The 114,558-nt window shown below is 70.0% G+C and carries 107 protein-coding genes and 1 tRNA gene (2 of these 108 running past the window's edge); 34 read left to right on the plus strand and 74 right to left on the minus strand.

Translation table 11 applies throughout. The features are described from left to right. The 3 genes in view from AB1K54_RS06430 to AB1K54_RS06440 are tightly spaced (at most 16 nt apart) and all read right to left on the minus strand, a layout consistent with a single transcriptional unit that may run on beyond the window. Positions 1-467 carry the 5' portion of a glycerophosphodiester phosphodiesterase family protein gene (locus AB1K54_RS06430; RefSeq protein ID WP_371201906.1) on the minus strand. It extends 310 nt beyond the left edge of the window, so the window shows 467 of its 777 coding nt (coding positions 1-467); the start codon lies at positions 465-467; its stop codon lies off the left edge, out of view. 16 nt (positions 468-483) lie between these two features. Then, entirely contained in the window at positions 484-1,572 is a 1,089-nt protein-coding gene (locus AB1K54_RS06435) for an SPFH domain-containing protein (protein WP_371201907.1), read from the minus strand. After that, the gene (locus AB1K54_RS06440; protein WP_371201908.1) at positions 1,565-2,065 is read right to left on the minus strand and encodes an NfeD family protein; all 501 of its coding nucleotides are present in this window, start codon (positions 2,063-2,065) and stop codon (positions 1,565-1,567) included. Before AB1K54_RS06440 ends, AB1K54_RS06435 begins: the two co-directional genes overlap by 8 nt. Before the next feature lie 121 nt (positions 2,066-2,186). Here AB1K54_RS06440 and AB1K54_RS06445 point away from each other — a divergent pair, with 121 nt between their 5' ends. Together AB1K54_RS06445 and AB1K54_RS06450 are read left to right on the plus strand one after the other, a co-directional pair. Beyond that, the gene (locus AB1K54_RS06445) at positions 2,187-2,951 is read left to right on the plus strand and encodes an SDR family oxidoreductase (protein ID WP_371201909.1); all 765 of its coding nucleotides are present in this window, start codon (positions 2,187-2,189) and stop codon (positions 2,949-2,951) included. 1 nt (position 2,952) lies between these two features. After that, the gene (locus AB1K54_RS06450; RefSeq protein ID WP_371201910.1) at positions 2,953-4,932 is read left to right on the plus strand and encodes a prolyl oligopeptidase family serine peptidase; all 1,980 of its coding nucleotides are present in this window, start codon (positions 2,953-2,955) and stop codon (positions 4,930-4,932) included. Between the two features lie 68 nt (positions 4,933-5,000). Here the strand turns inward: AB1K54_RS06450 and AB1K54_RS06455 are convergent, their stop codons facing one another. After that, complete coding sequence (locus tag AB1K54_RS06455; protein WP_371201911.1) at positions 5,001-5,558, minus strand: HdeD family acid-resistance protein; 558 nt, start codon at positions 5,556-5,558, stop codon at positions 5,001-5,003. 176 nt (positions 5,559-5,734) lie between these two features. Between AB1K54_RS06455 and AB1K54_RS06460 the strand changes: the two genes are divergently transcribed. The 8 genes from AB1K54_RS06460 (at position 5,735) to AB1K54_RS06495 (ending at position 11,373) form a co-directional block, all read left to right on the plus strand. Beyond that, the gene (locus tag AB1K54_RS06460; protein ID WP_371201912.1) at positions 5,735-6,328 is read left to right on the plus strand and encodes a sulfite oxidase-like oxidoreductase; all 594 of its coding nucleotides are present in this window, start codon (positions 5,735-5,737) and stop codon (positions 6,326-6,328) included. Further along, positions 6,325-7,053, plus strand: a complete 729-nt coding sequence (locus tag AB1K54_RS06465) for a ferredoxin reductase (protein WP_371201913.1) — start codon at positions 6,325-6,327, stop codon at positions 7,051-7,053. The genes AB1K54_RS06460 and AB1K54_RS06465 overlap by 4 nt, the downstream gene beginning before the upstream one ends. Continuing rightward, on the plus strand, positions 7,050-7,358 hold the full coding sequence (locus AB1K54_RS06470; RefSeq protein WP_371201914.1) for a DUF6510 family protein: 309 nt from the start codon (positions 7,050-7,052) through the stop codon (positions 7,356-7,358). Before AB1K54_RS06465 ends, AB1K54_RS06470 begins: the two co-directional genes overlap by 4 nt. A gap of 13 nt (positions 7,359-7,371) precedes the next feature. Continuing rightward, the gene (locus AB1K54_RS06475) at positions 7,372-7,824 is read left to right on the plus strand and encodes a helix-turn-helix transcriptional regulator (RefSeq protein ID WP_371201915.1); all 453 of its coding nucleotides are present in this window, start codon (positions 7,372-7,374) and stop codon (positions 7,822-7,824) included. Positions 7,825-7,828: 4 nt separating this feature from the next. Next, complete coding sequence (locus AB1K54_RS06480) at positions 7,829-8,239, plus strand: VOC family protein (RefSeq protein ID WP_371201916.1); 411 nt, start codon at positions 7,829-7,831, stop codon at positions 8,237-8,239. An 89-nt stretch (positions 8,240-8,328) separates the two neighbouring features. Continuing rightward, positions 8,329-10,665: an ATP-binding cassette domain-containing protein gene (locus AB1K54_RS06485; RefSeq protein WP_371201917.1), complete on the plus strand. Its 2,337-nt coding sequence runs from the start codon at positions 8,329-8,331 to the stop codon at positions 10,663-10,665. 52 nt (positions 10,666-10,717) lie between these two features. After that, positions 10,718-10,969, plus strand: coding sequence for a type II toxin-antitoxin system VapB family antitoxin (locus AB1K54_RS06490; RefSeq protein ID WP_371201918.1), 252 nt, complete (start codon positions 10,718-10,720; stop codon positions 10,967-10,969). Then, positions 10,966-11,373: a type II toxin-antitoxin system VapC family toxin gene (locus AB1K54_RS06495; RefSeq protein WP_371201919.1), complete on the plus strand. Its 408-nt coding sequence runs from the start codon at positions 10,966-10,968 to the stop codon at positions 11,371-11,373. The genes AB1K54_RS06490 and AB1K54_RS06495 overlap by 4 nt, the downstream gene beginning before the upstream one ends. A gap of 34 nt (positions 11,374-11,407) precedes the next feature. On the opposite strand, the gene AB1K54_RS06500 is transcribed toward AB1K54_RS06495, so the two are convergent. Further along, on the minus strand, positions 11,408-12,328 hold the full coding sequence (locus tag AB1K54_RS06500) for an AEC family transporter (RefSeq protein WP_371201920.1): 921 nt from the start codon (positions 12,326-12,328) through the stop codon (positions 11,408-11,410). 643 nt (positions 12,329-12,971) lie between these two features. Between AB1K54_RS06500 and AB1K54_RS06505 the strand changes: the two genes are divergently transcribed. Next, positions 12,972-13,310 (plus strand): hypothetical protein, encoded by a 339-nt coding sequence (locus tag AB1K54_RS06505; protein WP_371201921.1) that lies wholly within the window; start codon positions 12,972-12,974, stop codon positions 13,308-13,310. Positions 13,311-13,333: 23 nt separating this feature from the next. Here AB1K54_RS06505 and AB1K54_RS06510 read toward each other — a convergent pair whose 3' ends face one another. Further along, complete coding sequence (locus AB1K54_RS06510) at positions 13,334-13,486, minus strand: hypothetical protein (RefSeq protein ID WP_371201922.1); 153 nt, start codon at positions 13,484-13,486, stop codon at positions 13,334-13,336. Between the two features lie 162 nt (positions 13,487-13,648). On the opposite strand from AB1K54_RS06510, the gene AB1K54_RS06515 reads away from it, so the two are divergent. Both AB1K54_RS06515 and AB1K54_RS06520 read left to right on the plus strand, forming a co-directional pair. Further along, positions 13,649-14,458 carry a hypothetical protein gene (locus AB1K54_RS06515; protein ID WP_371201923.1) on the plus strand — a complete coding sequence of 270 codons (810 nt, stop codon included), beginning with the start codon at positions 13,649-13,651 and terminating at the stop codon, positions 14,456-14,458. A 40-nt stretch (positions 14,459-14,498) separates the two neighbouring features. After that, on the plus strand, positions 14,499-15,050 hold the full coding sequence (locus AB1K54_RS06520) for a DUF6578 domain-containing protein (RefSeq protein ID WP_371201924.1): 552 nt from the start codon (positions 14,499-14,501) through the stop codon (positions 15,048-15,050). 70 nt (positions 15,051-15,120) lie between these two features. Here the strand turns inward: AB1K54_RS06520 and AB1K54_RS06525 are convergent, their stop codons facing one another. Further along, positions 15,121-15,672, minus strand: coding sequence for a hypothetical protein (locus AB1K54_RS06525; protein ID WP_371201925.1), 552 nt, complete (start codon positions 15,670-15,672; stop codon positions 15,121-15,123). A 173-nt stretch (positions 15,673-15,845) separates the two neighbouring features. Here AB1K54_RS06525 and AB1K54_RS06530 point away from each other — a divergent pair, with 173 nt between their 5' ends. The 4 genes from AB1K54_RS06530 (at position 15,846) to AB1K54_RS06545 (ending at position 19,988) form a co-directional block, all read left to right on the plus strand. Further along, positions 15,846-16,739 carry a GyrI-like domain-containing protein gene (locus AB1K54_RS06530; protein WP_371201926.1) on the plus strand — a complete coding sequence of 298 codons (894 nt, stop codon included), beginning with the start codon at positions 15,846-15,848 and terminating at the stop codon, positions 16,737-16,739. Between the two features lie 33 nt (positions 16,740-16,772). Next, a complete protein-coding gene (locus AB1K54_RS06535) occupies positions 16,773-18,098 on the plus strand; it encodes a nitrate/nitrite transporter (RefSeq protein ID WP_371201927.1) in 1,326 nt (441 codons plus the stop codon). Positions 18,099-18,222: 124 nt separating this feature from the next. Continuing rightward, entirely contained in the window at positions 18,223-19,146 is a 924-nt protein-coding gene (locus tag AB1K54_RS06540; protein WP_371201928.1) for a pseudouridine-5'-phosphate glycosidase, read from the plus strand. Further along, entirely contained in the window at positions 19,146-19,988 is an 843-nt protein-coding gene (locus tag AB1K54_RS06545; RefSeq protein WP_371201929.1) for a carbohydrate kinase family protein, read from the plus strand. Before AB1K54_RS06540 ends, AB1K54_RS06545 begins: the two co-directional genes overlap by 1 nt. Positions 19,989-20,081: 93 nt before the next feature. On the opposite strand, the gene AB1K54_RS06550 is transcribed toward AB1K54_RS06545, so the two are convergent. Beyond that, positions 20,082-20,849 (minus strand): SGNH/GDSL hydrolase family protein, encoded by a 768-nt coding sequence (locus tag AB1K54_RS06550; RefSeq protein ID WP_371201930.1) that lies wholly within the window; start codon positions 20,847-20,849, stop codon positions 20,082-20,084. A 92-nt stretch (positions 20,850-20,941) separates the two neighbouring features. On the opposite strand from AB1K54_RS06550, the gene AB1K54_RS06555 reads away from it, so the two are divergent. Next, positions 20,942-21,595 (plus strand): phosphoribosyltransferase, encoded by a 654-nt coding sequence (locus AB1K54_RS06555; RefSeq protein ID WP_371201931.1) that lies wholly within the window; start codon positions 20,942-20,944, stop codon positions 21,593-21,595. A 31-nt stretch (positions 21,596-21,626) separates the two neighbouring features. Here the strand turns inward: AB1K54_RS06555 and AB1K54_RS06560 are convergent, their stop codons facing one another. Both AB1K54_RS06560 and polA read right to left on the minus strand, forming a co-directional pair. Beyond that, complete coding sequence (locus AB1K54_RS06560) at positions 21,627-23,300, minus strand: DUF885 domain-containing protein (protein WP_371201932.1); 1,674 nt, start codon at positions 23,298-23,300, stop codon at positions 21,627-21,629. Positions 23,301-23,345: 45 nt separating this feature from the next. Then, complete coding sequence (polA, locus tag AB1K54_RS06565) at positions 23,346-25,988, minus strand: DNA polymerase I (RefSeq protein WP_371201933.1); 2,643 nt, start codon at positions 25,986-25,988, stop codon at positions 23,346-23,348. Between the two features lie 57 nt (positions 25,989-26,045). Here polA and AB1K54_RS06570 point away from each other — a divergent pair, with 57 nt between their 5' ends. After that, positions 26,046-26,477, plus strand: coding sequence for a hotdog fold thioesterase (locus tag AB1K54_RS06570; protein ID WP_371201934.1), 432 nt, complete (start codon positions 26,046-26,048; stop codon positions 26,475-26,477). Between the two features lie 46 nt (positions 26,478-26,523). Here AB1K54_RS06570 and AB1K54_RS06575 read toward each other — a convergent pair whose 3' ends face one another. Beyond that, positions 26,524-27,144, minus strand: a complete 621-nt coding sequence (locus AB1K54_RS06575) for an ANTAR domain-containing response regulator (protein ID WP_371201935.1) — start codon at positions 27,142-27,144, stop codon at positions 26,524-26,526. A 38-nt stretch (positions 27,145-27,182) separates the two neighbouring features. On the opposite strand from AB1K54_RS06575, the gene AB1K54_RS06580 reads away from it, so the two are divergent. Continuing rightward, positions 27,183-27,265 (plus strand) — tRNA-Leu (locus AB1K54_RS06580). A gap of 441 nt (positions 27,266-27,706) precedes the next feature. Here the strand turns inward: AB1K54_RS06580 and pyk are convergent. The 14 genes from pyk to rpe all read right to left on the minus strand — a co-directional run bounded on the left by pyk (position 27,707) and on the right by rpe (position 43,057). Then, positions 27,707-29,155, minus strand: a complete 1,449-nt coding sequence (gene pyk, locus AB1K54_RS06585) for a pyruvate kinase (RefSeq protein WP_371201936.1) — start codon at positions 29,153-29,155, stop codon at positions 27,707-27,709. A gap of 57 nt (positions 29,156-29,212) precedes the next feature. Beyond that, the gene (locus AB1K54_RS06590) at positions 29,213-30,670 is read right to left on the minus strand and encodes a glutamate synthase subunit beta (protein ID WP_371201937.1); all 1,458 of its coding nucleotides are present in this window, start codon (positions 30,668-30,670) and stop codon (positions 29,213-29,215) included. Next, positions 30,663-35,243 carry a glutamate synthase large subunit gene (gene gltB / locus AB1K54_RS06595; RefSeq protein ID WP_371202014.1) on the minus strand — a complete coding sequence of 1,527 codons (4,581 nt, stop codon included), beginning with the start codon at positions 35,241-35,243 and terminating at the stop codon, positions 30,663-30,665. Before gltB ends, AB1K54_RS06590 begins: the two co-directional genes overlap by 8 nt. Before the next feature lie 91 nt (positions 35,244-35,334). Next, positions 35,335-36,306, minus strand: coding sequence for a prolipoprotein diacylglyceryl transferase (lgt, locus tag AB1K54_RS06600; protein ID WP_371201938.1), 972 nt, complete (start codon positions 36,304-36,306; stop codon positions 35,335-35,337). A 50-nt stretch (positions 36,307-36,356) separates the two neighbouring features. Continuing rightward, positions 36,357-37,157 (minus strand): tryptophan synthase subunit alpha, encoded by an 801-nt coding sequence (gene trpA / locus AB1K54_RS06605; protein WP_371201939.1) that lies wholly within the window; start codon positions 37,155-37,157, stop codon positions 36,357-36,359. Further along, positions 37,154-38,362 (minus strand): tryptophan synthase subunit beta, encoded by a 1,209-nt coding sequence (gene trpB, locus AB1K54_RS06610; protein ID WP_371201940.1) that lies wholly within the window; start codon positions 38,360-38,362, stop codon positions 37,154-37,156. Before trpB ends, trpA begins: the two co-directional genes overlap by 4 nt. Then, entirely contained in the window at positions 38,359-39,168 is an 810-nt protein-coding gene (trpC, locus tag AB1K54_RS06615; protein WP_371201941.1) for an indole-3-glycerol phosphate synthase TrpC, read from the minus strand. Before trpC ends, trpB begins: the two co-directional genes overlap by 4 nt. Before the next feature lies 1 nt (position 39,169). Beyond that, positions 39,170-39,400, minus strand: coding sequence for a DUF6704 family protein (locus AB1K54_RS06620; RefSeq protein ID WP_371201942.1), 231 nt, complete (start codon positions 39,398-39,400; stop codon positions 39,170-39,172). 40 nt (positions 39,401-39,440) lie between these two features. Then, on the minus strand, positions 39,441-40,040 hold the full coding sequence (locus AB1K54_RS06625) for a Trp biosynthesis-associated membrane protein (RefSeq protein ID WP_371201943.1): 600 nt from the start codon (positions 40,038-40,040) through the stop codon (positions 39,441-39,443). Further along, a complete protein-coding gene (hisI, locus tag AB1K54_RS06630; RefSeq protein ID WP_371201944.1) occupies positions 40,037-40,408 on the minus strand; it encodes a phosphoribosyl-AMP cyclohydrolase in 372 nt (123 codons plus the stop codon). The genes AB1K54_RS06625 and hisI overlap by 4 nt, the downstream gene beginning before the upstream one ends. Next, positions 40,405-41,187 carry an imidazole glycerol phosphate synthase subunit HisF gene (gene hisF, locus AB1K54_RS06635; protein ID WP_371201945.1) on the minus strand — a complete coding sequence of 261 codons (783 nt, stop codon included), beginning with the start codon at positions 41,185-41,187 and terminating at the stop codon, positions 40,405-40,407. The genes hisI and hisF overlap by 4 nt, the downstream gene beginning before the upstream one ends. Position 41,188: 1 nt before the next feature. Further along, the gene (hisG, locus tag AB1K54_RS06640; RefSeq protein ID WP_371201946.1) at positions 41,189-42,031 is read right to left on the minus strand and encodes an ATP phosphoribosyltransferase; all 843 of its coding nucleotides are present in this window, start codon (positions 42,029-42,031) and stop codon (positions 41,189-41,191) included. A 44-nt stretch (positions 42,032-42,075) separates the two neighbouring features. Beyond that, entirely contained in the window at positions 42,076-42,339 is a 264-nt protein-coding gene (locus AB1K54_RS06645) for a phosphoribosyl-ATP diphosphatase (RefSeq protein ID WP_371201947.1), read from the minus strand. A 43-nt stretch (positions 42,340-42,382) separates the two neighbouring features. Then, complete coding sequence (rpe, locus tag AB1K54_RS06650; RefSeq protein WP_371202015.1) at positions 42,383-43,057, minus strand: ribulose-phosphate 3-epimerase; 675 nt, start codon at positions 43,055-43,057, stop codon at positions 42,383-42,385. A 35-nt stretch (positions 43,058-43,092) separates the two neighbouring features. Between rpe and glsA the strand changes: the two genes are divergently transcribed. Then, positions 43,093-44,274: a glutaminase A gene (gene glsA / locus AB1K54_RS06655; protein WP_371201948.1), complete on the plus strand. Its 1,182-nt coding sequence runs from the start codon at positions 43,093-43,095 to the stop codon at positions 44,272-44,274. A gap of 9 nt (positions 44,275-44,283) precedes the next feature. Here the strand turns inward: glsA and AB1K54_RS06660 are convergent, their stop codons facing one another. From AB1K54_RS06660 to pyrR, 13 genes are all read right to left on the minus strand, one after another. After that, the gene (locus AB1K54_RS06660) at positions 44,284-45,651 is read right to left on the minus strand and encodes an RsmB/NOP family class I SAM-dependent RNA methyltransferase (RefSeq protein WP_371201949.1); all 1,368 of its coding nucleotides are present in this window, start codon (positions 45,649-45,651) and stop codon (positions 44,284-44,286) included. Then, the gene (gene fmt / locus AB1K54_RS06665; protein ID WP_371201950.1) at positions 45,648-46,574 is read right to left on the minus strand and encodes a methionyl-tRNA formyltransferase; all 927 of its coding nucleotides are present in this window, start codon (positions 46,572-46,574) and stop codon (positions 45,648-45,650) included. The genes AB1K54_RS06660 and fmt overlap by 4 nt, the downstream gene beginning before the upstream one ends. 8 nt (positions 46,575-46,582) lie before the next feature. Then, entirely contained in the window at positions 46,583-48,559 is a 1,977-nt protein-coding gene (locus AB1K54_RS06670) for a primosomal protein N' (protein WP_371201951.1), read from the minus strand. A gap of 57 nt (positions 48,560-48,616) precedes the next feature. Next, positions 48,617-49,810, minus strand: a complete 1,194-nt coding sequence (metK, locus tag AB1K54_RS06675) for a methionine adenosyltransferase (protein ID WP_371201952.1) — start codon at positions 49,808-49,810, stop codon at positions 48,617-48,619. A gap of 137 nt (positions 49,811-49,947) precedes the next feature. Beyond that, a complete protein-coding gene (rpoZ, locus tag AB1K54_RS06680; protein ID WP_371201953.1) occupies positions 49,948-50,202 on the minus strand; it encodes a DNA-directed RNA polymerase subunit omega in 255 nt (84 codons plus the stop codon). A 127-nt stretch (positions 50,203-50,329) separates the two neighbouring features. Then, complete coding sequence (gene gmk, locus AB1K54_RS06685) at positions 50,330-51,226, minus strand: guanylate kinase (protein ID WP_371201954.1); 897 nt, start codon at positions 51,224-51,226, stop codon at positions 50,330-50,332. Next, on the minus strand, positions 51,219-52,088 hold the full coding sequence (gene pyrF / locus AB1K54_RS06690; RefSeq protein WP_371201955.1) for an orotidine-5'-phosphate decarboxylase: 870 nt from the start codon (positions 52,086-52,088) through the stop codon (positions 51,219-51,221). Before pyrF ends, gmk begins: the two co-directional genes overlap by 8 nt. Next, positions 52,085-55,375 (minus strand): carbamoyl-phosphate synthase large subunit, encoded by a 3,291-nt coding sequence (gene carB, locus AB1K54_RS06695; protein WP_371201956.1) that lies wholly within the window; start codon positions 55,373-55,375, stop codon positions 52,085-52,087. The genes pyrF and carB overlap by 4 nt, the downstream gene beginning before the upstream one ends. Next, on the minus strand, positions 55,375-56,559 hold the full coding sequence (gene carA / locus AB1K54_RS06700) for a glutamine-hydrolyzing carbamoyl-phosphate synthase small subunit (protein WP_371201957.1): 1,185 nt from the start codon (positions 56,557-56,559) through the stop codon (positions 55,375-55,377). The genes carB and carA overlap by 1 nt, the downstream gene beginning before the upstream one ends. Then, positions 56,556-57,056: a hypothetical protein gene (locus tag AB1K54_RS06705; protein WP_371201958.1), complete on the minus strand. Its 501-nt coding sequence runs from the start codon at positions 57,054-57,056 to the stop codon at positions 56,556-56,558. Before AB1K54_RS06705 ends, carA begins: the two co-directional genes overlap by 4 nt. Then, positions 57,053-58,363, minus strand: a complete 1,311-nt coding sequence (locus AB1K54_RS06710) for a dihydroorotase (RefSeq protein ID WP_371201959.1) — start codon at positions 58,361-58,363, stop codon at positions 57,053-57,055. The genes AB1K54_RS06705 and AB1K54_RS06710 overlap by 4 nt, the downstream gene beginning before the upstream one ends. Further along, positions 58,360-59,322 carry an aspartate carbamoyltransferase catalytic subunit gene (locus AB1K54_RS06715; RefSeq protein ID WP_371201960.1) on the minus strand — a complete coding sequence of 321 codons (963 nt, stop codon included), beginning with the start codon at positions 59,320-59,322 and terminating at the stop codon, positions 58,360-58,362. Before AB1K54_RS06715 ends, AB1K54_RS06710 begins: the two co-directional genes overlap by 4 nt. A gap of 4 nt (positions 59,323-59,326) precedes the next feature. Further along, positions 59,327-59,860 carry a bifunctional pyr operon transcriptional regulator/uracil phosphoribosyltransferase PyrR gene (gene pyrR, locus AB1K54_RS06720; RefSeq protein ID WP_371201961.1) on the minus strand — a complete coding sequence of 178 codons (534 nt, stop codon included), beginning with the start codon at positions 59,858-59,860 and terminating at the stop codon, positions 59,327-59,329. Between the two features lie 137 nt (positions 59,861-59,997). On the opposite strand from pyrR, the gene AB1K54_RS06725 reads away from it, so the two are divergent. Continuing rightward, complete coding sequence (locus AB1K54_RS06725) at positions 59,998-60,684, plus strand: TMEM175 family protein (RefSeq protein ID WP_371201962.1); 687 nt, start codon at positions 59,998-60,000, stop codon at positions 60,682-60,684. A gap of 98 nt (positions 60,685-60,782) precedes the next feature. On the opposite strand, the gene AB1K54_RS06730 is transcribed toward AB1K54_RS06725, so the two are convergent. From AB1K54_RS06730 to AB1K54_RS06750, 5 genes are all read right to left on the minus strand, one after another. After that, entirely contained in the window at positions 60,783-62,357 is a 1,575-nt protein-coding gene (locus AB1K54_RS06730; protein ID WP_371201963.1) for a Rieske 2Fe-2S domain-containing protein, read from the minus strand. A gap of 89 nt (positions 62,358-62,446) precedes the next feature. Further along, positions 62,447-65,713, minus strand: a complete 3,267-nt coding sequence (locus AB1K54_RS06735) for an SNF2-related protein (protein WP_371201964.1) — start codon at positions 65,711-65,713, stop codon at positions 62,447-62,449. Positions 65,714-65,747: 34 nt separating this feature from the next. Further along, positions 65,748-66,158 carry a transcription antitermination factor NusB gene (gene nusB / locus AB1K54_RS06740; protein WP_371201965.1) on the minus strand — a complete coding sequence of 137 codons (411 nt, stop codon included), beginning with the start codon at positions 66,156-66,158 and terminating at the stop codon, positions 65,748-65,750. A gap of 19 nt (positions 66,159-66,177) precedes the next feature. Then, on the minus strand, positions 66,178-66,738 hold the full coding sequence (gene efp / locus AB1K54_RS06745) for an elongation factor P (RefSeq protein WP_371201966.1): 561 nt from the start codon (positions 66,736-66,738) through the stop codon (positions 66,178-66,180). 87 nt (positions 66,739-66,825) lie between these two features. Beyond that, positions 66,826-67,428 carry a TetR/AcrR family transcriptional regulator gene (locus tag AB1K54_RS06750; protein WP_371201967.1) on the minus strand — a complete coding sequence of 201 codons (603 nt, stop codon included), beginning with the start codon at positions 67,426-67,428 and terminating at the stop codon, positions 66,826-66,828. A gap of 70 nt (positions 67,429-67,498) precedes the next feature. On the opposite strand from AB1K54_RS06750, the gene AB1K54_RS06755 reads away from it, so the two are divergent. Continuing rightward, positions 67,499-68,989, plus strand: a complete 1,491-nt coding sequence (locus AB1K54_RS06755) for an MDR family MFS transporter (protein WP_371201968.1) — start codon at positions 67,499-67,501, stop codon at positions 68,987-68,989. A 20-nt stretch (positions 68,990-69,009) separates the two neighbouring features. Here the strand turns inward: AB1K54_RS06755 and aroQ are convergent, their stop codons facing one another. From aroQ to AB1K54_RS06815, 12 genes are all read right to left on the minus strand, one after another. Then, positions 69,010-69,468 (minus strand): type II 3-dehydroquinate dehydratase, encoded by a 459-nt coding sequence (gene aroQ, locus AB1K54_RS06760; RefSeq protein ID WP_371201969.1) that lies wholly within the window; start codon positions 69,466-69,468, stop codon positions 69,010-69,012. A gap of 34 nt (positions 69,469-69,502) precedes the next feature. After that, a complete protein-coding gene (locus tag AB1K54_RS06765; RefSeq protein WP_371201970.1) occupies positions 69,503-70,036 on the minus strand; it encodes a GNAT family N-acetyltransferase in 534 nt (177 codons plus the stop codon). Then, the gene (gene aroB, locus AB1K54_RS06770) at positions 70,033-71,109 is read right to left on the minus strand and encodes a 3-dehydroquinate synthase (RefSeq protein WP_371201971.1); all 1,077 of its coding nucleotides are present in this window, start codon (positions 71,107-71,109) and stop codon (positions 70,033-70,035) included. The genes AB1K54_RS06765 and aroB overlap by 4 nt, the downstream gene beginning before the upstream one ends. Continuing rightward, positions 71,106-71,693, minus strand: coding sequence for a shikimate kinase (locus AB1K54_RS06775; RefSeq protein ID WP_371201972.1), 588 nt, complete (start codon positions 71,691-71,693; stop codon positions 71,106-71,108). Before AB1K54_RS06775 ends, aroB begins: the two co-directional genes overlap by 4 nt. After that, entirely contained in the window at positions 71,677-72,921 is a 1,245-nt protein-coding gene (gene aroC / locus AB1K54_RS06780) for a chorismate synthase (RefSeq protein WP_371201973.1), read from the minus strand. The genes AB1K54_RS06775 and aroC overlap by 17 nt, the downstream gene beginning before the upstream one ends. Positions 72,922-72,925: 4 nt before the next feature. Beyond that, positions 72,926-73,789, minus strand: a complete 864-nt coding sequence (locus tag AB1K54_RS06785) for a shikimate dehydrogenase (RefSeq protein ID WP_371201974.1) — start codon at positions 73,787-73,789, stop codon at positions 72,926-72,928. Then, positions 73,756-75,318, minus strand: coding sequence for an endolytic transglycosylase MltG (mltG, locus tag AB1K54_RS06790; protein WP_371201975.1), 1,563 nt, complete (start codon positions 75,316-75,318; stop codon positions 73,756-73,758). Before mltG ends, AB1K54_RS06785 begins: the two co-directional genes overlap by 34 nt. 151 nt (positions 75,319-75,469) lie before the next feature. Continuing rightward, entirely contained in the window at positions 75,470-75,943 is a 474-nt protein-coding gene (gene ruvX / locus AB1K54_RS06795; protein WP_371201976.1) for a Holliday junction resolvase RuvX, read from the minus strand. Positions 75,944-75,953: 10 nt separating this feature from the next. Further along, the gene (gene alaS, locus AB1K54_RS06800; RefSeq protein ID WP_371201977.1) at positions 75,954-78,614 is read right to left on the minus strand and encodes an alanine--tRNA ligase; all 2,661 of its coding nucleotides are present in this window, start codon (positions 78,612-78,614) and stop codon (positions 75,954-75,956) included. 70 nt (positions 78,615-78,684) lie between these two features. Further along, the gene (locus tag AB1K54_RS06805) at positions 78,685-78,957 is read right to left on the minus strand and encodes an ATPase (protein WP_371201978.1); all 273 of its coding nucleotides are present in this window, start codon (positions 78,955-78,957) and stop codon (positions 78,685-78,687) included. A 103-nt stretch (positions 78,958-79,060) separates the two neighbouring features. Continuing rightward, positions 79,061-79,690, minus strand: coding sequence for a 30S ribosomal protein S4 (gene rpsD, locus AB1K54_RS06810; protein WP_371201979.1), 630 nt, complete (start codon positions 79,688-79,690; stop codon positions 79,061-79,063). 195 nt (positions 79,691-79,885) lie between these two features. Beyond that, positions 79,886-81,163 (minus strand): replication-associated recombination protein A, encoded by a 1,278-nt coding sequence (locus AB1K54_RS06815; RefSeq protein ID WP_371202016.1) that lies wholly within the window; start codon positions 81,161-81,163, stop codon positions 79,886-79,888. A gap of 154 nt (positions 81,164-81,317) precedes the next feature. Here AB1K54_RS06815 and AB1K54_RS06820 point away from each other — a divergent pair, with 154 nt between their 5' ends. The 3 genes from AB1K54_RS06820 (at position 81,318) to AB1K54_RS06830 (ending at position 84,025) form a co-directional block, all read left to right on the plus strand. After that, a complete protein-coding gene (locus AB1K54_RS06820; RefSeq protein ID WP_371201980.1) occupies positions 81,318-81,632 on the plus strand; it encodes a dioxygenase in 315 nt (104 codons plus the stop codon). Positions 81,633-82,112: 480 nt separating this feature from the next. Next, positions 82,113-83,360: a DUF349 domain-containing protein gene (locus tag AB1K54_RS06825; protein ID WP_371202017.1), complete on the plus strand. Its 1,248-nt coding sequence runs from the start codon at positions 82,113-82,115 to the stop codon at positions 83,358-83,360. 107 nt (positions 83,361-83,467) lie between these two features. Continuing rightward, complete coding sequence (locus AB1K54_RS06830) at positions 83,468-84,025, plus strand: type IV toxin-antitoxin system AbiEi family antitoxin (protein ID WP_371201981.1); 558 nt, start codon at positions 83,468-83,470, stop codon at positions 84,023-84,025. On the opposite strand, the gene AB1K54_RS06835 is transcribed toward AB1K54_RS06830, so the two are convergent. The 8 genes from AB1K54_RS06835 to AB1K54_RS06870 form a co-directional block, all read right to left on the minus strand. Next, entirely contained in the window at positions 84,004-86,256 is a 2,253-nt protein-coding gene (locus AB1K54_RS06835; protein ID WP_371201982.1) for a bifunctional (p)ppGpp synthetase/guanosine-3',5'-bis(diphosphate) 3'-pyrophosphohydrolase, read from the minus strand. The genes AB1K54_RS06830 and AB1K54_RS06835 overlap by 22 nt on opposite strands. 67 nt (positions 86,257-86,323) lie before the next feature. After that, complete coding sequence (gene secF / locus AB1K54_RS06840) at positions 86,324-87,319, minus strand: protein translocase subunit SecF (RefSeq protein WP_371201983.1); 996 nt, start codon at positions 87,317-87,319, stop codon at positions 86,324-86,326. Beyond that, entirely contained in the window at positions 87,319-89,058 is a 1,740-nt protein-coding gene (gene secD, locus AB1K54_RS06845) for a protein translocase subunit SecD (RefSeq protein ID WP_371201984.1), read from the minus strand. The genes secF and secD overlap by 1 nt, the downstream gene beginning before the upstream one ends. A 39-nt stretch (positions 89,059-89,097) precedes the next feature. Beyond that, positions 89,098-89,556: a preprotein translocase subunit YajC gene (locus AB1K54_RS06850; RefSeq protein ID WP_371201985.1), complete on the minus strand. Its 459-nt coding sequence runs from the start codon at positions 89,554-89,556 to the stop codon at positions 89,098-89,100. An 81-nt stretch (positions 89,557-89,637) separates the two neighbouring features. Next, a complete protein-coding gene (gene ruvB / locus AB1K54_RS06855; protein ID WP_371201986.1) occupies positions 89,638-90,666 on the minus strand; it encodes a Holliday junction branch migration DNA helicase RuvB in 1,029 nt (342 codons plus the stop codon). Then, entirely contained in the window at positions 90,659-91,282 is a 624-nt protein-coding gene (gene ruvA / locus AB1K54_RS06860; protein WP_371201987.1) for a Holliday junction branch migration protein RuvA, read from the minus strand. The genes ruvB and ruvA overlap by 8 nt, the downstream gene beginning before the upstream one ends. A gap of 61 nt (positions 91,283-91,343) precedes the next feature. Then, complete coding sequence (gene ruvC, locus AB1K54_RS06865) at positions 91,344-91,910, minus strand: crossover junction endodeoxyribonuclease RuvC (protein WP_371201988.1); 567 nt, start codon at positions 91,908-91,910, stop codon at positions 91,344-91,346. 64 nt (positions 91,911-91,974) lie between these two features. Continuing rightward, the gene (locus AB1K54_RS06870; RefSeq protein ID WP_371201989.1) at positions 91,975-92,733 is read right to left on the minus strand and encodes a YebC/PmpR family DNA-binding transcriptional regulator; all 759 of its coding nucleotides are present in this window, start codon (positions 92,731-92,733) and stop codon (positions 91,975-91,977) included. A gap of 67 nt (positions 92,734-92,800) precedes the next feature. Here AB1K54_RS06870 and AB1K54_RS06875 point away from each other — a divergent pair, with 67 nt between their 5' ends. Beyond that, complete coding sequence (locus tag AB1K54_RS06875; protein ID WP_371201990.1) at positions 92,801-93,745, plus strand: aminoglycoside phosphotransferase family protein; 945 nt, start codon at positions 92,801-92,803, stop codon at positions 93,743-93,745. A 12-nt stretch (positions 93,746-93,757) separates the two neighbouring features. Here the strand turns inward: AB1K54_RS06875 and AB1K54_RS06880 are convergent, their stop codons facing one another. The 3 genes from AB1K54_RS06880 to pdxS all read right to left on the minus strand — a co-directional run bounded on the left by AB1K54_RS06880 (position 93,758) and on the right by pdxS (position 95,878). Continuing rightward, positions 93,758-94,309 carry a DUF1697 domain-containing protein gene (locus tag AB1K54_RS06880; RefSeq protein ID WP_371201991.1) on the minus strand — a complete coding sequence of 184 codons (552 nt, stop codon included), beginning with the start codon at positions 94,307-94,309 and terminating at the stop codon, positions 93,758-93,760. Positions 94,310-94,404: 95 nt separating this feature from the next. After that, positions 94,405-94,998 carry a pyridoxal 5'-phosphate synthase glutaminase subunit PdxT gene (pdxT, locus tag AB1K54_RS06885; protein WP_371201992.1) on the minus strand — a complete coding sequence of 198 codons (594 nt, stop codon included), beginning with the start codon at positions 94,996-94,998 and terminating at the stop codon, positions 94,405-94,407. Further along, the gene (gene pdxS / locus AB1K54_RS06890) at positions 94,988-95,878 is read right to left on the minus strand and encodes a pyridoxal 5'-phosphate synthase lyase subunit PdxS (RefSeq protein ID WP_371201993.1); all 891 of its coding nucleotides are present in this window, start codon (positions 95,876-95,878) and stop codon (positions 94,988-94,990) included. The genes pdxT and pdxS overlap by 11 nt, the downstream gene beginning before the upstream one ends. Positions 95,879-95,977: 99 nt before the next feature. On the opposite strand from pdxS, the gene AB1K54_RS06895 reads away from it, so the two are divergent. Beyond that, on the plus strand, positions 95,978-97,333 hold the full coding sequence (locus tag AB1K54_RS06895; RefSeq protein ID WP_371201994.1) for an aminotransferase class I/II-fold pyridoxal phosphate-dependent enzyme: 1,356 nt from the start codon (positions 95,978-95,980) through the stop codon (positions 97,331-97,333). 7 nt (positions 97,334-97,340) lie between these two features. Further along, positions 97,341-98,192 (plus strand): pyridoxal kinase PdxY, encoded by an 852-nt coding sequence (pdxY, locus tag AB1K54_RS06900; protein WP_371201995.1) that lies wholly within the window; start codon positions 97,341-97,343, stop codon positions 98,190-98,192. 2 nt (positions 98,193-98,194) lie between these two features. On the opposite strand, the gene AB1K54_RS06905 is transcribed toward pdxY, so the two are convergent. Both AB1K54_RS06905 and thrS read right to left on the minus strand, forming a co-directional pair. Next, the gene (locus tag AB1K54_RS06905) at positions 98,195-98,773 is read right to left on the minus strand and encodes an HIT domain-containing protein (protein ID WP_371201996.1); all 579 of its coding nucleotides are present in this window, start codon (positions 98,771-98,773) and stop codon (positions 98,195-98,197) included. After that, the gene (gene thrS, locus AB1K54_RS06910) at positions 98,770-100,779 is read right to left on the minus strand and encodes a threonine--tRNA ligase (RefSeq protein WP_371201997.1); all 2,010 of its coding nucleotides are present in this window, start codon (positions 100,777-100,779) and stop codon (positions 98,770-98,772) included. Before thrS ends, AB1K54_RS06905 begins: the two co-directional genes overlap by 4 nt. A gap of 304 nt (positions 100,780-101,083) precedes the next feature. Here thrS and AB1K54_RS06915 point away from each other — a divergent pair, with 304 nt between their 5' ends. Next, on the plus strand, positions 101,084-102,166 hold the full coding sequence (locus AB1K54_RS06915) for an alpha/beta fold hydrolase (RefSeq protein ID WP_371201998.1): 1,083 nt from the start codon (positions 101,084-101,086) through the stop codon (positions 102,164-102,166). 10 nt (positions 102,167-102,176) lie between these two features. After that, a complete protein-coding gene (locus AB1K54_RS06920) occupies positions 102,177-103,640 on the plus strand; it encodes a hypothetical protein (protein WP_371201999.1) in 1,464 nt (487 codons plus the stop codon). A 10-nt stretch (positions 103,641-103,650) separates the two neighbouring features. Here the strand turns inward: AB1K54_RS06920 and AB1K54_RS06925 are convergent, their stop codons facing one another. From AB1K54_RS06925 to AB1K54_RS06935, 3 genes are all read right to left on the minus strand, one after another. Next, the gene (locus AB1K54_RS06925) at positions 103,651-104,517 is read right to left on the minus strand and encodes an alpha/beta hydrolase (RefSeq protein ID WP_371202000.1); all 867 of its coding nucleotides are present in this window, start codon (positions 104,515-104,517) and stop codon (positions 103,651-103,653) included. A 12-nt stretch (positions 104,518-104,529) separates the two neighbouring features. Then, positions 104,530-105,867 carry a cytochrome P450 gene (locus tag AB1K54_RS06930; RefSeq protein WP_371202001.1) on the minus strand — a complete coding sequence of 446 codons (1,338 nt, stop codon included), beginning with the start codon at positions 105,865-105,867 and terminating at the stop codon, positions 104,530-104,532. Between the two features lie 88 nt (positions 105,868-105,955). After that, on the minus strand, positions 105,956-107,800 hold the full coding sequence (locus AB1K54_RS06935; protein ID WP_371202002.1) for a peroxidase family protein: 1,845 nt from the start codon (positions 107,798-107,800) through the stop codon (positions 105,956-105,958). Between the two features lie 309 nt (positions 107,801-108,109). Here AB1K54_RS06935 and AB1K54_RS06940 point away from each other — a divergent pair, with 309 nt between their 5' ends. Further along, positions 108,110-110,542, plus strand: coding sequence for a GMC oxidoreductase (locus AB1K54_RS06940; protein ID WP_371202003.1), 2,433 nt, complete (start codon positions 108,110-108,112; stop codon positions 110,540-110,542). Further along, positions 110,539-111,585, plus strand: coding sequence for an esterase/lipase family protein (locus tag AB1K54_RS06945; protein WP_371202004.1), 1,047 nt, complete (start codon positions 110,539-110,541; stop codon positions 111,583-111,585). The genes AB1K54_RS06940 and AB1K54_RS06945 overlap by 4 nt, the downstream gene beginning before the upstream one ends. 45 nt (positions 111,586-111,630) lie before the next feature. Here AB1K54_RS06945 and AB1K54_RS06950 read toward each other — a convergent pair whose 3' ends face one another. Next, on the minus strand, positions 111,631-112,290 hold the full coding sequence (locus AB1K54_RS06950) for a DNA alkylation repair protein (protein ID WP_371202005.1): 660 nt from the start codon (positions 112,288-112,290) through the stop codon (positions 111,631-111,633). A gap of 168 nt (positions 112,291-112,458) precedes the next feature. Here AB1K54_RS06950 and AB1K54_RS06955 point away from each other — a divergent pair, with 168 nt between their 5' ends. Continuing rightward, the gene (locus tag AB1K54_RS06955) at positions 112,459-113,223 is read left to right on the plus strand and encodes an SDR family NAD(P)-dependent oxidoreductase (protein ID WP_371202006.1); all 765 of its coding nucleotides are present in this window, start codon (positions 112,459-112,461) and stop codon (positions 113,221-113,223) included. A 143-nt stretch (positions 113,224-113,366) separates the two neighbouring features. On the opposite strand, the gene AB1K54_RS06960 is transcribed toward AB1K54_RS06955, so the two are convergent. Both AB1K54_RS06960 and AB1K54_RS06965 read right to left on the minus strand, forming a co-directional pair. Next, positions 113,367-113,801, minus strand: a complete 435-nt coding sequence (locus tag AB1K54_RS06960) for a hypothetical protein (RefSeq protein WP_371202007.1) — start codon at positions 113,799-113,801, stop codon at positions 113,367-113,369. 24 nt (positions 113,802-113,825) lie between these two features. Continuing rightward, positions 113,826-114,558, minus strand: part of the annotated coding region (locus tag AB1K54_RS06965) for a DNA/RNA non-specific endonuclease (RefSeq protein WP_371202008.1) (this coding region is incomplete at its 5' end). The annotated region continues 501 nt past the right edge of the window; 733 of its 1,234 annotated nt are in view.

Raw genomic sequence — 114,558 nt, forward strand, 5'->3', positions numbered from 1 at the left:
GCGGCGGCCGCGGCCGCGATCGCCTCACGCCGCCGGTCGTCTGAGAAGCTCGTGATGAGCACGCGGTCGCCGTAGGCCGCCACGGCACGGCCGACGGGGGTGGCGGCGTCTGTCGCCTTCACGTCGAGGTTGAAGCGCACCGTCGGGAACGCGTCGAGCGCCTGCGCGAGCGTGACCAGCCCCCCGCGGGACTCCATGAGCCTCGCGAGTTCGGCGACGGTGACCTCGGCGACCGTGCGCGGATCGCCGGTCACGCGTGACAGGTCGGAGTCGTGGAAGAGCACCACCACGCCGTCGGCGGTCAGGTGGCAGTCGGACTCGACGTAGGCCGCTCCCGCCGCCTGCGCGGCCGCGACGGCCGCGAGCGAGTTCTCGACGATGCCCGAGCGGGCGCCGTCCGGCGTCACCAGGCCCCGGTGGGCGAGCACGCGCGGCGTGCCGGACGCCGCGAACCACGGATGCCGCACTCTCGCGCTCCCTCGATCAGCGGCCGTCGGTCGGCTCGACGTCGGGCTCTGCCAGACCGGCGGAAAGCCCGGCCGTGGCCTCGGACGCGATCGCGCCCGCTGCCGACGCCGCCTGGTGGGCCTGCGCGATGAGGTCGTCGGCGACGCTGTGCGCGGCGGAGGCGGGGCGGGGAGTTCTCGGCGGACGGGCCGCGGGGTCCGCCCCGAGGCGACCGGCGAAGGCCTCGCCGATGCCGCTGAGCGCCTTGGTGAACTCGCTCGGCACGATCCACAGCTTGCTGGAGGGGCTCTCGGCGATCTTCGGAAGGGTCTGGAGGTACTGATATGCCAGCAGCTTGTCGTCGGGATTGCCGATGTGGATCGCGTTGAAGACGGTCTCGATGGCCTCGGCCTCGCCCTGGGCACGCAGCACCGCTGCCGCCTTGTCGCCCTCCGCGCGGAGGATCTCAGCCTGGCGACGGCCCTCCGCCTCGAGGATCTGCGACTGCTTCGAACCCTCGGCGGTGAGGATCACCGCACGGCGGTCGCGCTCGGCGCGCATCTGCTTCTCCATCGAGTCCTGGATCGAGTGGGGCGGGTCGATCGCCTTGAGCTCGACGCGCGAGACGCGCAGGCCCCACTTGCCGGTCGCCTCGTCGAGCACCACGCGCAGCTGGCCGTTGATGTTGTCGCGGCTGGTGAGCGCCTCTTCGAGGTTCAGCCCGCCCACGACGTTGCGGAGGGTCGTCGTGGTGAGCTGCTCGACGGCGCTCAGGTAGTTCGCGATCTCGTACGTCGCGGCCCGTGCATCTGTCACCTGGAAGTACACGACGGTGTCGATCGACACGACGAGGTTGTCCTCAGTGATCACCGGCTGCGGCGGGAACGACACGACCTGCTCGCGCATGTCGACGAGCGGGCGCAGCCGGTCGATGAAGGGAACCAGCAGGTTCAGACCGGGCTGCAGCGTGCGCTGGTAGCGCCCGAGGCGCTCGACGATCCCGGCGTACGCCTGCGGGATGATCCGGACGGATCGGAAGATCACGACGATCACGAAGATCGCCACGACGATCAGCAGGACGACGATGAAGATCTGGCCGATGAAGGCCCCAAGGTTCTCAGGCATCGCTCACGTCCTTCGAGGGGGGAGTGGGGGTGGCGGCAGGAGCGACCTCGGCGGTCGCGCCGCGCACCGCGGTGACGACCACGCGGTCGCCGACGTCGAGATCGGCGCTCTGGCTGCCGGCGGCGAGCTGGGCGGTCCAGGTCTCGCCGTTGTCGAGCTTGACCTCGCCCGCGCCGTGCTCGAACCGCCGGGTCACGCGCGCGCCGAGACCGGGCAGCGCGTCGACGTTCGAGGGCACGAGGCGCGAGCTGCGGCGAAGCGCCCGCAGCAGCAGCGGCCGGATCGTGAACAGCAGCACGAGCGACACCGCGGCGGCGGCGGCGATCTGCAGCCACCACGGGCCGCCGAGCAGCCACACGCCGAGGCCGCCGATGAGCGACCCGGCCGCGAGCATCAGGAAGGTGAACTCCAGCGTCACCAGCTCGATGATGATGAACACCAACGCCAGGACGAGCCATGCGATCCACGTGTACTGCGTGAGATCGGGCAGCATCGCCCCTCCTTCCTCGGCCTTGCCTGAACACTAACAGCCGTCGGGGGCGCATACGCCGCTTGATAGGGTCGAGACCGCCCGGCAGCGTCTGTCGCGGCATCCGATCTTCTGGAGCCCTGCCATGTCTCAGCCCCTCGCCGCAGACTCCCTGCGCGGCAAGACCGCCCTCGTCACCGGGTCCTCGCGCGGTATCGGCGCCGACACCGTCCGGTACTTCGCCGAGGCGGGCGCGAACGTCGTCGTCAACTTCCGCAACAAGGCGCCGCGTGCCCACAAGCTCGCCGCAGAGCTGCGCGAGCTCGGCGTCGAGGCGCTCGTGGTGGGCGCCGACCTCACCGACCCCGAGTCGGTCGCCGCGATGTTCGCCGAGGTCGACAAGACGTTCGGCGGGCTCGACGTGCTCGTGCTCAACGCCTCGGGCGGCATGGAGTCCGGCCTCGGCGCGGACTACGCGCTGCGCCTGAACCGCGACGCGCAGCTGGGCGTGCTCGACGCGGCGCTGCCGGTGCTCAACGAGGGGGCGCGCATCGTGTTCGTCACGAGCCATCAGGCACACTTCATCCGCACGACCCCGACGATGCCCGAGTACGAGCCCGTGGCGCTGTCCAAGCGTGCCGGCGAGGACGCGCTGCGCGAACGCATCCCCGCGCTCGAAGACAAGGGCTTCGGCTTCGTGGTGGTCTCGGGCGACATGATCGAGGGCACGATCACTGCGACGCTGCTCGAGCGCGCGAACCCCGGCGCGATCGCCTCCCGTCGCGAAGAGGCGGGCCGCCTCTACAACGTGTCGGAGTTCGCGGCCGAGGTCGCACGGGCCGCGGTCGAGCCGGTGCCGATCGGCAACACCCGCCTCGTCGGCGACGTCTCGTCGTTCCAGGCGGAGTGACATGCGCGCGCACGACATCGAGTCGCTGATCTCTGTCGGTCGCCCGGCGATCGCGCCCGACGGGTCGTTCGCGGTCTTCGCGACCTCGCGCCCCGACCTGGCGGCCAACCGCGCGGTGGGTCAGCTGTGGCGCATCGACCTGCCGGGCGGATCGCCCCGGCGCCTGACCCGCGGCACCGCCGACTCGACGCCGCGGGTCTCACCCGACGGCACCCGGCTCGCGTTCCTTCGGGGCGACGCGAAGGGCAAGGCCCAGATCTTCGTGGTCGCGGCATCCGGCGGCGAGCCGGTGCAGGCGACGGATGCCCCGCTCGGCGTCTCGGAGCTCGCGTGGTCGCCTGACGGCCTGACGCTCGGCTTCACCGCGCGCGTGCCCGAGAAGGGCCGGTACGGCACGGTCGAGGGGCTGGATGCCGCGGCCGAGGCCCCGCGCCGCATCACCGGCATCCGCTGGCACGCCAACGGACTCGGCTATGTGGCCGATCGCCCCGCGCACGTCTTCGTCGTAGCGGCGCCCGACACCGGCGCCGAGCCCTTCTACGATCCCGCGCCCGCGGTCACCGCCGAGGGCGCCCAGCCCGCGAAGAAGCGCTCGGTGGCCGCCGAGGCGACCCAGCTCACCGACGGGCCCCGCTCGCACTCCGGGATCGCCTTCGCGGGCGACGAGATCCTGACCTGCGTCGAGGACCTGACGGCGGTGCGCGCCGACCTGCGCGTGCCGCTGCGCGCGATCCGCGTCGACGGCTCGGGCGAGCGCGACGTCGTCGGCCGCGACGCGAACCTGTCGATCGGAGCGGTCGCGGTGGCCGATGACGGCACGATCGCGTTCCTCGGCGAGGAGCTCGGGCCGGACGGCGTCGACTTCGTCGCGCCCGGAACGGGCCTGTGGATCGTCGGCGCCGACGGCCCGACGCGCCTCACCGACGCCGAGACGGTCGATCTCGGTGAAGTCGGAAGCCACATCACCCCGATCGGCGAGGACTTCCTCGTGCAGGACCGCACGCGCGGCCGGGTGCGGCTGGTGCGGGTCACGCGCGCGGGCGACCTCGCCGAAGTGCTCGGCGGCGACCTCGAGGTCGCCGGACACGCTGCGGCGGGCGAGGTCATCGTCGCAGCCGCAGCGACCCCGCGGTCGTACGGTGAGCTGCTGCTGGTCGACGAGCAGGGCGCGACCGCGCTCACGTCGTTCGGCGCCGGGGCCGCGGCGACCGGGCTGGTCGTTCCCGCAGAGCTCACGGTCGACGGCCGCGACGGCTACCCCGTGCACGGCTGGGTCGCCAAGCCCGCAGGCGACGGTCCGTTCCCCGTCATTCTGCAGATCCACGGCGGCCCCTACGCGTCCTACGGGATCCACCTGTTCGACGAGACCCAGGTGCTCGTCGATGCCGGCTACGCGGTGGTCTACTGCAACCCGCGCGGCTCCGCCGGCTACGGGCGTGCGCACGGTCGCAGCATCCGTCAGGCGATGGGCACCGGCGACTTCCACGACGTCATGGACTTTCTCGACGGGGCGATCGCGGCCGACTCGGCGCTCGACGGCGCGCGGGTCGGTGTGATGGGCGGCTCGTACGGCGGATACCTCACGGCGTGGGTCATCGGCCATGAGCACCGCTTCGCGGGCGCGATCGTGGAGCGCGGATTCCTCGACCCGACGTCGTTCCAGGGTACGAGCGACATCGGCTCGTTCTTCGGCGACGAGTACGTCGGCACCGATCCCGAGGCCATCGTGCGGCAGAGCCCGATGGCGGTCGCAGGCCGGGTGCGCACCCCGACGCTGGTGCTGCACTCCGAACTCGACTTCCGCTGCCCGCTCGAACAGGCCACGCGGTACTACAGCGCCCTCGTTCGCGGGGGCGTCGACGCCGAGATGATCATCTTCCCCGGCGAGAACCACGAGCTCTCGCGCTCAGGTCAGCCGCGGCACCGGGTCGAGCGCTTCGCCGCGGTGCTCGATTGGTGGCGGCGCCGGCTGCCGGCGTAGCATCCGTCGTCAGAAGACCACAGCCCCCGCGATCGTGAGTTCGCGGGGGCTGTGTCGTTGCAGGACGGTCAGGTGTTGCGGCCGAAGGTGAACGCGCGGACGATGTTGACGATGCCGATCGCGACGAGCGCGATGCCGAGGATCCACCACAGCGCGAGAGCGCCCAATAGAGGCGTGAACACGAGCCAGATGCCCGCGATCAGGCTCACGATCGCGAAGAAGACCGTCCACCCCTTCGACGCGGACTGGCCAAGGGTCGAAAGCGACACGACCCCCTCGACGATCCACGCGATGCCGACGAAGATCGCGACGATCACGGCGAGCCACGCCGTGGTCACCGTGAGATTGAACAGCGCGATGACGCCCGCGAGGATGAATACCAGGCCGAGCAGGATGTGGCCTACGCGCGCCCACCCGCCCTTGTGTCTGGTGAAGATGCCGAGGCCCGCGTAGACGAGTCCGGCCGCGATTGCGTAGATCGCGAGGATCACCGTCAGGACCGCGGCCGCCTTGTCAGGCCATACGAGGACAAGGATGCCGGCGATCAGGGCGAGCGTGCCGCCGATGCCGATCGCGGTGCGGATGCCGTTGACGGCGGACTTCTCGGCTTCGGATGCCGTGGCCATTGCGCTACCTCTTTCTGGGAATTCCCTGGGAAGGCTCGTGCGCTCACTCTAGACCTGGCTCCGTGCGCGGGGGAGGGGGGCCGGGGTGTGTCGCCTCTTCGCCGTCGCACCGGCTCTCGCCCAGCGTGCCCGGTGCGCGCTAGCGTGTGACCAGACTCGGATTGCGGGGTGTGGTCATGGCGGTCTTCTCACGAGGCTTCGGGGCGCGTCGACGCGAGAGCGATCCACGCCTGCCGCCGGGGCAGTACCTGACCGAGGACTTCCCCGTGCTGTCGGCTGGGCCGACCCCGCGCGTCGACAGGGCCGAGTGGTCGTTCGCGATCCGCACCGAGTCCGGTGCGCTGAGGTCGTGGACGTGGGACGAGTTCCTGGCACTCCCGGTCGAGGAGGTCGCCACCGACATCCACTGCGTCACGCGCTGGTCGAAACTCGGCACGTCGTGGCGCGGCGTATCGCTCGACACCCTGTTCGAAGGGGTCGAGACCGACGCCGAGGCGGCGATGGCCCACTCCTACGGCGGATACACGACGAACGTTCCGCTGGAGGACTTGCTCGACGGCAAGGCCTGGGTGGCGTTCGAGTTCGAGGGCGAGCCGCTCGATCCCGAGCACGGCGGCCCCGCCCGCCTGCTGGTGCCGCACCTGTACTTCTGGAAGAGCGCGAAGTGGGTGCGCGGGCTGACCCTTCTCGAACACGACCAGCCGGGCTTCTGGGAGCAGAACGGCTACAACATGCACGGCGACCCGTGGACGGAGGAGCGGTACTGGTGATCGTCGGCGGCTGGCGGCCGGCGCAGGTGATCGAGACGTCCGCTGTGACGCCGAGCGCGCGCGTGCTGCGCCTGTCGGTGCCGGGCTGGCCGGGAAGCGAGCCGGGGCAGCACGTCGACATCCGGCTCACTGCCGCGGACGGGTACCAGGCGGTGCGCTCGTACTCGCTCGGCTCCTACGGGCCCGACACGACGATCGAGCTCGCCGTCGACGAGGTGCCCGACGGCGAGGTCTCGCCCTACCTCGTGCAGGAGGTGCGCGCCGGCGACGAGCTCGAAGTCAAGGGGCCGCTCGGCGGCTACTTCGTGTGGCGACCCGGCGGCGCCGCCCCGGTGCAGCTCATCGCCGGAGGATCGGGCATCGTGCCGCTGGCGGCGATGGTGCGGGCGCGGGCGGATGCGGCATCCGGCCCGTCTTTTCGCCTGTTGTACTCGGTGCGCACGCCGCAAGACGCGATATATCGTGATCTGCTCGCGGAGCGGGCGCGCAGCGGGGGAGTGGAGCTCACGTGGGTGTACACGCGCGGCGGGCCGGACGGATGGATCGGGCGCGTGGGCCGTATCGACGACGCCGTGATCGGCGACGCGGTGTGGCCCGCCGACGCCGCCCCGGAGGTGTTCGTGTGCGGGCCGACGTCGTTCGTTGAGCACGTCGCCGACGCGCTCGTGCGGCTGGGGCATCCGCCTGCGAGCATCAAGACGGAGCGATTCGGGGGTGCGCGGTGAGGGCATCGAACGCGCGATCCGTCGTCGACGGCAATGCGATCGCCGGCATCCTGAGCGACGTGTTCGTGCAGGACACCACGGCGCTGGTCGGAGTGTGCGGCGGATGCGGCGCCGTCGCGCCGATCGCCGAGGCCGTGGTCGAGATCGACGAGACGGCGGCCATCGTGAGGTGCCGCTCGTGCACCCGCACGCTGTTCACCGTGCTTCGGATCGATGGCCGGATGCGACTCGTCGTCAGTGCGCTGCGCTCATGGGACGGCCCCGACAGCCCGGCCGACCCGGTGGACATCGCCGCCGAGACGTGACACCATCACGCACGTGACCAACGACCCCGCCGCCCTGCAGCGCCTGCGCGACATCGCGCTGTTGCGGAGCGTGCGCGACCGCATCGACCGCGAGTACGCCCAGCCGCTCGATGTCGAGGCGCTGGCGCGCGGCGTGAACATGTCTGCCGGACACCTAAGCCGCCGGTTCCGCGCCACCTACGGCGAGTCGCCGTACTCGTACCTCATGACGCGCCGCATCGAGCGCGCGATGGCGCTGCTGCGGCGCGGCGACCTCAGCGTCACCGAGGTCTGCTTCACGGTCGGGTGCTCGTCGCTCGGCACGTTCAGCACGCGCTTCGCCGAACTCGTCGGCATCTCGCCGAGCGAGTACCGGCGGCGGGCGCTGCAGGCCGATGTCGGCGAGCTGCCCTCCTGCCACGCGAAGCAGATCACCAGACCGATCAGGAATCGAGAAGCGTCCGCAGCCGCGTCGTCAGTAGCGTGACGGCATGGACATCACGATTCACTACGCCTTCCTCCCGCACACCGATGCCGACGCCGCGCTGGCGTTCTACCGTGACGCCCTCGGATTCGAGGTGCGAGGCGACGTCGGCTACGAGGGGATGAGGTGGATCACCGTCGGCCCCGAGGGCCAGCCCGAGACCTCCATCGTGCTGCACCCGCCGGCCGTCGACCCGGGGATCACCGACCAGGAGCGCCAGACGGTCCTGGAGCTCATCGCGAAGGGCAGCTACGCGGCGCTGACGCTGGCGACGGACGACCTCGACGGGCTTTTCGAGAAGCTCCAGGCCACCGGCGCCGACGTGCTGCAGGAGCCCACCGACCAGCCCTACGGCGTGCGGGACTGCGCGTTCCGCGATCCTGCCGGCAACCTCATCCGCATCAACGAGAAGGCCTGAGGTCTGCCGCTTCGCATGTCGGCGGGGGTCGATAGGCTCGACCGCGCCGACCGCGCCGACCGCGCAGACCGCGCAGGCAAGGAGACTCGATGAACACCGCCGACAGCCACGACGTCATCCGCGTGCGAGGGGCACGCGAGAACAACCTCAAGGCGGTCGACGTCGACATCCCCAAACGCCGGCTCACGGTGTTCACGGGCGTCTCGGGGTCAGGCAAGTCGTCGCTGGTGTTCGGCACCATCGCCAACGAGTCGCAGCGGCTCATCAACGAGACCTACCCGACGTTCGTGCAGCAGTTCATGGGGCAGCTCAGCCGCCCCGACATCGACCGCCTCGAGAATGTGAGCCCGGCGATCATCGTCGACCAGGAGCGCATGGGCGCCAACGCCCGCTCCACAGTCGGCACCGCGACCGACGCCCACGCGATGCTGCGACTGCTGTTCAGCCGCATCGGCCAGCCGCACGTCGGCTCGCCGCAGGCCTTCTCTTTCAACGTGCCGTCGGTGTCGGGCGCGGGCGCGGTGACGTTCGAGAAGGCCGGCCAGAAGGTCAAGGAGCGCCGTTCCTTCGAGATCACCGGCGGAATGTGCCCGCGGTGCGAGGGTCTGGGCGAGGTGAGCGACGTCGATATCGACGAGCTCGTCGATCGGTCGAAGTCGCTGTCCGAGGGTGCGATCACGATCCCGGGGTACAACGTCGACGGCTGGATGGTCCGCGGGTACAGCGAGTCGGGTTTCTTCGACCCGGCCAAGCCGATCCAGGACTACACCGAGCAAGAGCTTCACGACTTTCTCTACAAGGACCAGACGAAGGTCAAGATCCAGGGCATCAACATGACCTACGAGGGTCTCGTGCCGAAGATCACCAAGTCGATGCTGCAGAAGGACCGCGATGCGCTCCAGCCCCACATCCGCGCGTTCGTCGACCGTGCCGTGAAGTTCCTGCCGTGCCCTGCGTGCGGTGGCACGCGACTGAACGAGGGGGCGCGCTCGTCCAAGATCAAGGGCATCAGCATCGCGGATGCCGCGGCCCTGCAGATCACCGACCTGGCGGCGTGGCTCGACACGGTCGACGACCCGTCCGTCGCGCCGCTCATGGCCACCCTTCGCCAGACGATCGCCTCGTTCGTCGACATCGGCCTCGGCTACCTATCGCTCGACCGCTCCGCCGGCACGCTGTCGGGCGGCGAGGCGCAGCGCACCAAGATGATCCGGCACCTCGGATCGGCCCTCACCGACATCACCTATGTCTTCGACGAGCCCACCGCGGGACTTCACCCGCACGACATCGAGCGCATGAACCGGCTGCTGCTGCAGCTGCGCGACAAAGGCAACACGGTGCTCGTCGTCGAGCACAAGCCCGAAGTCATCGAGATCGCCGACAACATCGTCGACCTCGGCCCAGGCGCCGGCCGCGCGGGCGGCGAGCTGCAGTACACCGGCGACGTCGAGGGCTTGCGCACCTCCGGCACGATCACGGGGCGGCACCTCGACGACCGCGCGCGGCTGAAGCCGTCAACGCGCGCGGCGAAGGGCGTTCTCGAGATCCGCGGGGCGAGCCAGCACAACCTCGACAACGTCGACGTCGACATCCCGCTGGGCATCCTCACGGTCGTGACCGGGGTGGCCGGCTCGGGCAAGTCGTCGCTCATTCACGGCAATGTGCCGTCGTTCGACGACGTCGTGGTCGTCGACCAATCGCCGATCAAGGGCAACCGGCGCAGCAGCCCGGCGACCTACACCGGCATCCTCGACGCGATCCGTTCGGCCTTCGCGAAGGCCAACGGCGTGAAGCCCGCCCTCTTCAGCGCCAACTCCGAGGGCGCGTGCCCCGCGTGCCGCGGCCTCGGCGTCATCATCACCACCCTCGGGTTCACGCAGACCGTCGAGACCCTGTGCGAGCTGTGCGAAGGCACCGGCTTCAGCGACGCGGTGCTCGAGTACACCCTCGACGGCAAGAACATCGCCGAAGTGCTCGCGATGTCGGCTGCCGAGGCATCCGAGTTCTTCACCAAGGGCCCCGCGCACACGACCCTGCTGCGCATGATCGACGTCGGGCTCGGCTACATCACGCTCGGTCAGGCGCTCAACACGCTGTCAGGGGGAGAGCGTCAGCGCCTCAAGCTCGCGATCTCGATGGCGAAGAAGGGCGCGATCTACGTGCTCGACGAGCCCACGACGGGCCTGCACCTCGCCGACGTCGACCACATGCTCGGCATGCTGGATCGACTCGTCGACACCGGCAACAGCGTGATCGTCATCGAGCACCACCAGGCCGTGATGGCGCACGCCGACTGGATCATCGACCTCGGTCCGGGCGCCGGTCACGACGGTGGGCGCATCGTGTTCGAGGGCACGCCCGCAGACCTCGTCGCGGCGCGCTCGACGCTCACGGGGGAGCACCTCGCGTCGTATGTCGGGACGTGAGGCCGCTGCTTTCTATATTGACGTATCGAATTCTATAAACCATGCTTGCCATATGGCTTTGAGCATCAAAGACCCCGAAGCCGACAGGCTCGTTCGCGAACTCGCTGCGGCCACGGGGGAGAGCATCACCGAGGCCGCTCGTCGAGCGTTCGCGGAGCGACTGGAGCGCGTCCGGGCAAGAACCGCGAGTGCGGCGACGGTGCGACTCGACGACATCATCGCGCGAGCGCGCACTTTACCGGTCACCGACTCCCGCACCCCGGACGAGATCATCGGCTACGACGAGAACGGCCTGCCGGCGTGAGGACTGGGCGGATCGCGGTCGATACGTCCGCGCTCGTCGCCGTACTCTTCGCCGAACCCGATGCAGGGGTCTACGCCGATGCCCTCGCTCGCCATGCGGGCGACTGCTCGCTCAGCGCATCCACGCTCGTCGAGAGTCGAATCGTCGTGGAGTCGAGGCTCGGACCGGATGGCAACCATCTTCTGACCGTCATGCTCGAGCGGCTCTCCATGGCTATCGTGCCGCTTGACTCCGAACTGGCCGAGCGGGCGGCAGCCGCATGGCGGCGATTCGGCAAGGGGCGTCACCCCGCACGACTAAACATGGGGGACTGCTTCTCGTATGCTCTCGCACAGCACTTCGACGTGCCGCTGCTTTTCAAAGGCGATGACTTCGGCCAGACCGACATCGCGAGCGTGCTCTGACTGACGCGGGTCGGAAGGACCGCATGACCGCGGCTTATCCGAGCAGGAAGGTCGCGAGCAGCAGCACGGGGATGCACCCGACCGTCGTGAGAAAGATCGTGTCGCGCGAGATCGTCTCGCCGACGCCGTACCGCTGCGAGTAGTTGAACACGTTCTGAGCCGTCGGGAGGGCGGCGAGCACCACGACGACGAGCACATCGTGCGGGGCGAGGTCGAACAGGTACGTGCCGGTGGCCCACGCCACGAGCGGCATGGCGATGAGCTTGAGGCTCGAGGCGAGCACGATGTCGCGCCTTCGGCCGGACGGCGCGAGCACGCGCTGACCGTGCAGCGAGATGCCGTAGCTGATCAGCAGCACCGGAACGCACGCGTTCGCGATCAGGACGAGCGGTTCGATGACGATCGGCGGCAGCTCAAGACCGCTCACTGCGACGATCGTGCCCAGCACCGAGCCGAGCACGATGGGGTTGGTCACGGTGCGCAGGACCAGACGCCCGGGCGACGAGCGGCCCGTGGTGACCGTGTCGAGGATCGCCATCGTGATCGGAGTGAACAGCAGCAGCTGCATGAGGATCACCGGAGCCGGGTAGGCGGCGCTTCCCAGCAGATACAGCGACAGCGGGATGCCGATGTTGTTCGAGTTGACCTGCCCGGCACTCAGCGCTCCGACGACGGTGTCGCCGACCGATCGCCGCCACACCAGCTTCGCGATCACCACGTACACGACGAACATCGAAACCGCGGCGATCGCCGACACCGGCAGCAGCGCCGAGAACAGCGTGTGGACATCGGCCCGGGCAAGGACGACGAACAACAGGAACGGCGACAGCACGAAGAAGGTCAGTCGTGCCAGCACCGGCTGGCCGTGCTCGCCGAGCAGGTCGATGCGCCCGATGATCCAGCCGACGAGGATCGCGACACCGACCACGACGAATCCGGTGAACGAGGCGATCACGGCTCCAGCCTAGGGTCGCCACCACTCTCGCTTAGTCGCCGATAATGCCCATTATGTCAGCGGGAAGACGGCATCTTCGCATCTAACGCGAATTGGCCCCTCTCCCCTCGACTCCGCCACATGGCGCAAGGTCCGTCGACGAAGTCCCCACAGCGGGCGCTCAGAAGAACAACGTGCAGGGTGCGGCGGGCCTTGTAGAGCGGGTCGTCCTGCGCGACCGCGATGCCCTAAGGGGACGCGCCAGTAGTCCCTTGTCCCCCAAATGGCCGGCAGACAGTGCACGCGCTGCTCGGTAGGTTCGTAACTGTACTGCTCATCACATGAACGGAACTGATGTCTCTTGTCGCAACTTTGGCAGCGTGACCGCTTGCCGCAACTCTCGCCTTCGGCGGGGCAGGAGCGGCGGTGGGCGGCTCCACGGATGCGCTTCTTGTCCTTGGGTCGTCGGCACCAGCGGTGGCAAAGGTTGGACTGGACACGGCGACGCACGCAGGTCGTATCGTTCCGATGCACACGAAGAAGCAGTGTGACCGTGAGATGAATGCGGGAGCGAAAGTCTGCTCGCGTCTTCGTCCAGCGCAAGCCGCCGCTATCTGTCACGCGGCGAACATGGTTCGCTATGCGGGATGTCTGGCAGGCGCCAGTGGCTGAGCGCGAACGTCTGGTCGTCGCCAGTCGAGAATTCACCACGGATGGCGGGCCGCTGACTCTGAATATCCTCGCAAGCGCCGACGGCTCGCCATCATTCGGGTATCAGTTCCTCGACCAGAACGGGGAGATTACCGAGTCGTTGGAAACATACGGCTTCGACTCGCTCCAAGCGCTGCTGTTCTGCATCACGGCGGCCGGAGACTATCTCCAGAGGTTTGTCCCCTCGGCCTCTTTCGCCGATCTCGGGGAGACCGCATTGCTCACGACCGACTTGTCCGTCTCGGGCGAGTGGAGAGCTCAGGTATCTCTGCCTGCGATCTTACCGACATAGCGCCGCACAGAAGATCGCGAGGCTCATTCCGGACTACGGGAGAGCCTCGCGATCTTTCTTGCCGTGCTTCTGCCCCAGGCGCGCTTCCACTTCTTCGGGCGTCCGTCCCAGCGGTATCGGTACCAGCCTTCGGTGACGATTTTCTTGATCACGATGAGCGCGTTGACGAGTTGCACCCAGGCGGCGTACTCCTACACCCACTCCCCCGAACTCACCCTCTCCGCATTGTTTTGTATTAATACATAATGGGCATTCTCGGTGCTGTGCACATCGCCGGATTTGAGTCCTTCTCACGCGGCCTGGTAGACACCTTGAGGGCCGATCTCGAAAGGACCGCGATGACGCGTCGGAACAGGAAGCCGCTCGGCATCGCAGCGCTGTTGCCACTCATGGTCGTGGGAGCCGCGCTCGCGTTGAGCGGGTGCGCGGTCGACGACGCCGACGCGGCACCCGCGCCCATTCGGTCGTCGTCTGCCCCGCCCGAAACGACATCCGCGACGCCGGAGCCGCCGATGACCTGGCCGGGCGATCCTGTCTCGGGCCAGGGCGCGATCGAGCACACCGAGACGGAATTCGCTGTTCCCGAGGGGGCGCACTCGCTCGTCGTCGACTTCGAGTGCACCGGCGGCGCCTCGTTCTCCGCCGAACTCGCAACGACGAGCTCGCTCGTGCGCGCACCCCTGCGGGGAACCTGCGAGGGGGCCAGCCAGCTCGCGTGGCCCATCGTCGAGCGCAACAGAACCACGTTCCGAGTGCAGCTTCCTGACGGCGTCGCGTGGACCGCCAGGCCGACCTTCTCGTCCGCAGACTTCGACTTCGACGAAGCCGTCACCGCCGACTGCGAGAAGTTCGCAGCCGTCTACAGCGAACTCGTCAATGCCGACACGGGCTTCACGTTCTCCAAGAAGATCGATGCTGCGGACTGGGTTGTCCGCGTCGACCGCGCCGCCGCCGATCTTCAGGCTCTGGCCGCATACGCGAAGTCGACGCTCGGCGCCTCGTTCTCGCAGTTGCAGACCATCGTGAGCGATCCTGCCCGGACAACTGGTGACATACTGACGCCGAGCGCCGGGCCGATCGGCGATATCAGCAAGGCGTGTAGCCTCAATCAGACGCCTCTCATCCTGACCGGCGAGTTCGGCGGCTGACCCTCCCTGTGATCTCCCGCTGCTCGATAGCGTGAGAGTCATGACGCGTGTGTGGCTGACGAGCTGGGAATGGGGATGCTGCGGCGACGCATTCACTGTCGGTGACGACGTGGACTTCGGCATCCGGACGCGCAGCCCCGCATCGCAGCTCGCCGAGACGCTCGGGTCTGCGCTCGTCGCGACGGTCGATGCGATCGAGTCGCACCACGAGGAGGAGTTCGCCGATCGCGTGCGAGGTCGCGTCACGGCCGTGCACGCGGTCAGCCGCGAGGTCGTCGAACGCCGGTCGCTGCGTCGTCCCGGGAACGGCGCGCCGCCGGACGCCTCCATGCCGGCAGACGGGGAAGAGTGGCCGATGACCGGTCGCGACCTCGGAAACGGCGTGTTCGTGGGCTCGCGGCCTACGCGGTACATGATCGAGATCGTGCCCGTCCCGGATTCGGCCGTGCTGCAACCGGTCCTTGGGGTACGGCTGCCCGCGACTCACGAGCACCAGCCGCCGCCGGCAGCCGTCGACCTCACGGCGGACCCACCGTCCGAGCGGCGATCACGCTCCCTCGCGGGCTGGCTCGTCGACGTCGACGAGCCGTAGCGCACAGACACGGACCCGCAGCCGGTTCGCGATCGATAGCCGAAGCGTCGACAGCGGGACCAGCGCGCCGTCAGTCGACGGTCATGACGTGCTGCTCGTTGGTCTCGGTGTCGCACGTGGTGATCCGCCAGACGGCGGTCTCGCCCTGCATCACACGAGCCATCTCGATGATGAGCGGGCTCGGCCACTGTTCGCCGGAGAGCTTCGCCGCACCCCACGCGCCGCTGCCCGATTCGTGCTGTTCCGCCTCCGTGAGCTGCACCTGATGCGTCGCGAGGGTCTCCAGCGTCCGGACATCGACGAGGGACTCCTTGCCGAAGCTCGCATCGTCCACTCGCTCGCCGAAGGCGTCGTGCGGGGTGTCGTGGCTGCGAAGGCGCCACACCCAGTCGGAGTCGATGTACTCCAGACGCAGTCCGACGACGGCGCCTCCGACCGCCGACGACTCCCCCGCCAGAGACCCGAGGAAATCGGATGGCCACGACAGCTCGGGCGGCAGACAGGTGCCGGGATAGTTCTCTCCGACGGCCTCGGGCGGATCGGGAACAGCCGCACACCCGGCGCAGAGGACCGTCATGCCGAGGGCGACAGCAGCGAGGTACCGTCGTGATCGCGTCGTCATCCGACTCCTCTCCCCCCTCATGCGTCGAGGGCCGGCGCCCGAAGAATCCGAGCCTCGCTCGAGCGTAGCGATTCGGCGGCATCGCAGCGTCGCGACCGACCTGATCGAATCGGACCAGGATGATCGGGCCGCCCGGCACGCATCAGACGAAGCTGGATGTCGAAGGAGGAACCGTGATCGCGACGCTCAATCGTCTCGTCGAACACATCGACGAGAACCTCACCGAGGAACTCGACATCGCCGAGCTCGCCGGGCGTCTGGGCACCACCGAGTACCACCTCCGCCGGATGTTCTCGTCGCTGGCGGGCATGCCGCTGTCGGAGTACATCCGCCGGCGCCGCATGACCGTGGCCGCGGCCGACGTGGTCGGCGACGAAGAGCTGCTCACCATCGCCGTCCGGTACGGCTACGGCTCGACCGAGGCCTTCGGCAGAGCGTTTCGCGCCGTGCACGGCATCGGCCCCGGCGAGGTCCGGCGCTCGGGCGGTCCCCTTCGCTCACAACCGCAGCTCAGGTTCCGCCTGACCGTACAAGGAAGCACCCCGATGGACACCCGTATCGCAGACCGACCCGCCTTCCGCCTCATCGGGCACACTGCACGTGTGCCGCTGATCCACGCGGGCGTGAACCCGCACATCCAGGCGCACATCCTGGCGTTGCCCGTCACCGAGCACGAACGACTCAAAGCGCTCGGCGATGCCGAGCCCAGCGGCATCCTGCAGGTCAGTGCCGATGTCGATCCCGACTACACCGAGGGCAGCGAGCTCACCTACCTGCATGGCGTCGCGGTCCGAGGCGACACGTCCGTCCCGGACGACCTCGACACGATCCACGTTCCCGCGGGAACGTGGGCGGTGTTCCGCACCTGTGGCGCCCACCCGTCCGCGCTCCAGGAGACGTGGGCGGCGACGGCGACCGAGTGGTTCCCGTCGAACCCATGGCGCCTGAGGCCGGGTCCGTCGATCGTGGCCGTGCTCGACCGCTCCCCCGACTTCGCGACCGCCACGACCGAACTGTGGCTCCCCGTCGAACGGGACCAGCAGCACGCCGCCGCGCGACTACCCTGAATAGGTGAGACGCGCACGGGCCGGCAGCATCCGATGACGACGCGGTTTCCCGCATCCGTCTCGCCTTGGCGCGCGTGGCTCATCTGGGGCGTCGCCGTCGCCGCGTACGTGCTCGCCGTGAGCAACCGCACGTCGCTGTCGGCGGTGGGTGTCGACGCCGCTGCACGATTCAACGCGGATGCCTCGACCCTGTCGCTGTTCGCCGTGCTGCAGCTGGGCGTGTACGGGTTCATGCAGCTGCCCGTCGGGGTGTGGCTCGATCGCTGGGGCGCCCGTCCGATCATGGCGATCGGCATGGTGCTGATGGCCGCCGGGCAGCTCGTGATGGCCCTCTCCCCCGATGTGGGAATCGCGATCGCCGCCCGCATGCTGCTCGGCGCGGGCGACGCCGCGGTCTTTCCGGGCGTGCTGCGGCTCATCGCGACCTGGTTCCCCGCGCAGCGCGGCCCGGTCATGGTGCAGCTGACCGGGCTCGTGGGTCAGACCGGCCAGCTCGTCTCGGTCATCCCCCTCGCGGCGCTCCTGCACGCCACCACGTGGACGGTCGCCTTCGGCAGCCTCGCGGGGCTCTGCATCCTCTTCGCGATCCTCGTCGCGGTGCTGGTGCGCAACCGTCCGCCGGACGCGACCGAGGACGTCACGGTGAACACCGACACCGGAAACATCAGGGTCGTCACCTCGGCGGCCGACACGCGCGTCGGCATCCGTGCGGCGTGGTCGCACCCCGGCACGCGCCTGGCGTTCTGGTCGCACTTCACGACGCCGTTCGCCAGCACGGTGTTCGTGATGCTGTGGGGCATCCCGTTCCTGACCGCCGGCGAAGGTCTCACGCCGGCGGCGGCATCCGTCGTCACAACCGTGCTGATCGTCGTGAGCATGGTGTCGGGTCCTATCCTCGGCGGGCTGTCCGCGCGCATCCCGAACCTGCGCACGCGCGCGCTGGTGCTGCCCACCGTCGGCGCGCAGGTCGTCGCCTGGATCGCGGTGCTCGCGTGGCCCACCGCCGCGCCGCTGTGGCTGCTCATCCTGCTCGCGATCGCCCTCGGCCTGGGCGGGCCCGCCTCGATGATCGCCTTCGACCACGCCCGCACCCACAACCCGAGCCATCGCCTCAGCACCGCGACCGGCATCACGAACGTCGGCGGTTTCCTCGCGGCGATCATCGCGATCTTCTTCATCGGCGCGGCACTGGACCTGCAGGGCGCGGGCACCCCCGCGACCTACTCGCTCGGGGCCTTTCGCCTCGCCTTCCTCACGCTGTTCCCGCTGTGGTTCGTCGGCGTGTTCTTCATCGTCCGCGAACGCACCCGCACACGCATCCACATCGGCCTCGACCGGCCCCGCGAGCGTCGGCGCTGACGCCGGCTGAGACCGATGCCGCCGGAGACCGGTTCGGCGGCGGCGCGGCGAGAGTGACACCAGCGGGCCAAAGCGGATGTCTGCTCCCTTGCGTACAGTGGCAGTCACCGCCGAAAGGAGCGCCGTGACCTCGCCAGCCATCGTCGTGTCGGAAGAGGTGCGCGCCGCTGTCGAACGCTCCGCGCCCGTCCTCGCACTCGAATCCACGATCTTCACGCACGGGCTCCCGCGTCCGCGCAACCTCGAGGTCGCGCTCGATGCCGAGATGCAGGTTCGTTCGCTGGGCGTCGTGCCCGCCACGATCGGAGTGGTCGACGGCACGCCGACCGTCGGGCTCAGCGTCGGTGAGATCGAGCGCCTGTCGACCTCCGACTCGGTGGTGAAGGCGAGCCTGCGCGATCTGCCGCTCGCGATGGCGAAAGGGCTGAGCGCGGGGACGACGGTGGCGGCGACGGCGTTCCTCGCCCACCGTGCGGGGGTCCGCGTCTTCTCGACGGGCGGGCTCGGCGGAGTGCACCGGGGCGCGGCCGAGACGTTCGACGAGTCCGCCGACCTGCCGACACTGGCGGCGCTGCCCCTCGTCGTGGTCAGCGCCGGTGTGAAGTCGATCCTCGACATCCCTCTGACGCTCGAGCGGCTCGAGACCCTGAGCCTCGCTGTGGTCGGTTACCGCACGACCGACTACCCGGGCTTCTACATCTCTGATTCCGGCTATGACCTGGACTTCTCTGTCGACTCGGCCGACGAGGTCGCGCGGGTGGTCGCCGCACGCGACGGACTCGGCATCGCCTCGACGCTGCTCGTGGCCAACCCCGTCGGCACAGACCGCGAACTGCCCCGCGCCTTGCACGACGACGTGCTGCACCGCGCGCTCGAGGCCGCCAGGACGGCAGGGGTGAGCGGCCACGACATCACACCGTTCCTGCTCGACTTCTTCCAGCGCGAGACGGGCGGCCACAGTCTCGACGTCAACGTCGAGGTGTACCGCGGCAACGTCGAACTCGGCGCCCGCATCGCCGCAGCCCTCTCCCCCGCCTGCGCCCCCTGATGCTCGTCACCATCGGCGACCTGATCGACGACGTTCTGGCGCGCCGCGACGGCCCGCTCGAGCGCGGCACCGACAACGCCGCGACGATCCGTCACGCCCGAGGCGGAAGCGCCGCGAACGTCGCCGCGGCCGCCGCGCCGTTCGTGCCGGCGCGCTTCATCGGCAGGGTCGGCGACGACACCGCCGGCGAGGCGCTGGTGCGGCAGTTGGAGCGCGCGGGCGTCGACGTGCGGGTACAGCGGGGCATGCGCACCGGCACCATCGTGATCCTCGTCGACGAGACCGGTGAGCGCACCATGATCACCGACCGTGCCGCCGCCGCCGAGCTCGGGCCGATCGATCCGACGTGGCTCGAGGGGGCGCGCTGGCTGCACCTGCCGCTCTACGGGTTCAGCGACGAGCCCTCGCGCTCCGTGCTGCGTGAGGTGGTGAAGCGGATGCCGCGACCCGCCGCCCGCGTGAGCGTGGACCTCTCCAGCACGGCCACGATGCGTGCCCTGGGCGCCGAGGACCTCGGCGCGCTCCTATTCGAACTGCGGCCCGACGTCGTGTTCGCGAACCGGGACGAGGACGAGTGCGCGCGAGGGCTCGGCATCCGCCTGCCGAATGACACCGTCTACGTCGTCAAGCGGGGCGGCGACCCGATCGTCGTGCACTATCGCGGTGGGTGCGCCGAGGTGCCCGTCGAGGCCCTCCCCGACGTCGTGGACTCGACCGGCGCGGGCGATGCGTTCGCCGCCGGGTGGATCGCCGCAGCGCTTCGGGGCGCGGGCGAGCTCGACGCGGCGCGCAGCGGGGTCAAGCTCGCCACGACGGCCCTGACCGAGCTCGGCGCGCTGTGACGCGTCACGCCCGCGTGCGCGGGCTCCGCAGCGAGATCGGCGACGGACGCGTTGCAGCCCGCGGCGAGGTGCTCGCCGAGCTCGGCTGTTCGCTCACCCACTGACAGGCGACGGCTGGATCGTGACCCAGCTCGCGTACTTCGGCTCGCGACCGTCGCCGGAGGAGGTCCTTGTGAGTCGCCGCCGCACCCACGGTCCGACGTGCTCACGGTAGTAGGTCACGCCGCGCTGCCCGCTCGGAGGCAGCGGCGGGAGCGACCACCAGCCGGCAGGCGGCTCGAGTCCCAGTGCCGTGAGCACCCGCGCGGCTACGCGATGGTGTCCGCGCGCGTTCATGTGCAGACGGTCCTCGGACCAGTACGGGGGCGTGGAGAGCTCGAGATCGGGCCAGTTCAGCGCGCGGATCACGTCGGTGCGTCCCGCCATGTGGGTGACCACCGCCGCTGACAGCAGGTCTCCGCGGCGCTGGATCACACGGCTGAGCGGCAGCTGCGCACTCGGATTCGCACCCGACAGCAGGATCAGCCGCACGCCCTCCTCGTCGCAGCGGCGCAGCACGTGGCTGAAGGCATCCAGGATGTGTGCGACGGACGTGCGCGGACGCAGCATGTCATTGCCGCCGCCGTTGAACGACAGGTGCGTCGGCTTCAACGCGAGCGCCGGTTCCAGCTGCTCTTCGACGATCGGCCACACGAGCTTGCCGCGGATCGCGAGATTCGCGTACTCGATCGGATGCCCCGCGGCATCCGCCCATCCCTGCGCCACGAGATCGGCCCACCCGCGCTCGCGTCCGTCGGGAAGCTCGTCGCCGACGCCCTCAGTGAACGAGTCGCCGATGGCCACAAACCGCACATCCGTCACCGTCTCACCCTACGTCCGACCGTCCGCCCGCCCCGTCTGCAGCGCCGCCTCCCCGCATCGCGTGCCGTCGTGGGAAGGCGTACCGTGAAGGAATGGTCGTGTTCGCCGACCGAACCGATGCCGGCCGCCTGCTCGCCCCCGCCCTGGACCGATGGCGCGGGACGGATGCCGTGGTGTGCGGAATCCCGCGCGGAGGCGTCGTGGTCGCCGCCGAGGTGGCGCGCATCCTGAACCTGCCGCTCACGGTCGTCACCGTGCGCAAGCTCGGGGCGCCGAATCGTGAGGAGTACGCCGTCGGCGCCATCGCCGACGAGGTGCGGATCGTCGATCTTCCCGCTCTGCGCGCGTCCGGCGGCACCGAGGAACAACTCGCCGACGTCGAGCGCCGGGAACGCGCCGAGCTCATTCGCCGCGGTCACGCGTTCGATGCGTTCGACATCGACGTCGCCGGCCGGACTGCGATCGTCGTGGACGACGGGATCGCGACAGGTTCGACGGCCACCGCCGCCTGCCGAGCCCTCCGGTTGCGCGGAGCGCGTCGCATCGTGCTCGCGGTGCCCGTCGCACCCGTCGAGTACTCCCCCGGCGCGGACGCCGCAGACCAGTACGAATGCCTGCACCGCGTGCGGAACCTGTGGGCGGTCGGGCAGCACTACGGCGACTTCCGCCAGACCGACGAAGCCGAGGTTGTGCGGCTTCTCGCGGCCGCACGCACGCAGCCCGGAACGACGACGGCCGGCACCTGACACGAGGTCGGGCGCCGGCCGTCGATCCGTATCAGAGGGCGAAGGCGGCCCGAAGCGTGTCGAGTCCGACACCGCCGAGGTCGAGCGCGCGCTTGTGGAACGCCTTGATGTCGAACGCGTCGCCCTGCGCGGCCTTCACGTCGTCACGCAGCTGCTCCCAGATGCGCTGGCCCACCTTGTACGAGGGCGCCTGGCCCGGCCAGCCGAGGTAACGGTTGACCTCGAACTGCACGAACTCGTCAGACATGTTGACGTTGCGGCGCATGAAGCCGAGGGCGAATTCCGCGTCCCACGTGCCGTTGCCGTCGGGGCGCGGCTTCTCGAGGTGCACGCCGATGTCGAGCACGACGCGCGCCGCGCGCATGCGCTGGCCGTCGAGCATGCCGAGGCGGTCGGCGGGGTCGCGCAGGTACCCGAGCTGCTCCATGAGGCGCTCCGCGTACAGCGCCCAGCCCTCTGCGTGGCCGCTGGATCCGGCGATGAGGCGACGCCACGAGTTCAGCTGCGCCCGGTTGTACACCGCCTGAGCGATCTGAAGATGATGCCCCGGGACGCCCTCGTGGTACACCGTGGTGAGCTCGCGCCACGTGTCGAACGAGTCGACGCCCTCGGGAACCGACCACCACATGCGACCGGGTCGCGAGAAGTCGTCGGTCGGGCCGGTGTAGTAGATGCCGCCCTCCTTCGTGGGGGCGATCATGCACTCGAGGCGCCGGATCGGCTCGGCGATGTCGAAGTGGGTGCGGCCGAGCTCTTCGACCGCGCGATCGCTGGTCTGCTGCATCCACTTCTGCAGCGCGTCCGTGCCGTGGAGTTTGCGGCTGTCGTCCTGCTCGAGGAATGCGACGGCCTCTTCGACGGATGCGCCGGGTTTGATCTCGTTCGCGATCGACTCCTGCTCGGCGACCATGCGAGCGAGCTCCTGCAAGCCCCACTCGTACGTCTCGTCGAGGTCGATCGTCGCGCCGAGGAACCGGCGAGACATCAGCGCGTAGAGGTCGCGGCCGACGGCGTCGTTGTCGGCTGCGGCCGGCGCCAGTTCGTCACCGAGGAAGCCCGAGAGCTCTTCGTACGCCACGCGCGCCGCGTTCGAGCTGTCGGCGAGGTCGCGGGCGAGCGATGCCGGCAGCTGCCCCTCTTCGGGAGCCGCATTGCTCGCGAACTCGGCGAAGAACCCGTTGTCTGCGGTGTACCGCGCGATCTGCGTGATCACCTCGCGAACCTGACGCCGGGCCGGCACCGTGCCTTCGGCGATGCCCTCGCGCAGCGAGGCGACATAGCCGTTGATCGCCGCCGGAAGCGCCGCGAGACGCTTGCTGATGACGGACCAGTCGTCTGTGGTCGCAGTCGGCATCAGATCGAACACCGAGCGAAGGTCCTGTGCGGGCGAGGCGATCACGTTCAGGTCGCGCAGCTGCCACTTCGCCTCGTGCAGTTCGATGTCGAGTTCGAGGACGCTTGCGAGGTCTTGCTGGGTCACTCGGTCGATGTCGTCGACCGGGGTCGCAGCGCCCAGCGCCTTCAGGGTCTTGCGCGCTTCGTCGATGATGCGCTGGGAGCCCTCTGGCGAGTAGTCGCCGTAACGGTCGTTGTACTCGAACCTGCCGATGTAGGTCGCTGCGATGGGATCCAGCTCGGCGAGCGTGTCTACCCACGCATCGGCGATCGCGTCGATCGCCGACGGGGTGCGTGATTCGTCAGTCATGCCCTCTAGCCTAGGCACCCGGTGTGACACCCACGGGCATCGCAGTCAGTGCCCGGCCTCGTTCCATTCCGCGCCGCGCCCGATCTGCACATCGAGCGGAACCGACAGCTCAGCCGCGTCGGCCATGCGGGCGCGCACGATGGCCTCGACCGCGCCCCACTCGCCGGGTGCCACCTCCACCACGAGCTCGTCGTGGATCTGCAGCAGCACGCGGGACTGCAGTTCGGCGGCCCGCAGTTCGTCATGGATGTGGAAGAGCGCGATCTTCATGATGTCGGCCGCGCTCCCCTGGATCGGAGCGTTGAGGGCGGCGCGCTCCGCGTTCTCGCGCAGCACCCGGTTCGGGCTGGACAGATCGGGGAAGGGCCGCCGTCGCCCGAAGATCGTCTCGGTGAACCCGTCGATGCGCGCCTGCTCGACCGAGGCCCGCAGGTAGTCCCGCACCGCACCGAAGCGCGCGAAGTACTCGGTCATGAGCTGCTTGGCCTCGGCCTGCTCGATGCGCAGCTGCTTCGACAGCCCGAACGCCGACAGCCCGTACACGAGCCCGTACGACATCGCCTTCACCTTCGTGCGCATCGTCGGCGTCACATCCTGCGGGTCGACGCCGAACACGCGCGCGCCGACGTAGCGGTGCGTGTCCTCGCCGGAGTTGAACGCCTCGATCAGGCCGGGATCGCCCGACAGATGCGCCATGATGCGCATCTCGATCTGCGAATAGTCCGCCGTCAGCAGCGTCTCGTACCCCTCGCCGACCTCGAACGCGGCACGGATGCGAGCGCTCTCGTCCGTGCGGATCGGGATGTTCTGCAGGTTCGGGTCGGTGCTCGACAGGCGCCCGGTCTGGCTTCCGGTCTGCACGTAAGTTGTGCGAATACGGCCGTCCGCCGCGATCGCGGTGTCAAGCGACTCGATGATCTGGCGCAGCTTCGTGGCCTCACGGTGCTGCAGCAGCAGGTCGAGGAACGGGTGCGGGTGGGACTCCTGCAGATCGGCCAGCACCGCGGCATCCGTCGAATACCCCGTCTTGGTCTTGCGGGTCTTGGGCAGCTGCAGCTCGTCGAAGAGCACCTCCTGCAGCTGCTTCGGCGACCCGAGGTTGACCTCGCGGCCGATCGCGGCGAACGCCGTCTGCGCGATGGCGTCGGCGCGCGCGCCCAGCTCGGCCGAGAGCCGTGCGAGCTTGTCGTGCGAGACCGCGACGCCGGCGAGTTCCATATCGGCGAGTGTGACGAGGGTCGGCAGTTCGATGTCGGTCAGCACTGACGCCACGCGGGCGGGAAGCTCGGTGCGAAGCGCGTCGGCGACTCGCAGCGCGAACCACGACACCTGGCCGGGTGTGGCGCCCTCGGTCTCGGGCACGAGCTGCGTCGGGTCGGACTCGGGCAGCTTCTCGCCGAGGTAGCGATCGACCAGATCGGCCAGCGTCTTGTCGGGGAAGCTCGGCCGGATCAGCCACCCCGCGATCGTCGTGTCGAACGCGAGTCCGGCGACCTCGACGCCCGCACGCCGGAGCGCCTTGATCTGCGACTTCGCATCGTTGAACACCTTCGGCGCCGACGACGAGAACCAGCCCCCGATCGCCTCGGCGACCTCGGCTGACCACGTCGCCTCGACCGCCGACTCACGCGTGGCGAACCCCACGCGACGCGGAAGACCCCCCTCGATCATCACCGTCACGCCGGTCTCTCCGTCGACCGCGCCGAGCCAGGCCGCGAGATCGGATGCCGAGGGCTCGGCGGGCGTCGGCATCGCGGGCGTCGCCGCCGTGGACTGCGTCGTGCCCGCCGCCCCGTCGAGCCCGGCTGCTTCGAACACGCGCGGAAGAAGAGTGCGGAACTCGAGCCGAGCGAAGATGTCGCGCACCGCTTGCGCGTCGATCGGCTTCACGGACAGATCGGCGGGGCCCAGGGGCAGTTCGACGTCGCGCACGAGCCGGTTCAGCGAACGGTTGCGCTTGACGTCGTCGAGGTGCTCGCGCAGGTTGCCGCCGACGACACCGGTGATCTTGTCGGCGTTATCGATGAGCGCCTCGAGCGAGCCGTACTGCGTCAGCCACTTGACCGCGGTCTTCTCGCCCACCTTCGGCACGCCCGGAAGGTTGTCGCTCGTCTCACCCACGAGCGCCGCGATCTCGGGGTACTGGTGCGGCGGCAGCCCGTACTTCTCGACGACGGCCGCGGGGTCGTACCGCTTGAGCTGTGACACGCCCTGCACGTTGGGGTACAGCAGGGTGATGTCGTCGTTGACGAGCTGGATCGTGTCGCGATCGCCTGAGCACACCAGCACGTGGAAGCCCTGCTCCTGGCCCTGGGTCGCGAGCGTGGCGAGAATGTCGTCGGCCTCGATGTCCTCCTGCTGGAGCACCGGGATGCTCATCGCGGCAAGGCATTCCTGCAGGATCGGAATCTGCCCCTTGAACTCGGCGGGCGTCTCGGAGCGGTTCGCCTTGTACTCGGCATACTCTCGCGTGCGGAACGACTGCCGCGATGTGTCGAAGGCCACCGCGAGGTGGGTGGGCTTCTCGGCCTTGATGAGGTTGACGAGCATCGAGAGGAACCCGTAGACGCCGTTCGTGTGCTGGCCGTCCTTGGTCGAGAAGTTGTCGACCGGGAGGGCGTAGAACGCCCGATACGCCAGCGAATGGCCGTCCACGACCAGGAGAGTAGGCTTTGCGGAGTCCGTCACCCTGCAAGCCTAGACGCGGGGTCGGACACCGCCCTGCTCCCCATCCGAAGGCGCGCGATGAATCAGCCTGCCCGTGACCACGTCGACCCGCTCGAGTGGGCGCTTCAGATCGGCAACGGCACGCTCGCCGACCGGATGGGCTTCGAATGGGTCGAGCTGTCGATCGAACGCGCCGTGGCCACGATGCCCGTCGAGGGCAACACGCAGCCGGTTGGGCTCATGCACGGCGGAGCCTATGTCGTGCTGGGCGAATCCCTCGGTTCGATGGCGGCGAACCTCTACGCCGGCCCGGGTCGTCTCGCCGTCGGGGTCGACATCAACGCCACGCACACCCGCTCGGCCACATCCGGCCGCGTGACGGGCGTCTGCATGCCGATCCACCTCGGCCGCTCGATGACCGTGCACGAGATCGTCGTGAGCGACGACCTGGGGCGCCGCTGCTCGACGATGCGCATCACGAACCTGATCAAGGACCTCAACAACGACTGAGCGGATGCCTCGTGCCGAGGCATCCGCTCATCAGGGTTTGGGTGGGTCAGTCCTTCTTGGGCGCCAGCTGCTCGATGATCGCCTTCGCGACGTCCTGCATGGTGAGGCGGCGGTCCATCGACGCCTTCTGGATCCAGCGGAACGCCTCGGGCTCGGTGAGGCCCATCTTCTCGTTCAGGAGGCCCTTCGCACGATCGACGAGCTTGCGGGTCTCGAAGCGCTCGACCATGTCGGCGACCTCGGCCTCGAGCGTGATGATCTGCTCGTGACGGGCCAGCGCGATCTCGATCGCGGGAAGCAGGTCGTTCGGCGTGAAGGGCTTGACGACGTAAGCGAGCGCGCCCGCCTCGCTCGCGCGCTCAACGAGCTCTTTCTGGCTGAAGGCCGTCAGCAGCACGACCGGGGCGATGTGGTTCTTGCTCAGTTTCTCGGCCGCGCTGATGCCGTCGAGCTGCGGCATCTTGACGTCCATGATCACCAGGTCAGGACGCAGCTCCGTCGCCAGCTGCACGGCGGTCTCGCCGTCACCCGCCTCGCCGACGACATCGAACCCGTTGTCGCGGAGGATCTCGACGATGTCGAGGCGGATGAGCGACTCATCTTCCGCGACGACGACTCGACGAGGTGCGGGGGTGGAGGCCCCGGAGGGCTGCTCGGTATCTGTCACCTTTGAATCCTACGGTATGGTCATTTCTGCACACAGCGGCCGGTGTGGCGGAATGGCAGACGCGACCGACTCAAACTCGGTTGCCCGCAAGGGCGTGTGGGTTCGACTCCCACCACCGGCACCCCCACACGAAGGTCCGGCGCCCTAACGACCTCGGACACCTACGGGCATATTGCCGAGCTGCACGCCCGCGAGGCAGCGAAGACCACCTCGAACGTCCTCGGCAGTGTCTTCACCCGCTCGAGACGCTGAAACCCTCCATCTGGAGGTCAGCGTTAAGGTTGCAGCTCAAGCCCGTCCCGCGTCATGTAGTTGGCAGGGTTTCTTCTCTTTCGAAGTTGGGGAGGGTGGAGAGCCAGTAGTCGGTGGGGTTCGGCGGCATCGCTGGGGAAAGCCGTTTGTCAGCAGTCCCTCACCGGAACGTCCAGCGTGGATTGATTGATACCAGACTCTGTGACGTGCACGTGAGGAGCCGCTCCGAACGAACGCGAGCCCGCCTCTCGACACAGTTCAGCCGCGCTCACCATAGCGAGCGCGGCTGAAGCTGCAGAAGAGGGCCCGTCTATTCGCCGGACTTGTAGATCGGTGCGGCACCGTGCACGGCATCCCCGATCCGGTGGATGCGGATGTCGTTGGTGGTTCCGACGATCCCGGGAGGAGAGCCCGAGATGACCACGACCTTGTCACCGACCTCGGCGAGGTTGTTGGAGAGGAAGTAGTCGTCGACCTGGATGAACATGCGGTCGGTGTGCGGAACGTGCTCCACGATGGTCGACTGCACCCCCCACGTCAGCGCCATGCGCCGGCGGATCGCCGGCTCGGTCGCGAACGCCACCATCGGGATGTACGGGCGCAGCCGCGACATGCGGCGGGCGGTGTCGCCCGACTCGGTGAAGATGCAGAGGAACTTCGCCTCGACGAACTCGGCGACCTCCATCGCGGCGAGGGTGATCGCACCGCCCTGCGTGCGGGGCTTGGTCGTCAGCGGGTGGATGCGCTCGAGCCCGTGGTCTTCGGTCGACTCGATGATGCGCGCCATCGTCTCGACGGTGACGACCGGGTAGTCGCCGACACTCGTCTCGCCCGAGAGCATGACCGCGTCTGCACCGTCGAGGACGGCGTTGGCGACATCGGATGCCTCGGCTCGCGTCGGCACCGGCGAATGCGTCATCGACTCGAGCATCTGCGTCGCCACGATGACGGGCTTCGCCATGCGGCGGCACAGCTCGACCGCGCGCTTCTGCACGATCGGGACGGCCTCAAGAGGCAGCTCGACGGCGAGGTCGCCGCGGGCGACCATGATCCCGTCGAACGCGTCGATGATCTGTTCGAGATTGTCGACCGCCTGGGGCTTCTCGATCTTGGCGATGACCGGGATGCGGCGCCCCTCCTCGGCCATGATCTCGTGCACGCGATCCACGTCGCGCGCGTCGCGTACGAACGAGAGGGCGATCAGGTCGGCACCGATCCGCAGACCCCACCGCAGGTCGTCCTCGTCCTTCTCGGACAGCGCAGGCACGTTCACCGCGACGCCGGGCAGATTGATGCCCTTGTTGTTCGACACCTGGCCGCCGACGACAACCTCGGTCGTCACGACGCTGCCGTCGACCTCGAGCACCTTGACGCGCACCTTGCCGTCGTCGATGAGCAGGAAGTCTCCGGGCGAGACGTCGGTGTGCAGCGCCTTGTGCGTCGTGCCGACGATCTCGCGCGTGCCTTCGACATCGTCCACGGTGATCTTGAAGATGTCGCCGACCGCCAGCTCGTGCGGGCCCGCCACGAACTTGCCCAGCCGGATCTTCGGACCCTGCAGGTCGACGAGCACGGCGACGGGGCGCTGGGCGTCGTCGGCCGCCTTGCGCACGTTGGCGAAATTGTTCTCGTGCACGGAGTAGTCCCCGTGACTGAGGTTCAGGCGGGCCACGTTGACCCCGGCGTCGATGATGGCGCGGACCATCTCGTACGACGAGGTAGCGGGGCCTAGAGTGGCGACGATCTTGGCGCGTCTCATCCGTGTGTACTCCGGGTTGTATTCAAGGTCTGAACAGACGTGCCAAGCCTACGCGGGCTACAGTCCGATGGCGACATCGTGGGGACCGACAGGCACCGGAAGCGACGTGGTGCCCATCAGGAACTCGTCGACGCGCGCGGCGGCCGCACGACCCTCGGCGATAGCCCACACGATCAGCGACTGTCCGCGTCCGGCATCGCCGGCCACGAACACGCCCGACGCGGCGGTCTCGTACTCGTCGCCGCGCAGCACCTCGCCGCGATCGGTGAACGTCACCTGGAGCTGGTCCTCGAGCGCGGCACGCTCGGGGCCGGTGAAGCCCATCGCGATGAGAACGAGGTCTGCCGGGATCTCGCGCTCGGTGCCGCTCTTGGGAACGCGACGGCCGTCGACGAACTCGGTCTCGGCGACGCGCAGAGCCCGCACCTCGCCCGCCTCGTTCGCGAGGAACTCCACCGTCGAGGCCAGGTACTCGCGCTCGCCGCCCTCTTCGTGCGCCGACTGCACCTCGAACACGTGCGGGGTCATCGGCCAGGGCTGGCTCTCGGGCCGCTCCCCCGGGGGGCGCCGGCCGATCGCTAGGTTCGTGACGCTCAGCGCGCCCTGACGGTGGGCTGTGCCGATGCAGTCGGCACCGGTGTCGCCGCCTCCGATCACGATGACATGCTTGCCCTGTGCGGTGATCTGGTTCGGGACCGCGTCTCCTGCCGTGGCGCGGTTGGACTCGACGAGGTACTCCATCGCGAAGTGCACGCCGTCCAGGTCACGCCCCGGAATAGGCAGATCCCGCGGCACGGTGGAGCCGGTCGCGATCACGACCGCGTCGTAGCGCGCGCGCAGGTCGCTCCACGACAGGTCGCGGCCGATCTCGACGCCAGCGCGGAACTTGGTGCCCTCTTCGCGCATCTGCCGCAGTCGCGACTCGATGTGCCGCTTCTCCATCTTGAAGTCGGGGATGCCGTACCGCAGCAGTCCGCCGATGCGGTCGTCCCGCTCGAACACCGCGACGGTGTGGCCAGCGCGCGTGAGCTGCTGCGCCGCCGCCAGGCCCGCGGGGCCCGAGCCCACGACAGCGACGGTCTTGCCGGTGAGGCGCCCCGGCGGCTCGGGCTCGACCCAGCCGCTCGCGAACGCCTCGTCGACGATCGAGACCTCGATCTGCTTGATCGTCACGGCGGGCTGGTTGATGCCGAGCACGCACGCGCTCTCGCACGGCGCCGGGCAGAGGCGTCCGGTGAACTCCGGGAAGTTGTTCGTCGCGTGCAGTCGCTCCATCGCCGCGCGGCCCTCGCCACGCCAGGTCAGGTCGTTCCACTCCGGGATCAGGTTGCCCAGCGGGCATCCCTTGTGGCAGAACGGGATGCCGCAGTCCATGCAGCGTCCAGCCTGGCGGCGCAGCACCGCCGAGTCGCCGGGCTCGTAGACCTCGTTCCAGTCCATGATCCGCACGGGAACGGGCCGGCGGGCCGGCAGTTCACGTTCCGTGACCTTGAGAAAGCCCTTCGGGTCAGCCACCCGTCACCTCCATAATGCGGCTCCACACGACATCGCCGTCGGGGTCCAGCCCCTCAGCCACGGCATCCTGACGCGTCTGCAGCACCGCGGCGTAGTCGCGCGGCAGAACCAATGTGAACTGTGTGAGTGCCGCCTCGAAGTCCTCCAGGAGTGCCCGTGCGAGAGTCGATCCGGTCTCAGCGACGTGCTGTTCGAGCAGATCGCGCAGGATCTCGGCGTCGCCGGAGCCGAGCTCGGCCAGCGACAGCTCGCCCGTGGCGAGTGCTTCTCGGTTGACCAGGGCGCGGTCCAGGCGGAACACGTACGCCGTGCCGCCCGACATGCCCGCGCCGAGGTTGCGGCCGGTGGGCCCCAGGATCACTGCGAGGCCGCCGGTCATGTACTCCAGCGCGTGGTCGCCGACGCCTTCGACGACGGCCGTCGCCCCAGAGTTGCGCACGAAGAAGCGCTCCCCCACGACACCGCGCAGGAACATCGTGCCCTGCGTCGCGCCGTAGCCGATGACGTTGCCGGCGATGACGTTGCGCGACGCGTCGAAGGTGGCGTTTCGAGGCGGGCGGATCACGATCTGCCCGCCGGACAGACCCTTGCCGACGTAGTCGTTCGAGTCGCCCTCGAGCCGCAGCGTGATGCCGGCGGGCATGAAGGCGCCGAAGGACTGCCCGGCCGAGCCTGTCAGGTTGATCTCGATCGATCCCGACGGCAGGCCGTTCTGGCCGCGCGCGCGGGTCACGTGGTGGCCGAGCAGCGTGCCCACCGCGCGCTCCGTGTTGCGGATGGGCAGGGTCACCTCGAGGTGGCCGCCGTGCGAGATGACATCCTTCGCCTGCTCGATGATCGGCACGTCGAAATGGCTGTCGAGGTCATGGTGCTGGCCGCGGACGTTGCGTCGCGGCTCGCCCTCGGCGAACTGCGGGCCCTCCAGGATCGGCGTCAGGTCGAGGCCGTTCGCCTTCCAGTGCTCGACCGCGCCGTTCATGTCGAGCAGTTCGTGGTGGCCGATCGCCTCTTCGAGCGTGCGGAAGCCGAGTTCGGCGAGGTGCTCGCGCACCTCTTCGGCGATGAACTCCATGAAGTTGACCACGAACTCGGGCTTGCCCGTGAAGCGGGAGCGCAGCAGGGGGTTCTGCGTAGCGACGCCGACCGGGCACGTGTCGAGGTGGCACACGCGCATCATCACGCAGCCCGAGACCACCAACGGAGCCGTCGCGAACCCGAACTCCTCTGCACCCAGCAGAGCGCCGATGATCACGTCACGACCCGTCTTGAGCTGTCCGTCAACCTGCACGACGACCCGGTCGCGCATGCCGTTGAGCATGAGCGTCTGCTGGGTCTCGGCCAGCCCGAGCTCCCACGGCGTTCCCGCGTGCTTGAGCGAGTTGAGCGGGCTGGCGCCCGTGCCGCCGTCGTGCCCCGACACCAGGATCACGTCGGCGAGGGCCTTCGCCGTGCCCGCCGCGACCGCGCCGATTCCCGACTGGCTCACGAGCTTCACGTGCACCCGGGCCTGTGGGTTGGCGCGCTTGAGGTCGAAGATCAGCTGTTTGAGGTCTTCGATCGAGTAGATGTCGTGGTGCGGCGGCGGCGAGATGAGGCCGACGCCGGCGGTGCCGCCGCGCGTGCGGGCGATCCACGGGTACACCTTGCTCGGGGGCAGCTGTCCGCCCTCGCCGGGCTTGGCGCCCTGGGCGAGCTTGATCTGGATGTCGTCGGCCTCGGTGAGGTAGAGGCTCGTCACGCCGAACCGGCCGGAGGCGACCTGCTTGATCGCACTGCGCCGCTCGGGATCCAGCAGCCGGTCGACGTCCTCGCCGCCCTCGCCCGTGTTCGACTTGCCGCCGATCCGGTTCATCGCGATCGCGAGGGTCTCATGCGCCTCACGCGAGATCGAGCCGTAGCTCATCGCACCCGTCGAGAAGCGCTTCACGATCGACGACACCGGCTCGACCTCATCGAGCGGCACCGGCGTGCGGCCGGTGGTGCGGAAGGTGAACATGCCGCGCAGAGTCTTGAGCTCGGCCGCCTGGTCGTCGACCAGCTTCGTGTACTCGCGGAAGATGTCGTACCGGCGCGTGCGCGTCGAGTGCTGCAGCCGGAAGACGGTGTCGGGGTTGAACAGGTGCGCAGAGCCGTCCCGGCGCCACTGGTACTCGCCGCCGGTCCACAGCCGCTCGTGCGCGCGCACCGCCGCGTCTTCGGGATATGCGTACTTGTGGCGCTGCGAGTTCTCAGCGGCGATGACATCGAGGCCGATGCCGCCGAGCTTTGACTCGGTGCCCGTGAAGTACATGTCGATGAGGTCCTGCGAGAGGCCGACCGCCTCGAACGCCTGCGCGCCCGCGTAGGACGACACTGCCGAGATGCCCATCTTCGACATGATCTTCAGCACGCCCTTGCCGAGCGCGTAGATCAGGTTCTTCACGGCCTTCTCGGGGGTGATGTCGGTGATCGCACCGGAGCGGACGAGGTACTCGACGGTCTCCATCGCCAGATACGGGTTGACGGCGGATGCCCCGTACCCGATGAGCGTCGCGACGTGGTGCACCTCGCGCACGTCGCCTGCCTCGACCACGAGACCGACCTTCATGCGCGTCTCGTTGCGGATCAGGTGGTGGTGCACCGCCGACAGCATGAGCAGCGACGGGATCGGCGCGAGGTCCTTGTTCGAGTCGCGGTCGCTGAGCACGATGAACTCGGCGCCGTCCTCGATCGCGTGGTCGACCTCGGTGCACATCTGCGCGAGGCGCTTCTGCATGCCCTTGTGGCCGGCCTCGACGCGGTACAGTCCACGGACCGTCACCGAGCTGCGCCCGCGGAGCGACGTATCGATGTGCTGGATCTTGGCCAGCTCGTCGTTGTCGATCACCGGGAAGTCCAGGATCACCTGGCGCGTGTGGCGGGGTCCGGCCGCGAGCAGGTTCGGCTCGGGGCCGAGGCTCGTGCCCAGGGAGGTCACGACCTCTTCGCGGATCGAGTCCAGCGGCGGGTTGGTCACCTGCGCGAACTGCTGGGTGAAGTAGTCGAAGAGAAGTCGCGGTCGCTCGCTCAGCACCGCGACCGGTGTGTCGCTGCCCATCGCGCCGAGCGGCTCAGTCCCGTGCTGACCCATCGGGCCGAGGAGGATCTTGACCTCTTCTTCGGTGTAGCCGAAGGTGCGCTGGCGGCGTGTGATCGACGCGATCGGATGCACGATGTGCTCGCGCTCGGGCAGTTCGGCGAGCCGCACGCGGCCCTCGTCCAGCCATGCCTGCCACGGCTCGAGCTGGGACAGGGTCTGCTTGATCTCGTCGTCCTCGATCACGCGGCGCTGCGACGTGTCGACGAGGAACATGTGACCGGGACGCAGGCGACCACGGCGCTTGATGCGCTCGGGAGCGAAGTCGAGCACCCCCGTCTCGCTGCCGATGACGACCAGTCCGTCGGTCGTCTCGGTCCAGCGCCCGGGGCGCAGGCCGTTGCGGTCGAGCGTCGCGCCGACGACCGTTCCGTCGGTGAAGATGAGCGCCGCAGGACCGTCCCAGGGCTCCATCTGCATCGAGTGGTACTCGTAGAAGGCGCGCAGGTCCGGGCTGATGTCGGTCTGCTTCTCGTATGCCTCGGGCACCATCATCATGATCGCGTGCGGCAGGCTGCGCCCGGTGAGGGTCAGCAGCTCCAGCACCTCGTCGAACGACGCGGAATCGCTCGCGCCGGGCGTGCAGATCGGCAGCAGGGGGCGCAGATCGCCCATGAGCTCGGACTCGAGCTGGGACTGACGCGCTCGCATCCAGTTGCGGTTCCCGCTGACGGTGTTGATCTCGCCGTTGTGCGCGAGCATGCGCAGGGGCTGCGCGAGCGACCACGAGGGGAAGGTGTTCGTGGAGTAGCGGGAGTGGACGACAGCGAGCTCGGAGGCGAACCGCTCGTCCTGCAGGTCGGGGTAGAACGGCTCGAGTTGCAGGGTCGTGACCATGCCCTTGTAACCGAGTGTGCGGCTGGAGAGAGAGACGAAATACGCGCCGAGCTCATGCCCGGCGCGCTTGCGCACTCGATAGACCCGACGGTCCAGCTCCACACCCGACATCGCCGGCGCACCACCGATGGCGGGGCGCGACAGGAACAGCTGCTCGAACACGGGACGCGCCTCGAACGCGAGCTTGCCGAGGTTGTCTTCGGCAGTCGGCACAGCACGCCAGCCGAGCACGACGACGTTTTCGCTCTCGGCGAGCTTTTCGATGGCGGCCTTCAGCGCGGCGCGCTCGTCGGCATCCTGCGGGAGGAACGCAAGGCCGGCGGCGTACTCGCCGACGGGGGGCAGCTCGAAGTCGACGACCGCACGGAGGAAGGCATCGGGCATCTGCGTCAGGATGCCGGCGCCGTCGCCGGTTCCCGCATCCGACCCGATGGCCCCGCGGTGCTCGAGGTTGCGCAGCGCCGTCAGGGCGAGCGCGATGATGTCGTGCCCCGGCTCGCCGCGGAGCGTGGCGACCATCGCCAGCCCGCAGGCATCCTTCTCGAATGCGGGGTTGTACATGCCCTGCTTGGCGGGCAGTGCGGTTCCGGCCGCACGGGTGCCGTCACCCGGCGGATTCATGCCGAAAGGGGTCGATGCCATAGCTACCGTCCTCACATCTGTCTTCAGGGTGGTGGGACGCCGTCGGCCCAACGTTGCTGCCGAGGCAGCGCTACTTGCTGGTGGGAGTGCTCGTGGCCCGATCTTCGGCCGCCGCATCTGCAGGGGGTGCGCTGATGTCGACATATTGCGAAGCGTCTTGCGATTCTACAGCGCCCTTGGGGCGCCACTCGCGTCCCGGAAGGTACGGAGACGGTTCGAGGCCCGGGTGGCGGCGCTTCTGCACGATCAGGAGCGCGATGCCGACGACGGCGCCGATGATCGCGGCCCACACGTTGGTGCGCAGCCCCAGGAAGATCTCGCTCGGGTCGATGCGGATCGACTCCCACACGATGCGACCCGCGCCATACCAGACGAGGTACAGGCCGAAAAGGCGGCCCCACTGCAGCCGGAACCGGCGGCCCGCCCACAGCAGCACCAGCGCGCCGAGCGTGTTCCAGATGACCTCATAGAGGAACGTCGGGTGGAAGAGGGTGCCCTCGGCGAGCCCGGGTACGAAGGCGGACTTTTCGGGGTCGATCTCGAGGCCCCACGGCAGGTCGGTGGGAAGCCCGAAGAGCTCCTGGTTGAACCAGTTGCCGAAGCGGCCGATCGCCTGCGCGAGAATCAGCCCGGGGGCCAGTGCGTCGGCGAACGCGCTGAAGCGGATTCCCGTCCACCGGCAGCCGAGCCACGCACCGACCGCGCCGCCGATCAGCGAGCCGTAGATGGCGATCCCGCCCTCCCAGATGCGCAGCGCCGACCACGGGTCGGCTCCCTCGCCGAAGTAGAAGTCCCAGTGGGTGACGACGTGATAGATGCGCGCCACGATGATCGCAAGCGGCACGGCCAGCAGAGCGATGTCGATGACCACCCACGGCTCGGCGCCGCGCTTGGTGAGTCGGTGGTTCGTCAGGAGGACCGCGACGATGATTCCCACGATGATGCACAGCGCGTAGATATGGATGCGCAGCGGCCCGAGATCGAAGTAGCTGATCGGCGGGCTCGGAATGCTCGTCAACGCGATCTGAGCGGCGTGAATCATGGATCGTCCTTGCTGCGGGGGTCGCCGGCGTCGTGCCGGCCGAATCGAGTCTAAGCGGAGGTCGCGGACGACGCCGTGCCGGCCGTGAGAGCGCGCGCGGTGCGCGCAAGGCCCTCGATGCCGCCCTCGGCGAGGGCACGGACGAGCGCCGTGCCGACGATCGCTCCGTCGGCGTACTCGAGCACGCCCGAGACGTGGTCGGCATTCGAGATGCCGATGCCGACGCACGCGCGCTCGGCGCCGTGAGCGCGCAGCCGCCCGACGAGAGTGCGGGCAGCGGCATCCAGCTGCGCCCGCTCGCCCGTGATGCCCATCGTCGACACCGTGTAGACGAACCCGGTCGTGCTGCGCACGATGAGGTCCAGGCGTTCGTCGGTGGAGGTCGGCGCCGCGAGGAACACCCGATCCAGACCGGTGCGCTCGGAAGCGGCGATCCACTCCCCCGCCGCCTCGGGCGTGACGTCGGGAGTGATGAGACCTGCGCCTCCGGCCGCGACGAGCTCGTCCGCGTAGCGGTCGACGCCGAACTGCACGATCGGGTTCCAGTACGACATCACGAGCACCGGGGCATCCACTCGGCGGGTGATCTCGCGGATCGCCGTGAACGTGTCGCGCAGGCGGAAGCCAGCCGCCAGAGCCGCCTGCGTGGCGTCCTGGATGACCGGTCCGTCCATCACCGGGTCGGAGTAGGGCGGACCGAGCTCGAGGATGTCGACGCCGTTCTCGACGAGAGTGACGGCGGCTTCGATGCTCGTCTCGAGATCCGGGAAGCCGATCGGCAGGTAGCCGATGAACGCTCCGCGCCCCTCGGCCCGGGCTGCGTCGATCGCCGCGGCGACACGAGAGCTCACTGGCCCGCTCCTTCGTCGTACAGGCCGAACCAGCGCGCGGCGGTGTCCATGTCCTTGTCGCCGCGGCCCGAGAGACAGACGGCGAGGATCGCGTCAGGCCCCAGCTCGCGGCCGATCCGCAGCGCCCCGGCCAGCGCGTGCGCCGACTCGATCGCGGGGATGATGCCCTCGGTCTCGCTCAGCAGGCGCAGTGCGTCCATCGCCTCGGAGTCGGTCGCCGGAATGTATTCGGCGCGCCCGATCGAGGCGAGCCACGAGTGCTCAGGTCCGACGCCCGGGTAGTCCAGGCCGGCCGAGATCGAGTGGGACTCGACGGTCTGACCGTCTTCGTCCTGCAGCACGAACGTGCGCGCCCCGTGCAGCACCCCGGGGCGGCCGCGCTCGATGGATGCCGCGTGCAGGTCGGTGTCCACGCCCTGACCGGCAGCCTCGACGCCGTACAGCCTCACCGACTCGTCGTCGAGGAACGCGTCGAACATTCCGATCGCGTTCGAGCCGCCGCCCACGCACGCCAGCACCGCGTCGGGCAGGCGCCCGGTCTCGTCGAGCAGCTGCGCACGGGCCTCTTCGCCGATGATCTTCTGGAAGTCGCGCACCATGGCCGGGAACGGATGCGGCCCCGCCGCCGTGCCGAAGATGTAGTTCGTCGTCTCGACGCTGGCGACCCAGTCGCGGTACGCCTCGTTGATCGCGTCCTTGAGCGTGCGCGAGCCGGTCTTGACCGGCACGACCTCGGCGCCGAGCAGACGCATGCGCGCGACGTTCAGCGCCTGGCGCTGCGTGTCGACCTCGCCCATGTAGATCGTGCAGTCGAACCCGAACAGCGCTGCCGCAGTCGCGGTGGCCACGCCGTGCTGGCCGGCGCCGGTCTCGGCGATCACGCGGGTCTTGCCGAGGCGCTTGGTGAGCAGGGCCTGCCCGAGCACGTTGTTGATCTTGTGGGATCCGGTGTGGTTGAGGTCTTCGCGCTTGAGGAAAACACGCGCGCCGCCGGCGTGCTCGGCGAAGCGGGCCACCTCGGTGATCGGCGACGGCCGCCCCGCGTACGAGTGGAGCAGAGCCAGCAGCTCGGCCTGGAACTGCGGATCGACGATCGCACGCTCGTAGACGTCGGTGAGCTCGTCGATCGCCGCGATGAGCGACTCCGGCATATAGCGGCCGCCGAACTCGCCGAACAACGGTCCGGGCTGAGTGCGCAGACTCACGAGGCCTGCCTCCCGTCGGTGACTGCCGAGGCGTCCCCGGCATCGAGGAACGACCGAAGCGTCGCCACGGGATCCCCGGTGACGAGGGCTTCGCCGATGAGGACCACGTCGGCGCCGGCCGCGCGGTAGTGGGCGACATCGGCGGGCTGAAGCACCGCCGACTCGGCGACCTTCACGGTGCCTGCCGGGATGCGGTCGGCCAGCCGGCCGAAGAGGTCGCGATCGAGCTGGAACGTCGAGAGGTCACGGGCGTTGACGCCCACGAGCCGTGCGCCGAGGTCGACGGCGCGATCCACTTCGGCGGCGGAGTGCGTCTCGACCAGCGGGGTCATGCCGAGGTCGAGGATCAGCGCGTGCAGGCGCGTGAGCACAGGCTGCTCCAGCGCCGCCACGATCAGCAGCACCAGGTCGGCGCCCGACGCGCGCGCTTCGAGCACCTGGTACTCGGTCGCGATGAAGTCCTTGCGCAGCACCGGCAGCGACACCGCGGCGCGGACCGCCTCGAGGTCGGCGAGGCTGCCCTTGAACCGGCGCCGCTCGGTGAGCACCGAGATCGCCGACGCGCCGCCCTGCTCGTACCAGCGGGCCTGCAGCGCAGGATCGGGGATGTCAGCGAGGTCGCCGCGCGACGGGCTCGCGCGCTTGACCTCGGCGATGATCTTCACGCGCTCCGACGGGGCGAGCAGGACGAGCGCGTCGAGCGCGGGCGTCTGTGCGAGGGCGAGCGCCTCGACCTCGGCCAGGGGCCGCACCGAGGCGCGCGCCTGGGCATCCTCCACCGCGCCGGCCGTGAGGTCGGCCAGCATGTCAGTGCGCTTTCGGCGAGTACTTCGGACCCTTGACGCCGTAACCGGCCTTGGCCATGCCCCAGCCCACGAGCGCGCCGATCAGGACGAGACCGACCGACGCCCACACCAGCATGGGCATCTCGAGGAAGAAGAAGAGTGTGCCGATAGACACCCCGAGGAGCATGATGATGACCGCCGTCCAGGCGGCGGGAGAGTGTCCGTGGCCAGGGTCGTCGATGGGGTTGCTCATGGGTCCTCCGTGGTTTCTCGGGCGGGGTCAGTCTAGCGGCTCACGCGGTCGGGTCCTCGCCGCGGGACAGTTCGTCCCACGAGTCGATCGCGTCATGCGGGCGGGATGCCGCAGCCGGCGCAGCGGCCGAGGCGGCGGCATCCGTCTCGAACCGCCGCCCGCTCCCGCGCCACGTGCGCGCCGTGACGAGCACGAACGCGCCCGCCACGGTGAGCACCACAGCCGCGCCAAACGCGACCGCGGGCCACGCCGTGGCGGTGACCTCCGCCACGAGGGCCGTCACGGCGTCGTGTCCCGTGATGCCCGTCGCGGCCGTCACGGCGGACGCGACCGCGTCGACCGGATGCGTGAACAGCACCCTGCCGACCGTGATCACCAGGGTCGCGCCGAGCGCGAGCGCCAAGGCGCCGAATACGTAGCGCAGCACGGTGCCGACGAGGGTGAGGGCCGCGCCGACGGCCAGCGCGGCGAGGCTCAGCGGGGTCAGGAGCGGGACGGCCTGCGCGCCGGGCACGCCGAGGGTCTGGGCTGCCCCGTCGGCGAGCGTCACTTCGAGCCAGCTCTGGGTCGACGCGATGACGCCGATCGCGCCAGCGGCGACGATCGCGAGCACCGAGACCAGCCGTGCGCGACGGATCATCGCGCCCCGGCATCCGCCGGAGCCGTCACCGGGTCCAGGTCGTCGGCGTCGAAGCACGTGCGGGTGCCGGTGTGGCACGCCGGCCCCACCTGCTCGACCTGCAGCAGCACGGCGTCGCCGTCGCAGTCCAGGCGCGCGCCGCGCACGAGCTGGATGTTGCCGGACGTGTCGCCCTTGCGCCAGTACTCCTGCCGTGAGCGGGACCAGAACGTGACGCGGCCCTCAGTCAGCGTGCGGCGCAGCGCCTCGGCATCCATCCAGCCCAGCATCAGCACCTCGCGCGTGTCCCACTGCTGGACGATCGCCGCGACGAGCCCGTCCGCGTTGAAGGCCACGCGCGCCACCCGCTGCTCGACCATCCCGCTCATGATTGCGTCCCCTCCACGCCGCGCACCAGGATTCCGTCGGCGGCCATCGCCGACTTGACCTCGCCGACCGTCAGCTGCCCCGAGTGGAACACGCTCGCCGCCAGCACCGCGTCGGCGCCGGCGTGCACGGCAGGCGCGAAATCCTCGACGCGGCCCGCACCGCCCGAGGCGATCACCGGCACACTGGAGATCTCACGCATGAGGGCGACGAGCTCGAGATCGAAGCCCTCCTTCGTGCCGTCCGCGTCGATCGAGTTGACCAGCAGCTCACCGGCGCCGCGCTCGATCGCCTCGCGCGCCCACGCGAGCGCGTCGAGCGTCGTCTCGGTGCGGCCGCCGTGGGTCGTCACGACGAAGCCGGACTCGGTCGCCTGCGATCGCTTCACGTCGAGCGAGAGCACGAGCACCTGGGCGCCGAAGCGGTCGGCGATCTCGTCGATCAGGGCCGGCCGGGCGATCGCGGCGGAGTTCACGCCCGCCTTGTCGGCGCCCACCGACAGCAGTCGCGCGACGTCGTCGGCGGTGCGCACACCGCCCCCCACCGTGAGCGGGATGAAGACCTCTTCGGCGGTGCGCCGCACCACATCGTACGTGGTGGCGCGGTCGTCCACCGTCGCGGTGACGTCGAGGAACGTCAGCTCGTCGGCGCCCTGCGCGAAGTACAGCGCGGCCAGCTCGACAGGGTCGCCCATGTCGCGCAGGTTCTGGAAGTTGACGCCCTTCACCACCCGGCCGGCAGCCACGTCGAGGCACGGGATCACACGACGCGCGAGGGTCATGTCACAGCCTCGCCGCGTGGATCGCGGTGACGAGGATCGCCCGTGCGCCGATCGCGTACAGCTCGTCCATCACCTTGTTGACGCCCTTGCGCGGGCTCATCACCCGCACCGCCACCCACTCCGGATCACGCAGCGGCGAGATCGTGGGCGACTCGATCCCGGGCGCGATCGCGACCGCCTGCTCGAGAAGGGATGCCGGCAGGTCGTAGTCGATCAGCACGTAGCGGCGCGCCACCATGACGCCGCGCAGGCGCCGCAGGAACGTGTCGGTCCCCTCCGCCTCCTCGGGCGCGGCGATGAGCACCGCCTCGGAGTCCAGCAGCACGGGACCGAAGATCTCGAGGCCGGCCTGCTTCAGCGTCGTACCCGTCGAGACCACGTCGGCGACGGCATCGGCCACCCCCAGCTGCACCGCGGACTCGACCGCGCCGTCGAGCGGCACAAGGTCGACGGCGACGCCGCGCTCGTCGAGGAACGCGTCGACCAGGCCCGGGTAGGCGGTCGCCACCCGGAGGCCCTGCAGGTCTTCGACGGTCGTGAACCGGCCGGGAGGGCCGGCGAAGCGGAACGTCGAGTCGCCGAAGCCGAGCGCCTCGATCTCGTGCGCACCGGGCATGCGCGCATCAAGCAGCAGATCGCGCCCGGTGATGCCGACGTCGAGGGCGCCGGAGCCCACATAGGTCGCGATGTCTTTCGGGCGCAGGTAGAAGAACTCGACCTCGTTGTACGGGTCGATGGTGTGGAGGTCTTTCGGGTCACGGCGACCGACGTAACCCGCCTCCTGGAGCATCTCGGTGGCGGTGTCGGCGAGCGACCCCTTGTTCGGCACGGCGATTCGCAGCATCGGCGGGTGGCTTTCGTGAGTGGAGGGTGACGGTCGGGGCGCACTCACAGATGTCGGTAGACGTCTTCGAGGGTGAGGCCTTTCGCGAGCATGAGCACCTGCAGGTGGTACAGCAGCTGGGAGATCTCTTCGGCAGCGGCATCCACCGGCTCGTATTCGGCGGCCATCCACACCTCGGCGGCCTCTTCGACGATCTTCTTGCCGATCGCATGCACCCCGGCGTCGAGCTGAGCGACCGTTCCCGAGCCCTCGGGCCGCTCGGCGGCCTTGCGGGCGAGCTCGCTGTACAACTCGTCGAACGTCTTCACCCTTCAAGGGTAGCGAACCAGCGCGCTCCCCCGGTTCGCCGGCTCAGTGCACGTGAGCGCGGGCCGCCGCCGTGCGCAGCGCCTCGATCGCGGCATCCGGATCTCCCGCACCGAACACGGCGGACCCGGCGACGAAGGTGTCGGCCCCCGCCTCGGCGGCCTGAGCGATCGTCGACTCGCCGATGCCGCCGTCGACCTGCAGCCACACCTCGGAGCCGCGGCGGCGGGCCTCGTCGGCGAGACGGCGCAGCTTCGGCATGGTCTCGGGCATGAACGACTGGCCGCCGAACCCCGGCTCCACGGTCATCACGAGGATCTGGTCGAACTCGCCGAGCACATCGAACAGGCTCTCGACGGGCGTGGCGGGCTTGACGGCGATCCCCGCCCGCGCCCCGATGTCGCGCAGCCGACGGGCGAGATCGACGGGCTCGGTCGCCGCCTCGAGATGGAAGGTGACCGATGCCGCGCCGAGCTCGGCGTACCCCGGAGCCCAGCGCCCGGGGTCGTCGATCATGAGATGCACGTCCAGCGGCGCGGGGCTGGTCGCCTGGATGCGCTCGACCATCTGCGGGCCGAACGTCAGGTTCGGAACGAAGTGGTTGTCCATCACGTCGACGTGGACGAAGTCGGCCGACGAGATACGGTCCAGCTCCGCCTGCATGTTGACGAAGTCGGCGGCGAGGATGCTCGGATTGATGCGGATGCGGGCAGGACCCATGTCGCGACTGTGCACGCCTCCATTATGGTCGAGCCGTGGACCCCATCACGGAGCTGCTCGCGGGCATGCTCGAAGAGGTCAGGCCGCACGACGCGGGCGAGACGGCCTCGTACATCCCGCAGCTTCGAGATGCCGACCCCGCTCCCCTCGCGTTCGCCGTCGCCGGTCCTCGGGGCCGCGTGCGGACCGTCGGCGACGACGAGGTCGCGTTCACCATCCAGTCCATCTCGAAGCCGTTCGTGCTCGCGCTCGCCCTGGAGCAGCGCGGACGCGACGGCGTGCTCGAGAAGGTCGGCGTCGAGCCCAGCGGCGAGCCGTTCAACGCGATCAGCCTCGAACCCGGCACCGGGCGCCCCGCAAACCCCCTCCTCAACGCGGGGGCGATCGCGACGACGGCGCTCATCGAGGGCGCCGACGTCGACACGCGCACGGGCAAGATCGTCGATGCGCTGTCCGCGTTCGCCGGGCGGTCGCTGTGGATCGACGAGAAGGTCTACGCGTCGGAGTCCGAGACCGGGCACCGCAATCGCGCGCTCGCGCATCTGCTGCGCTCGCACGACGTGATCGCGGGGGCCGTCGACGTCGCCGTCGAGACCTACTTCCGGCAGTGCTCGGTGCTCGTCACGGTGCGCGACCTCGCCGTCATGGGCGCCACGCTCGCGTTCGGCGGGATGAACCCCGTCACCGGGCGCCGTGTGGTGTCGGAGCCGGTCGCGCGCGACGTGCTGGCGATCATGGCGAGCTGCGGCATGTACGACTACTCGGGCGAATGGCTGCTGCGCGTGGGGCTTCCCGCCAAGAGCGGGGTGAGCGGGGGCCTGCTCGCCGTCGCGCCCTCGCAGTTCGGCGTCGCCGCGTTCAGCCCCCGCCTCGACGCGCACGGCAACAGCGTGCGCGCCAGCGCGCTCGTCGAGGCCGTCGCGGACCGGTTCGGGATGCACCTCCTCGAACTGCACGAGAGCCTCGGCGAGCCGGCGGTGTCGGTCGAGACCGTCGAGGACGGGCGCCTTGTGAGGCTCGGCGGAGAGCTCGGCTTCACAGGCTCGGAGCGCGTCGTCGCGGTGCTCCGCGAGCTCGCCGCGGGGCTTGCGGAGGGCACCGTCGTGACGGTGGACGCCAGCGAGCTCGGGCGGGCGAACCCGGGGGCCCTGGTGGCCCTGCGCACCGAGTTCCAGACCATGCCGGACTCGTTCGTGCTGCGCGAGGAGTCCGGCTGAGGACTCGGGTCAGACCCGCCGCAGCAGCGAGATCGACATCGCGTCGGTGTTGTGGCGGTGCGGCCACAGCTGAGCGCGGCCCGACCCGTCGGCCTGCGGAGCCAGGTTCGGATCGGAATCGCTCAACGCTGTCACGACAGCGCCCGCGGACACCTCTTCGAGCGCCTCGCCCCATTCCCGGCGCACCTCGGCGACGACACCGGCGGTCTCGGCGAGGTGCGGCGAGCATGTCACGTACGCGACGATCCCGCCGGGCTTCAGGGCGCCGACCGCCGCGCCCAGCAGTTCGATCTGCAGCGCCGTGAGCTCGGGGACGTCCGCGGCCGCCTTGCGCCATCGTGCCTCGGGGCGGCGGCGCAGCGCCCCCAACCCGGTGCACGGCGCGTCGACGAGGATGCGGTCGTACTCCCCCGGCGCCTCGCCCGCACGGACGCGGCCGTCCTGCTCGGACACCGGCACCTCCAGCGGCACGCCGGCGATAGCCTTGCGCACGAGCCCCGCGCGGGCGGGCGAGATCTCGTTGGCCTCGAGCGTCGCGCCGTGCGCGAGCGCCTCGGCTGCCAGCACCGCGGTCTTCCCGCCGGGGCCGGCGCACAGGTCGAGCCAGCGCTCCCCGGCGCGCACGGGTACCGCGCGTGTGAGCGCGAGCGCTGCGAGCTGAGAGCCCTCGTCCTGCACGCGCACGCGCCCCTGCGCCTGCGCGATCACCGCTTCGGGGTCGCCGCCCTCGAGCCGGAAGCCCACCGGCGAGAACGGCGTGTGACGGGCGTCGTCCGGGCGCTCCGCGAGACCCGGCAGAGCCGCCATCGTCACGCGCGGCGCCGCGTTGTCGGCGGTCAGCAGCGCTTCGAGCTCGTCGGCGCGGCCCTCAGCGGCAAGCGCGCGACGCAGCGCCCGTACGACCCACACCGGGTGCGCGTGCGTGAGGCTGATGCGTTCGTCGTCGCTTCGCGCGAGGTCGGCGATGCGCGACATCCACTCCCCCGGCGTGTCGCGCGAGACGCGCCGCAGCACGGCGTTGGCGAACCCCGACGCCGCGCGACCCGCGCTCGCCCGCGCCAGCTCGACGGACTCGTTGACCGCCGCGTGCGAGGCCACCCGCGTCGACATCAGCTGGTGCACGCCCAGGCGCAGCGCATCGAGAACACCCGGGTCGATGTCGTGCACCGCGCGGTCGGCGGCGATCGCGATCACCGCGTCATAGGTGCCCTGCCGGCGCAGCGTGCCGTAGGTGAGCTCGGTCGCAAGCGCCGCATCGGAGGCCGAGAGCCCGGCGCGCGAGATCGATGTCGGCAGCAGCAGGTTCGCGAACGCGTCGGACTCGTGCACGGCTCGGATCGTGTCGAACGCGACGGCTCGCGCGGGCGCGACTCTCATGAGTCCGCCTGCAGGGTCTCGCGCCGCAGGCCCCGCCACCAGTCGCCCGCGCGCATGACGCCCTTGCCGGCGGGCTGCACCGCCACCAGCTCCACCGGGTCGTCCGCGGTGCCCACGAGCACCGCTCTGCCGCGGAAGGCGAACTCGCCCGGGGCCAGCGCCGCATCGGCGACGGATGCCGCGTCCCGCGCTTCGAGGATCTTCAGGCGCGCGCCCTCGACGGTGGTGTGCGCGCCGGGTTCGGGCGTCACCCCGCGGATGCGGCCGAGCACCGCCGCGGACGGCTCGTTCCAGCCGATCGCGCCGTCGGCGTCGCCGAGCTTTCCGGCAATGGTCACCGCTCCCGACTGCGGGCTCGCGACCGCCGTGCCTGCGGCGATCGCGTCGACCACGCCCGCGAGAAGGCCCGCGCCCGAGACGGCGAGGGCCGCGAGCAGGTCACCGGCCGTCGCATTCTGCGGCACCTCGAACGGCTCTTCGGCGAAGACATCGCCCGCGTCGAGCTCGGGCACCAGCTGGAACACGCTCGCACCGGTCACCGCGTCGCCGGCGATCAGGGCGTGCTGCACGGGGGCGGCGCCGCGCCAGCGCGGCAGCAGCGAGAAGTGCAGGTTGATCCAGCCGTGGCGCGGCGCCGACAGCAGCGGCTCGCGCACGAGCCCGCCGTAGGCGACGATCACGCCGAGGTCGGCGCCCAGCGCCGTGATGCGCGCGGTCGCGTCGGCGTCGAGGCGGTCGGCGCGGATCACGTCGAGCCCGAGCTCGTCGGCCGCGGCCGCGACCGGCGACGGCGTCAGCACGCGCTTTCGACCGACCGGCTTGTCGGAGCGGGTCACCACCGCGGCGATGTCGTGATCGGATGCCGCCAGACGCCGAAGCGACGGCACCGCAGGCTCGGGCGTACCGGCGAACACGAGGCGCATCGGACTCCTCACAGTTCGAGATCGGGCACGTCCACCCGCACCCTGAGTCTATTGCGGACCGCATTCGCGCGTCCTGCGCGCCCCTTGCGCGCGCTGACGGCATCGGCGATCACCGCCGCCCGCAGGCTCTCGGCGACACGGGCGCCGAGCCCGTACTCGAACCGCACCAGCGCCCGCACTCCCTCGTCGCGCGCGAGCGGACCCAGCACCGCCTCGGCGTCGAGCTCGGGCACGTCGGCGCGCAGCGCGGCCAGGGCGGCCTCGACGGCCGGACGTGCGCCGTCGACGGCCGCGACCCGCACGGTCGGCGGCATGCGCAGCGGGGCGCGGTCCGCGAGCTCGGAGCGGGCGTACGCGGGCTGCGTCCACGTCGCCAGCGCCCGCGCGATCGCGCCGGAGACCCCCACAAGGTGCACGGGTGCCCCGGGCGCCGCCAGAGCCGCCGCGTTCGACCACCATCGCAGACACGACTCGGCGATGCGCAGGTCGTCGGCCTGCAGCATCCGTTCGCCGTCCAGCAGGATCACCGCGCGATACCCGCCCTCGGCGACCGGCTCTGCGCCGCGGGTCGCGACGACCAGCGCAGGGCGCCCGTCAACCTCGGTCACCGGGTGCTCGCCGTCGGCCACGATCACCCGCACGCCCGGGAACGCGCGGCCGAGCTCGTCGGCGGTGCGCTCGCTTCCCGACGAGGCCATGCGCACCCGCGCCGACGAGCACTGCGGGCACGTCCAGGCGGTCGCGGTGCGCCCGCACCAGGCGCACACGGGCGCCACACCCGGACGTCGCGCGTGCAGGGGCCCCGCGCAGTGCGCGCAACGGGCGGGATGCCGGCACTCGGCGCACACGAGCACAGGGGCGTATCCCGGGCGGGCGACCTGCACGAGCACCGGGCCGTGCGCCAGCGCCTCGCGGGCGGCGGCGAAGGCCGTGGAAGGAACACGGGCGCCGCGCGACTCGCCTTCGCGCGTCGCGCTCAGCACCACGCGCGGCGACTCGCGCCGCGCGGCGACGACCTCGGTCACCCAGCCGATCGCGACCAGCCGCTCGACATCGGTCGTGCGGGTGTGGCCGGACAGCAGCAGCGCCGTGCCCTCGAGCTCCTGTCGCAGCAGCGCCGCGTCGCGCGCGTGCACGCCGGGGCTGAGCGGCTCGGCCAGCAGCGGATCGCCGTCGTCCCACAACGCGACCAGGCCCGGGTCGTGCACCGGCGCATATACCGCGGAGCGGTTGCCGAGGACGATGCACGGCACGTCGGCGAGCATGCGCAGATACCCGGCGTACCGTGCCGGAGACGACTGACGCGAGTCGTCGCGCACGAGCGCGTCCGCCGGCACGCGCCCGTGGAGAGCGGCCTCGAGCTGCGCCCGGTCGCGGTGGTCGGGCACGACGAGGACGGCGCTGCGGCCGGCCGCGAGGGTGTGCACCGCCGCGGCGGCGAGTTGGATCGCCCAAGCCCCGACGGTGGGCGCCCCGGCGACGGCGACAGGCCGAGGCGGCGCCGTCACCGCGAGCCGCCGGCTCTCGCGGATCGCCTCGCCCAGCCCGGGGAACGGCGCCAGCTGCTCGACCGCCCACGCGCGCGCGTCGTCGGCGACCCGCGGCGCCGGAGGGTCGCCTGCGGCGATCCACGCCTTCTCGGCGCGCACCATGCGCTTGGGGATCGCCAGCCGCAGGATGTCGCTCGCCGAGCCCGCCGCGCGGTCGGCCGCACGGCGGGCGAGCTCGTAGAGGCGCGCGGGAAGAACGGGCACGGTAGAGACCACCGCGTCCAGCTCGGAGAGCGGCCGGTCGCCGTCGTCCTCGTCGGCGACCTCGACGAGGTAGCCGTCGACCATGCGCCCCGCCGTCCGCAGCGGCACCCGCACGCGGACGCCGGCGCGCGCGGACTCCGCGAGCTCGACCGGGATGGCGTAGTCGAACAGGCGATCGAGCTGCGGGAGCGGAGAGTCGATCAGCACACGCGCGAGGCGGCGGGCGCTCATGCTACCGCCGCCTCGCTCCGCCTCGGATCGCTGTGCACGGCGGGGATGCCGGAGCGTTCAGAGTCCCGCTACGGCGCGCAGTTCGTCGACGCGGTCGGTGCGCTCCCACGTGAAGTCGGGCAGTTCACGACCGAAGTGACCGTACGCGGCCGTGCTGGCGTAGATCGGGCGGAGCAGATCGAGTCGCTCGATGATCGCCTTCGGCCGCAGGTCGAACACGTCGCGGATCGCCGAGGTGATGACCTCGTCGGCCACCGTGCCGGTGCCGAACGTCTCGACGTAGAGACCGACCGGGTGCGCCTTGCCGATCGCGTACGCGACCTGCACCTCGAGCCGCTCGGCCAGGCCCGCCGCGACGGCGTTCTTGGCGACCCAGCGCATCGCGTACGCGGCGGAGCGGTCGACCTTCGACGGGTCCTTGCCGCTGAAGGCGCCGCCGCCGTGGCGCGCCGCGCCGCCGTAGGTGTCGATGATGATCTTGCGGCCGGTCAGGCCCGCATCGCCCTTCGGGCCGCCCGTCACGAACGGCCCGGCCGGGTTGATGATGTAGTTCACCTCGGACGCGTCGAGCCCGGTGAGCTCGAGCACCGGATCGATGACCTCGGCCTGCACCGCTGCGCGCAGCGCGGCCAGCGAGATGTCGGGGTTGTGCTGCGTGGACAGCACCACGGTGTCGACGGTGCGCGGCACGGCGCCGTCGTAGCCGAGGGTGACCTGCGTCTTGCCGTCGGGACGAAGGAACGGCAGCGCCCCGCTGCGGCGGGCGTCGGTGAGCCGTTCGGCCATGCGGTGCGCCGTCCAGATCGCCATCGGCATGAGCTGGGGGGTCTCGTTCGTCGCATAGCCGAACATGATGCCCTGGTCACCGGCGCCCAGCGCGTCGTACGGGTCGACGGAGCCGTGCTCGCGGCTCTCGAGGGCGTCGTCGACGCCGCCGGCGATGTCGCTCGACTGCTCGCCGATCGACACCGTGACACCGCACGAGTCACCGTCGAAGCCGGTCTCGCTCGACGTGTAGCCGATGTGGTTGACCACGCGACGCACGATCGAGGGGATGTCGGCGTAGCCCTCGGTGCGCACCTCGCCCGCCACGTGTACGAGGCCGGTCGTCACGAGGGTCTCCACGGCGACGCGCGCGTTCGGGTCTTCGGCGATCAGCGCGTCGAGGATCGAGTCCGAGATCTGGTCGCAGATCTTGTCAGGATGACCCTCGGTGACGGACTCGGAAGTGAACAGACGCAGCGCGGTCATGGTGCTCCTGGAAGAGGCGGATCGGGGTGAGCGGGGGCGGACCCCACGCCATTATGCCCAGGGGTGCGGACAAAAACGGAATGCCGCGACTCCCGGCGTCTCAGACGCGAAGAGGCGCGGCATTCCGCGGGTTCGGATCACTCCGAGGCGCGCAGCCGGAGCTTGTCCTCGTGGATCTCGTGGAGGGCGATCGTGAGCGGCTTGTCCTCGACGGTGGAGTCGACGAGCGGGCCGACGTTGTCGAAGAGGTTGCCCTCGTGCAGATCGGAGTAGTAGTCGTTGATCTGGCGCGCACGCTTGGATGCGTAGATCACGAGCTGGTACTTCGAGTCGACTCGCTCGAGCAGGCTGTCGATCGGCGGGTCGATGATGCCCTGGTTGGTTCCGGCCATGGGTGTCCTCCTGGCGAGTGGGATTCTGCGGAAAGTCTGCATGCCCGGCGTGCCGAGGCATCCTGTCATTCTACCCGAGCTTGCTCGGGAACCGCCGGACGCGACCCGGCCCGGGCGTCGGACCGCGTCAGCGCGCGAGCGACACGACCTCGTCGGCGGCCCGATCGACCTCGTCGTTGACGACGCGGTAGTCGAACTCGCCCTGCGCCGACAGTTCGACGCGGGCCGTGCGAAGCCGCCGCGCGCGCTCCTCCTCGCCCTCGGTGCCGCGCCCGACGAGGCGCTGCACGAGTTCGTCCCAGCTCGGCGGCAGCAGGAACACGAGCGTCGCGGCCGGCTCGGCGGCTCGCACCTGGCGCGCCCCCTGCAGATCGATCTCGAGCAGCACCGTCTTGCCCTCGGAAAGCGCCCGGTCGATCGGCTCGCGCGGCGTGCCGTAGCGGTGGCGGTTGTGCACGGTGGCGTGCTCGAGGAGCGCCCCCGAATCGATGAGCCGGTCGAACTGCGCGTCGTCGACGAAGAAGTAGTGCACGCCGTCGATCTCGCCCGGGCGCGGCTGACGCGTGGTCGCCGACACCGACAGGTGGATCTCGGGATGCCGCTGCTTGATGTGCGCCGCGACGGTGCCCTTGCCGACCGCTGTGGGGCCGGCCAGCACCACGAGCCTGCTGCGGCTGGCTCGCGGGGCGATCTCGGGCCAGCGCCGGTCGAGGAACTCCTGCAGTGCCACGCGTTGACGCGCGCCGAGCCCGGCCAGCCGCTTCACCGGCGAGATGCCGAGGTCGGCGAGGATGCGATCGCGCTTGCCCTCGCCGATGGCGGGGATGCTCGTGAGGAATTCCGTGACGCGCATCGCGCCGGCCGCCGACGCGGGCTCGGCGAGGGCGCGCCGCAGGAGCTCCTGCGGCGAGATGACGCGGGTCGAGACGTCGCGTTTGAGCGAGGCGCGCTCGCGGCGGGCGGCGACCGCGCGGCGCGATGCCGCGACCCGGTCGACCTCGGGAGGGCTCTGCCGGTCAGCCATCGATAGCCTCCGCGTACAGTGCGGCGTGCTCCGCGATGCGCGCGACGAGCCCGGCGGGGCCCGCGGACAGGATGCTGCGGCTCTCGCTGGCGACCACGTTCGGCGTCAGCGCGCCGAACAGCGCCATGATCTCGCTCGGCGACGCGCCCTGCGCTCCGAAGCCCGGAACGAGAAGCGGCGCGCCTGTGAGCGCCTCGTCGCTGAGGCCCACCGCGGAGCGGTCGACCGTCGCGCCGACCACGAGGCCGATGGGGCCCAGCGAGCCCGAGAAGGCCGCAGAGCCGTTGATCCACCCGACGTCGCGCGCGACACGCTCGGCGACGGACTGGTCGTCGGTCGCCGCGACGTCGACCGTGCGCGCGCTCTGCAGTGCGAACGCCTCGGGGTTGCTCGTCGCTGCCAGCACGAACGCGCCCTTGCCGGCGCGCACCGCGAAGGTGAGCGTGTCGCGCAGCGAGTCGGGGCCGAGGTAGGGGCTGAGCGTGACGGCATCGGCCTCGAGTGGCGCGCCCTCGGCGAGCCACGCGGCCGCGTAGCCGTCCATCGTCGAGCCGATGTCGCCGCGCTTGGCGTCGGCGATCACGACCAGTCCCGCCGCGCGGGCGGCGCGCAGCACGTCCTCGAGCGCCGCGAAGCCCGCCGAGCCGAAGCGCTCGAAGAACGCCACCTGGGGCTTGACGAACCCGACGCGGCCAGCGGCGGCCTCGACCACGTGCAGACCGAACTCACGCGTGCCGGAGGCCGAGGCATCCAGCCCCCACTCCTCCAGGAGCGACACGTGCGGGTCGATGCCCACGCACAGCGGGCCGTACGCATCCAGCGCGGCGCGCAGCCGCGCGCCGAACCCGAACCCCGCCGTCACGCGCGCACCGCCAGCCGGTCGGCGGCGTACTCCTGCAGGCTCTTCACGTCGAAGCCGTCCTGCTGGGCGTCCATCGCGCTGACGGCCGCCCCGAGCACGGCCATCGTGGTGAACAGCGCCTTGTCGGCGGCGACCGCCGCGGCGCGGATCTCGTACCCGTCGGCGCGTGCGACGCCGCCCGAGGGCGTGTTCACCACGATGTCGATCTCGCCGGCGTTGATGAGGTCGACGATGTTGGTCTGGCCGCTGGTCTGCGTCTGGCTGTACTTGTTCACCACGGTCACCGCGATGCCGTTGCGGCCGAGGATCTCGGCCGTGCCCTCGGTCGCGACCAGAGTGAAGCCGAGCTGCTGCAGGCGGTGAGCCGGCAGGATGACGGCGCGCTTGTCGCTGTCGGCGACCGAGATGAACACCGTCCCCTTCAGCGGCATGCCGCCGTAGGCGGCCTCCTGACTCTTGGCGAACGCCGTCGGGAAGTCGCGGTCGATGCCCATCACCTCGCCCGTCGAACGCATCTCGGGGCCGAGCACGGAGTCGACGGTGTGCCCCTCGGCGGTGCGGAAGCGCTTGAACGGCAGCACGGCCTCCTTGACGGCGACCGGCGCGCCGAACGGTACGCGCGAGCCGTCGATGGCGGGCAGCAGCCCCTCGGCCTTGAGCTCGGCGATCGTGGCGCCCGTCATGATGCGCGCGGCCGCTTTCGCGAGCGGGATGCCGAGCGCCTTGGACACGAACGGCACGGTGCGGCTGGCCCGAGGGTTGGCCTCGATGACGTAGAGCACGCCCGCGCTGATCGCGAACTGCACGTTGATGAGCCCGCGCACCCCCACGCCTGCGGCGATCGCGCGCGTCGCCTCGCGCACGCGGTCGATGTCGCTGCGCCCGAGCGACATCGGCGGCAGCGCGCAGCTCGAGTCGCCGGAGTGGATGCCGGCCTCTTCGAGGTGCTCCATGACGCCGCCGACGTACAGCTCCTCGCCGTCGTACAGCGCGTCGACATCGATCTCGATCGCGTCGTCGAGGAAGCGGTCGACCAGCAGCGGCAGGCCCGGGCCGATGATCGCCTGATCGGCGATGCGCACGAAATAGTCGCGCAAGGCGTCGGTCGAGTAGACGATCTCCATGCCGCGGCCGCCGAGCACGAAGCTCGGCCGCACGAGCACCGGGTAGCCGATCTCCTCGGCGACCGTGACCGCGCCGTCGACGTCGATCGCCGTGCCGCTGCGCGGAGCGACGAGGCCGGCGCGGTCGAGCAGGCGCGAGAACAGCTCGCGCTCCTCGGCGAGGTCGATCGCCTCGGGGCTCGTGCCGAGGATGCGGTAGCCCGCGTCCTGGATGCCCTTGGCGAGCCCGAGCGGCGTCTGACCGCCCAGCTGGCAGATGACGCCGAGGATCTCGCCCGAGCGCGACTCGGCGTGCAGCACCTCGAGCACGTCCTCGAGGGTGAGCGGCTCGAAGTACAGGCGATCGCTCGTGTCGTAGTCGGTCGACACCGTCTCGGGGTTGCAGTTGACCATCACGGTCTCGAACCCGGCGTCCGACAGCGCGAACGACGCGTGTACGCACGAGTAGTCGAACTCGACGCCCTGACCGATGCGATTGGGTCCCGACCCGATGATGACGACCTTCGTGCGCTCCGACGGCGCGACCTCGGTCTCGCTGTCGTAGCTCGAGTAGTGGTACGGCGTGAGCGCCGGGAACTCGCCCGCGCACGTGTCGACGGTCTTGAACACCGGGCGCACGTCCAGCGCGTGACGGATGCCGCGCACATCGGCCTCGGAGTCCCCGCGCAGCTCGCCGATCTGCGCGTCGCTGAAGCCGTGCTCCTTCGCGATGCGCAGGGTCGCGGCATCCAGCTCGCCCGCGTTCGCCACGAACTCGGCCACCTCGTTGATCAGGGCGATCTGGTCGAGGAACCACGGATCGATCTTCGTGGCCTCGAAAGCCTGCTCGATCGTCGCGCCCTTGCGCATCGCCTGCTGCAGCACGACGATGCGCCCGTCGGTCGGGGTCTTCGCGATCTCGAGCAGCTCCGAGGCGCTGCGCTCCTCGGAACCCCAGTGGAAGCTCGACCCGCGCTTCTCGAGCGAGCGCAGCGCCTTCTGCAGGGCCGTGGCGTAGTTGCGGCCGATCGCCATCGCCTCGCCGACCGACTTCATGGTCGTGGTGAGCGTCGTGTCGGCGGCCGGGAACTTCTCGAAGTTGAAGCGCGGCACCTTGACGACGACGTAGTCCAGCGTCGGCTCGAAGCTCGCCGGCGTCACCTTGGTGATGTCGTTCGGGATCTCGTCGAGGCGGTAGCCGATCGCGAGCTTGGCGGCGATCTTCGCGATCGGGAAGCCCGTGGCCTTCGACGCGAGCGCCGACGAGCGCGACACGCGCGGGTTCATCTCGATCACGATGACCCGGCCGGTCGCGGGGTCGACGGCGAACTGGATGTTGCAGCCGCCGGTGTCCACACCCACCGCGCGGATGATGTCGATGCCGATGTCGCGCAGCTTCTGGTACTCGCGGTCGGTGAGGGTGAGCGCGGGGGCGACCGTGATCGAGTCGCCGGTGTGCACGCCGACCGGGTCGACGTTCTCGATCGAGCACACGACGACCGTGTTGTCGGCCGTGTCGCGCATGAGCTCGAGCTCGTACTCCTTCCACCCGAGGATCGACTCCTCCAGCAGCACCTCGTTCGTCGGCGAGTCGTGCAGGCCGGCGCCGCCGATGCGGCGCAGGTCAGCCTCGTCGTACGCGAAGCCCGAGCCGAGGCCGCCCATCGTGAACGACGGGCGCACGACGAGCGGGTAGCCGAGCTTCTCGGCGCCGGCGAGCAGGTCGTCCATCGTGTGGCAGATGACGGATGCCGCGACATCGGCCCCCGCGTCCAGCACGAGCTGCTTGAAGATCTGACGGTCCTCGCCCTTCTGGATCGCGTCGACCTTCGCCCCGATCAGCTCGACACCGTACTTGTCGAGGATGCCCTGCGCGTGCAGCGCCATCGCGGCGTTGAGCGCCGTCTGGCCGCCGAGGGTCGGCAGGATCGCGTCGGGCTTCTCCTTCGCGATGATCGACTCGATGACGGCGGGCGTGATCGGCTCGATGTAGGTTGCGTCGGCGAAGTCGGGGTCGGTCATGATCGTCGCCGGGTTCGAGTTGACGAGGATGACCCGCACGCCTTCGGCGCGCAGCACGCGGCAGGCCTGCGTGCCCGAGTAGTCGAACTCGCACGCCTGGCCGATGACGATGGGGCCGGATCCGATGACGAGGACGGAGTTGATGTCGTCGCGCTTAGGCATTACTTGTCACCCTCCCGGTGATCGAGTGCGCGGGAACGGCGTGTATCGAGATCGGCGACGACCAGGTCGCGGAAGCGGTCGAACAGGTAGTTGGCGTCGTGCGGGCCGGCGGCGGCCTCGGGGTGGTACTGCACCGAGAAGGCGGGGATCTCGAGCGCGCGCAGGCCCTCGACGACCTGGTCGTTGAGTCCCACGTGCGAGACCTCGACGCGACCGTAGCCGTTGGGGCTGTCGAACTCGCCCTCGACGGGCGCGTCGACCGCGAAGCCGTGGTTGTGGGCGGTGATCTCGACGCGGCCGGTCGCCTTGTCGAGCACGGGCTGGTTGATGCCGCGGTGGCCGAAGGGGAGCTTGTACGTGCCGAGGCCGAGCGCGCGGCCGAGCAGCTGGTTGCCGAAGCAGATGCCGAAGAAGGGCAGCCCGTCATCGAGCACTCCGCGCAGCAGGTCGACGTGCTGATCGGAGGCTGCGGGGTCGCCCGGTCCGTTCGAGTAGAACACCGCGACCGGGTCGATCGCGCGGATGTCGTCGATCGTGGCGCTCTGCGGCAGGACGTGCACCTCGAAGCCGCGTTCGGCCAGGTTGTTCACCGTGGCCTGCTTGACGCCGAGGTCGAGGACGGCGAGGCTGCCGAGCCGCTCACCGCGCGCGGGGGTCACCTCGGCGGTTGCGACCGACACCTCGGCGGACAGGTTCTGCCCGGCCATCTGCGGCGCCTCGCGCACGAGGCGCAGCTGCTCCTCGGGGTCGATGGCGGCGGCATCCCCCGAGAAGATCGCGCCGCGCATGCTGCCCGCCGACCGGATGTGCCGCGTCACCGCGCGCGTGTCGATGCCGCTGATGCCCACGACACCGTCGCGCTCGAGCGCGTCGTCGAGCGACTCGTCGGCACGCCAGTTCGACACCACCCGCGAGGGGTCGCGCACGATGTAGCCCGACACCCAGATGCGACGGGACTCCGGGTCCTCGTCGTTCATGCCGGTGTTGCCGATGTGGGGCGCGGTCTGCAGCACGATCTGCCCGGCGTAGGACGGATCTGTGAGGGTCTCCTGGTAGCCGGTCATGCCCGTGGCGAAGACCACTTCACCGAGCGTCGTGCCGCGCGCCCCGTAGGCGCGGCCGACGTGGCGACTGCCGTCCTCGAGGACGAGGATCGCGGGATCGGTCGTGAACAGCGAGGTCATGCGTCGGTTCCTGTCGTGGTGAGTGCGCCGATCGAGTCGGCCAGAGCGCGGGCCGAGGAGTCCTGCGGCCGAAGATAGGTGTCGGCGAGCGCGCCGTCGTCCAGGCGCCAGGTCAATCGCACGAGGCCGTCCTTCTCGACCACACGGTCGATGGCGACCGTGGACTGCGCGACGGCGGCGATCCGCCCGGCGGGAAGGTACATGCGGGGCTGACCGGCCAGGTCGAGCACCACTCCCCCATCGGTGACCGTGACGTCGGCGCGCGAGCGGAAGGCGAGGCCGGCGATCGCGAGGCGCTCCAGCGGCTCGTCGTGGCGCGTGGTGGCCACGTACAGCGACGGGAACACGTCGCGAGCGTGCGCGCCGGCGGGCGGCTCGCCGAACGGCGCGCGAAGGCCGCCGTCGCGGCGCCTGCGGCGCATCCACGCCCACGCGAGCGCCCCGAAGAGCACCAGGACCACGGCGATCGTCACGACGAGGGCGCCCTCGCGGGTCATGCGCGCACCCCCGGGGCATCCAGCAGTTCGCCGTCGACGACGGTGGGGATGCCCGCGTGCAGCGTCCAGCGCACCTCACCGGGAAGCTCCCGCCCGAGGTAGGGCGAGTTCACGCTGCGGCCGCGCAGGTCGGCGGTCGAGAAGGCGCGCACGGGGTGCGGATCGTAGAACGTGAGGGACGCGGGGTGACCCTCGGTGAGCGGCGTGCCGTGGCCGACGAGCCGCCCGATGCGCGCGGGCCCTCGGCTCATGACGCGCGCGACGTCGGCCCACGTGATGAGCCCGGTGTCGACCATCGCGAGCTGCACCACCCGCAGCGCGCTCTCCAGGCCCACCATGCCGTTGGCCGCCGCCTGCCACTCGCACGACTTCACCTCGGCGGGGTGCGGGGCATGGTCGGTCGCGACGATGTCGATGGTGCCGTCGGCGAGGCCCTCGCGCACGGCGAGCACGTCCTCTTCGCGTCTGAGCGGCGGGTTGACCTTGAAGCGCGCGTCGTAGCCGCGCGCCAGCTCGTCGGTGAGCAGCAGATGGTGCGGGGTCACCTCGGCCGTGACATCCACGCCCCGGCGCTTGGCCCACCGGATGATCTCGACCGAGCCGGCCGTCGACAGGTGGCACACGTGCAGGCGCGAGCCGACGTGCTCGGCCAGGAGCACGTCGCGCGCGATGATCGACTCCTCGGCGACAGCGGGCCAGCCGGCGAGCCCGAGCTCGGCCGAGACGACGCCCTCGTTCATCTGGGCGCCCTCGGTCAGACGCGGGTCCTGCGCATGCTGCGCGATCACCCCGTCGAAGGCCTTCACGTACTCGAGCGCGCGCCGCATGATGAGCGGATCCCACACGCAGAAGCCGTCGTCGCTGAACACGCGCACGCGCGCCCGCGAGTCGGCCATCGCGCCGAGCTCGGCGAGGCGCTCGCCCTTCTGCCCCACGGTGACCGCGCCGATCGGCTGCACGGTGACGAACCCGGCGGCCTCGCCGAGTGCGAGCTCCTGTTCGACGACGCCCGCGGTGTCGGCCACCGGCGAGGTGTTGGGCATCGCGAAGACGGCGCTGTAGCCGCCGACGGCAGCAGCGCGCGATCCCGTCAGGATCGTCTCGGATGCCTCGTACCCGGGCTCGCGCAGATGCGTGTGCAGGTCGACCAGGCCCGGCAGCACCACCAGACCCGCCACGTCGACGACGGTCGCACCGGCGCGGCTCACCGCGGAGCCCGACTCGGCGATCACGCCGTCTTCCACGAGCAGGTCGATCGCGCCGCCGCCCTCCAGCGATGCGCCGCGGAACAGGAGCACCTCACTCACTCGGTTCTCCCATCGTCGTCGCGCTCCCCAGCCAGGAGCAGGTACAGCACCGCCATCCGCACCGAGACGCCGTTCGCCACCTGGTCGAGCACGGTCGACCGAGGCGAATCGGCGGCGGCGGCAGAGATCTCGAGCCCGCGGTTCATGGGACCGGGGTGCATCACCATGCTATCGCCCGGCAGCGTCGCAAGCCGTGTCGGGTCGAGCCCCCAGCGTCGGGAATACTCCCGTTCAGTGGGGAAATATGCCGCGTTCATGCGCTCCAGCTGGATGCGCAGCATCATGAGCGCGTCGGGCCCTTCCGCGACGGCCTGGTCGAGGTCGTAGAGCACACGCACGGGCCAGGCCGAGACATCCTGCGGCACCAGCGTCGGGGGCGCCACCAGCGTCACCGACGCGCCCAGCGTCGTCAGCAGCCACACGTTCGAGCGGGCGACGCGGGAGTGCAGAACGTCGCCGACGATCGTCACGGCAAGTCCCGCGAGGTCGCGCCCGCGACTGTCAGGCCCGAAACGGCGCTTGCGGATCGTGTACGCGTCGAGCAGGGCCTGCGTCGGGTGCTCGTGGGTGCCGTCGCCCGCGTTCACGACACCGGCGGTGATCCAGCCGCTCGTGGCGAGCGTGCGCGGGGCGCCGGAGGCGCCGTGACGGATGACGACGGCATCGGCCCCCATGGCCTGCAGGGTCTGCGCGGTGTCCTGCAGCGATTCGCCCTTGGACACGCTCGAGCCCTTGGCCGAGAAGTTGATGACGTCGGCCGAGAGTCGCTTGGCGGCCGCCTCGAACGAGATGCGCGTGCGCGTGGAGTCCTCGAAGAAGAGGTTCACGACGGTCTTGCCGCGCAGCGTCGGCAGCTTCTTGACCTCGCGCTGCTGGGTCTGGGCCATGTCCTCGGCGACGTCGAGAATGCGCACGGCGTCGGCCTTGGTGAGCGTCTTGGTGTCGAGCAGGTGCCTCACGCGCTCACCGCCCCTCGATCGAGACGAACTCTTCGCCGTCGGTCTCGGCCAGGCGCACGAACACACGCTCCTCGCGCGCGCTCGGCAGGTTCTTGCCGACGAAGTCCGGCCGGATCGGCAGCTCCCGGTGCCCGCGGTCGACCAGGGTCGCCAGACGCACGGCGGCGGGGCGCCCGATGCCCTGCAGGGCGTCGAGGGCGGCACGGATGCTCCGCCCCGAGAACAGCACGTCGTCGACGAGCACGACCACCTTGCCGTCGATCCCGCCGGCGGGGATCTGCGTCGGGTGCGGCGTGCGCGTGGGATTGCGGTGCAGGTCGTCGCGGTACATCGTCACGTCCAGCGCGCCGACGGGGACGGATGCGCCGCCGAACTCGCTCACGAGCGAGCCGATGCGCTCGGCGAGGGTGACGCCCCGAGTGGGGATGCCCAGGAGGACGAGCCCTTCGGGGCCCTTGTTGGACTCGAGGATCTCGTGCGAGATCCGAGTCAGGGCCCGGGCGATGTCGGCCTCGTGCAGCACGATGCGCGTGCTCATCCGCCGCTCCCTTCTCCGCCTCACAGGACGGGGTTAAAGGTTGCTGTTGCGTGACCACTCTACCCGACCGGGTGCGCTCCGTCGGCGTGAGCGGTGCGCCTCCGGCTCGCGCGCCGCACAGCTGTCACGCTGGGCGCATGACCTCAGCGGACGCGGAGACCGCAGGCGCGGCCCACCGACCGGCGTCGCCGTCGTTCATGTCGCGCCATTCCTTCGAGTTCGGACGCGAGGTCTCGTTCTTCGACGCCGTGTACGGATTCGCCGCGACGCTCCTCATCTCGAACGTCGACGCGCCGCCTGCGGACGCCTGGCGCAGCCTCGCGACGCTCGAGGCGTCGGGGCTGCCGACACAGGTCCTCGGCTTCGCTCTCAGCTTCGCCGTCATCGCGGTGTTCTGGCGCGTGAACGTCCGGCTCGTTCGGCGCCTGACGGGCATGGACGGCGTGACGACGTTCGTGAACCTCGTCACGACGGCCCTCGTCATCCTCATCGCCTTCACGACGCAGGGCGTGAGCGATCCCGACTCGTGGGATCTCGCGCTGCCCACCGCGCTGTACGCGATGAACATCGCGCTGGTGGCGATCCTGCAGCTCGCCGTGATGCAGGTCGCGCGGGCGCGCGGGCTCGAGCGCACGCCCATGACGCGCGCCGAGAACGCCGTCTACATCGCCGGTTCGCTCGTGTCGCCCGTGGTCTTCCTGATCTCCGTGCCGATCGCTTTCGCCGTCGACGCCTACGCGGCGCGATGGACGTGGGCGGCGCTGATCGTCCTGGGCCCGCTGACCGGCATCGTCGCCGGTCGACTGGCACGGCGCCGCGCGTGACGCGCGGGCATCCGCCGACGGGACGCCGGCAGAGGGCTCACATCATCGTCTTGACGCCCCGTGATGCGGGGCGTGGCACCACTGGGTAGACAGGCGCGTCAGGCGGCGGGCGCCGCAGAGGCGGGAGCGGTCTGGCCCTCGGACTGGCTCGCGCGGATCGGGTGCCCCTGGCTGGTGAGGCACCGGCCGCTGGCGAGGTCCCACTTCCAGTCGTGCAGCGAGCAGGTGAGCACGCCGTCTTCGATCTTGCCGGTCTTGGTGAGGTCGGCGCGCAGGTGCGGGCAGCGCCGCTGCACCGTCCAGTCGCCGATCTGCGCGTCCTCGGTCTGGTCGGTCTGCTCGGCGTACCAGTTCTCGACGTACTCGATCCGGTCGCGCGAGAGGCACTTGAGGAACGTGGTGAGGAACTCGTTGAACTTGCCGCTGCGGCCCACTTCGAACTGCATCGACAGGAAGATCGAGTTCGACCAGTCGATCTCGTGGTCGGCGATGTTCGTCGAGACGAGGTCGGCGGGGATCGTGTACCAGTAGATGCACTCGTCGCCCTGGTACTCGCGCACCTTCGCCTTCGGGAAGTCCACGACCATGTCGAGTTCGCCGATGCGGAAGCGCACCACGCCGCCGACGCCATTGCGGATGGTGCGCGCGCGGCGCAGCAGCGGCTCCCACCACTCCTTGATCGCGGCGAGCATCTCATCCGGCGGCAGCACGGGCGCACGCGAGGCCTCCTCGGCGCGGATCTCGTCCTGCCTGCAGTCGCGCTGCTCGGCCAGGTAGGACCACTTGTCGTCGAAGATGCGGTCGATCTCGGCATCGGAGTACAGCGTCTGCGTCACCGAGAGCTCGCCGCCGTTCAACTCGACGACGGTGCCGGGCAGGAACTCGTAGCCCTTCTGCCCGGGTCGGTGCTGCCGCATGTGCGCGAGGAACTGGCGCTGATCGGTGAAGATCGCGTCGTTGTCGAGCCCGTAGCCGTTGTACCTGAACAGCTCCTCTCGCAGGAACATCGGCGGACCCGCCATCGGAAAGACGTGCTCGGCGTCGACCTTCTCGATGTAGTACAGGGCGCGCTTGTTCTGCGCGTCGCGCTTGAGCTGCGCGAAGTTCTGCTTGGCGTCCTGCGGCAGGTCGTAGACCATCGGCCACCAGATCGCCCCCGACACCTGCGTGAAGTACGCGTCAGGTTTCGAGAACGACATCAGCTTCTCGAGGTCGAGCGGGTGCGAGTCGTTCTGATTCAGGATGCTGGCGGTGCCGTCGTCCACAGACAGCGACGAGTCTCCGATCGGGCCGTCGCTGGGGGCGCGCAGCGGCGTGACCATGATCTTCAGAGCACCGAACTCGAGGGGAACGCCGGCCTGCGTGTACACGATGTTGTCGTAGCCGAGCGCGCGCAGATCCTGCTCGAGGTCGTCGGTCGGGTACTCCGGGAGCAGCACCTTGATGCTCTTCGGGACGTGCCGCTGCATGAGCGCCGGGTCGAAGTGGTCGCGGTGCCGGTGCGAGATGTAGAGAAAGTCGGCCTCGCCGTACTTCGCCCAGTCCAGCGCCCGGTTGTCGGGGAACGGGAACCACGAGCCGAAGAAGGTCGGCCCGATCACCGGGTCGCAGAGGATGCTGCCGCCCGCCGTCTCGATGAACATACCGGCATGGCCGAGGCCCGTGATGCGCATGGAATCCTCCCGATCGACGCAGACTCGATTCTAGGCGAGGGGCTGCGTGGACCCTGACCGGACCGCCGTGGAAAACCCGCGCCGGCGGCTCAGTCCCGCTCGAGCAGCCCCCGGATGTCGTCGGCCGACAGCGCCTGGCCGAACAGCGCGTCATCGTCCATCACGGCCTGGAACAGGCGCGCCTTGCGTCGCTGCAGCGCCATCACCTTCTGTTCGATCGTGCCCGCCGCGATGAGGCGGTACACCATCACCGTCTGCTGCTGACCGATGCGATGCGCGCGGTCTATCGCCTGGGTCTCGGCGGCCGGGTTCCACCACGGGTCGAGCAGGAACACGTAGTCCGCCTCGGTCAGCGTGAGGCCGAAACCGCCCGCCTTGAGGCTGATGAGGAAGACCGGCGCCTCGCCCTCGCGGAATGCCGCGACGGCGGCATCCCGATCCCGTGTCGTGCCGTCGAGGTATGCGTACGCGACTGCGCGCTCGTCGAGCCGCCTCGCCACCAGCGCCAGGAACGACGTGAACTGGCTGAACACGAGCGCCCGATGCCCCTCGGCGAGCACCTCGTCGAGTTGCTCGAACAGCGCGGTCAGCTTGCTCGGCGCGATGTGGGCGTGGGCGGGGTCGATGAGCTCGGGCGCAAGGCTCAGCATGCGCAGCAGCGTCAGCGACCGGAACACGATGAACCGGTTGCGGTCGAGATCGTCCAGCAGCCCCAGCACCTTCTGCCGCTCGCGCTGCAGCACCGTGTCGTACAGCGCGCGGTGGGCGGGGCTCAGCTCGACGGCGACCTCCTGCTCCTGCTTGGGCGGCAGGTCGGCGGCCACGAGCTGTTTCGTGCGGCGCAGCACGAGCGGACGGATGCGGCGCCGCAGCCGCGCGAGCCGGCGGGCGCGGTATTGGCCGCCCTCCGCGTTCTCGGGAACTTTGCCCTTCTCGATCGGCCCGATGTAGTCCTCGCGGAATCGCCGCGCCGAGGGGAAGAGGCCCGGGGCTGTCAGCGAGAGCAGGGCCCACAGCTCCGAGAGGCTGTTCTCTATGGGCGTGCCGGTGACCGCGTAGACGACGTCGGCGCGCAGCTCGCGGGCGGCGCGGTATGCCTTGGTCCGCGCGTTCTTGACGAACTGCGCCTCGTCGAGCACGAGCCCGGCCCACTCGACGCGGGCGAACTCGGCTTCGTCGAGCCGCAGAAGCGTGTACGACGTCACGATCACGTCCGCGGATGCGGCGACCGCGGCCTGCACGCCGGCGCGCTTCGCGCTCGTCGCGTCGACCACCGCCACGCGCAGCCCCGGCGCGAAACGGGCGGCCTCGGCGCGCCACGTCGACAGCACCGAGGTCGGCGCCACCACGAGGAACGGCCGCGTCTGGCCCTCGTCCCGCGTGTGCGCGATCAGTGCGAGCAGCTGCAGCGTCTTGCCGAGCCCCATGTCGTCGGCGAGGATCCCGCCCAGCCGGTGATGCCACAGGAACGCGAGCCAGTCGTACCCGGCGCGCTGGTACGCACGCAGGTCGGCGCGCAGTCCACGCGGCAGCGGCGCAGCGGGCACGCCGTCGGCATCGCGAAGTCCCTCGGCGATCGTGCGCCACGACACCGCGGGCTCGGCCTGGTCGGCGAGGTCCTCGAAGTCGGCCCAGAGGTCGGTCTGGTATCGGCTGATCCGTGGACCGGTCTGCCACTCGTCGATCTCGCCGGCCTCGTCGATGAGGTCGCGCAGACGGTCGAGGGACGGATGCTTCAGCGAGAAGTAGGCGCCGTCGCTGAGAAGCATCTTCTTCCTGCCGCGCGACAGCGCGGTGAACAGTGCGCCGAACGGGATCTGCCGCCCGTCGATCGACACGATCACGCCCAGGTCGAACCAATCGGGGTCGGGTGACTCGACCGTGGTGATCTCGATGCGCGGGTCGCCGGTGAGCTCGCGGTAGCGCGGCCGCTCCCCTGTGACCTGGATCACGACGTCGTCGAGCGCCTCGAGCCGTGGAAGCAGCTGCGCGGCGAACTCGGCCGCGACCAGACCCGACAGGGTGCCATCGGGCGTGAACGGCAGCTCGCTCGCCTCGGTCCAAACGGTCTCGACCCGCGCGCGCACCGCCGCCTCGGCCGCGGGGTCGCGCCACGGCGCCGACGTCGCGCCGAACGGCTCGGGCTCCCGTCGGCCGTAGCGCCACGACAGCGCGTACTCCAGCCGGTGCGACGGGTGGAACACCACCCCGACCACCAGCACCGGCCGCTCGGGGTCGGGCACGGCGATGCCCGGCGCCTCGACCGGCACCTCGCGCACCAGACGAGCGAGATGCTCCGCGAGGAACTCCGGCGCATCCGCCTCGGGCACGACGACGGGCGCGGTCGCGGCGAGCAGGGCGCGCACCGGCTCGGGCAGGCGCGCGGGAGCGAGCGTGAGACGGATGCCGCCGCCCGCCAGTTCGAACCGGTACACGCCGATCCGCCCGATCGGGCGCGCGGTGGCGGCATCCGCTCGCTCGCCGTCGATCGTGACGCGCGGTGTGAGCGACAGACCGTCGCCGGTCTCCTGGACTCGCAGGGCGACCTCGGCCTCGCCTGCGAGCTCGACCGTCTGCTGACGCTTCGTCGTCACGAGCGGGATGCCGAGATCGGCCGCCGCCCGCAGGTGGCCCCACAGCAGCGAGGACTCGATGTCGTCGAGCGTGAGCCATTCCGACGCGTCCGAGAACGCGCCGTACGTGCGCACGTCGCGGGCGATGCTGTGCAGTTCCGCGAACCAGCGCGCGTGCGCCGGGGCGTAGGCGTTCGTCGGCCGGCGCACCGCGTCCCACGAGACCGCCCCCTTGATCCACGAGGCGGTGCGACCGCTGCGCTCGAGCGGGCGCAGCCCGACGAGCACGTCGGCGCCGAACGCGTGCAGGCCGCGCGACGTCGCCGTCTCGATCCGCGCCGGCGTCCACTGCGACGCGCTGCGGCGGACACGCTGACGCAGTTCGACGCCCAGCGCGAGGGCGGTGGTTTCCCGGGCCGCCCGGTCCCCCGCGGCGAACAGGCTGCGCCACTTCGCGGGCTCGGGCGCGGCCGATCGCTCGGCGACGCGGTTCGCGGCCAGGAGCGCCGCGACGACGTGCTTGCAGTCCGCCTGCATCGGGCACGTGCATGACGTGCTGACGATGGGGTGCGACGGATGCCGCGGCTCCAGCCGCACGCGGCAGCGATACGCGTTCGCGCCGCTGCCGGCGACGACGGCGTCGAGCACGGACGTGATCGGGTCCCAGTCGACGCTGCGCACGGCATCCGCTTCGAAGTACGTCCGACCGCGCGCGTACGCGCCCGCGTCGGCGAGGCCGCGGATGTGCGCGGCGGCGACGGACGGCGGGATCACGGGATCCATCTTCGCCGCATCCGCCGACACCGCGTACGGCGGGTCAGCTCGAGCGCGCGATCCGGGCGAGCACGCCGTGGACGAACGCGCTGGACTCGTCTGTCGAGAACTCCTTGGCCAGTTCGACGGCCTCGTCGATCGCAACGGCCGTCGGCACGTCGTCGTTGTAGAGGATCTCCCAAGCGCCGATGCGCAGCAGGGCGCGGTCGACCGCGGGCATGCGGGCCAGCGACCAGTCCTTCGCGTAGGTCGTGATCTGTTCGTCGATCGCGTCGGAGTTGTCGATCACGCCGTCGACGATCTCGCGCGCGTACAGCCACGACGATTCGCGGGCGGGCTCGCTGGCGGCACGCTTCGCCTCGACGGCGAGCATGGTTGCGAGTTCCTCTCCGCGCACGTCGCTTTGGAAGAGGATGTCGAGCGCGCGTTTTCGCGCCTTCGTGCGGGCACTCATGCGAGGGCTGCTGCCGCGCTCAGTTCACGCGGCCGAGGTAGTCGCCCGTGCGGGTGTCGACCTTGACCTTGGTGCCCGTCTCGAGGAACAGCGGCACCTGGATCTCATAGCCGGTCTCGACGGTCGCGGGCTTGGTGCCGGCCGACGAGCGGTCGCCCTGCAGCCCCGGCTCGGTGTAGGTGATCTCGAGCACGACCGACGCGGGAAGGTCGATGTAGAGCGGGTTGCCGTTGTTCAGCGCGATCGTGACCTGCTGGTTCTCGAGCAGGAAGTTGGCGGCGTCGCCGACGGTCGCGGCGGGGACGTTGATCTGGTCGTAGTCGGCCGCGTCCATGAACACGAAGCTGTCGCCGTCGTTGTACAGGTAGGTGAAGTCGCGGCGGTCGACGTTCTCGATCTCGATCTTGGCGCCGGCGTTGTACGTGCGGTCGACGACCTTGCCCGTCACGACGTTCTTCAGCTTGGTGCGGACGAACGCGCCGCCCTTGCCGGGCTTGACGTGCTGGAACTCGATGACGCTCCAGAGCTGTCCGTCGATGCTGAGGACGACGCCGTTCTTGATGTCTGCGGTCGATGCCATGAGTGTGGAGTTCCGTTTCGTCTGGGATCCGGCAGATGAGCCGATCGAGTCGGCATGCCGACATTCGATTCTACGGGATGCCCCGCCTCACGCGCCCTGCGGCCGTACGAGCGGCAGGAACACCTCGTCGACGATCGCCACGATGTCGCCCTCGGGCACCGCGCGGAAGTTCACCAGCAGGTCGTGGCGCAGCAGATCCACGGCGACCGCGCGCACACGCGGCGTCAGGCGCGCGGGGTCCGCCTCGCCGCGCGCCACCGCGCGATCGAGGATGTCGTCGACCGCGGTGCGCGTGGACGTTCCGAACATGTCGCGCCGCAGATCCTGGATGCTCGTGCCGGTCTCGGCGAAGTACTCCCCCAGCAGCACCGACAGGAGCGGGATGAGCCGTGCCCGGGCCCGGGTGAACCGCCGCAGCAGCTCGAGCATGTCCTCGCGGAGCGAGCCGGTGTCGGGGGGCGTTACGCGTGTCGTGCTCAGCCCGAAGGCGAGCGCGGCCGCAAGCAGCGTGTTGCGGTTCTCCCACCGCCGGTACAGCACCGAGCGACTGGTGCCCGCGCGCTCGGCGACCGCGTCGATCGTGAACCCGCCGTAGCCGGCCTCGAGCACCTGGTCCCACCCCGCCTGCAGGATGGCGTCTTCGAGCTCCTTGCCCCGCCGGCGCTTCGTCACGGTCTGCTCAAGATTCATTTGTGTATCTTATCCGATCGGTCTACACTCTGGCGATAGATACACATCTGTATCTTAGAAAGGACTTCCCGTGACATCCTCACCCGCCCCCGCCGTATCCCGCAGCGCCATCGTCACCGCGCTCGTGCTGGTGGTCGGGGGGCTCGCCGTCATCTTCGACAGCACGATCGTCAGCATCGCCCTGAAGTCCCTCGCCCTCGACCTGGGCGTGCCGATCAGCACCGTGCAGTGGGTCACCACCGCGTATCTGCTCGCGCTCGGCGTCGCGATCCCCGTCGTGGGCTGGGCCCAGGCGCGCTTCGGCGGCAAGCGCGTCTGGATGTTCGCGCTCACCGTCTTCATGGGCGCCTCGGTGCTGTGCAGCCTCGCGTGGGACGCCCCGAGCCTCATCGGGTTCCGCGTGCTGCAGGGCCTCGGCGGCGGACTCATGATGCCGCTCATGGCGACGCTCGCGATCCAGCAGGTGCCCAAGGGGGAAGGTCTGGGCAAGCTCATGGCCATGGTCAGCCTGCCCGCCGCCCTCGGCCCCATCCTCGGCCCGACGATCGGCGGCCTGATCCTGAACGTCGCCGACTGGCGGGGTCTGTTCTGGGTGAACGTCCCCTTCTGCCTTGCCGGCCTCATCCTCGCGTGGCGCTTCATCCCCGCCGACGCCCCGAGCGCCAAGCCGGTGCTCGACTGGGTGGGTCTCGTGCTCGTCTCGCCCGCGCTCGTCGGCATCCTGTACGGCCTGTCGAACGTGAGCCAGCACGGCGGCCTCGCCCGCCCCGACGTGTGGCTGCCCGTCGTCGCCGGCATCCTGTTCCTCGTGGCGTTCGTGCTCACCCAGACGCGCCGGCCCGCCAAAGCCCTCATCGACATCGGCCTGCTCGGTCGCCGGCCCGTCGCCGCGTCGTCGGCGGTGCTGTTCCTGTCGGGCGCGTCGCTGTTCGGCTCGATGCTGCTGCTGCCGCTGTACTACCAGCTCGTGCGCGGCGCCGACCCGCTCCAGGCCGCGCTCATGCTCATCCCGCAGGGTGTCGGCGCGCTCCTGAGCCGCACGATCGCAGGAAACCTCACCGACCGCGTCGGCGCGCGCATCGTGGCGATCGGCGGGTTCGTCATCATGGGCGCCGCGACGATCCCGTTCGCCCTGGCCGATGCCGCGACGAACGAGTGGTGGCTCATGGCGGTCCTGCTCGTGCGGGGCTTCGGCATGGGCGCGGTCATGATCCCCGTGATGTCCGTTGCCTTCGTCGGCCTCGAACGTGACCAGGTGCCGCACGCGAGCATCATCACGCGGCTCGCGCAGCAGATCGGCGGGGCGTTCGGCACGGCTCTGCTCGCCGTCATCCTCGAGGCGGCGACCTCCGGCGCATCCGATCTGTCCCAGCTCGCCGACGGGTTCGACGCCGCGTTCTGGGCCGCCGTCGCGTTCACCGTCGTGGCCATCGGGGTGTGCTTCGCGCTTCCGGCCGCATCGGGCGCACGCGCGCCGAAGGCCGAGTCGAAGACGGATGCCCCCGCCCCCGCGACCGCCGACGTCACCGCATCCGCGCCCGAACCGCCCGCCGGCGCGTGAGCCCGCGGGGCGGGCCGGGCTCAGCCCTCGGCGCGCCCCGCGATCACCTCGACCAGCAGATCGACCGCCCGCGCATACCCGCCGACGCCCTCGCCGATGACATGCACGGCGGCGACGTCGGCGACGTACGAGTGGTGGCGGAAGGCCTCGCGCTCGTAGACGTTCGAGATGTGGATCTCGGCCACCGGCAGCGCCACGCCCGAGAGCGCGTCGCGCAGCACGACCGAGGTGTGCGTGAGCCCGCCGGGGTTGATGACGATGCCCGCGCAGTCGAGTCGGGCGGCGTGGATCGCGTCGATCAGCACGCCCTCATGGTTGCTCTGCACGGCCCGCACCTCGAACCCGTGGGCGGCCGCGGCCTCGGTCGCGATCCGAACCACGTCGTCGAGCGTGGCGGTGCCGTACACCTCGGGCTCGCGCACGCCGAGCAGGTTGAGGTTGGGTCCGTTCACGAGCAGCAGGCGGCGCGGGGCGGTCATGCTCGCACGATAGCAGCGCGGCCGAGGCGGTTCGTCACGGCAGCGGTCGCGCCATCTCGATCTCGGGACCGATGACGCTGGAGAAGGTCTCGCCCGTCGGGATGAAGCCGCAGCGGCGGTACGCGGCCTGCGCCCGCGGGTTGTCGCGGTGCACGTCGAGCGTGAGCCGAGGCAGTCCGCGGGATGCCGCCCACTCGGCCGCCGCGTCGAGCAGGCGGTCGACCGCACCGGCGCCTCGATGAGCCGGGTTCACGTACACGCCCACGACATCGCCACGGCGGTCGTCGACGTAGCGTCCGAGGTGGTCGGTCTGCCCGGTGGCGCGGATGCTGACCAAGAGGCTCCCCACCCAGCAGCCGTCGGCGACGGCCACGAACTGCGCCGCGATCTCGCTGGCGGCCGCTGTCGCGGCGCGGTCCTGCCAGAACTCGTCCGGACGCGCGGCGACCTCGTCGGGCCGTTCGAGAAAAGCGATCGCCGCATCGGGATCGCTGGTCGACTCCAGACGCAGCGCCCGCACAGCCCGCCACTCGTCGGCGCGGATGCGGCGCACCGTCAGGTCGGTCACGCGCCGACCTCTTGGTACGCGGCGAACAACAGCGACTCGTCGGGCGCCTGCAGCACGGTCGGCTTGGCGATGTCGTCGAGCACGATGAAGCGCAGCATGCCGCCGCGGCTCTTCTTGTCGCGCTGCATCGTCGCCAGCAGCTGCCGGAACGCACCCGCGCGATAGGTCATGGGCAGGCCCAGAGAGCCCAGGATGTCGCGGTGGCGCTGGGCCGCGGCATCCGAAAGCCGACCCGCCAGGCGCGACAGCTCGGCGGCGAAGACCATGCCGATCGAGATCGCCGCGCCGTGGCGCCACTGGTACCGCTCGGCGTGCTCGATCGCGTGCCCGAGCGTGTGGCCGTAGTTCAGAACCTCGCGCAGACCCGCCTCGCGCAGGTCCTCGCCGACGACGCGCGCCTTCATGTCGATGGCGAGCTCGATCGTGCGGCGGAACTCGGGGGTCGACGGGTCGACGGCGCGCTCGGGGTCGGCCTCGATGATGTCGAGGATCTCGGGGTGCCAGATGAACCCGGCCTTCACCACCTCGGCGTACCCCGCCACGAGCTCGTTGCGGCCGAGCGAGTCGAGCAGCTCGAGGTCGCACAGCACGGCACGCGGGGTCCAGAAGGCGCCCACGAGGTTCTTGCCCTCGTTCGTGTTGATGCCGGTCTTGCCGCCCACGGCCGCGTCGACCATGCCGAGCACCGTGGTGGGGATCTGCACGACCTCGACGCCGCGCAGCCACGTCGCCGCGACGAAGCCCGCGAGGTCGGTGACCGCTCCCCCGCCGAAGCCGACCACCGCGTCCGTGCGCGTGAAGTCGGCCTGACCCATCACCTGCCAGCAGAACGCCGCCACCTCGACGCGCTTGCCTGCCTCGGCATCCGGGATCTCGGCCAGCAGCACCTGTCGCTGGCCCGTCAGCGACACGCGCAGCGCCTCGGCCTTCGCCGCGAGCGTCGGCGGGTGAACGATGAGCACCTTGCGGGCGGCCTCGGGCAGCGCCGCGCCGACGGAGTTCAGGATGCCGCGCCCCACGATCACGTCATAGGGGCGCTCGCCGCCCACGGGGATCGTCGTCGTCTCGCTCACGGGGTCTCCTCTTCGTCTGCGCCCGCCGATGCCACCGGGTCGCCTTGCGCCCACGCGACGATCGCGTCCACGATCAGCTGCAGCGGTCCTTCGGACGTGTCGAACGTCACATCGGCGACCTCGTCGTAGAGCCGCCGGCGCTGTTCGAAGATCTCGCTCCAGCGCGCGACGGGGTCCTCGCCCTGCAGCAGAGGCCGATTCGAGCCGCGGATGCGCGCGGGTACGTTCTTGGCGGCCAGGGTCAGCAGCACGACGCGGTGTTCAGCCAGCGCGGCGCGCGTGCGGGGATCGAGCACCGCTCCCCCGCCGAGCGCGACGACGCCGCCGCCCTCGATCGCCGCGCGGACGGCTTCGTGCTCGAGTTCGCGGAAGCGCGCCTCGCCCGCCTCTGCGAAGATCGCCTCGATCGGTCCGTGGTCGCGCACGACTGCGGCATCCGTGTCGACGAACGTCATGCCGAGCGCCTTCGCGACGCGACGGCCGATGCTCGTCTTGCCGGCGCCCATCGGCCCGACCAGCACGATGGAGCCGGTCTTCGCCGAGCTGTTGTCGGTCACGGCGGGGCGCTCAGAGCGCGAGGTCATGCTCGGCGAGCACGTCGGCGCCCAGCGCCGGGTCGCTCGCGTCGGCCGTGCGCAGCGTCGCCGGAATCGCGGCGAGGTACGACTCGAGGTTGCGGCGCGTCTCGGCCACGCTGTCGCCGCCGAACTTCTCGAGCACGCTTTCGGCCAGCACGACCGCGACCATCGCCTCGGCGACCACGCCCGCGGCGGGCACCGCGCACACGTCGGAGCGCTGGTGGTGTGCCGACGCGGTGTCGCCGGTGGCGACATCGACCGTCCGCAGCGCGTGCGGGACGGTCGCGATGGGCTTCATGCCCGCCCGCACACGCAGAACCGTGCCGGTCGACATGCCCCCCTCGGTACCGCCCGCCCGGTCCGACGATCGGGCGATCCCGTCGTCGGTGGCGAACAGCTCGTCGTGCGCAGCCGAGCCGCGTCGGCGCGTGGTCTCGAATCCGTCGCCCACCTCGACGCCCTTGATCGCCTGAATGCTCATGAGCGCCTGCGCGAGCCGGCCGTCGAGGCGGCGGTCCCACTGCACGTGCGAGCCGAGCCCGGGCGGGAGCCCGTAGGCGAGCACCTCGACGATGCCACCCAGGGTGTCGCCGTCCTTGCGCGCGGCGTCGACCTCGTCGACCATGCGAGCGGATGTCTGCGCGTCGAAGCAGCGCAGCGGATCGGCGTCGAGCGCCTCGACGTCGTCGGGCGTCGGAAGCGCCGCGCCCTCGGGCACCTGCACCGGCCCGATCGACAGCGTGTGGCTCACCAGGCGGATGCCGAGCTCTGCGAGGAACGATCGGGCGATCGCCCCGAGCGCGACCCGAGCGGCGGTCTCGCGGGCGCTCGCGCGCTCGAGGATCGGCCGGGCTTCGTCGAAGCCGTACTTCTGCATACCCACCAGATCGGCGTGACCCGGGCGCGGACGGGTCAGCGCGGCGCCGCGGCCACGCGACTTCTCGGTGAGCTCGACCGGCTCGGCGCTCATCACCTCGACCCACTTGGGCCACTCGGTGTTGCCGATGCGCAGCGCGATGGGACTGCCGAGCGACAGCCCGTGGCGCACGCCCGTCGAGATCGCCAGCTCGTCTTGTTCGAACTTCATGCGCGACCCGCGGCCGTAGCCCAGCTTGCGGCGGGCGAGGTCGGCCTGGATCGCGGCGCGCGAGACGGGCACGCCCGCGGGCAGGCCCTCCATGATGGCGACGAGTTCGGGGCCGTGCGATTCGCCGGCCGTGATCACGCGGAGCATTGGTCTAGTCTCCCACGAGCGCCGAGCGCATCGCGGCGACCACGTCATCTTCGGCCGGCAGCACCGCGGCGGGGTCGCCCTGCGTGAAGACCCGCACCTGCAGCACGGCCTGGTGCAGCAGCATCCCGGCCCCCGTCCACGCGGTGGCACCCGCCCGCTCCCACGCCTGCGAGAGCACGGTGGGCCAGTGCCCGTAGACCACGTCGAGAAGGGGTCCGCCAGATGCCGCCAGGGCTGCGGCGGCAGCATCGGTCACCGTCGCCCCGCCCGGCAACGTCGCCACCGTGAGGTCGACCGGATCCAACCGCGGCGCGTCGAACCCGGCCGCGGTCACCGTCACGCCGAGTCGCTCGCCCAGCCCGCGCAGGGGCGTAACCGCCTCGGTGCGGCGAGCGACCACTTCGACCTCGCGCGCGCCGATCGACCAGAGCGCCACGAGGGCCGAGGTCGCCGTCGCGCCCGCCCCGACGATGCGCGCCCGCGCAGCGGCGGCTACGCCCTCCTCTGCCAGAGCGCGCACGATGCCGCCGACGTCGGTGTTGAACCCGCGTGGGCCGCCGGGTTCGAGCAGCAGGGTGTTGACGGCGCCGGTGAGCTCGGCAGAGCGGTCGCGCGTCTCGGCGGCCGCGAACGCGACGCCCTTGAGCGGCATCGTGAGCGACAGGCCGCGCCACCGCTCACCGAGGGCGGCCAGACGCGCGGCGAAGGATGCCTCGTCAACGCGCTCGCGCCCGTACTCCCAGTCCAGGCCCAGCACGCGGTACGCGGCCGCGTGCACGCGCGGCGAGATGCTGTGGTCGATCGGATCGCCCCACACCGCGAGGCGCCTGCCGGTCAGCACCCCGAGTCCGGGTGGTCGGAGCACCACGCCCGCCACTGCTCGACCGCCGCGTTGTGGTCGTCGATGTTGGAGGTGAACACCGTCTCGCCGGTGTCGAGGTTGACCGTCACGAAGTACAGCCAGTCGCCCTCGGCAGGGTTCATCGCCGCCCTGATCGCGACCTCGCCGGGGTTCGAGATCGGGCCGATCGGCAGGCCCGCGTGCACGTAGGTGTTCCACGGGTTGTCGTCGTACTGCGCCTCGTCGGTGGTGCTCACGCTGCCTGCGTGCATCTCGCCATAGCCGTACTGTGCGGTCGAGTCCATCTGCAGCAGGCCGAAGGTCTCTTGGTTGTTCGGGTCGAGCCGGTTCTGGATGACGCGCGAGACCTTCTGCATGTCGGCCTCGTACCGCGCCTCGCGCTGGATGATCGAGGCTGTCGTCAGGAGTCGCTGGCGATCGGCCTCCGGCACACCGAGGTTCCCGAGCACGTCCACGGTCTGGGTCACCAGGCGTCCGATGACGTCGCGCGCCGTTGTGCCCGGCTCGAACTCGTAGGTCGCGGGAAAGAGCCACCCCTCCAGCGGCTGCCCACCCGCCGCCGCGATGGACGGGTCGACCGACACCCCATACGCGGTCGGGTCGGCGACGGCGGCCTGGAAGTCCTCCAGCGGAATGCCGAGCGATTCCGACAGCACCGCGATCGTCTGCTCGACGGAGTACCCCTCGGGGATCGTGGCGGTGTTCTCGAGCTTGTTCGAGGGATCGAGAATCGCCGCGAGGGCCGCCTCCGACGTCATCTGCGTCTGCAGGCGAAACACGCCGGGCACGAACGGGGGGTTCTGGTCGGTGTGGATCAGATAGTCGTAGAAGGCGTCGGGCGTCTTGGTGACGCCCGCCTCGAAGAGCTTCGGCGAGATCGACTGGCCCGTGTCGCCGGGCTGGATCGTGACGAGCGCCTCACCCGTCGCCTGGCCGGGCGGGTAGTCCTTGGGCTCTTCCCACCCCATGATCTCGCGGATCTTGTCCTCGTAGGTGTTCCACACCCACAGACCGCCGGCGGTGACGCCGCCCAGGAGCACGACGACGATGCCGAGCGCGATCCACCTCCCCACGCGCCGCTTGCGCTTCTCCTTCGGCGCAGCCGCGATGCCTGAGGCAGGGGCCGCCGAGTGGTCGTCGAAGAGACTGTCGAAGGTGTCCCGCGAACGCGCGGTCGCGTCGGCCTGTATCACTGGGATGCCGCCGGTACGGCTGTACGGCAGCGCGGGCGCCGCCGCGACCTCGCCCGAGAACGGCCACGACCGTGCGGGGTCGTCGTCCTCGGCCGATCCGGTGAACACGCCGGTGGTGCGCGACGCGGCGCTGCCCGCGCCGCCGGACGCCGGTGCGCGTCCCGCCGTCTCGCCCGTCGCGGAGGCCGCCGCAGACGCGCCCGCCGGAGCCGCAGCCGCTCCCGCGGAGGCACTCGTCGAACGCGCCGCGGCCTCGGCAGCCGCCTGCCGCGCTTCGCGACGCGACATCGGAACACCGCCCGCAGCCGGGGCGGCGGGCTCCGCCGACGGGGTCGCAGTCACCGGCGCCGCCTGATCGGCAGGCTCCTCGCTGACGCCACGGCCCGGCCCGGATCCCTCTGCGGAGGCCCGTGCCACGTGCGCGCGCGGATCGGGCAGCGCGCTGAAGAGCCCCGCGAACGGATGATCGTACGGCGAAGGGGACTCTGGCATCTCAGGCGGGCTCCTCGGCCGGGTCTACGGATGTTCCGGGCGGTCGGCCGGAATTCTTCTCGACGTCGAGCGCCTGCTGAAGCAGCACGACGGCGGCGACCTGGTCAACAATGCTACGAGACGATCGCTGAGAACGCCCCGAGTCGCGCAGCGCGGCGTGCGCCGAGACGGTGCTGAGGCGTTCGTCCACGAGGCGCACAGGAGTGGCGGATGCCGCCGCCAGCGTGCCGGCGAAGTCCCGCGCGTCGGTGGTCGACGGCGTGTCGCCCCCGCTGAGGCTCAGCGGAAGACCGACGAGCACCTCGATGGGCTCGTGCTCGGCGATCAGTTCCCGAAGGCGCAGGATGGAGGCATCCCCTCGCGGCACCGTCTCGACGGGCGTGGCGAGCATGCCGTCGGGGTCGCACCGCGCGACGCCGATGCGCGCCCGCCCGACATCGATGCCGAGCCGCACACCCCTGCGGAATCCACTCATCACGCCGTTGTCACGCCGCCCCGAGCGCGTCCTTCACGGCGACCAGCGCCGCCGGCAGCGCCGCGACATCTGCTCCGCCGCCCTGCGCCACATCGTCTCGCCCGCCGCCGCCTCCGCCGAGAGCTGTCGCGGCGGCCTTGGCGAGCACGCCCGCCTTCGCACCAGCGGCGCGCGCGGCCTCGTTCGTGGCGACCACCACGACCGGCCGGCCGCCCAGGTCGGCCCCGAGCGCGACGACGGCGGCGTCCGACCCGAGCCGGTCGCGCACCTGGAGCGCGAGCGAGCGCACATCGTCGGCCGACCCCGCCGCACCGATGGACTGGGCGACCAAGCGGTGCGAACCGACCGCGGTCGCCGTCTCGACGAGCGCCGGTAGCCGCTCGGCGAGCGCCTTCGACTCGAGCGCGGCGATCTTCTTCTCGGCCGCCTTGAGGCTGGCGGTGAGCTCGGCGATGCGCGCCGGAAGCTGCTCCCGCGGCGTCTTCAGCGTCGTGGTCAGCTGCGACACGAGCGCGCGTTCGGCCGCGAGGGAGCGGAACGCGTCGAGTCCGACGAGCGCCTCGACGCGCCGGTTGGATGCCCCCACCGACGATTCGCCGACGAGGTTGATGAGCCCGACCTCGGCGCTCGAGGCGACATGCGTTCCCGCGCACAGTTCGCGCGACCACGGCCCGCCGATGTCGACCATGCGCACGGTGTCGCCGTACTTCTCGCCGAACAGCGCCATCGCACCGAGCGAGCGCGCCTCGTCGAGCGCGAGCACGCGCGTGGTCACCTCGAGGTTGTCGCGCACGGCGTTGTTGGCGATCTCCTCGATCTCGGTCTTGGTGCCGTCGGACAGTGCCTGACCCCACGAGAAGTCGAAGCGCAGGTAGCCGGCACGGTTGAGCGAGCCCGCCTGGGTCGCGGTCTTGCCGAGGGTGTCGCGCAGAGCGGCGTGCACGAGATGGGTCGCAGAGTGCGCCTGCCGCGCGGCACGGCGGTTCGCGGCATCCACCACCGTCGTCGCCGCCAGGCCCACGCCGACCTCGCCCGACACGACCTCGACCGTATGGCTCACCAGTCCCGGGACCGGCTTCTGCACGTCGAGCACGTCGAGCTCGTAGCCGGGACCGACGATGATGCCCTTGTCGGCGACCTGACCGCCCGACTCGGCGTACAGCGCCGTCTCGGCGAGGATGACCTCGGCGACCTGTCCCGCGGACGCGCGGTCGGCGGGAACGCCGTCGATGAGGATGCCGAGCACCGTCGACTCCGTCTCGAGGTCGGTGTACCCGGTGAAGACGGTCTCGCCCTTCGCCCGCAGGTCGCGGTAGACGCTCGTGTCGGCGAGCTGGCGCTTGCGCGCCCGCGCATCGGCCTTGGCCCGCGCGCGCTGCTCCTGCATGAGCGTGTCGAACGCCGCCCGGTCGACGGTGAGCCCCGCCTCCTCGGCGATCTCGAGGGTGAGATCGATCGGAAAGCCGTACGTGTCGTGCAGCAGGAACGCCTCGTCGCCGGCGACGGTGGTGCCGCCTGCGGCCTTCGTCTGCTGGAGCGACTCGTCGAGGATCGCAGATCCGGCAGCGAGTGTGCGCAGGAACGTCTCCTCCTCGGCGAGGGCGTACTGCGAGATGCGTGCCCAGTCGGCCTCGACGACGGGGTAGGCCTCCTTCATCGCGTCCCGCGACACCGCGAACAGCTCGGCGAAGGTCGGGCCCTCCACCCCGAGCAGGCGCATGGAGCGGATCGCCCGCCGCATGAGTCGGCGCAGGATGTAGCCGCGGCCGTCGTTCGACGGCGTCACGCCGTCCGCGAGCAGCATGAGCGACGAGCGCACATGGTCGGCGATCACACGGAAGCGCACATCGTCGTCGTGGTTCGCGCCGTACGTGCGACCCGACAGCTCGACCGCCTTGTCGAGCACCGGACGCACCTGGTCGGTCTCGTACATGTTGTCGACGCCCTGCTTGATGAACGCGATGCGCTCCAGGCCCATGCCGGTGTCGATGTTCTTGTTCGGGAGCTCTCCGACGACGTCGAAGTCGTACTTCGACCGCACGTTCGTGATCTCGTACTGCATGAACACGAGGTTCCAGATCTCGACGTAGCGGTCGTCGTCCGTGGCAGGACCGCCGTCGATGCCGTACGCCGGCCCGCGGTCGAAGAAGATCTCGGAGCACGGCCCGGCGGGGCCGGGAAGACCCGTGCTCCAGTAGTTGGTGTCCTTGCCGAGGCGCTGGATGCGCTCCTCGGGCAGATCGGTCAGGCGCAGCCACAGGTCGTGCGCCTCGTCGTCCTCTTCGTAGACCGTGACCCACAGGTCCTTCGGGTCGAACGCGAGTCCGCCGTCGGCCTCGCTCGAGGTGAGCAGCTCCCATGCGAAGCGGATCGCGCCCTCTTTGAAGTAGTCGCCGAACGACCAGTTGCCGAGCATCTGGAAGAACGTGCCGTGCCGCGGCGTCTTGCCGACCTCTTCGATGTCGTTGGTGCGGATGCACTTCTGGTTGTCCGCCGCGCGCGCGTAGGGCGCGGGGACATCGCCCGACAGATACGGGATGAACGGCACCATGCCCGCGACGGTGAACAGCAGCGCCGGGTCGTCGGTCACCAGCGATGCCGACGGCACGATCGTGTGGCCGTTCTTCTCGAAATAGGCGAGGTAGCGCTGAGCGATCTCGGCGGTCTTCATGTCGGATTGTCCTCGGGGGGCGAGCGGATCCGGCCCGCGCGGGCGCGGGCAGGGAGGATGGTTCGGTGGGTCAGTCGGCGAGCTTCTCAGCGGCGTCCACGACATCGGATGCGGCGGCCTTGGCCTGGCCGACGACGCCGGCGGCGCCTTCGGCCACCGCATCGGCGAGCCCGGAGAATCGCGCTTCCTGCTCGCGGTAGGCGTTGCTCATGCGATCAGTGAACTCGGTGATGCGCGAGTCGAGCTCGGCGAGCGCCTCGCGACCGCGGGGGTCTTTGTTGACGAGATGTGCCAGAACGAAGCCGCCTGCGATCCCGAAGACGAACCACAGCAGATTCTTCATTTCAGCACTCCTTCGCCACTGTCGGGCATCTGTCCATCGTAGCCAGAAAGCAGGAGGGCGCCGGGGGTGAACCCCCGACGCCCTCCGGTGCGTGCTGTGTGTCCTATCGGGCGGCGTAGTACTCGACGACGAGCTGGACGTCGCAGACGACCGGGACCTCGGCGCGCTTGGGCCGACGCGCCAGGCGCGCCTGCAGCTTGTCGAGCTCGACCTCGAGGTAGCTCGGAACCGGCGGCAGAACCTCGGCGTGACCGCCCAGGGCTGCGACCTGGAAGGGCTCGAGGCCCTCGCTCTTGGCCTTGACGTGGATGAGCTGGCCGGGCTTCACGCGGAACGACGGGCGGTCGACGAGCTGGCCGTCGACGAGGATGTGACGGTGCACGACGAGCTGGCGGGCCTGCGCGGTGGTGCGGGCGAAGCCGGCGCGCAGCACGAGGGCGTCCAGGCGCATCTCGAGCAGCTCGACCAGGTTCTCACCGGTCAGGCCGTCCTTGCGGCGGGCCTCGTTGAACGTGTTGCGCATCTGCTTCTCGCGGATGCCGTACTGCTCGCGCAGACGCTGCTTCTCACGAAGGCGCACGGCGTAGTCGCTGTCGGCCTTGCGCTTGGTGCGGCCGTGCTCGCCCGGAGCGTACGGACGCTTCTCGAGGTAGCGGGCGGCCTTGGGGGTCAGCGCGACGCCGAGCGCGCGCGACAGGCGGACCTTGCGGCGGTCCTGGGACTTCGTAGCCACGAAGTGTTCCTTCCGATGACGTGGACGTGTCTTTCACGACTCACGGACGTATCTCCGTCTCCTCGCCCTGTCCGGACTGCACGCCGGGGCATGCCGGAAGGTCGGTCAAGAAGAGAGGGGATGCCCGAAAACTCCGTTTCGAGCCGGTCAAGTCTATCAGACCGGCGATTCTGGGCCGTCGCCGCGGGAGGAGCCTCACTCGGACCCGAGGATGCGCCGGATCTTCTCGAGCCGCGCCTGGATGTCTCGCTCCTGTCCGCGGCCGGTGGGCTGGTAGTAGCGCTTGCCCCGAAGTTCGTCGGGAAGATACTGCTGCGCGGCCACGCCGACGTCGAGGTCGTGCGGATACACGTAGCCTTTGCCGTGCCCGAGCCGCTTCGCCCCCGGGTAGTGGGCGTCGCGAAGGTGCACCGGCACGCGCCCGAAGCCGCCCGCGCGCACGTCCGCGATCGCGGCGTCGATCGCCGTGTACGCCGCGTTGGACTTGGCGGTCGTCGCCAGGTACGCCGTCGCCTCGGCGAGCGGGATGCGGCCCTCGGGCATGCCGATCAGCTGTACCGCGTCGGCGGCGGCGACCGCGATCGGCAGCGCCTGGGGGTCGGCGAGGCCGATGTCCTCGGCGGCCGAGATGATGAGGCGGCGGGCGATGAACCGCGGGTCCTCCCCCGCCTCGACCATGCGCGCGAGGTAGTGCATCGCGGCGTCGACGTCCGACCCGCGGATCGACTTGATGAACGCACTGATCACGTCGTAGTGCTCGTCGCCCTGCCGGTCGTAGCGCAGCAGCGCCCGGTCGACGGCCTGCGCCACGCCGTCGGCCGTGATCACCGGCGCGGCGCCGTCTTCTTCGGGCAGGGCGATGGATGCCGCAGCCTCAAGTGCGGTGAGAGCGCGGCGCGCGTCGCCCGATGCGAGCCGGATCAAGGCGGCCCTCGCCTCCGGCTCGAGGTCGACCGCTCCGGCCAGGCCCCGGGCATCGGTGAGCGCGCGATCGATCAGCATCCCGAGATCGTCGTCGGTGAGCGGGCGCAGCGTGAGCAGGAGCGAGCGCGAGAGCAGGGGCGAGATGACCGAGAACGAGGGGTTCTCGGTCGTCGCGGCGATGAGCACCACCCAGCCGTTCTCGACGCCCGGCAGCAGCGCGTCCTGCTGCGCTTTCGTGAAGCGGTGGATCTCATCGAGGAACAGGATCGTCGACACGCCGTAGAGGTCGCGCTGCGTCAGCGCCTCCTGCATGACCTCGCGCACGTCGCGAACTCCGGCGGTGACCGCCGAGAGCTCGACGAACCGGCGCTGCGACGAGCGCGCGATCGCCTGCGCGAGCGTCGTCTTGCCGGTGCCGGGCGGACCCCACAGGATCACCGACGACGCCGCGCGGGCCGAGGCATCCGCCGTCGCCAGCGTGACCAGGGGCGAGCCCGGCCGCAGCAGGTGGGACTGCCCGGCGACCTCGTCGAGCGAGGTCGGCCTCATGCGCACGGCCAGAGGCGTCTGACCCTGGAAGAGAGCTGCCGGCGAAGTCACGCCACAAGGCTAGCCCCGGCCGACGACGTGGGCGGTTTGGCCGGGTCGCGTGCAGTTTGTAGGATCGTCCCGGCCCGGAGCATCCGGGGGCGAAGGAGGTCCCGTGGCTACGGGCAAGCAACGCGATGCGCGCGCGGCGCGTGAGCGCGCACGGCTCTACCAGGCGCGTCAGCAATTCCATGACGGCCGCGCCAAGCGGCGCACGCGCGACAACCTGATCGCCGCGATCGGCGGCGGTGCGTTGATCCTGGCCGTGGTCGGCGGACAGGTCGCCTACTTCACCCTGGGCCCCGGCGCACCCGAGCCGGCACCCAGCGCGACGCCGACCCCGACGCCGACCTCGACGATGGATGCCCCGGCCACCCCGACGCCGGACGATTCCGTCGAGCCCGCCCCCGAGACGACGCCCACCCCGTGAGCGAGCGGCCCGCCGTACTAGGCTTGGGCCGTCCTTACCCCCGCAGGCGGCGCATGCCGCATTGAGGTGCATCCCGTGACTTCCGCAGCCGAGTCCACTCCCCGCAACACCGACGAGACCATCGAGGCCGACACGGCCGTGACCGAGGCCGAAGCGCCCGACGCGGCAGCCCCCGAGGCCGTGACCGAGGCCGAAGCGACCGAGGCAGACGCGACCGAGGGCGAGACCCCCGTCGCCGCCGAGGCGCAGGCGTCTGGGGCCGAGGCCGTTGACGCACAGCCGCAGCCCGGGCCCGCGGCGGCCGACGAGCCCGTTGCCGCCCAGCCCGAGACGCCCGCATCCGAGGAGACCCCCGCGTCCGAGGCAGAAGCCGACGCCGCTGGCGCGACCCCGATCAAGACACCGACCCCGACGCCCGGCCCCGCCCCGACGCCGCTGGCGATCCCGCTGCCGAAGCCTCCCGCACGGCGCCACGCGCCGGTGACCGAGTCGGCGCACGCCCCCGCCGAGCCGTGGGGTCGCGTCGACGACGACGGCACCGTGTCGGTCCGCGAGGGCGTCGAGTGGCGCGTGGTCGGCCAGTACCCGGACGGCACCCGCGAAGAGGCACTCGCCTACTTCGAGCGCAAGTACGCCGATCTGGCCAGCGAGGTGGCGCTGCTCGAAGTGCGTCACCGGGGCGGGGGCGCGTCAGCGTCCGATCTGCGGGCAGCGGCACGGCTGGTGCACGACAAGATCGACGGCGCCGCCGCTGTCGGCGACCTCGCCTCGCTCCTGGCGCGCGTCGAGGCCCTCACCGACGAACTCTCGGCGGCGACGGCGAGCGAGGCCGCCGCACAGCGCGAGGCGGTCGATGAGGCGCTGCGTGCGAGGACCGTGCTGGTCGAGAAGGCCGAGGCCCTCGCGGCGCGCGACCCGCGCTCGATCCAGTGGAAGCAGGTCTCGGCCGAGATCGCCGAGCTGTTCGACCAGTGGCAGTCACAGCAGCAGCACGGTCCGCGCCTGCCCAAGTCGACGGCGCAGCAGTTGTGGAAGCGATTCCGTGACGCCCGCGCGACGCTCGACAAGCACCGTCGCGAGTTCTACTCGCAGCTCGACGAAGCCCACAAGTCGGTCCGCGACCAGAAGTCGCGCCTCGTCGAGCGTGCCGAAGCCCTCGCCTCCCGCGGCGAGGATGGGATCGCCGCCTATCGCGAGCTCCTCGACCAGTGGAAGACGGCCGGCCGCGCCGGCAAGAAGGCCGACGACGCACTGTGGGCCCGCTTCAAGGCTGCGGGCGACGTGCTCTATGGCGCACGCGGTGAGCGCGAGGCCGCCGAGGCCGAGGCATCCCGCGAGAAGATCGAGCAGCGACGCGAGCTGCTGGCCGAGGCCAAGGCCGTGCAGGACGAGCGCGATCTCGCCAAGGCGCGGAGCCTGCTCACGGGCATCCAGCGCCGCTGGGACGACCTCGGCCGCATCTTCCCGCGCGACGTCGAGCGCTCGCTCGATGACGAGCTGCGCAAGATCGAGCAGGCGCTGCGCGCCCGCGAGGACGCCGACTGGAAGAGCAACAACCCCGAGACCAAGGCGCGCGCCAACGATATGACGCGCCAGCTCACCGACGCGATCGAGAAGCTCGAAGCCGAGCTCGCCGCGGCAGAGAAGGCCGGCGACAAGAAGGCGGCAGCCCAGGCTGCCGAGGCGCTCGACGCCCGCCGCGCCTGGCTCAAGGCCCTCGGCGCCTGATCACCTCGTGAGCGGGGAGGAGCCCACTGCTTCGCCCCGCTCACGCAGTTGTCCACAGCATCCGTCGATGAGCGGATGCCGCGTCACGCTCACGGCAGACTCGTGTCGTGCCCTCGCCCTTCCTGTACTTTCCTGACGAGCGACTCTCCCCCGCCGAGCTCTCGGCCGCGTGTCTCGACGGTCACCTCGTCGGACTCGGCGACGCGTACATCCCCGCGGACGCCGTCGAGACGGCCGCGCTTCGCGCCGGGTCGCTGGGTTCCACGCTCGGCGACACGCTCGCCGCGACGCACCTGAGCGCCGCGTGGATCCACGGGGCGCTGCACGAGCCGCCGGCGCGGCACACGGTGCAGCGCGCCGTCGCACGCCGCCTGCATCCGATCCTGGGACGCCACCTGGTCTATCGCGATCTCTCGGTCGACCCAGCCGACCTCGTCCGCATCGGCGGCTGCCTGGTGACCACACCCGCACGCACGCTCGCCGATCTCGTCCGCATCGGCGATCTGCTGCACGACCGCGCCGCCCACAGCGTGAGCCGCCTGCAGCCGCACCTGGCTGACGAGGCCCTCGCGTGGTACCTCGAACACCCTCGCATGCCCGGCAAGCGACGGGCGATCGCGCTTCTCGAGCAGCTGTGCCAGGGTCAGGACGAGGTCACGCGGTAGACGTCGTAGACGGCGTCGATGCGGCGCACCGCGTTGAGCACGCGGTCGAGGTGGACGGTGTCGCCCATCTCGAAGACGAACCGGCTGAGCGCCAGGCGGTCATTGGTCGTCGACACGGTCGCCGAGAGAATGTTCACGTGGTGCTCGCTGAGCACGCGGGTCACGTCGCTCAGCAGGCCCGCGCGATCGAGCGCCTCGACCTGGATCTGCACCAGGAAGACGCTCTTGGTCGTCGGCGCCCAGGTGACGTCGATGAGCCGCTCCGGGTCTTGCTTGAGAGACTTGACGTTCGTGCAGTCGGCGCGGTGCACCGACACGCCGCTGCCCCGCGTCACGAAGCCCACGATCTCATCGCCGGGCACGGGCGTGCAGCACTTGGCGAGCTTCACTAGGATGTCGGGCGCGCCGCGCACCAGGACGCCGGAGTCGCCGCCGCGCGGTGCCCGCGAGCGGCCGACCTGCGGCAGGTCGATGGGCCCGGTCGTGGTGTCGTTCGCGCTGACGAGCGCCGTCACCTTCTCGATCACCGACTGCGTCGACACATGGCCTTCGCCGACGGCCGCGTACAGCGCAGAGACGTCCTCATAGCGCAGCTGATGGGCGACCTCGCTGAACGAGTCCTGGTTCATGAGGCGCTGCAGCGGCAGGTTCTGGCGGCGCATCGCGCGGGCGATGGCCTCCTTGCCCTGCTCGATCGCCTCCTCGCGACGCTCCTTCGTGAACCAGCCGCGGATCTTGTTGCGCGCGCGGGTGCTCTTGACGAAGCCGAGCCAGTCCTGGCTGGGTCCGGCATCCGGATTCTTCGACGTGAACACCTCGACGACTTCGCCGCTCTTGAGCTCGCTCTCGAGCGGCACAAGGCGCCCGTTCACCTTCGCGCCCATCGTGCGGTGGCCGATCTCGGTGTGCACCGCGTACGCGAAGTCCACGGGGGTGGCGCCCGCCGGCAGGCCGATCACGCGACCCTTCGGGGTGAAGACGTAGACCTCCTTCGCGCCGATCTCGAACCGCAGCGAGTCGAGGAACTCACCGGGATCGGCCGTCTCGGCCTGCCAGTCCGAGATGTGCGCGAGCCATGCCATGTCGGTGTCGAGCGACTTGGCGTCGGGCTTGCCGCCGTTCATGCGCTCTTTGTACTTCCAGTGCGCGGCCACGCCGTACTCGGCCTGCTGATGCATCTCGTTGGTGCGGATCTGGATCTCGACGGTGCGCCCGCCGGGACCGATCACCGTCGTGTGCAGCGACTGGTAGAGGTTGAACTTCGGCGTGGCGATGTAGTCCTTGAACCTGCCGGGAAGCGGCGTCCACCGCGCGTGGATCGAGCCCAGCACCGCGTAGCAGTCGCGCACGCTGTTCACGAGCACGCGGATGCCGATGAGATCGTAGATGTCGTCGAACTCGCGGCCGCGCACCACCATCTTCTGGTACACCGAGTACAGCTGCTTCGGGCGGCCCATCACCCGCCCGCGGATGCGCAGTTCGCGCAGATCTGCATCCACCGACTCGATCACGTTCTGCACGTACTGCTCGCGCTGCGGCGTGCGCTGCTTGACCAAGCTGTCGATCTCGGCGTACAGCTTGGGCTGCAGCACCGCGAACGAGAGGTCTTCGAGCTCGGACTTGATCGCCTGGATGCCGAGCCGATGCGCCAGCGGCGCGTAGATCTCGAGGGTTTCGGTCGCCTTCTTCTTCGCCTTCTCGGGAGGCACGAACCCCCACGTGCGGGCGTTGTGCAGGCGATCGGCGAGCTTGATCACGAGCACCCGGATGTCTTTGGACATCGCGACGATCATCTTGCGGACCGTTTCGGCCTGCGCGCTCTCTCCGTACTTGACCTTGTCGAGCTTGGTGACGCCGTCGACGAGCATCGCGACCTCGTCGCCGAACTCGACGGCGAGCGTCTCGAGCGGGTACCCGGTGTCCTCCACCGTGTCGTGCAGCAGCGCGCCGGCGATCGCCTTCGGCCCGAGCCCCAGGTCGGCGAGGATCTGCGCCACGGCGAGGGGGTGGGTGATGTAGGGCTCGCCGCTCTGCCGCGTCTGACCGGAGTGCGCCTTCTCGGCCACCGTGTAGGCGCGCTCGATGATCGTGAGATCGCCCTTGGGGTGGTGCGTGCGCACCGTCCGCAGCAGCTGCTCGACGTCGTCGCGTCGCGCCGACCGCGAGAAGATCCGCGGCACGAGCCGGCGCAGGGAGGAGGACTGGGCGGCAGAGGGCGCGGTCTCGGTCATCGCGATCGCTCCCCTCCGCTGAGTTCCACAATCCTACGCCCGCGCCGGACCGCGTCCGCGCGGAGCCTCAGCCGACCGGGACGCCCGCCTTCTCCCGCGCCGCCAGTGTGCGCTCGTCGCGCGCCTTGATCGCCGGCTCGTTCTCACGGAACAGCGAGTACAGCGGTGCGGCCACGAAGATCGTCGAGTACGCGGCCACGATCGTTCCCACGAAGATCGACAGCGAGATGTCGGTGAGCGTCTGCGCGCCGAGCCACAGCGCGCCGATGAACAGGATGGCACCCGTGGGCAGGATCGCCACGACGGTGGTGTTGATCGAGCGCACCAGCGTCTGGTTCACCGCCAGGTTGACGGACTCGCCGAACGTGCGACCCGACACCTCGCCGTCCTCGGCCGTGTTCTCGCGGATCTTGTCGAAGACGACGGTCGTGTCGTAGAGGGCGTAAGAGAGGATCGTCAGGAAGCCGATGACGGCCGCCGGCGAGATCTCGAACCCGAACAGCGCATACACGCCGACAGTGATCACGAGCACGTCGACCAGGCCGACGATGGCCGAGACCGACATCTTCCACGTGCGGAAGTACAGCGCGAGGATGATGAAGGTCAGCGCGAGGAAGATCGCCAGGCCCCACAGCGACTGCCGTGTGACGTCCTCACCCCAGCTCGGGCCGATGAACGAGGTCGTGACCTCGCTCTCGGGCACGCTGTACGCGTCGGCGAGGGCGACCGTGACGTCGCGGGTCTGCTCGGGCGAGAGCTGGTCGGTCTGCACACGCACGTTGGTCTCGCCGACCGTGGTGACCTTGGTGGTCGCATCCGGGACGACAGACTGCACGGCCCTGGTCGCGACGGACTGGTCGATGGGCGCCTCGATGCCGCTCACGGTGAACTGCGAGCCGCCCGTGAACTCGATCGAGAACTGGATCGGACGAATCAGCGGCACCAACGCCGAGCCGATGACGAGGATCGCGGCGATCAGGAACCACAGCCGACGACGCCCGATGAACGGAAGCGAGGTCTTGCCGGAATAGAGGTCGTTGCCGACCTGGCTCATGGAGCGCATCAGTCGTCTCCCCCCTTCGACGAGCTGGGCGTTCGTTTCGCGTCGCCCGCACCGGCTGCCGCGAGCTCCGCCTGCTTGCGTTCGGCAATGGTCTGACGCCGTTCGGCCTCACCGCGCGACTTCGACGCGCGGCGATCGGCGGCCGTGCGACCGGAGGCGGCGACCGGAGCGCGGAACTGCGCACGACCGCGATAGACCGCACCCAGCGCTTCGGGATCCATGCCGGAGAGCGGATGCCCCGACCCGAAGAACTTCGTGCGCGCGAGCAGCTGCATCACCGGGTGGGTGAACAGGATGAAGATCAGCACGTCGATCACGGTGGTCAGTCCCAGCGTGAACGCGAAGCCCTTCACCGTGGCATCCGCCAGGATGTACAGCACGACCGCGGCGAGCACGTTGATCGACTTCGAGATGTAGATCGTGCGCTTCGCGCGACCCCAGCCGTCCTCGACGGCGCCGGTGATCGACTTGCCGTCGCGCAACTCGTCTCTGATGCGTTCGAAGTAGACGATGAACGAATCGGCCGTGAAGCCGATCGACACGATCAGACCCGCGACGCCGGCCAGCGACAGGCGGAACCCCATGCGCCACGCCAGGATGCAGATCGCGACGTACGTGATCACACCCATCACCAGCAGCGACGCGATGATGACGAAGCCCAGCGCGCGGTAGACGATGAGCGAATAGATCGCCACGAGCGCGAGACCGATGAGCCCCGCGATGAGGCCGATCTGCAGCTGCTGCGCGCCGAGGGTCGCCGAGATCGTGTCGGAGCTGACGACCTCGAAGCTCAGCGGCAGCGCACCATACTTGAGCTGGTCGGCGAGCACCTTCGCCGTCTCTTGAGTGAAGCTGCCGGTGATGCTCGGGTCGCCACCCGTGATCACCTGGTTCATCACCGGCGCGGTCAGCACGTACCCGTCGAGGACGAACGCGAACTGGTTCCGCGGCGAGTCAGCGCCGTAGAGTCGCTGGCTGATCTCTCCGAAGATGCGGGTGCCCTCGTCGTCGAACCTCAGGTTGACGGCCCAGCGGCCGTCGTTCTGCTGCAGGCCGAAGGTGGCGTCGCTGATCGACGAGCCGTCGAGCTCGACCGGGCCGAGGAGATACCTGTACGTGTGGGCGGCGTCACACGTGATGAGCGGCTGGTCGGCGGGCGCGTTCGCCGGGTCGTTGGCGGGATCGGCGCAGTCGTATGCGAGGAACTCCGCCTGCAGTGCCGGCGTGATCCACGCGATGTCGCTGCCGTCGGTGGGCTGAGTGGTCGGCGTCGACTCCAGCGTCGGGTCGGGCGTTGGGTACGGCGTGCGCTCGCCGTCCTGCCCCACGAAGTCGGTGGCCGGCTGACTTGCGACGAGCACAGCGCGCAACTGCAGCTGGGCGGCCGACTCGATGCGGTTGCGCGTCTCCTCGTCGGCCTGGCCGGGAATCTGCACGACGATCTGGTTGCCCGACTGCGTCGCGATGTCGGCCTCGCCGACGCCCGAGGCGTCGACGCGCTGGCGGATGATCGTCGCCGCCTGGTTCATCTGCTCCGGCGTCGGGTCGGTGCCATCGACCGTCTTGGCCTGCAGCACGATCTGCGTGCCGCCCTGCAGATCAAGAGCCAGTTCAGGCGTCCAGGAGCTCTTGCTGAAGACGTACACGCCCAGCGCGTTGACGCCGAACAGCAATGCGATGACGACGAGCAGACCGGTCAGGGCACGCCAGGCGTGCCGGACAGGAGTCGATGTGGCCACGAGGGGTCAGCTTTCTCGGGGTGCCCTAGGGCATGGGTGTCAGGCGTTGGGCTTCGAAGTCGGGTCGGTGTCGTCCGCGTCGCCCTCGCCGGCCGCGCGCTTGCGGTCGTCGCTGATCGAGCTGATCTCGCCGTTGGCGACACCCTCGGCGTACTCGGCGTGGCTCTCTTCGGACTCGAGGAACTCGTCTTCGGTGACGGCGCCCTCCTTGGAGTCGACCACGCGCAGGATCGCCTGGCTGTGCACGCGGATCTGCACACCCGGCGCGAGCTCGACGATCGCCGGCTGGTCGAGGTTCTGCGCGTCGTAGCTCACGATCGTGCCGTACAGACCCCCCTGCAGCAGCACCTCGGCGCCGGGCACGGTCTGCTGCGCCTTCGCCTCCTGCTCGGCCTTCTGCTTCTGCATGCGACGACGCGAGCTCCAGAACATGAAGACCAGCAGGACGACGAGCAGAAGGATGAGCCCGTACTGGTTGAAGAACGTCGCGAAGTCCATGGAGGTGGAAACACCTTTCGAATGAGGCACGCGCCAGAGCAGCGCTGCCTGAAGAGGGGGGTCGGCGAAAGCCTTCAGTGATTATAGGTCATCGATTCTGAGGGCAGAATCGAGGTGCGCCACTCCCAGGTGCTCGTATGCGGCCGGCGTCGCGATGCGGCCGCGCGGCGTGCGTCCCATGAAGCCGATCCGCACGAGGTACGGCTCGACGACCGACTCGATCGTGTCGGCTTCTTCCCCCACCGTCACCGAGAGCGTCGAGAGCCCCACCGGCCCCCCGCGGAAGCGGCGGATGACCGCGTCCAGCACGGCGCGGTCGAGCCGGTCCAGGCCGATCGCGTCGACGTCGTACAGCTCGAGCGCGGCCTGGACCGCGGCATCCGCAGCCCCTGCCCGCTCGCCGTGCACGATCAGGTAGTCGCGTACGCGCCGCAGCAGGCGGTTCGCGATGCGAGGCGTGCCGCGCGACCGGCGCGCGATCTCGGCGAAGGCGGACTGCGGCAGCTCGATGCCCAGCATGCCCGCCGAGCGCGAGATGACCCGCTCGAGGTCTTGCGGGTCGTAGTACTCGAGGTGAGCGGTGAAGCCGAAGCGGTCGCGCAGGGGGTTGGGCAGCAGCCCCGAGCGCGTCGTGGCGCCGACGAGGGTGAACGGAGCCAGGTCGAGGGGGATGCTCGTCGCACCCGCGCCCTTGCCGACCATGATGTCGATGCGGAAGTCCTCCATCGCGAGGTACAGCATCTCTTCGGCCGGGCGCGCCATGCGGTGCACCTCGTCGATGAACAGCACCTCGCCGGGGGTGAGGCTCGACAGCAGTGCCGCCAGGTCGCCCGCGTGCTGGATCGCCGGCCCGCTCGACATGCGCAGCGCGCGGCCGCTCTCGTGGGCGACGATCATCGCGAGCGTGGTCTTGCCGAGCCCTGGGGGGCCTGCGAGCAGGATGTGGTCGGGGGGCCGCTGCTGGATCCGCGCGGCGTCGAGCAGCAGCTGCAGCTGGCCGCGCACCTTCGGCTGCCCGACGAACTCGGCGAGCGACCCCGGCCGCAGCGCCCCTTCGATCGCGAGTTCGGTCTCGTCGACAGGCTCGGCCGCGTCGCGCAGGTCATCCACTGACAGGCTCCTTGCGTGCCGGGCCGAGCGCGGCCAGCGTGAGGCGCAGCAGCGCCTGCACCGACGCCCGGTCTGCCTCGGTGGCGTCGTCGGCGACGGATGCCACAGCCTCGACCGCCACCCGCTCGGACCAGCCGAGCCCGACCAGGGCCTGTGCGACCTGCGCGAAGACGGTGCTGTCCGGCGCGCCCGCCGGCTGGGCGCGACCCACCCGTGTCGGCGCGATCTTTCCGGCGAGCTGGACGACGATGAGCTTCGCGGTCTTCGGCCCGATGCCCGACACACGCCGGAACGGGGCGTCGTCGTCGCCCGTGACGGCGTCGGCGATCTGATCGACCGACAGCGCGGACAGCACGCCCAGCGCCGACTTCGGCCCGACGCCGGTGACCCCGATCAGCTGCGTGAAGACGACGAGCTCTTCGCGGGTCTCGAAGCCGAACAGCGACAGCGCGTCCTCGCGCACGACCAGGTTGGTGTGCAGGCGCAGGTCGTCGCCCAGGTGCGCCTGCCGCGCGAGCGCGGCGGGCACCGAGACGGTGAAGCCGACCCCGCCGACTTCGATGACGACATGCTCCGCGTCGGCATGGACGACGCGACCGTGCAGCGACGAGATCATGAAGCCACCCTACGAGACGGTTCGCAGATATGTTCGAGCGACACGCGAGCCGCTCGCGCGATCAGCGGCGCGCGCCGCGCTCGGCCTGCATCCACGCGCGCTGCGCGGGAGTGAGGGCGCCGGATGCGGCCGGGGTCGCGGCCCGCCCGGACCCGCGCCACGCGTGGCACAGGGCCAGAGCGAGGGCATCGGCGGCATCGGCCGGCTTGGGCAGCACGTCCAGGCGCAGCACCCGGGCGACCATCGCCTGCACCTGGCGTTTGTCGGCCGACCCATAGCCGGTGATCGCGGCCTTCACCTCGCTCGGCGTGTGGGTCGCCGCCGACAGCCCCGCCTCGGCCGCCACGAGCAGCGCGATCCCGCTCGCCTGGGCGGTGCCCATGACGCTGTGCCGGTTGCTCTGCGCGAAGACGCGCTCCACGGCCACGACGTGCGGCCGGTGCTCTCCGATCACCTCGCGGATCCCCGCGGCGATCACGGCGAGGCGCGTCTCGATCCGCTCATCCGGATGCGACCGGATCACGCCGACATGCACGAGGCGCGCCGAACGGTCCGGCTCCACGTCGACGACGCCCACGCCGCAGCGGGTGAGGCCGGGGTCGACGCCGAGAACGCGCAGCGAAGTCACTCCCTCACGCTACGGTCGCCGCGTCGCGGCATCCGCCAGGCGCGCCCGGCGCGAAGGCGCCCGGTCAGTCGTCCTCTTCGAGTTCGGCCTGCACCTCGGGGGTGAGGTCGAAGTTGCTGTAGACGTTCTGCACGTCGTCACTGTCTTCGAGGGCGTCGATGAGCCGGAACACCTTGCGGGCGGTGTCGGCGTCGACCTCGACCTTGAGGTTCGGCACGAACTCGACGTCGGCGGACTCGTAGTCGATGCCCGCGCTCTGCAGCGCCGAGCGGACCGTGACCAGGTCGGAGGCCTCGGTGATGACCTCGAAGCCCTGGGCGTGCGGGTCGACCTCTTCGGCGCCGGCCTCGAGGACTGCGAGCATCACGTCGTCCTCGCTGGTGCCCTCGCCACCCACGACGATGACTCCCTTGCGCGTGAAGTTGTACGAGACCGAGCCGGGATCGGCGAGCGTGCCGCCGTTGCGGGTGAGGGCGGTGCGCACCTCGGCGGCGGCCCGGTTCTTGTTGTCGGTCAGACACTCGATCAACAGGGCGACGCCGTTGGGGCCGTAGCCCTCGTACATGATCGACGCGTACTCGACGGACTCGCCGCCGATGCCCGCGCCGCGCTTGATCGCACGATCGATGTTGTCTTTCGGGACCGACGTCTTCTTCGCCTTCAGAACGGCGTCGAACAGCGTCGGGTTGCCGGCGAGATCCGGCCCGCCGAGCTTCGCGGCGACCTCGATGTTCTTGATGAGCTTGGCCCACGACTTGGCACGGCGCGCGTCGACGACGGCCTTCTTGTGCTTGGTCGTGGCCCATTTGGAGTGTCCGGACATGCGAACGATTCTAGATGAACGGATGCTCCGCCCCCGCGCCCGCGTGCGCCGATGCCAGGATGGACCGGTGACCACCGGGGACCCGCACGCCGCCTCGAACCGCATCCCGTGGGGGTCTTTGCCGCCGGCGGTCCGCGCACGGGTCGAGGACCGCGCCGGGGCGCGCGTGACGGACGCGGGGCTGGCGCCGGGCGGCTTCAGCGCCGGGTACGCGGGAATCGTGACCTTCGAGGGCGGGGAACGACTGTTCGTGAAGGCCGGCGACGGCGCCACGAACGCCGAGACCGCGCGCCTGCACCGGCGAGAGGCCGAAGTCACGGCGGGGTTGCCCGCGGGCATCGCGCCGCGCCTGACGTGGATGATCGAGCACGACGCGTGGGTGGTGATCTCGCTCGAGCCGATCGACGGACGCCACCCGGGCGCGCCGTGGACCGACGACGACCTGAGCGCGGTGCTCGCCGCGCAGGCGCGCCTGGCCGCGGCATCCGCACCGCCCGTGCTCGAGCCGCTCGCCCCCTCGATCGCCGAGATGCTCACCGGGTGGTCGCGTCTCATCGCCGAGGACCGCGTCGATATCGCGCCCGAATGGGTGCGCGGACGCGCCGCGGAGCTTGCGAACCTCGAGGGCGACGCCGTCGCCGCGGCGGCCGCAGGCGACGCGATCGTCCAACTCGACATGCGCAGCGACAACGTGCTCATCGAGCACGGCGCGGTGCGCCTCGTCGACTGGCCGCACGCGGGCCGCGGGGCGGACTGGCTCGACGTCGCGTTCTTCGCCCCGACCGTGCCGTTGGAGGGCGGCCCGCCGGCCGCGGAGGTCTTCGCCCGATCGCCCCTCGCAGACACGACGGCTCCCGACGATCTGCTCGCGATCGTGTCGGGATGGGCCGGGCGCCAGCTGTGGGCGTCCCGGCAGCCGGCCCCGCCGGGCATCCCGCACCTGCGCGCGTTCCAGGCCGCCCAGGCCGGCGCAACCCTCGACTGGCTCGGTGTGCTCCTCGCGAGCGGCTGAACCGGCCGCCGCTCAGCCGACGAGCTTCGCGAGCGTGCGCAGGCTGCGGTTGGTCGTGGTCGCCTTGAACCGCGACTTCGAGAGCACCTTCGCGAACGGGGTGTCGGTCGTGGTGCCTGTGCGCGGGTTCCAGTAGACGACGGCGATGTCGCGCGACGCGCGCGCGAAGACGACGCGGTCGGCATCCGTGTCGTCGAGCGATGCCGCCGCCTCGGCGAGTTCGCCGCGGGAGGCCTCGTCCGAGCAGAACACCACCCAGGGCTGACGCGTCGCGTCGCCCGCGTCGAAGGGGAACCGGTCGATCGCGGCCTGGAGCTCGCCTTGCGTGATCAGCACGATCCATGCCTCGTAGCCGAAACGCTCGCCCAGCGCCGACTCGATGCGACGCTTGAGGTGCGCGCGGTCTGCGGGCGCGGTGGCGGTCTGAAACCGTACGTTGCCGCTCGCGAGCACCGTGCGGACCCCGTCGAAGCCGAGTCCGCGGAAGACCTCTGCCAGTTCGGCGCTGCGGATCGCGGCGCCGCCGACGTTGACGCCGCGCAGGAGCGCGATCCACACGGACATGACCGCAGGCTACCGCGCGGACGCGAAGCCGAAGCGCGACGACAGTCGTCACCCGAGCAGTCCATCCCGCCCGCGCCGTGGCATCGGCGCGCCGGTCACACGGCGCGCACCGTGTCGAGGAACAGCTCGTGGAATCGGTGCTCACCGGTCACCTCGGGGTGGAAGGCCGAGCCGATCAGCGCACCAGCGCGCACGGCGACCACTCCCCCGGCGTCGAGCCGCGCGAGCACCTCGACGCCGTCGCCCACCTGCTCGACGAGGGGCGCCCGGATGAACACCGCGTGCACCGGCGCTTCGCCGAGCACCGGCACCGCGAGGTCGGTCTCGAACGAGTCCACCTGGCTGCCGAAGGCGTTGCGCCGGACGGTCACGTCGAGCCCGCCGAAGGTCTGCTGACCGTCGATCCCGTCCGTGATGCGATCGGCCAGCAGGATGAGCCCGGCGCACGTGCCGTACACCGGCAGGCCCGCCGCGATCGCGTCGCAGATCGGCTGGCGCATCCCGAAGGCGCGCGCCAGCTTGTCTATGACGCTCGACTCACCGCCCGGCAGCACGAGTCCGTCCACCGTCGCGAGCTCCTCGGGGCGCCGCACGAGGCAGACCTCCGCCCCGAGTCCCGACAGCACGCGCGCGTGCTCGCGCACGTCGCCCTGCAGCGCGAGCACTCCGACCCTGGGGTTACCAGCCACGCTCGGCGAGGCGGTGCGGTGCGGCGAGGTCGGCGACGTTGATGCCGACCATCGCCTCCCCGAGTCCGCGGGACACGTCGGCGATGACCTTGGCGTCGTCGTAGAAGGTGGTCGCCTTCACGATCGCGGCGGCGCGCTCGGCGGGGTTGCCCGACTTGAAGATGCCCGATCCGACGAAGACGCCGTCAGCGCCCAGCTGCATCATCATCGCGGCGTCCGCCGGCGTGGCGACGCCGCCGGCGACGAACAGCACGACGGGAAGCTTGCCGGTCGCGGCGACCTCGGAGACCAGCTCGTACGGCGCCTGCAGCTCTTTGGCCGCGACGTAAAGCTCGTCCTTCGTCATCGAGCGCAGAACATTGATCTCGCTCGTGATCTTGCGGATGTGCTTGGTGGCCTCAGAGACGTCGCCGGTTCCCGCCTCGCCCTTGGAGCGGATCATCGCGGCGCCCTCGTTGATGCGGCGGAGGGCCTCGCCGAGGTTGGTCGCGCCGCACACGAACGGCACGTCGAAACCCCACTTGTCGATGTGGTTGACGTAGTCCGCGGGCGAGAGCACCTCGGACTCGTCGATGTAGTCCACGCCGAGCTGCTGCAGCACCTGGGCCTCAACGAAGTGACCGATGCGGGCCTTCGCCATGACCGGGATCGACACCGAGGCGATGATGTCGTCGATGAGATCGGGGTCGCTCATGCGGGCGACGCCGCCCTGCGAACGGATGTCGGCCGGCACGCGCTCGAGCGCCATGACCGCCACGGCGCCCGCGTCCTCGGCGATCTTCGCCTGCTCGGCGGTGACGACGTCCATGATGACGCCGCCCTTGAGCATCTCTGCCAATCCGCGCTTGACGCGGCTCGTCCCGGTGTCGGTGATGGTCACGACGGGTCCTTTCGATGTGTGCGACGCACGATGACGGATCAATGCCCTCTTTGGCCTAGGCCAAAAGATAGCATGGACGCAACGTAGACTCGGAGGGCGATGAACGGCGACCCGAACCTCGAGATCGCAGGTCGCAGCGCGACCGAGATCGCCGAGAGCCTGCGCGCGCTCATCGATCGCGGCATCCTGAGTCCCGGCGACCCGCTCCCGCCCGTGCGCGCGCTCGCGACGCGGCTCGACGTCAACCGCAACACCGTCGTCGCGGCCTACCGGCTGCTCTCGCAGGCCGGCGTCGTCGTCAGCCGCGGTCGCGGCGGCACGCATGTCACCAGGCACTCCCCCGTGGCGCAGGAGGGGTTCGCACCTGACACCGTGCTGCGCGACATCGGCACCGGCAATCCCGACCCGGAGCTGATCCCCGATCCGTCGCGGGCGCTGTCGGCCGTCACCGGACGCCCCGTGCTGTACGGCGAGCCGGTGATCGACGTGGAGCTCGAGCGGTGGGCCCGCGAGTGGATGAGCGACGGGCTCGCGCCGGCGGCGTCGATGCGTCTTACGATCACGAGCGGCGCCGGCGACGCCGTGGAGCGCCTGCTCGCCCAGGCGCTCACGCGCGACGACGCCGTCGGGCTCGAAGACCCGTGCTTCCTGACGAGCATGCACACGGTGCGGGTGGGCGGCTACCGTCCGGTGCCGATCCCCGTCGACGAGGAGGGCATGTCCGTCGCGGGCCTGCGCGGCGCCCTCGACCACGGCGTGCGCGCCGTCATCTGCACGCCGCGGGCGCAGAATCCCACCGGTGCGAGCCTCAGCGCGCGGCGCGCGCAGCAGCTGCGCGATGTGCTGCGCGCCCACCCGTACGTGCTCGTGATCGAGGACGACCACTTCTCGGCGCTCTCGCGCCGCCCGTTCCACTCGATCATCGGGCCCGAGCATCACCGGTGGGCCCTGGTCCGGTCGGTCTCGAAGTTCCTCGGACCCGACATGTGCCTCGCGGTCGTGGCATCCGATCCCGACACCGCAGACCGGCTCGCGATGCGGCTCACCCCGGGCACCACGTGGGTGAGCCACCTGCTGCAGCGCCTGACCCTCGCGCTCATGACCGACCCCGCGATCGTCGGCGAGATCGACCAGGCGAGCCGGCACTACGCCGAGCGCAACGACGCCTTCGCGGCGCGGCTGGCCGAGCACGGCATCCCCGCCGCCCCCAGTGACGGTCTCAACCTGTGGGTCTCGCTCCCCGTCGCGGCGCGGCCGGTGGCCGAGAACCTGATGCGCCGGGGCTGGCTCGCGCGACCCGGCGACGAGTTCGTGCTCGCCGACGAGTCCGCGGCGACCCACCTGCGACTCACCGTGCACGACCTCGACGACGCCGACGCCGAACGTCTCGCGAGCGACCTCGCCGGCGCCGTGCGGGCCGCACGGGAACGGATGCCCGTCCGTGAAGTGGGATGATCGATCGGTGAAGATCCTCTCGATCCAGTCGGCGGTCGCATTCGGGCACGTCGGCAACTCCGCGGCCGTCTTCCCCCTCCAGCGCATCGGCGTCGAAGTGCTCCCGGTCTACACGGTCAACTTCTCCAACCACACCGGGTACGGCAAGTGGCGCGGACCCCTCATCAGCCCGGACGACGTGAGCGACGTCATCCGGGGAGTCGAGGAGCGCGGCGTCTTCCCCGAGATCGACGTCGTGCTCTCGGGCTATCAGGGCAGCGAAGGCATCGGCGACGTGATCCTCGACGCCGTCGCGCGCGTGAAGGCAGCGAACCCGAGCGCCGTGTACTCGTGCGACCCGGTGATGGGCAATGCGAAATCCGGATGCTTCGTCGCCCCCGCGATCCCCGTGCTGCTGCGCGACCGGGTCGTGCCCGCTGCCGACATCATCACCCCCAACCAGTTCGAGCTGGGCTACCTCACCAACACCGAGCCCGACACCCTCGAGTCCACGCTCGCTTCGGCCGACCTCGCGCGACTGACCGGACCGCGCACGGTGCTCGTCACGAGCGTCGAGCGCCCCGACCGCGACCCCGACACCCTCGAGATGCTCGCGGTCGACGACGCGGGGGCATGGATCGTGACCACTCCGCGCATCCCGATGAAGGCGAACGGATCCGGCGACGTCACCGCCGCTCTGTTCACGGCGCACTACCGGGCATCGGGCGACGCGGCCGACGCGCTTGCCCGCACCACCTCGAGCGTGTGGGACCTGCTGCAGCGCACGCACGAGTCGGGGCAGCGCGAATTGGCGCTCGTCGAGTCGCAGCAGGCGTATGCCCACCCGCGCATGCAGTTCGAGGTGCGGCAGGTGCGCTGAGGCTAGTCAGGCCAGGCGGATGCCACGGCCTCGCGCACCTCGCCGAGAAGCTGCGGCAGCGCCTTCGTGCGGGCGATGATCGGGAAGAAGTTCGCATCTGCGCCCCAGCGCGGCACGACGTGCTGATGCAGGTGCTCGTCGACGCCGGCTCCCGCCACCGCGCCCTGGTTCATGCCGATGTTGAATCCGTCGCACCGCGAGATCTGACGCAGCACCCGCATGCCGGCCTGCGTGATCGAGGCGATCTCGGTGACCTCTTCGTCGGTCGCCTGATCGTAGGTCGCCACGTGCCGGTACGGGCACACCAGCAGGTGACCGGAGTTGTACGGGAAGAGGTTCAGCAGCGCGTACGCGTGCTCACCGCGGTGCACGATCAGGCCGTCGGCATCCGACATTCCCGGAGCCGCGCAGAACGGGCACCCTTCGCCGCGCAGGACGTCGGCGCCGGCGTTGATGTACGCCATGCGGTGCGGCGTCCACAGCCGCTGGAACCCGTCGGGCACCCCGGCGAGCGTCGCCGCGTCGACGAGCCCGGCGATCTGCCCTTCGGGGGCCTGCGAGCCCGTCGACGCGTCGCTCACGCGAGGTCCTCTGCGGTGTCGACGAGAAGCTTGCGCTCGATGGCGCCGAGGATCAGAGCGATCGCGTCGTCGACCGGGACGCCGTTGGTCTGCGAGCCATCGCGGAAGCGGAACGAGACCGTGCCGCCGGAGCGGTCCTGCTCGCCGGCGATCAGCTGCAGCGGCACCTTCTGGGTGGTGTGCGTGCGGATCTTCTTCTGCATGCGGTCGTCGGAATGGTCAACCTCGGCGCGCACGCCGGCGGCGCGAAGCCGCCCGGCGATGTCGTCGAGATAGTCGGCGTACTCCTCGGCCACCGGAATGCCGACCACCTGCACGGGCGACAGCCACACCGGGAACGCCCCGGCGTAGTGCTCGAGCAGGATCGCGAAGAAGCGCTCGGCCGAGCCGAACAGAGCGCGGTGGATCATGACCGGGCGGTGCTTCTCGCCGTCGCTGCCGGTGTACTCCAGCTCGAACCGCTCGGGCAGGTTGAAGTCGAGCTGCACCGTCGACAGCTGCCAGGTGCGGCCGAGGGCATCCTTCGTCTTGAGGTCGATCTTGGGTCCGTAGAACGCGGCCTCGCCGGCGACCTCGGTGAGCTTGAGACCGGATGCCTGCGCGACGCGGCGCAGCGCGTCGGTCGCGACCGCCCAGTGCTCCTCGTCGCCGATCCACTTGTCCTTCTCGTCGTCGCGCATCGACAGCTCGAGCTCGAACTCGGTGAGGCCGAAGTCGCGCAGCATCGACAGCACGAAGTCGAGGACCTTCTCGACCTCCTCCTCGAGCTGCTCGGGGGTGACGAAGAGGTGCGAGTCGTCCTGGGTGAACCCGCGCACGCGGGTCAGGCCGTGCAGCGCCCCCGACAGCTCGTACCGGTACACTGTGCCGTTCTCGTAGAGCCGCATGGGCAGGTCGCGGTAGCTGCGCGCGCGCTCCTTGTAGATCAGGATGTGCATCGGGCAGTTCATCGGCTTGAGGTAGTAGTCCACCCCGGCCTTGGTGATCTCGCCGTCATCGCCGCGCTCCTCGTCGAGGTGGATGGGCGGGAACATCCCCTCCTTGTAGGTGACGAGGTGGTTCGAGGTGACGAACAGGTCGCGCTTGGTGATGTGCGGCGTGTAGACGTAGGTGTAGCCGCCCTCGCGGTGACGCCCCAGCGCGTGCTGCTCCATCTGCTGACGGATGATGCCGCCGCGCGGGTGCCACACCGACAGGCCCGAGCCGATCTCATCCGGGAACGAGAACAGGTCGAGCTCCTTGCCGAGCTTGCGATGGTCGCGCTTGGCGGCCTCTTCGAGACGTGCCTGGTACGCGCGCAGCTCGTCTTTGCTGGGCCACGCGGTGCCGTAGATGCGCTGCAGCTGCGGGTTCTTCTCGCTGCCGCGCCAGTACGCGCCGGCGACACGGGTGAGGTCCCAGCCGTTGCCGATCACGCGGGTGCTCGGTGCATGAGGGCCACGGCACAGGTCTTTCCAGACCGTCTGGCCGTCGCGGCCGACGTTGTCGTAGATGGTGAGCTCTCCCGCGCCCACCTCGACCGAGGCGCCCTCGGTCTTATCGGCGCCGCCGCCCTTGAGCCCGATGAGCTCGAGCTTGAACGGCTCGGAGGCCAGCTCGGCGCGCGCCTCGTCGTCGGTGACGACCCGGCGCACGAAGCGCTGGCCCTCGCGGACGATACGCTCCATCTCTTTCTTGATCGCCTTCAGGTCGTCGGGGGTGAAGGGCTCGTCGACGCCGAAGTCGTAGTAGAAGCCGTCGGTGATCGGCGGCCCGATGCCGAGGTTGGCCTGCGGCTTGATGCGCTGGACGGCCTGCGCGAGCACATGGGCGGTGGAATGGCGCAGGATGCCGAGCCCGTCAGGGCTCTCGATGGTCACGGGCTCGACGACATCGGTCGCCTCGACACGCGTCGCGAGGTCTTTCAGCTCGCCGTTGACACGCAGGGCGATCACGGAACGATCAGGGAACAGGGCGAAGCCGTCGGCGGGGAAGGGCACGTCCGACGGGATGACGTTGTCGGTCACAGGGGACTCTCCAGGTGGGTGGATCGGATCATGGCACTCAGCTTCGGACGCATCGGCGCCCTGCCCGCTCAGGCCTGAAACGTTCGCTCACCGATGACCGCGACCGCGATCGCGTGCGTGCCCCGGCGACATTCCATGCGTCGAGTCTAGCCCTGCCCGCCCCCGCGCCCGGTGGCGGGATCGAGTCGGGGCGAGTCATCCCGTTCCCTCGCGGCCCCCTCGGCAATATGCTGAATCGTCGCCGCGGGGAGTCGGGGCCGGCCAGGGCGACGGGGAAACGCACGGCCGATCCCAGGGGGTTCGCATGAGCGGCAGCCAGAACGCCATCACCACGACGACGGGCCGCGAGCGCCGGGCGCTGCGCTGCGGCGAGCCCGAGATCCATGAGTTCGCGGCCGAGGACGGCGTCGGGCTGCGGCTCACGCGCTTCCGCGGCGGCGACAGGGGTCCGGTGATCCTCTCGCCCGGATTCGGCACGTCGTCGATCGCGTACACGATCGACACGACCGACACGAACTTTCCCGAGTTCCTCTACGAGCGCGGCTATGACGTGTGGGTGTTCGACTATCGGGCCAGCCCCCTGCTGCCCTCCGGCTCGACCCAATTCACACTCGACGACATCGCCCGCTACGACTACCCCGCCGCCGTCGAGACGGTGCGTGCGACGACGGGGGCTGCGGACGTGCAGATCGTCGCGCACTGCGTCGGGTCGCTCACGATGCTGATGGCGCTGAGCCTCGGGCTCGAAGGGGTGCGGTCGGCCGTGGCATCCCAGCTCACGCTGCATCCGCGCGCGGGCACGCTCAACGAGCTGCGGGCCGGGATCTATGCCGGAAACCTCATCTCGGCGCTCGGCGTCGACGCCCTCACGACCGAGTTCGACGACGAGCCATCCCTGTTCGAGCGGCTCTACGACAAGGCGCTGGCGCTGTACCCCGCCGGTGACGAGCCGTGCGATCGCCCGTTCTGCCGCCGTGTGATGTTCATGTACGGCGAGGTGTACGAGCACGACAACCTCAACGACGCGACCCACGACCACCTCGACGAGGCGTTCGGGGTCGCGAACATGACGACGCTGCGGCACATCACGCGCATCCTGCGCGAAGACCACGCGGTCAGCTACGACGGCGATCACGACTACCTCGACGGCGCCGACAACATGCGGGTGCCCATCGCGTTCCTGCACGGCGTCGAGAACCGACTGTTCCTGCCCGAGGGAAGCGCCCTCACGTACGAATGGCTCCGAGAGCAGAACGGGCCCGAGCTGTACTCGCGCCACGTGGTGCCCGGCTACGCGCACATGGACTGCTTCATCGGAAAGGATGCCGCGCGCGATGTCTACCCGCTGATCGCCGCGCAGCTCGACCAGCACAACCCGAACGAGTGAGGACTGCGGAATGAGCAGCAGCGTCGACCCCGCCACGACCGCCACGACCGAGTCCGCGCGCGCGCACCCCGCGCTCGCCGACCTCGCGCAGTACCCGTTGCTGTCCGCGCTCACCGAACGCCGCACGCGGCGCATCCCGCGCGGCTTCTCGGTCAACGCGGGGCCGCTCAGCCACCAGACCGCGAACGCGCCCGCGCCGCTGTCGAAGCTCGAGGAGGCGATCCTGGTCACGACGGTCACGGGCATCACGGGTGTCACGACGCACGACGGCCCGCTCATCGAGAACAACGGGCTGCCCGAGCTCGGGACGCCCTTCCTCAACATCATGGCCCGCACCGGGTCGAGCGCCGACAACGCGCAGGCCACGCATTTCTTCATGATCAACGACGACGGGATCTTCCTGCTGCGGGCGCCGCGCGGCACGCGGGCGCTCGAGGTGCTCAAGGACCTCCCGCCGAAGTGGGGCGACTGGAGCGAAGCGGACTGGATCGCCGCCGCCGACGAGTGCATCGTGCGCGTGTCGGACCGGCGCCTGGACTTCCCTCGCGAGTGGCCCTATTACCTCGGCTGGAACAACCAGGCCTCCAACGTCGCGGGCACCACGGTGTTCTTCCCGGTGGTGGACTGCACCTGGCAGTACATCAACGCGATCCTGATCCTGCTCACCGAGCCCGGCGGCATGCGGCCGCTGTTCCTGGACGACTGGCGCACGTTCCACCCGAAGAACGCGGTGGAGTGGATCGCGAAGATCGGCAGCGGCCTCGGGATCACACCGAAGATCCCGTACCACCCGATCGGCGGGCTCGATCGCGTGCGCAGCAAGTACGTGAGCGCCGAGAGCCAGGCGCCCCTCGGCTTCGCCCACACGATGCGCACCGACTACGAGGCGCACTTCTACTTCCAGAACCTCATGCTGATGGGGCAGGCGCTGGGCCTGGGCGGGTGGATCCACGGCGCTGTCTTCCCGCCGTACATCTGGCAGCAGGACGACGCGAAGGGCTGGCACGGGCTCGGCTTCCGCCTGCAGGAGCCCAAGAAGCACCGCAAGTGGCCGCCGGTCCCCGCCTCGCAGGCCAACCCGATCGGGATCGACGGGATCCTCGAGGGACTCACACCTCCGTACGTGTCGTCGATGGACGAAGCGGTCGAGCGTGTCATCGAGGCCAAGTACGGCGCATCCGGAGCCGCATACGGCAACGACGACGTCTTCTCGCGCCCGTATCGCAACCGCGACGACGCCCGCGCGTTCATCGAGAAGGGCACGCGGTTCGGCCCCGACGAGATCGCGTACACGAAGGAGATCTGCAACTACATCTGGGACACGTACGGGCGCTTCCCCGCGCACGTCGACGCGTTCTACACGCCCGGCATGTGGCTGCAGTTCTCGCACCTCGAGCTGGAGTACTACGACCGCTTCTTCGACCCCGCGCAGTACACGCGCCAGGCCGGGCACGACGCGCTCTGGCACCGGTAGCGGGCGGCTCTCACAGGTTCTTCGTGAAGAACTCCACGAGTTCGTCGGTGTTCGTGCTGATGTACTGGTAGCCGCTGTAGCGCTCGGTCGACGGGTAGCGGATGACCCCCGCCGAGTTGGGCGTGACCGCCGACATGTGCTCGACGTCCTGCATCTGGCCCCACTGGTCGCCGGTGCCCTGCACGTACTGCACCACGGTGTCGCCGAGCCCCCGCGCCGGGATCGACGGATCGTGGCTATTCGGCAGCGGCGCGCGCCGGAACCAGTAGACGATGTTGAGCATCTGCGCGAACAGCGGCCCGAGCGGGCCGAACTCGGTGCGCGCCATGTTGCGGCTGAAGATCGAGACCTTGGTCGGCTGGATGGCGACCAGCGCGCGGATCGGCTGGCACTCCGCCGTGCCGTAGAGCACTGTGCTGCCGCCCGCCGACATGCCGATCGCGCCGATGCGCTCGGGGTCCACGTCAGGCCGTGTGCGCAGGTATCGCACCGCGCCGACGTAGTCGTTCTTCTCGCGCATGCCGTAGGTGAGCGGCAGACGGTCGCCGCTTTCGCCGTGGCTCGCCAGGTCGAACATGAGCACGTTCAAGCCGGCGTCGTGGAGCGCCTTGGTGGGTGGCAGATGATCGACGGTGCGATCGCGCCACGGCACGCGGCCGGCGACGTTCCCGAGCCGGTTCCACGGCCACCCGTGCACCCAGACGACGGTCGGCGCGCGCTTCACCCCGGCGGGGATGAACCACCCCCGCAGGCCGATCCCGTCGGTCGACGGGAACGACACGTCCTCGTAGTCGAGGCCGACCTCGGCAGGGGTGCGGTCGACGGGCTGGCGCAGCCCGTTCATCATCACGCCGGCGAATCGGAACAGGTTGGGCATGGCATCGGTCCTTCACACCGCGGTCTGCACGGGCGCGTGCTGGTGGAATCTCACGACCAGGCCGCTCTCGGGCAGCGGGAACAGCTCGTTCGAGAGGGTCAGGTCCTGCTCGGGCAGCGTCCACGTCGCCTGCCGCAGAAGCAGCGTGAGGTACATCTTCACCGCGATCGTCACGATGTTCTCACCGGGGCAGCGGTGGTGGGTGGCCTGCCCGTCGCCGTGCGGGACGTAGCTCCCCGGCGCGAGCGCAGCCTCGGCGGCCGGCTCGAACCGATCGGGGTCGAATCGTTCGGGATCGTCGAACACGTCGGCGTTGCGCATCGTGATGTGGATCGCGCCCATCGCGCCCCACCCGGCCGGGATGAGGTATCCGCCGATCTGCATCGGTTCGGTGAGGCGTCCGAAGAAGGTCGCGGAGTTCATCGCGAAGTACCGGCGCAGCTCTTTCGAGATCTGCTCGAGATACTCCATCTGCTCGATCTGGTCCATCGTGAGCGGTCCCGCAGGCGCGATCCGCTCGACCTCCTCGCGCGCCTTCGCGACGATCTCGGGGTGCTGGCCGAGCGCCATCGTGACGAGCGTGAACGGCACGAAATAGCCGCCCTGGCTCGCGAACAGCAGATGCCGGATGTCGCCGCCGAGCTCGGCGGCGCCCACACCCGACTCGTCGGCGGCGTCGAGCATGCGCGACACGATGTCGTCGTAGTGGCCGCTCTGGTGCCGGGCGATGGCCTCGTCGACGATCCTCGTGAGGCGCTTGTGCGCCTTTCTCGCCCGCGCGTAGGGCGTGCCGGGGATCGCGAACGGGAGCGACTGGAACCCTGCGCGGATGTCGGCGCCGGCCTGGTAGAGCTCGGCCGCACCCTGCTCGCTCTGGTCGCCCGTGTACAGCGCGCCACCGAGCCGCGCGGCGAACATCTGCAGGTCGGGCAGCACGGGCGCCTCGCCCCCGCGCTGCATCCACGAGTCGACCATCGTCTGGATGAGCGCCTGCATGCGCGGCAGGTACGCCTCGATCGCCGACCGGTACCCGACCGCGCGCAGCATCACGGCCTTGCGCAGGTGGTGGTCGGTGCCGTCGATCAGCGCGAGCGAGCCGGCGAAGAGCTGCTCTACCGAGATCGGATCCGACGAGCCGCGCACGATGCGCGGGTCTGTCGCGAACAGATGGAACGCCTCGTGCCCGGAGCACACCACGAAGTCGATGCCGAACAGCCGCGTCTTGAACACCGGCCCGTACTTGGCCGCGCGATCCTTGTAGAACCCGTGGTTGCTGCGCAGGAGCGCGAGCGACTCCCCCAGCCACGGCAGGCCGAGGCGGCCGGGCGGGGTCTGCTTCTCACGGCTCATGGGGTCTCCTGGTCGGTGTGCGGTGCGGCGTCGTGCGGCACGTCGGTGTGCGGTGGGGAGGAGTTCGGGGCGGGTCGCGGCATCCGCATCACGATCTCGCCGCGGCGGTCGCCTCGGCCGCCGTCTTCGCCGTCACGAGGTTCCAGGGCGCGAACGCGTTCGGGACGCCCTCGAGCGCGGGCCGCAGGTCGGGGTAGTGCCGCAGCAGCACGGTGTTCATGGTGCTGTCGGCGATCCACTGCAGCCCGACCTTGGTGTAGTACTCCTCGGTGAAGCAGTCCGTGATGTAGCGGTCGCTCTTCAGGCGCCGAGACGCCATCAGGATGAACACGCGAAACGCGGTGTCGCTGAACCCGAAGCCCTTCGGCGGCGTTTCGGCGTGCATCCCGACTTGAAGGTCGACGCGCTCGATGTCGCCCCCGTAGATCTCGCGCAGCTCCCGCGCCCACACGGGATTGTCGGTGAGCTCCTCGAACGTCGCGGGCACGGTGAGGTGCAGCAGACGCCGGAACTGGCAGTAGCGCGGCACGCCGCGCTCACGGTCGCGGGCGATGTCGAGCGCCGCGATGTCGAGGCGCAGCCCGTCGGGCAGGGTGATGTCCTGCATCCAACTCGGGAAGTTGTGCAGCTGCACCGCACCCGGATGCTGCACCCCGAACGAATACCAGAGGTCGTGGGTCTTCACGCCCTCGGTGAGCACGCGCTGGGCGTTGCGGAGGATGATCTCCTGGAACTCCATCGTGTCAAGCACGCTCCCGTCGGCGAGCGCGTGCACGTCGAGCCGGTCCGGCAGCAGCGGGTGCAGGCGGTAGACGGCGGCGAACTCCTCGGTGAGCTGGTACGGCGCGCCGTGGTGGTCGAAAGCCGACCCCGGGATGCCGCTGATCACCTCGCTGCGGGAGACCCGCCCGAATCGCCGGTGGATGCGCTCGCCCGCGAGCCCCCACCAGTTCGCGCGCATCGCGGTCTTCATCACCGGGTGGGCGATGATCGCGGGCGTCCACTCCACGGTGTGGATCTTCGCGATGAGCGCCGACACGACCAGCTGGGCGGTGCCGAACAGCTCGTCGTCGGTCATGTCCGGGTACTGCTTCTTGAGCGCGTCGCACACGGCGTTGTGCTCGAGGGTGAACAGGGTGTGGAGCATCCCGAGCCCCACCCACCAGTTCTCGCTGAAGCCCGTCAGCGCGACGCCGGACTCGGGGTCGAGCGGCAGGTGCCCGTCCTTCAGCACCAGCTTGCCGTCCACGCCGCTGCGGACGCGGTCGCGGCGCTCCTGCGAGCTGCCGTAGATCGCCGAGGCGTCCCACCAGTGCGACTGGCTGTTGAGGTAGGTCGGCGGGAGCGCGGCATCGGCCTCGACGCGCGTGTCGTCGCGCTTGGTGCGCGGGATCCGCATCGGCGTCTCGAACCAGGTGTCGCCCTCGGCCACGGGCACCTCGAGGAACTCGGCGTCCTCACGCTCGTGGGCGAACCAGTCATGCGTCTGGAACTGAATCCACGATGCCGCGAGCAGGTTCAGCGAGGTCGCGGGAATGAACTGCTCCCGGCGCATCAGCCGCTGGCTCACCAGCCGAGGGCTCGGTGTCATGAGCGACTCACCGTCTTCGGGCCACGCGTTGTCGAGGGGCACGTTGCGGGCGAACCGGGTACCGGCCCGGCCCATGTCGGGGTCGCTCAGATCGTTGTACGAGCCGTCCGGCGAACGGAAGCGGCGCTCGCCGGGCGGCGCGGTGGCGAGGGTCACACCGGGGGTGCGCGTCGAATCGCCCGGCGTGCGGGTGTCGTGCAGGTTGTCCTCGCGCAGTTGCTCACGCAGCGCGATGAGGTTGAACAGCCCGAACAGGAACGGCAGCCGGTGCCACGGCGTCTTGCGATTGACGCGCGCGTAGAAGCTGCGCAGCGCGCGGTCGAAGAAAGACGTTCTGCTCACTGCCTGCTCCTTAGCCGAGCGCTCCCCAGTGGTCCTGCCCGAATCATAGTGACGCCGCCGTGCGGCGACCATCACCAATGTGCGAGCGCGAATGCCGTCGCTCATGCATTGCAGACCGGCACCCCGCTCACTACGGTGAGAACCGGTGGGACCGGCAGGTCTGGGGGCTGCGGCATCCTCCCGCCCGCCGTGTTCCGTCGTCGTGCCGCTGCTGTCCGCCGTCGTCCTGAGCCGTCGCCTCACCCCTCAGGGAGGTACCGTCGATGTTCCGCACCCCCGCGTTCCGAGTCCGCTCCGGGGCGTCCTGACATGCCGCACGTGAACGAGCACGTCGACGCCGTCGTCGTCGGATCCGGGTTCGGGGCATCCGTCTCGGCCTACCGGCTCGCCGAGGCCGGCCGCTCGGTCGTGCTGCTCGAACGCGGCCGGGCGTACCCTCCGGGAAGCTTCGCCCGCACCCCGTACGACATGAGCCGGGCGTTCTGGGAGCCCAAGGACGAGCTGTTCGGCCTGTTCGACGTGCGCTCGTTCCGCAAGCTCGAAGGCATCGTGTCGGCGGGTCTCGGCGGCGGTTCCCTCATCTACGCGAACGTGCTGCTGCGCAAGGACGAGCGCTGGTTCGTGCACGACTCCCCCCTGCCGGGCGGCGGCTACGAGAACTGGCCGATCGGGCGCGACGACCTGGACCGCCACTACGACGCCGCCGAGCAGATGCTCACCCCGGTGCCCAACCCCTACCCGAACCTGCCCAAGTCCAGGGCGCTGCGCGAGGCCGCCGAGCAGCTCGGGCTCGAGTCGTTCGCACCGCCCCTGGCCGTGTCGTTCTCGACCCGCCCGGGCGCCGCACCGCAGCAGAAGCAGGTGATCGAAGAGGCGCCGTACGGCAACATCCACGGCATTCCGCGTCTCACCTGCCGGCTCATCGGCGAATGCGACCTCGGCTGCAACGAAGGCGCGAAGAACACCCTCGACCACACCTACCTCTCGGCCGCCGCCCACCATGGCGCGGACCTGCGCACCAACGCGGAGGTGACCTCGATCGCCCCGCACCCGCGCGGAGGCTACGAGGTGCGCTACACGAAGTACGCGTCGATCCCCGACTCGGCCGGGCACTACGAGCGCACCGAGCGCGTGATCACGTGCGGTCAGGTGTTCCTCGGGGCGGGCACCTTCGGCACGACGGCGCTGCTGCTGCGCAACCGCGTGAACCTCCCCGCCCTCGGCCGCGCGGTGGGCATGCGCTTCAGCGGCAACGGCGACCTGCTCACCTTCTGCGTCGGCGGACGCACCTCGCGCGCCTCTGGCCCGGTGCGCCTGATCGACCCCAACCGCGGCCCGGTGATCACCACCGCGATCCGCCGCCCCGACGGCGTCGACGAGGAGGGCGCCGGCCGCGGCTACTACGTGCAGGAGGCCGGCTTCCCCGAGTTCGCGAACTGGCTGGTCGAGGCCGCGCAGGTCACCTCCTCGGTGCGCCGTGCGGCCAACGTCGTGTCGCAGATCGTCGCCCACCGCCTCGCGCGCCGCAACGAGTCGACCATCTCGGGCGAGCTCTCCAAGCTCATCGGCGAGGGACGGCTGACTGCGACATCGCTGCCGCTGCTCGGAATGGGCCGCGACACCCCCGACGGGCGCATCATGCTCACCGACGGCGAACTCGACGTCGAGTGGAGCACGGCGACGAGCAAGGAGTACTTCGACGCCATGCGCGCCACCATGAAGGACATCAGCGAGAAGCTCGACGGACGCTTCCGCGACAACCCCCTGTGGTGGACGAAGCGGGTCGTGACGGTGCATCCGCTCGGCGGTGCGCCCATGGGACGCCACGTGCACGAAGGCGTCGTCGACAGCTGGAACGAGTCCTTCGGGCATCCGGATCTGTTCGTCGTCGACGGCTCGGCGGTGCCGGGTCCGGTCGGCCCCAACCCCTCGCTCACGATCGCTGCGATGGCAGACCGCGCCGTCGAGCACGCACTCGAACGCGCCAAGCCCGTACGCCGTCGCGCGCCTCGCGCGACGGACGAGAAGACGGCCGCCCCCGCCCCCGATCCGACGCCGGGACGCGGCATGGAGTTCACCGAGCAGATGAAGGGCTTCTTCACCCTCGGTGAGAGCGACCCCGCCGCGGGGTTCCGGCTCGGACGCCAGCTCTCGCACAGCTTCCGGTTCCGGCTCACGATCACCGCGCCCGACGTGCAGACCTTCGCCGAGCGCCCCGACCACACCGCGACGGCGGAGGGGTACGTGCACTGCGACCTGCTCGGTGGCGAGCTGCCGGTGAGCCGGGGCTGGGCGAACCTGTTCGTCGCCGCAGACCAGGCCGGAACCCGCGAGATGCAGTACCGCCTGTGGTTCAGCGACCTCACCGGATCACCACTCACGATGTACGGGTTCAAGACCGTGCGCGACGATCCGGGGCTCGACATCTGGCGCGACACGTCGACGCTCTACATCACGCTCATGCGCGGGCACATCCCGCCTGGGGCCTCGGGCGAACCGCTCGGCGCCGGCATCCTCCGCATCCTCCCCCTCGACTTCGCACGGCAGATCACGACCTTCCGCGGGGCGCACGCCGGCGGTGTCGGTTCGATCGCCCGGTTCGGCGGGTTCTTCATGAAGTCGGTGATCGACGCGTACCTCGCCCCCGCACGCCGCGCGCCCGTCGACGCGAGTCCCACCGCCCACCTGGACGACCCGAAGGCGGATGCCCGCTCACACGCGCCGATCGGAACGGGCGCGTGACTGCCGCCCCGCCGCCCGTCCGCCGGCACCACGACGAGCCGGTGTTCTTCCGCGCGGACGACGGCGTCGCCCTCACCCTCGTCCGTGTGGTCGCCGACACGTCGGCGACCAAAGGCCCCGTTCTGCTGGTGCACGGCGCCGGCATGCGCGCGGAGTCGTTCCGTCCGCCGCACGTCGTGTCGATCGTCGACGCGCTCATCGACGATGGATGGGACGTCTGGATGCTGAACTGGCGCGGCTCGATCGACCTCGACCCGCGCCCGTGGACCCTCGACGACGTCGCCGGGCACGACATCCCCTCCGCGGTGCGGCAGATCGTCGAGAGCACCGGCGCCGCGAAGCTGAAGATCGTCGCGCACTGCCAGGGCGCGGTGGCCGCCAGCATGGCCGCGGTCGCGGGGCTCATCCCCGAGGTCGATGTGATCGTCGCAAGCGGCGCATCGCTGCATCCGATCCTCCCCCGCCTGTCCCGAGTCAAGCTGCACGCACTGCGCCCGATCATGCAAGGCGGCGTGCCGTACATCGACGTGGCGTGGGGCGACGGCCCCGAGCACGGGGTCGCCCGGGTGACGCGCAACGCGGTGCGACTGTGGCACGCGGAGTGCCGGAATCCCAGCTGCAACATGGCGAGCTTCGCCCTCGGGGCGGGGCATCCGGCGCTCTGGCGGCACGAGAACCTGAACGGCGAGACGCACGAGTGGCTCGGCCGCGAGTTCGGCAAGATCCCGTTCAGCTTCTATGCGCAGCTGGCCGCATCGGACCGCGCCGGCCAGATCGTGTCGATCCACAACGGCAACGGCCTCCCCCGGCGCTTCGCCGACGGCGCGCCGAAGACCGCCGCACGCTTCGCGCTGTTCGCGGGCAGCGAGAGCCGCGCGTTCCTGCCCGAGTCGCTGAAGACGACGTTCGACTACCTCGAGCGGCATCATCCCGGGCACAACACGCTGCATATGATCCACGGCTACCGCTACACCGACCTGTTCATCGGTCGCCACGCGCATCAGGACGTCTTTCCGCTGATCCTCCAAGAGCTGAACAGCTGACGGATGCCTCGGCCCGACGCATACTCACCGGGCCGAGCCCGCCCGTCACAGGTGCTTGAGCGCCTCACGCCTGCTGAGCCCGCTCATCGGGTGCGCCGCGACGTAGTCGCGCACCCAGTCCGGAGCCGTGCGCGCATAGTCGCGCAGCGCCCAGCCGATCGCCTTGCGGATGAAGAACTCGCTGTCGCCCAGGTTCGGCTCGATCACGTCGGCGAGCAGGACGGGGTCGGTGCGCTCCCGGCGCCCGAGCTGCGCGATGATCGCCACCCGCCGAATCCAGAAGTCCGGATCGACGCTCCACCCGCGCACCAGCGCAGCTGCCGGGAGCGGATCGGCCTCCAGCAGATCGACGATGCGGTGGGCCAGCTCATCGGTGAAATCCCACCACTGTCCGGTTCTGACCACGTGTTCGATGATCGGCACGATCGCGGGGTCCGCCTTCAGCGGCGGTGCGGCGAGCACGGCCAGCGCCGCGTAGCGCTCTTCGCGATGGGATGCCTCGTCCCACAGTTCGAGCGCGAGATCACGCAGTGCTGCGGCATCCGTCTGGCCCTTCGTCTCTCGCTTGGCGATCGCACGCGCCTCGGGAACGCGCACCCCGAGGAACGGCATCGCGGACTTCATGTAGGCCTGCGCGCCCGCCGCCCGGGACGGATCGGCCGCCGCGCGCAGCTCGGCGCGGATGCGGTCGGCGACCTCGCTCATGCGTTCACGGTAGCCCCGACTCGTGCCGTGTCGAGCAGATGACCGCACTCGCAGGCACAAGCGGTGTCAGGATCGCGATAGGAGGATGAACCGGAGTCACGACGTTGCGGCACACGCCGCGTCGACTTCCTGTGTGCAGATCGTCTCGACCGGATGAAAGGAAACACCATGGCCACGTATGAGGATCTCTCTGGCAAAGCCGCTCTGATCACAGGCGGTGCCGGCGGGCTGGGTGTCGCGGCCGCAGCCGCGCTGCTCGCACAGGGCGCACGCGTCGCGATCGTCGACATCTCGGCGGACGCGCTCGCCGCCGCAGTGGAATCGCTCGGCGCGAGTGAGCGCGTGATCGCGATCACGGCCGACATCAGCGATGAGCAGGATGTGAAGCGCTACGTCGACGAGACCGTCGCCGCGTTCGGCCGCATCGACGTGTTCTTCAACAACGCGGGCGTGGAGGGGAAGGTCGCACCGCTGGTCGATCAGGCCGTCGCAGACTTCGATCGCGTGATCGCGATCAACGTCCGCGGCTCTTGGCTCGGCCTGCACTACGTGCTTCCAGTGATGTACGCCCAGGGGTCGGGAAGTGTCATCAACACCTCGTCGATCGGCGGGCTGTCGGCGGGTCCGCTGCCCGTCTCGCCCTACGTCACATCGAAGTTCGCGATCACGGGCCTCACTCGCATCGCCGCGCAGGAATCGGCAGCGAAGGGTGTGCGTGTGAACTCGATCCACCCTTCGCCCGTCACCACGCGCATGATGGATTCGCTCGAAGAAGGCGCGGGGGTGCCCCGCGAGGCCATCGCCTCATCCATCCCCCTGGGCCGGTACGCCGCGCCCGAGGACGTCGCCGAACTCGTGCTGTTCCTCGCATCCGACGCCTCGTCCTTCATCACGGGATCGCAGTACCGCATCGACGGGGGCATGCTCAGCTGAGTCGGGTCTCCGCGAAGCAGAAAACTCCCGGATCTCCGGGGGTTTCAGGTGGTGCGCGAAGTAGTGCCGCCTAAAGTGGTGTAGCCCTCGGTAGCCGGCTTCGTCTCTCACGTGGAGCCTGAGTGTGTCGGCGCTCGGCCCAATCAAGTGAGCATCGGCGCTCTGTCACCGAGCCAATACTCGATCCCACGTTCGGGAACCTTGCTGTCGTCGTTGGCGTAGATCAGGTCACGAGACACCTGAACATCAAGCTTTCGCGTCGACGGCTCGTAGTACACCCGGTACTCGGTCGGCCGGGACACACCTGCAGCATCGAACTGCCGCTCTGCCGCCTGAAGGTCCTCGAACTGGAATCGATGCACGCTGCGGATGCGAGCAATTGTTGTGTCGGTCCCTTCCACGTCGCTCGGATACAGGACACGACCGTTCTGTTCAAAGAAGATCTCGGGATACACCGAACCGAGTTCAGAAGAGACATAGATGTAGAGCGCCGAAACGTTCGGAGCAGCGGCCACATACTCGAGACCCAGCGAAACCCAGCTCGATACGAGGTCGTGGATGATTTCCTGCTCGCTCATACTCACATTCGCTCCAAACCTTCGCTACTGCGTGAAGAATCGGTCAATTGGTTTTCCGTTCACCACGGACTGAACGTCGAAACGTGTCGGTCGGCCCGATGCATCCGTTGTGATGCGCACGTCCACGCTAACCTCACCCGGAGGGGTCCTGCCTAGCGCCTCAGCCCACACGTTCTCGAGGCCCTTGTAATGCCTCAAGTTCACGTCCGAGAACTGGCTCACCAGGTTGTCGAGCAGTGGCGATCCGCCGAACCGGTCGGCGGCCAGGTGCCCGGCGTGGTCGCCCGGCAGTTTGCCCGGGGTGTTCGGGTCATGCCGCAGGCGACCCTCGTGCTCCTTCAGCTGGAGCTCCTCGGCGTAGAAGCGGTCGATATGCCCGTTCTCGTCGGTGTGGTAGAGGTACTCGTGCTCGCCCGTCTGATACCAGGTGTTCGACTGCAAGGTGCCGTCCGGATTGATGTGCGACCCGTCACGCACCACCGGGAGTCCGTCGAGGTCGGCCTGCGACAGCGGCCGCCAACCCTCCGGCGACGCACTGTCACCGAGCCGGCTCGGCGCGTCGACCGCGAGCCCATCGTGCGTATCGGCTCCGGTGCCGGACTGCCAGTCGTTGCCGCCTGCTGACTCGCTGCCGCCAGTCGCGGCAGCTGACCTGCTGGCCCCCTCGCCGTGGTCGCCACCGCCACCGCCGCCTGTCGTCGTGTCGGGGTCGTGCACGGCTGTGGTGTCGCCCGACCCGCCGGTGTCGGTGCGGACC

This window comes from Microbacterium sp. BWT-B31 (assembly GCF_041379855.1).
Lineage (GTDB): Bacteria > Actinomycetota > Actinomycetes > Actinomycetales > Microbacteriaceae > Microbacterium.

Excerpts from the sequence above, each read along its gene's own strand:
- AB1K54_RS06435 (WP_371201907.1), bottom strand. The coding sequence starts at position 1,572 with ATGCCTGAGAACCTTGGGGCCTTCATCGGCCAGATCTTCATCGTCGTC.
- AB1K54_RS06440 (WP_371201908.1), bottom strand. The coding sequence starts at position 2,065 with ATGCTGCCCGATCTCACGCAGTACACGTGGATCGCATGGCTCGTCCTG.
- AB1K54_RS06445 (WP_371201909.1), top strand. The coding sequence starts at position 2,187 with ATGTCTCAGCCCCTCGCCGCAGACTCCCTGCGCGGCAAGACCGCCCTC.
- AB1K54_RS06450 (WP_371201910.1), top strand. The coding sequence starts at position 2,953 with ATGCGCGCGCACGACATCGAGTCGCTGATCTCTGTCGGTCGCCCGGCG.
- AB1K54_RS06455 (WP_371201911.1), bottom strand. The coding sequence starts at position 5,558 with ATGGCCACGGCATCCGAAGCCGAGAAGTCCGCCGTCAACGGCATCCGC.
- AB1K54_RS06460 (WP_371201912.1), top strand. The coding sequence starts at position 5,735 with ATGGCGGTCTTCTCACGAGGCTTCGGGGCGCGTCGACGCGAGAGCGAT.
- AB1K54_RS06480 (WP_371201916.1), top strand. The coding sequence starts at position 7,829 with ATGGACATCACGATTCACTACGCCTTCCTCCCGCACACCGATGCCGAC.
- AB1K54_RS06485 (WP_371201917.1), top strand. The coding sequence starts at position 8,329 with ATGAACACCGCCGACAGCCACGACGTCATCCGCGTGCGAGGGGCACGC.
- AB1K54_RS06490 (WP_371201918.1), top strand. The coding sequence starts at position 10,718 with ATGGCTTTGAGCATCAAAGACCCCGAAGCCGACAGGCTCGTTCGCGAA.
- AB1K54_RS06515 (WP_371201923.1), top strand. The coding sequence starts at position 13,649 with ATGACGCGTCGGAACAGGAAGCCGCTCGGCATCGCAGCGCTGTTGCCA.
- AB1K54_RS06520 (WP_371201924.1), top strand. The coding sequence starts at position 14,499 with ATGACGCGTGTGTGGCTGACGAGCTGGGAATGGGGATGCTGCGGCGAC.
- AB1K54_RS06525 (WP_371201925.1), bottom strand. The coding sequence starts at position 15,672 with ATGACGACGCGATCACGACGGTACCTCGCTGCTGTCGCCCTCGGCATG.
- AB1K54_RS06535 (WP_371201927.1), top strand. The coding sequence starts at position 16,773 with ATGACGACGCGGTTTCCCGCATCCGTCTCGCCTTGGCGCGCGTGGCTC.
- AB1K54_RS06545 (WP_371201929.1), top strand. The coding sequence starts at position 19,146 with ATGCTCGTCACCATCGGCGACCTGATCGACGACGTTCTGGCGCGCCGC.
- AB1K54_RS06555 (WP_371201931.1), top strand. The coding sequence starts at position 20,942 with ATGGTCGTGTTCGCCGACCGAACCGATGCCGGCCGCCTGCTCGCCCCC.
- AB1K54_RS06560 (WP_371201932.1), bottom strand. The coding sequence starts at position 23,300 with ATGACTGACGAATCACGCACCCCGTCGGCGATCGACGCGATCGCCGAT.
- AB1K54_RS06570 (WP_371201934.1), top strand. The coding sequence starts at position 26,046 with ATGAATCAGCCTGCCCGTGACCACGTCGACCCGCTCGAGTGGGCGCTT.
- pyk (WP_371201936.1), bottom strand. The coding sequence starts at position 29,155 with ATGAGACGCGCCAAGATCGTCGCCACTCTAGGCCCCGCTACCTCGTCG.
- gltB (WP_371202014.1), bottom strand. The coding sequence starts at position 35,243 with ATGAATCCGCCGGGTGACGGCACCCGTGCGGCCGGAACCGCACTGCCC.
- lgt (WP_371201938.1), bottom strand. The coding sequence starts at position 36,306 with ATGATTCACGCCGCTCAGATCGCGTTGACGAGCATTCCGAGCCCGCCG.
- trpC (WP_371201941.1), bottom strand. The coding sequence starts at position 39,168 with ATGCTGGCCGACCTCACGGCCGGCGCGGTGGAGGATGCCCAGGCGCGC.
- AB1K54_RS06620 (WP_371201942.1), bottom strand. The coding sequence starts at position 39,400 with ATGAGCAACCCCATCGACGACCCTGGCCACGGACACTCTCCCGCCGCC.
- AB1K54_RS06625 (WP_371201943.1), bottom strand. The coding sequence starts at position 40,040 with ATGATCCGTCGCGCACGGCTGGTCTCGGTGCTCGCGATCGTCGCCGCT.
- hisI (WP_371201944.1), bottom strand. The coding sequence starts at position 40,408 with ATGAGCGGGATGGTCGAGCAGCGGGTGGCGCGCGTGGCCTTCAACGCG.
- hisF (WP_371201945.1), bottom strand. The coding sequence starts at position 41,187 with ATGACCCTCGCGCGTCGTGTGATCCCGTGCCTCGACGTGGCTGCCGGC.
- hisG (WP_371201946.1), bottom strand. The coding sequence starts at position 42,031 with ATGCTGCGAATCGCCGTGCCGAACAAGGGGTCGCTCGCCGACACCGCC.
- rpe (WP_371202015.1), bottom strand. The coding sequence starts at position 43,057 with ATGGGTCCTGCCCGCATCCGCATCAATCCGAGCATCCTCGCCGCCGAC.
- AB1K54_RS06660 (WP_371201949.1), bottom strand. The coding sequence starts at position 45,651 with ATGAGAGTCGCGCCCGCGCGAGCCGTCGCGTTCGACACGATCCGAGCC.
- fmt (WP_371201950.1), bottom strand. The coding sequence starts at position 46,574 with ATGCGCCTCGTGTTCGCCGGTACGCCCGAGCCTGCGGTGCCGTCGCTT.
- AB1K54_RS06670 (WP_371201951.1), bottom strand. The coding sequence starts at position 48,559 with ATGAGCGCCCGCCGCCTCGCGCGTGTGCTGATCGACTCTCCGCTCCCG.
- metK (WP_371201952.1), bottom strand. The coding sequence starts at position 49,810 with ATGACCGCGCTGCGTCTGTTCACTTCCGAGTCCGTCACCGAGGGTCAT.
- rpoZ (WP_371201953.1), bottom strand. The coding sequence starts at position 50,202 with ATGGCCGGAACCAACCAGGGCATCATCGACCCGCCGATCGACAGCCTG.
- gmk (WP_371201954.1), bottom strand. The coding sequence starts at position 51,226 with ATGGCTGACCGGCAGAGCCCTCCCGAGGTCGACCGGGTCGCGGCATCG.
- carB (WP_371201956.1), bottom strand. The coding sequence starts at position 55,375 with ATGCCTAAGCGCGACGACATCAACTCCGTCCTCGTCATCGGATCCGGC.
- carA (WP_371201957.1), bottom strand. The coding sequence starts at position 56,559 with ATGACCTCGCTGTTCACGACCGATCCCGCGATCCTCGTCCTCGAGGAC.
- AB1K54_RS06705 (WP_371201958.1), bottom strand. The coding sequence starts at position 57,056 with ATGACCCGCGAGGGCGCCCTCGTCGTGACGATCGCCGTGGTCCTGGTG.
- pyrR (WP_371201961.1), bottom strand. The coding sequence starts at position 59,860 with ATGAGCACGCGCATCGTGCTGCACGAGGCCGACATCGCCCGGGCCCTG.
- AB1K54_RS06725 (WP_371201962.1), top strand. The coding sequence starts at position 59,998 with ATGACCTCAGCGGACGCGGAGACCGCAGGCGCGGCCCACCGACCGGCG.
- AB1K54_RS06730 (WP_371201963.1), bottom strand. The coding sequence starts at position 62,357 with ATGCGCATCACGGGCCTCGGCCATGCCGGTATGTTCATCGAGACGGCG.
- AB1K54_RS06735 (WP_371201964.1), bottom strand. The coding sequence starts at position 65,713 with ATGGATCCCGTGATCCCGCCGTCCGTCGCCGCCGCGCACATCCGCGGC.
- nusB (WP_371201965.1), bottom strand. The coding sequence starts at position 66,158 with ATGAGTGCCCGCACGAAGGCGCGAAAACGCGCGCTCGACATCCTCTTC.
- efp (WP_371201966.1), bottom strand. The coding sequence starts at position 66,738 with ATGGCATCGACCGCAGACATCAAGAACGGCGTCGTCCTCAGCATCGAC.
- AB1K54_RS06750 (WP_371201967.1), bottom strand. The coding sequence starts at position 67,428 with ATGAATCTTGAGCAGACCGTGACGAAGCGCCGGCGGGGCAAGGAGCTC.
- aroQ (WP_371201969.1), bottom strand. The coding sequence starts at position 69,468 with ATGACCGCCCCGCGCCGCCTGCTGCTCGTGAACGGACCCAACCTCAAC.
- AB1K54_RS06775 (WP_371201972.1), bottom strand. The coding sequence starts at position 71,693 with ATGACCTCGCGCTCTGAGCGCCCCGCCGTGACCGACAACAGCTCGGCG.
- aroC (WP_371201973.1), bottom strand. The coding sequence starts at position 72,921 with ATGCTCCGCGTGATCACGGCCGGCGAATCGCACGGCCCCGAACTCGTC.
- ruvX (WP_371201976.1), bottom strand. The coding sequence starts at position 75,943 with ATGAGTGGATTCCGCAGGGGTGTGCGGCTCGGCATCGATGTCGGGCGG.
- alaS (WP_371201977.1), bottom strand. The coding sequence starts at position 78,614 with ATGAAGACCGCCGAGATCGCTCAGCGCTACCTCGCCTATTTCGAGAAG.
- AB1K54_RS06805 (WP_371201978.1), bottom strand. The coding sequence starts at position 78,957 with ATGAAGAATCTGCTGTGGTTCGTCTTCGGGATCGCAGGCGGCTTCGTT.
- AB1K54_RS06815 (WP_371202016.1), bottom strand. The coding sequence starts at position 81,163 with ATGAGGCCGACCTCGCTCGACGAGGTCGCCGGGCAGTCCCACCTGCTG.
- AB1K54_RS06835 (WP_371201982.1), bottom strand. The coding sequence starts at position 86,256 with ATGACCGAGACCGCGCCCTCTGCCGCCCAGTCCTCCTCCCTGCGCCGG.
- secF (WP_371201983.1), bottom strand. The coding sequence starts at position 87,319 with ATGCGCTCCATGAGCCAGGTCGGCAACGACCTCTATTCCGGCAAGACC.
- AB1K54_RS06850 (WP_371201985.1), bottom strand. The coding sequence starts at position 89,556 with ATGGACTTCGCGACGTTCTTCAACCAGTACGGGCTCATCCTTCTGCTC.
- ruvA (WP_371201987.1), bottom strand. The coding sequence starts at position 91,282 with ATGATCTCGTCGCTGCACGGTCGCGTCGTCCATGCCGACGCGGAGCAT.
- AB1K54_RS06870 (WP_371201989.1), bottom strand. The coding sequence starts at position 92,733 with ATGTCCGGACACTCCAAATGGGCCACGACCAAGCACAAGAAGGCCGTC.
- AB1K54_RS06880 (WP_371201991.1), bottom strand. The coding sequence starts at position 94,309 with ATGTCCGTGTGGATCGCGCTCCTGCGCGGCGTCAACGTCGGCGGCGCC.
- AB1K54_RS06895 (WP_371201994.1), top strand. The coding sequence starts at position 95,978 with ATGAACGGCGACCCGAACCTCGAGATCGCAGGTCGCAGCGCGACCGAG.
- AB1K54_RS06915 (WP_371201998.1), top strand. The coding sequence starts at position 101,084 with ATGAGCGGCAGCCAGAACGCCATCACCACGACGACGGGCCGCGAGCGC.
- AB1K54_RS06920 (WP_371201999.1), top strand. The coding sequence starts at position 102,177 with ATGAGCAGCAGCGTCGACCCCGCCACGACCGCCACGACCGAGTCCGCG.
- AB1K54_RS06925 (WP_371202000.1), bottom strand. The coding sequence starts at position 104,517 with ATGCCCAACCTGTTCCGATTCGCCGGCGTGATGATGAACGGGCTGCGC.
- AB1K54_RS06930 (WP_371202001.1), bottom strand. The coding sequence starts at position 105,867 with ATGAGCCGTGAGAAGCAGACCCCGCCCGGCCGCCTCGGCCTGCCGTGG.
- AB1K54_RS06940 (WP_371202003.1), top strand. The coding sequence starts at position 108,110 with ATGCCGCACGTGAACGAGCACGTCGACGCCGTCGTCGTCGGATCCGGG.
- AB1K54_RS06950 (WP_371202005.1), bottom strand. The coding sequence starts at position 112,290 with ATGAGCGAGGTCGCCGACCGCATCCGCGCCGAGCTGCGCGCGGCGGCC.
- AB1K54_RS06955 (WP_371202006.1), top strand. The coding sequence starts at position 112,459 with ATGGCCACGTATGAGGATCTCTCTGGCAAAGCCGCTCTGATCACAGGC.
- AB1K54_RS06960 (WP_371202007.1), bottom strand. The coding sequence starts at position 113,801 with ATGAGCGAGCAGGAAATCATCCACGACCTCGTATCGAGCTGGGTTTCG.